The sequence below is a fragment of the Marvinbryantia sp. genome (genome assembly GCF_047017445.1).
Lineage (GTDB): Bacteria > Bacillota > Clostridia > Lachnospirales > Lachnospiraceae > Marvinbryantia.
The window spans coordinates 1-103,074 of record NZ_JBKXTT010000016.1; the positions used below are offsets into that span (position 1 = coordinate 1).

The following is a 103,074-nucleotide window of genomic DNA, read 5'->3' on the forward strand; positions in this document are numbered from 1 at the left end:
CCTGCTGACAAGTGATAAAATCATATCAGTGACAGCTCATGAAATCACTAACAATATATTGTATTATATATTATATTTGCGATAAAAACAAGAATTATAATTACTTTTAGTCAATTTTCTTCTGGCATACGTAGTATTATTACTGTATTTAATTTTCAAAAGCAAAATAAAGGAACGCCCGGTTATCCTTTCATAACCGGGCGCGCCGACATCTTTCCAACATTACAATCGAAAGTCTTCCGATGACATTTTATATTTGTTTTCCAATGCAGAATTTAAAAAGCTTTTTTGCTTAGATTACATAGTTATCTCCCATCTCCCGCTGCCACTCAGCGAGGTCCTCCAGCGTATATTTATCTACCACCCCGCGGATCGCACTGTCCAGCTCCTTCCAGAGACGTAAGGTCACACATCCCGCCTGCCGCGGACAGAGATTCGGCTCATCCTCCAGACACGCCACCGGAGCAAGGCTGCCCTCTGTCAGCCGCAGGATCATGCCGACAGTGTACTCTTTCGGCTGCTTTGCCAGCCGGTAGCCGCCCTGCGGTCCGCGGATGCTCTTTAAATAGCCTGCCTTTGCGAGGATCGTGACGATCTGCTCCATATACTTTACCGAAATATCCTGCCGCTTTGCGATGTCTTTTACCCGCACCGGCTCTTCCCCGCCCATCACAGCGAGATCCAGCATGATGCGAAGCGCGTATCTTCCTTTTGTCGATATTTTCATAGCCTTCTCCTTTTCCTACTTAACCAATATAATTATAGTATAATAAGAATACATTTTTGTCAAACCGTAAGTTTTTCGAACAGGCTTTCTGAACTTTTGTTTGCATTTTCCAAGAAATTATTATATACTATAAAAAAGAAAAAGGACGGAGGTTCCCTTTATGGCATACGGAAAAATTACGAAAAAACAATCCGAAATTTTAGAATACATAAAAAGTGAAATTTTAAACAGAGGATTTCCGCCGGCAGTGCGTGAAATCTGCGAGGCAGTGAATTTAAAATCTACCTCGTCTGTGCATTCCCACCTGGAAACGCTGGAGAAAAACGGCTATATCCGCCGTGACCCCACCAAGCCCCGCGCGATCGAGATCATCGACGACAATTTTAATCTTGTGCGCCGCGAGGTGGTAAACGTGCCGATCGTCGGACGTGTTGCAGCGGGAGAGCCGATTCTTGCCGTAGAAAATATCGAGAGCTATTTCCCGATCCCGGCGGAGCTTATGCCGAACGCACAGACCTTTATGCTTACCGTGCAGGGAGAAAGTATGATCAATGCCGGTATTTTTGACGGCGATCAGATCCTTGTGCAGGAACAGTCTGTCGCGAACAACGGCGATATGGTCGTTGCGCTCGTGGAGGATTCCGCTACGGTAAAAACCTTTTATAAAGAAGACGGCTATTACCGCCTGCAGCCGGAAAACGACACCATGGATCCCATCATCGTGCATGGAGATCTGAAAATTCTCGGCAAAGTGATCGGTGTTTTCCGCTTCTTCTCCTAGTCTTCCTCAATATGGTCAAGCCCCTGTGCAATGATCGTCCGCACATGGTCGTCTGCGAGGGAATAAAAAATAGATTTTCCTTCCCGGCGGTTCTTTACCAGCTTATTCTGCTTCAGAATGCGGAGCTGATGTGAAATAGCGGACTGCGTCATAGAAAGCGCCCGCGCAAGGTCGCACACGCAGACCTCCGCCTCAAACAATACAAACAAAATCCGGATGCGCGTGGAGTCGCCGAACACCTTGTACAGCTCCGCAAGGTTATAGAGCGTCTCCTCCGGCGGCATCTTTTCATTTACGATCTTCAGAAGTTCCTCGTGCACCTCTGTAGTTTCGCAGCATTCCATTTCTATATTTTTTTCCATCATATAGCATCACCTTCCCTGTTCTGTACAAAATTTCCCTTATTTTAACACAAATCTGCGCTGCACGCCAGCCACATTTTTTGCATGGGCTTCCCTGCGTACAGCGCAGATAAATTTCCACGTAAGATATATTCCTGCTTTCGCAGCATCACACGTGTTCTCTTACAGCTTCTTCACATACAGCGTGCGGATCGCATTTAACACGGCGATCACCATAACGCCCACATCCGAGAAGATCGCGATCCACATATTCGCAATGCCGAGTGCGCCCAGCACCAGACAAATTAATTTAACGCCGATCGCAAAATAAATATTCTCGTAAACGATGCGCATACATTTGCGCGAAATACGGATCGCTTTTGCGATCTTCAGAGGATCGTCGTCCATCAGAACAATGTCCGCCGCTTCGATCGCCGCGTCGGAACCAAGTGCTCCCATCGCAATACCGATATCTGCCCTGGACAATACCGGAGCGTCATTGATACCGTCGCCGACAAACGCCAGCGCGCTCTTCGGCTTCTTCTCTTTAAGCAGCTTTTCTACTATGGAAACCTTATCTCCCGGCAGCAGCTCGCTGTACACCTCGGTGATGCCAAGCTCTTCTGCCACCTGGTCAGCCACCTTTTTCGCATCGCCTGTCAGCATAACGGTCTTTGACACACCCGTCTTTTTCAGCGCCTGGATCGCTTCCTTTGCGTGCGGCTTTAAGATATCCGAAATCACGATATGACCGGCGTATTCACCGTCGATCGCCAGGTGTACGATCGTGCCGACGCTGTGGCAGTCGTGGTAGCTTACGCCAATGCGCTTCATCAGCTTGCTGTTTCCGGCGGCGACTGTTCTGCCGTCCACCTTTGCGATTACGCCGTTTCCACCGATCTCCTGCACGTCGGATACACGGCTCTGATCGATATGCTTTCCGTAAGCCTTCTGCAGGCTCTTGCTGATCGGGTGCGTGGAATGGCACTCCGCAAGCGCCGCATATTCAAGCAGCTTCGGTTCTTCCATGGTATTGTGGTGCACACCCGCTACCTCAAAAACGCCCTGCGTCATGGTTCCGGTCTTGTCAAATACCACGCAGTCTGTTTTCGAAAGCATCTCCAGATAATTCGAACCCTTCACCAGCACGCCCGCGTTGCTCGCACCTCCGATTCCGGCAAAAAAGCTTAACGGGATACTGATCACCAGAGCGCACGGACAACTGATTACCAGGAAGGTGAGCGCGCGCATCACCCACTCCGCCCACTGCGGCGAAAGTCCCAGAAAGAACATCCGGACAAGAGGCGGAAGAACAGCGAGCGCAACAGCGCTGTAGCAGACCGCCGGTGTATAGTAGCGCGCAAATTTCGTGATAAAATTCTCTGAGCGCGACTTCTTGGAGCTGGAATTTTCCACCAGATCGAGAATCTTTGAGACGGTAGACTCCCCAAACTCCTTCGTTGTGCGTACCTTTATAAGCCCGCTCATGTTAATGCATCCGCTGATGATCTCATCGCCTGCAGCCGCCTCGCGCGGCAGGCTCTCACCGGTCAGCGCGCTGGTGTTGAGCGTCGTGCTTCCCTCCAGGATCACACCGTCGATCGGCACCTTCTCGCCCGGCTGCACTACGATCACATCACCGATGGCAACCTCGTCCGGGTCTACCTTTTCAAGCGCTCCGTCCCGCTTCACATTCGCGTAGTCCGGGCGGATATCCATCAGCTCGCTGATGTTTCTGCGGCTCTTGCCGACCGCATAGCTCTGGAACAGCTCGCCAATCTGATAAAACAGCATAACGGCAGCGCCCTCCACGTACTCTCCGAGCACGATCGCTCCGATGGTGGCTACCGCCATCAGAAAGTTTTCATCGAAAACCTGCCGGTTTTTAATACCCTTCAGCGCCTTTTTTAAAATATCGTACCCGATCACCAGATATGGGATCAGAAAAAGCGCCATCCGCAGATATCCCTCCACCGGAAGCAGGCTGAATATCACGATCAGCAGTATTGAAATAATAATACGCATCAGCACATTTTTCTGCTTTTTGGTCATAATCTCACTCTCCTGTTCTATAGTTTCAATCTGCCGGACGGAAGCTTTTATACTCCCTTCCGGCAGAACTCATACTTTCTATAAATAGATTTCGCAGTCGTCCTCTACCTTCTTGCAGTTCTTCAGAACCTCTTTCATAACTGCCTTCGGCTCCTGCCCGTCCTCAAATTCCACAATCATCTTCAGGGTCATGAAATTTACGGTTGCATTCTTTACGCCTGCCGTATTCTTAGCGGCTTCCTCCATCTTATTTGCGCAGTTTGCACAGTCAACCTCAATCTTATACGTTTTTTTCATTGCTGTTCCATCCCTTCGTTTTTGCTTTATCATATGAACACTTATTCATATGTTTGATTAAATTATAGCATGTTTTCACGGGATGTCAACATAAAAATAGTGTTTGTCAGAAAAAAAGTCCGCCTGCAGAGATTTTCTGCAAACGGACCAATATTTTGTTTACATAATTAAATTATGCAAACTCTTTTGCGTCAATAAATTTTCCGTCTCTCCAGATACGCTCCAGATCGTAGAACAAGCGGTTCTCCGCGTCAAATACGTGAACGATGATATCGCCGTAATCCAGCAGTATCCAGTTTGCCGTCTGGTACCCCTCTACCTGGCGGCTGTGGAAGCCCTCCTTCGCAAGCGACTCCTCCACATTGTCCACCAGCGCCTGTACCTGATTCCGGTTCATACCGCTCGCGATCACGAAGTAGTCTGCCAGCACGGAAACCTCCGTGATGTCGATGATCTTCACATCCTCCGCCTTTTTATCCTCCAGTGCGGCAACCGCAAGCTGTACCATCTTTTTCGACTTCGTAAGCTCCATACATTCCCTCCTTTTGTTATCGTTTAATCCAACACCTGTGCCTTATAATATTCATACGCTCTCATCGTCATACTGTCAATACTTTTCGGTGAATTTTTCAGATACGCCAGCGTGTCCGACAAAATCTTAAAAAGCGCAAGGTCGATGTCCTCAAAGGCAAGTCTGCGCACGTCGGCAAGATCTGGCGCCTTGGTACGCATCGGCTCGATATAATCAGAAATAAAGATAATCTTATCGAGCTGGCTCATCCCCGGCTTTCCGGTAGTGTGGCAGGCGATCGCCTCCAGAATCTCTTCATCCTCGATACCGTACTTTTCCTTTGCGATAAACGCGCCGACCTTCGCGTGCAGCAGAAACGGACTCTTCTGCTCCGCGTCCGTCATAGCGATCTGATTTTTCAGACAGATTTTTACCTTCTTGGCGTCTGGAATGCATTTCGCACAGTCGTGCAGCAGACCGGCGACCTGCGCTTTCTCAATATCCTCCCCGTAGCGCATCGCAAGCGCTGCCGCCGTATACATCACACCCTCCGTGTGCTCAAAACGCCCGGCGTCCAGATATTTTTTCAGCGTTTTTTTCATCTTGGGAATATTATACATTGCACTGTGCTCCTTGCTGGTAAAGTTTCGTATCATGAATATAATGCAGGACCGCATCCGGCAGATAATAGCGCGCCGACCTTCCATCCGCGATCCATCCGCGCAGCATCTGCGAGGAAACGTCAAGGTTGGGCGTAGAAAGCATCCGGATCCGGGCGCCGTACAAGCCCTCCAGACGCTTTGCAGTAAGTTCCAGCTCCGTTTCATTTACGTGGTCACGCGCCGCGACGACCAGCGTGGCAAGCTGCGCGATCCTTCCCGGATTTCTCCAGGTTTCAAAATTGAAAAGAGAATCCGCCCCCATGATAAAGTAATACTCCGTATCCGGGTGTTCGCTGCAGAGCCGTTCCAGCGTCTCCTTTGTGTACGTATAGCCCTCCTCGTGCGCCTCAGCGAGCGAAAGTGTGAAGTGGGAATTTCCGGCGATCGCAAGGCGCACCATTTCAATGCGCTCGTCAAGCTGTGCCCTGCCCTGCCGGTCCTGCTTGTGCGGCGGATTTCCGGACGGCATAAACAATACGTTTTCCAGATGAAACTGCTCGTAAGCGCGCTCTCCAAGAATCAGATGCCCGACATGGATCGGGTCGAACGTGCCTCCCATGATACCCACTCTTCGCTTTTCCATATAGCCCTCCCGTTACCTCGGCAGTACGATTTTCTTCTTCTCGTCCTTGCCCTCTTTGTATAAAACAATCTTTTTGCCGATCACCTGCACCACCTGGGAGCGCGTACGCTCCGCCACCATCTGCGCGATCTCCCGCGGATCGTCCATGCAGTTCTGCAGGACGCTGACCTTGATCAGCTCTCTTGCATCAAGCGCCTCCTGGATCGCTTTTGTATTTTCCGGCGTGAGACTGCTTTTTCCAATCTGAAAGATTGGCTCCATCGTCATCGCCAGGCTTTTTAAATATGCTCTCTGTTTACTTGTCATAGCTGCTCCTTATTTATAATAATCGAAGGCAAGTCCGTACATGCGGACGGTGTCACCCTCCTCGATGCCTGCTTCCTCCAGCGCCTCCAGAATACCGGTATCCTTCAGGAATTTCTGGAAAAACAAGAACCCCTTCTCCGATTCCAGGTTGGTGTAGCCGAGCATCTTTTCGATGCGCGGTCCTTCTACCAGGAAGGTGTGCTCCTCTTCTGTCGATTTTTCCACGGTAAACGGCAGATTTTCATCAATATACCTCTCCTCCGGGAAAAATTCCTGCTCGAAGGTAAGCGTCTCCTGCGGCAGCGTATCGAGAAGCTCCCGCACATAATAAAGAAGCTCCTTCAGGCCCTGACCGCTGACTGCTGAGATCGGGAATACCTTTATCCCCTGCGGCTCAAATTCCTCCTTTAAGCGCTGTACCGGGTCCTCATCCTCCGCGTAGATCACATCGACCTTGTTTGCCGCGATCACCTGCGGACGCTCGGCAAGCTCTGCATTATAGGCGCGCAGCTCATGATTGATCTTATAGATATCGTCCACCGGATCACGCCCTTCCGTGGACGCCGCGTCCACCAGATGAATCATCACGCGCGTGCGCTCAATGTGGCGCAGAAATTCATGTCCGAGCCCCGCTCCGTCGGAAGCGCCCTCGATCAGGCCGGGAATATCGGCGATCACAAAGCCCTTTCCCTCCAGGTCGACCACGCCGAGGTTCGGCGAAAGCGTCGTAAAATGGTAATTGGCAATTTTCGGCTTCGCGTTTGTCACCCTCGAAAGAAGCGTTGATTTTCCGACGTTCGGAAATCCGATCAGTCCGACGTCCGCGATCACCTTCAGTTCCAGCGTGACCTCCAGCTCCCGCGCCGGTTTTCCGGGCTGCGCGTATTTCGGTACCTGCATGGTGGAGGTGGCAAAATTCATGTTGCCAAGACCGCCTCTCCCGCCCTTTAAGATAACCTGACGCAGATTCTCACCGGACATGTCGGCGATCACCTTGCCGCTCGCCGCGTCCTTGATCACCGTCCCCTCCGGCACCTTCAGCACGATATCCTTTCCGTTCGCTCCGTGACGGCGCTGCTTGCTGCCGTCCTCTCCGGGCTGTGCGGAAAACTTGCGTCTGTGACGGTAATCGCCAAGCGTCGTCAACCCCTTGTCCACTTCAAAGATAACGTCGCCGCCCTTGCCGCCGTCGCCGCCGTCGGGACCGCCCGCCGCCACAAACAGCTCCCGGCGGAAGCTCACGTGACCGTCGCCGCCCTTGCCGGAGCATATGATAATTTTTGCTCTGTCTGCAAACATAGTAACCTCTCTTTCAAGATGAGTAGTCTTTTTTACACGAATCCTATGAGAAAAAAGGGGTTCAAACCATGCGATTTGAACCCCGAACAATTTATTCTACCGGAAGGACAGAAACCTGTTTCTTGTCGCGTCCTTTTCTCTGGAATCTTACGATGCCGTCAGCCGTTGCAAACAGTGTATCATCACCGCCGCGTCCTACATTTAAGCCCGGATGAATCTTTGTTCCGCGCTGTCTGTAAAGAATGTTGCCAGCCTTTACAAACTGTCCGTCTGCTCTCTTCGCACCTAATCTCTTGGACTCGGAATCTCTGCCGTTCTTTGTGGAACCGACACCCTTTTTATGAGCGAAGATCTGAAGGTTCATATTTAACATGTCCTACACCTCCTTGAATGTAAGTCTGATATACTCATTACCGTATGTTTGTTGAATATCCTGCAATCCGGAAATCATAGAATCCAGCAGAAGCGCCGTCCGCTCAGAGACGCTGCCCTTTAAGCTGCAGTGGATAGCCCCATCTTCTGAAGAAGCGGTGACATCGTCCCCGGTAAATCGCTCGATCGAATTGACCGCGTTTACCGTGAGTGCGGAAACCGCTGCACAGATAATGTCGTATCCTTCCTCTGCATAACCGGCATGTCCCTCGCAGGAAAAACCTCTGTATGTGCCGGATTCTTTATAAACGGTTATTTTGATCATAAAGATTAACCGTTGATCTTTTCAATCTTAACCTGTGTGTACTGCTGTCTGTGACCGTTTTTCTTGTGGTAACCGGTTTTTCTCTTGTACTTGTAAACGATTACCTTTTTCGCCTTGCCGTTCTTGACAACGCTTGCAGTAACGGTTGCGCCTGCTACGTCAGCGCCTACTTTCAGTCCGTCGTTGCTGACTGCAAGTACCTGATCAAATGTAACAGTTTCACCAGCTTCAACACCAAGCTTCTCTACGTTAATGATATCGCCCTCGGCTACTTTGTACTGTTTACCACCTGTTGCAATAATTGCGTACATATGGCACCTCCTATTATCATTACTCGCTAAATTCGGTGGTTATTTGCATAACACTTAAACCTCTTTACGCGGCATACGTTAGTATCTTAGCATACGAGCGCCCGTCCGTCAAGCAGTTTTTCCGGTATTTGAAACATAATTTTGATACCTTTTTCACCGCATCATCTCCGCAAGCGGTTTCTGCACGCGCCTGCGCGTGACCTCGGCAAGACCGAGCTTCGTGATGTCGACGACGCACGCCTTCACCGGATCTTTCTGAAGCTCGGCGTCGAGCGCTGCGAGGAGCTGCTGCTCGTCCTCTTTGCTGTCCATATTGATAAAATCAATCAGAATGATCCCCGAAAGATTGCGCAGCCGTATCTGGCGCGCCGCCTCGCGCGCCGCTTCCAGATTGATTTTGCGAAAGGTATCCGCCGCTTTTTTCCCGCGCCCGCATTTTCCGGTGTTCACGTCGATCACCGTCAGCGCCTCTGTCGGCTGGATAACAAGATATGCACCGGATTTCAGCCACACGCGCTCCCGCAGCGCCTCGTCGAACGCGGATTCCAGCGAATACAGCTTGTACAGCGGCAGCAGGCGGTCCTCATAGAAGGAAAGCTTTGTAAGATCTTCCGGCATGTTTTCCGAAAGGTATTCCTGCAGCCTTTCGTACAGCTTTACATCGTCCGTGATGATCTCCCCGCACTCCGACTGGCGGATATCCTTTAAATGCACGAGCCACGCCGCCGGACTGCGGTAAAGGCAGCTCCGGCAGGTGCGGTGCTGCGCCGCCCTGCAAAGAGCCTCAAAGCGCTCTGCGAGCGCCAGCGCTTCCCGGCAGATTTCTTCCGGGGACGCTTCCGCCGCATTGGTGCGGAGTATCCAGCCAAATTTTCCTGTCGGAAACGACTCTGAGAGAGCAAGCAGCCGCTCCCGTTCTTTTTTAGATACTTTCGCAGAAACGCCGGTCTGCAGCTTTCCGGAGGTCAGCACCAGATATTTTCCAGGTAAGGAAATGTTCGCTGTCACCGTCGGCGCTTTTGTTTTTACACTCTCCCGCGCGATCTGCACAAGCAGCTCATCCTGCGCCACCAGGTGCGCCGAATTCATTTTGTTTGTAAAGATCGGCTCCGCGTTCTCGGAAAGCGGCAGATAACAGGGGATTCCCTCTTCGATCTCCACGAACGCCGCCTGGATATTCTTAACGACATTCTGTACCTTCCCAATATAAATATTCCCGAGCAGCGACTCCTGCGTCTCCCGCTCAAAGGAAAGCTCTGCAGCCTTTCCGTCATGGTACAGCGCAGTGGCAATCCCGTCCCGAAACCTTGTGATGATCAGTTTACCCTTCAATGTCACAGCCCAGATCCTCCAGGGGAACAAGTTTGCGTTCCCCTTCCCCGATATCAGCATACAGCTCGTCGCGATTCACCAGCAGCGCAAACTCCGGCATTTCCCATCCGAGAAATCCGGCAAACGCTGTCAGCACCAGCTCCGGCTTTAAGTTTGCCGCGCTTCCGGCTGCAAGCTGCATACGGATTTTCCCATCCTGGCATTCGCTATGGTAAATCATCGGGCGGATATCCTCTTCCTTCTCACTCTTCTTTGTTTTTTTGCAGACGACGATCTGCTCCTGCGCAAGGAACGCTTCCCAGGATGCCTGCCATCCCTGCGGCGGCTCGCAGCCCTCGCGGAATGCCACCGTAAAATCAGCGGCGGCAACAAGCGACATCGCTTTGGACGCCTTTCCGTCCTCTATCCGGCGGAAGCCCGTCACATGGACGCCCTCCACCATCACGCTGTTCAGACGCTCCAGCGCCTCCCGTGTGGAAATCGGCGTTTTGATCTCGATATCCACATACTCGCTGTCGCTTGTCATTCCCACGCCGAGCGGCAGGGCGAATGACATCACCATGTGCGGGCTGAACCCTTCCGTAAACGCAATGTCGATCTCCGCGCGGCGCAGCACCTTCTGGAAAAAGCGCATCATATCGAGATGTCCGATGAATTTCATCGCACCGTGCTTGGAAAATTTAATTCTTATCTTCAAAACAGACACCTCCCCCATAGCAGGCTGCTCCGCATCCGGCACATTTGCTGCGGCAGTTTTCCGTTACTTTTTCCTCGTGCGCACGCTGCCACTCGCGCTTTAAAAACGCCTTGCTCACGCCGATATTGATGAAATCCCACGGCAGGATCTCTTCGGTATCGCGCTCGCGCACCGTATAAAAGGCCGGATCGACGCCGGTATGTTCATATGCCTGCTCCCAGTATTCCCTGTGAAAGGTCTCCGTCCAGGCGTCGTAGAGCGCGCCGTTTTTGTAGGCGTCCAGAATAACCGCGCCCACGCGGCGGTCGCCGCGCGCCAGGAGACCTTCCAGCACGGTCACATCCGCCTCGTGCCAGTTGTAGCGGATACTCCTGTAATTTTTCTGTTCCTTCATCTCATGATTGACCGTGCGGGCGCTGCCAAGGAAAGCGTCTCTGGTGTACATCGGCGCCCACTGGAACGGCGTAAACGGCTTCGGCACGAAAAAGGATGTGCTGACCGTAATCTGGCATTTTCCGTTGCGCTTTTCCTTCGGGACCTCGTAGTAGCGCTCGGCAATTTTCTCAGCCAGATGGGCGATCGCCTTGCGGTCCTCATCCGTCTCCGTCGGCAGTCCGAGCATGAAATACAGCTTGACCTTGTTCCAGCCGCCCTCGAAAGCCTGTCCGGCGCCGTTCAGAATAACTTCCTCCGTCAGACCCTTGTTGATAACGTCGCGCAGACGCTGGGAGCCTGCCTCCGGCGCAAAGGTAAGACTGCTCTTGCGCACATCCTGCACCTTGCTCATAACGTCGAGCGAGAAAGCGTCAATGCGCAGCGACGGCAGGGAAATATTGATGCCGCGACGGCGGCACTCATCGATCAGATAGGTGACCAGCTCCTCCAGCTGGGAATAATCGCTGGAGCTTAAAGAACTGAGAGAAATCTCCTCATGACCGGTGTTTTTCAGCATCGCCTCCGCTGTTTTTTTGAGCATTTCCACGTCGCGCTCTCTGGTCGGACGGTAAAGCATCCCCGCCTGGCAGAAACGGCAGCCGCGGATGCACCCGCGCTGGATCTCCAGCACCACGCGGTCCTGCGTCGCCTTGATAAAGGGCACCACCGGCGCCTGCGGATACACCGATTCCGTCACATTCATGACGATCTGTTTTTCCACTGTCTCCGGCACCCCCGGCGTATTCGGCGCAAACGAAGCAATGGTGCCGTCTTCCTTATAAGTGACATCGTAAAGGGACGGCACGTAGATGCCCGGCACCGAAGCCGCGGCGATCAGAAATTCCCGGCGGCTCTTTCCGGCAACGCGGTATTCCTTATAAAGATCAAGCAGCGCGTCATAGACTGTCTCGCCCTCGCCGATATAAAACATATCAAAAAAATCCGCCAGCGGCTCCGGATTATAGGCGCAGGGTCCTCCGCCGATCACCAGGGGACAGTCCTCCCCGCGCTCTGCCGCCAGCAGCGGAATCTGGCTCAGCTCCAGAACCTGCAGGATATTGGTGTAGCACATCTCATACTGGATCGTAATGCCCAGAAAATCAAACTCCTTTATCGGGTCCTGCGATTCCAGCGCAAACAGCGGGATATTTTTCTCTCTCATGATTTTGTCGAGATCCGTCCATGGCGAGTACACACGCTCGCACCAGACGTCCTCGCGGCGGTTAAACATGTCGTAGAGGATCTGGATGCCAAGGTGTGACATCCCGATCTCGTAGACGTCCGGAAAGCACATTGCAAAGCGCACCTGCATGTCCTTTTTGTCCTTCATCACCGCGTTTACCTCGTTGCCGATATAGCGGGCAGGCTTTTCGATTTTCAGTAATATTTCATCATTTAAAGCGAGTTTTCGCATAAATCTCCTTTCGTTTTTGTGCAGTATATATACTTCTATTCTTCTTGAACAGCACACCAATCCACACTATTGTAAGCTTTTGGCGAAAGGAATTCAAGCAAATCTTTTTCTAATCCCTCTGTCCTCTCAACAGTTTCATCTGCCCCTTTATGACACCCGCATCCCGAAGCGCAGGAAATTGCTTTACCTGCTCTGCTTTACAGCCTGTATCCTTTAGATTTTGAACCAGATTTTCGTATTCGCCATTTCCGTTAAATGTCTGCGGCTTTAACAGCGATTTAATACCCACTCTTCATAAGCCAGTCCTCCTTTCTTTAGTCTCTGTAATCCATCTGTAAGCATTTCTTTCGGACAGGCGACATTCATCCTCAAAAACCCTGCGCCGCTTTTCCCATATTGCCTGCCTTCCGATACATAAAGCCCTGTGGTGTTCCGCAAATACCATGCAAGCTCTGTGGCGCCTCCCAAAAGTTCCCTGCAATCCAGCCACATAAGGTACGTTGCTTCTGACGCGACCGGCTTTATTTCCCCGATATTTTCTTCTATGAAGGCTTTCGCATACTGTTTATTTTCTTCCAGATATTCTCTCAGAGCATCCAGCCACGGGGCTCCTTTTGTAAATGCCGCCACCGCCGCCTGCACTGCAAACGCATTTGGCTCTGCCACCTCGTCTGTATTGACTGCGCGGTACATTTTACTTTGCAGCCCCTCATTTGGGACAAAAACTGCCGCCGTCTGAAGCCCTGCCAGATTAAACGTTTTTGTGGGCGCTATACAGGTAATACTGATTTCCCGGCAGTCCTCTGAAACCGATGCAAACGGGACATACTCCTTCCCCGGCGCAGTCAGGTCACAGTGAATTTCATCAGAAAGAACGATCACATGATGCTTCCTGCACAGTCTGCCGATTCTTGCAAGGGTTTCCCTGCTCCAGATCTTTCCCACCGGATTATGCGGATTGCAGAGGATCATCATGGTGGTCTGTGGGTCTGCCAGATCCTTTTCCAGCTTTTCAAAATCAATCTCATATGCTCCGTCTTCATACCTTAGAGGGCTTTCCAGTACGGTTCTTCCATTATTGACAATTGAATTGAAAAAGATATTGTAAACCGGCGTCTGCACCAGAATCTTTTCGCCCGGCGTTGTCAGCTTTCTCACTGCGCTCGAAATAGCAGGTACCACGCCGGTCACAAACATCAGCCACTCTTTCTCGATCTGAAAATGATGGCGCTTACTCCACCAGTCCTGATATGCCTGATACCACTCATCCGGTATAACAGAATATCCGAAAACGCCATGCTCTGCCCGCTCTGTAATCGCTTTTCTGATCTCAGGGGCAGTCTGAAAATCCATATCTGCCACCCACATGGGAAGCTCCCCATCCTTCACATCCCATTTCATGGAATTGCTGTTTTTTCTGTCGATTATTTCATCAAAGTCATACTTCATTTCTGAACATCTCCTTTTATGATTCTCTGGTTTACCCTGCCTGCTTTATACATTCCCGTTTTCCGGTATCGTCCTCCCGGCAAACGATTCTTATCTTATTTACATCCACCTTATCTTTCTCCAGCGTCAGCTCTCCAATATGATCTGCCTGAATCGTTCCTGCTGTGGGATTTAAAACACTTTCGATTCCGCCCACGATCTGCGCGTCTACCGTGGAATACTCGAAGGCAAGGGTAGTATTTAACAGGCGGCAGTTTTTCATCACCAGATTGTCGATGTAGCACATCCCCTGCAGGCTTTCAATGGTACAATTGACGAGCGTCAGATTCTTTGCGTTCCATCCCAGGTATTCACCGCAGATATAAGAATCATACACGGTCACATTTTCGCTGTTCCAAAAGGCGTCTTTGGACAACAGCCTTGCACTGTGAATTTCCACATTTTGGGCACCGTCAAAAGAGTAGTTGCCTGCCAGACGGAAATTCCGAATCACTATGTTCCGGCTGTTCATGGCAAAATAATCGCCCTTCGCCATCACATCCTCCAGTTCCACTCCATCGCAGTTCCAAAGTGTCTCCGCCGCATTCGGCAGATCTACATGGGAAAGCTTCACACGGCGGCACCGACGGAAATTCTTCGGCGCTTCAATCAGAGAATATTCCACTGTAATATCCTCCGTATACCAGACACCTGCTCTTCCCATTTCCAGCCAGGAACAATCTTTTGCATAAATGTTCTTCGCATACCACAAAGGATATTTCCACTGGAACATACTCCCATAAAGCTCAATATCCCGGCTCTCCTTCAGCGGAGATTCTCCATCCGCAAAAATAGTATCGTAAATTTTAAGATTCTGTCCGCCGAATAAGGCTCTTTCTCCTGTCAGTCTCTGCTGCCGGATCTCCCTGTTTTTTTCTGCATTCATTGTCTCATCTCTCCTTTATTTCTATGTTTTCAATTGTCTTTCCTATGGTTAATTATAAATCATGCCTCTTTATATATCCAATACTTATGAAAAATACTGATTAATGCTTACTAAGCATACTTCTGCAAGCCTCAGCATAACTAAAAGGCATAAAGAACCATCGATGCTCTTCATGCCTCCGGTATGTACTTTTCAAAATATCGAATTATAATCAGTTCTTTGCTTCTGCTTCCAGGGCTTTCCATGCACCGGTCACTTTTGTATCTGTCATTTTATCTGCCCAAACAGCCAGCCCATGATCTCCTCATCGAAGGCAAATTGTCCGCCGCCTCCATGCTGGTTGCTGATTCCACGTTCTGTGAAATACGAACCATCTTTGATGTCAAGTACCAGAAGCTGCTCTATTTCTTCCTCTGAAAGTCCCTGTTCCAGATACCGATCCCGCAGTGCCTCATAGTCTTCTCTTGTCGGTTCGGAACCATAGTATTCATCATCCTCACCGATAGCCAGGTAAACAGGCAGACGGTTCTCCACCACCGGGGCATAATCCCCATCCCATCTGGAGCTGCAGTGCAGATATGCAGTGAACAGTTCCGGGGCCTTTTCCAATACCAGTGACATCGTTTCACCGCCGCCGGAATAGCCGTTAGCATAAACCCGATTGGTATCTATGTTGTATTTTTCCAGAAGATAGCGGGTCAGTGCTATGGTTTGATCTGCCGACGTCTCGCCCCAATCTTCAAGCTGCGGTGCAGCAATGAGCATATTTTCATTGTATTTCTGCGCCTCAAAGGCAAATTCCTCTGCTTTCAGATTCACACCCATCCCCTGAAAATACAGTCCTTCATATCCCGGCAGTGTGACAAACAGGGCATACGGCTCACTTCCATCATAGCTTTCCGGGATATAAATGTGGTAATGGATATCTCCATCATTTTTCGAATGGAGCACATTGTCCATCAAAAATCCGCGGTATTCTTCGGTCCCCGCCGTAACAAGCCGGGAAGTTTCTGACGGAGCAAATGTGTCCTGCTCCTGAGCCTTCGCACGCCCGCAGGCAATTGCGGAAACTGCCAGAAGCAGCGCCATCATCCCGGCTAAAATTTTAGTTCCATTCATGGTTGCCTTCCTCCTGCAGTCCATTGGCCGCTATAATTTGTGCTGAAAGGATTTTTTGTTTCCTTGCTTTCAAATACATTTTAGATGATGGCTCCGGAAAAGTACAATGCCGATTCGTCAAAGCACTATAATCTGTGCGCATACTGTATCTCATTTTTGAATTGAACAGAAAAAGGACAGCAGAGAAAAACCGGGCAGAGACAGGTAATTCCCATCTCTGCCCGACTATAGTTTTTCTGACAAAGTCCGGCGTTTCTCCGTTTCAGGAGAAGCCTGCGCTCCTTTGTTCTACCAAGTTAATTCCAGATACAGATCCTTGTACTGCTTCGCGGAATTATCCCAGGAGAAGTTTTTGTCCATATCTCTCTGAACCATCTCATCCCAGCACCAGCGGTTTGTGAAGTACAGTGTCTTTGCGCGGTTAATTGCATCCAGCAGCAGACCGGCGTCGTAGTTGTCGAAGGTGAAGCCGTTTCCTGTATTTGTAAACATATTGTACGGCTCTACCGTATCCTTCAGTCCGCCCGTCTCGCGCACGATCGGCACAGTGCCGTAATGCATTGCAATGAGCTGCGTCAGACCGCACGGCTCAAACTGTGACGGTACCAGGAAAGCATCCGCACCCGCATAAATCCTGTGCGCTCTCGTCTCATCGTACATGATATTCGAGCAGACATTTCCCTTATACGCATTTTCATAGTAGCGGAAGGAATCCTCGTACATCGCGTCGCCGGTTCCGAGAACAACGATCTGCGTGTGCTCATCCATGATCTGCGGGATGATCGCATTGATCAGGTCGAGCCCCTTCTGGTTTGTCAGGCGGGAGATCAGACCGATCACGAATTTATGGTCATCCTGCTCAAGTCCAAGCTCCTCCTGCAGTCTGCGCTTGTTCTCTTTTTTCTTCTCCAGCACGTTTGTGATATCATAATTTACATACAATCTCTCATCAGTCGCCGTGTTCCAGATATCGTAGTCAATACCGTTGACAATGCCTCTCAGCTTTCCTGAATGATATCTTAAATGAGCATCCAGATTTTCTCCGTAGTACGGCGTTTGGATCTCCCACGCATAGGTATTGCTTACGGTCGTGATGATGTTGGAGTAGGTCAGACCGCCTTTCATCATGTTTGCATCCTGGTAGCCCTCCTTGAGCGCATCCTTATTGAACACATAATCCGGCAGACCGGACCAGTAGCGGATCGTCGGGATGTTGTAAACGCCCTGGAAGCGCAGATTGTGAATGGTGAGGATGGTCTTTGCGGAAGCCAGCTTCGAGGTCTCAAACAGTGTTCTTAAATATACCGGTACCAGAGCTGCCTGCCAGTCGTGGCAGTGAATGATGTTCGGCGTCCAGTCCATGTAGTTAAGCGCTGCCAGCGCCGCTTTTGCAAAGAAGCAGTATTTCGGAATATCGTCAACCAGGTTCGTGTACGGATTTCCGCTGCTGAAAAATTCCTCATTGTCGATGAAGTCATATACCACGCCGTCCCATACATATTCCATGATTCCCACATAGAACGATCTGCCGTCCGCGCAGAGATCCATCTCAAAGGAACCGCGGTACACCATCTTTTCCTGATACTTCCACGGAATACATTTGTAGCGCGGAAGGATTACCTTCACATCGCAGTTCTGTTTCACAAGCGCCTTCGGAAGCGCATACATAACGTCGCCAAGACCGCCGGTCTTTACAAACGGATAGCACTCCGAGCCGATAAACGCAATACTTCTGCGCGGTGTGGTGTATACCTCGTAGGTTGGCTCCTCCACGGCTTTTGCTTCTTCCTCGACCGGTTCTGCTTTCGGCTCCTCAGCCTTCACTTCCTCAACCAGTTCTGCTTTCGGCTCCTGAGCCTTCACTTCCTCAACCGGCTCTGCTTTCGGCTCCTCAGCTTTCACTTCCTTAACCGGCTCTGCTTTCGGTTCCTCAGCCTTTACTTCCTCTGCGGCAGCCGCAGCTTTGGTCTTTCTTGTTCTGGTCGTCTTTGCAGGCTTTTCCTTCGGCTCCGCTGCTTTCGCAGTCTTCGCCGCTCTCTTTGCCTTCGGCTTTTCTTCCTTTGCCGGCTCTTCCGCCTTCACTTCCGGCTCAGCCTTTACCGCCTCTGCCTTCGTTTCTTCTGCTTTCGGTTCTTCCACCTTGGCAGCCTTCGTCGTCTTTGCGGCTTTCTTCTTCGGCTCTTCCGTTTTAGCTGTTGTTTTTACAGCCTTCTCTTTCGGTTCTTCCGTTTTTGCGGTTGTTTTCACAGCCTTTCCCTTCGGTTCTTCCGCCTTAGCTGTTGTTTTCACAGCCTTCTCCTTCGGCTCTTCCGTTTTAGCTGTTGTTTTTACAGCCTTCTCTTTCGGCTCTTCCGCTTTTGCTGTTGTTTTCACAACCTTCTCTTTCGGTTCTTCCGCTTTAGCTGTTGTTTTCGCAGCCTTTTCCTTCGGCTCTTCCGCTTCCTCTGCTGCTTTTGCAGCTTTCGCAGTCTTTGTTGCTCTCTTCGCTTTCGGCTTTTCTTCCTTTACAGGTTCCGTCTTTGCTTCTTCCTTCTTTGTTTCTTCCGTCTTTCCTTCTGCAGCCTTCGGCTCTTTTGCAGGCATCTCAGCTGCCGGGGTGTCCTTTGCAGTAGCTTTTGCTTCTTTTGCTTCCACTGCAGCAGTTTCCACCGGAGTTTCCGGTGTGGCCGCCGATGCTGTTGCTTTCTTTCTTGCCATATAGCACCTCCAAAATAATCTATCTTCGTTTTCTTAATTTTAGTATTCAATAATGTGGGTCAGAAGTAATTGTATCACAAATATTACCCAAAGGCAAATAGGAGAATGCAAAATGATTCAAAAAAGAACTGCCGCATTACACAGCAGTTCTCGCTTTTCTTAATATAAAAATTCCTTTACGCCCGGAATGCTTCCTTATACACGCCCGTGATGATATTCACGCATGTCTCCAGCCCGAGCGCCCCGCTGTCCAGGGCAAGATGATAATTGGCGGCATTTCCCCATTCCATATCGGTGTAGTGCTGATAATATGCCCTTCTCCGCTCGTCCTTATCCTTCAGACGCTTTTCCGGCGTTTCCTCGCGCTCGCCATACACCTCGACGATGCGCTTTGCACGGAATGCCATGTCCGCGTGGATAAACACCGGCAGCACGCACGCCTTATCCCTCAGGATGTAGTCGGCGCACCTGCCGACGATCACGCACGGTTCCTTCCTGGCAAGCTCCAGAATAATCTGCTGCTGTTTCTGCCACAGATGATCCTGCATGGACATGCCCTTTGTGTCGCGCGCGGCAAAAGCGTTTACAAACCTGCTCCTGTGCGAAGCGTACTCGCCCTGCTCTTTGATGTACTCCGCGTCAAATCCTGTCTCCCGCGCGATCTTTTCAATGATCTCGTAATCGTAGCAGGGAATTCCAAGCTTCTGCGCTGTTTCTTTTCCAATGGTTCGTCCGCCGCTGCCAAATTCACGGCTGATCGTGATAATTTTACTGCTCATAGCTCCTTTCCTCCTTCTCTTTTTTGTTTTTGCATTTTTTCTCATCCGTTCGCTTCGCCGGCAGTGAGCGCCTGCTCAGGTGCTTCATTAAGCTCCCGGTAGGTGCGCCGGATCACGATTGCTGCAATAATAAAAGTCAGAATATCCGCTGCCGGGAAGGAATACAGCAGACCGTCCAGCCCGAAAAAGATCGGGAGAATAATCGGCAGCGCCACGCCCAGAATAATCTCACGCGTCAGAGAAATAATAGTGGACTGCACTGCTTTTCCAAGCGCCTGCAGGTAGATAAACGTACCTTTATTCAGCATCGCCAACGGCATCATGCACAGATAAATGCGGAAACTCTTCACGGCAAATTCTGTATAGTAAGCGCTTTCATTGGCCGCGCCGAAAATACCGATGAGCTGCTTCGGGAACAGCTCCACGATCAGCAGTGCGATCAATCCAAGCACAAATTCACCTGTCAGCAGATAGGTAAAGAGCTGCTTTGCGCGGTCCTTTCTCTTTGCACCGATATTATAGCCGACCACCGGGATACATCCTGCCGCCATGCCGATCGCAACGGAGATTGCAATCTGGAAAAATTTCATGACAATGCCGAGCACTGCCAGCGGAATCTGCGCGTACTCCGCCTGGGAAAAGACCGGATCGAGCGCGCCGTATTTTGTACACATATTCTGCACCGCCGCCATGGACACCACCAGCGATGCCTGCGCAAGAAAGCTGGTAATGCCAAGCACAAGAAATTTCTTTATCAGTCTGCCCTGCAGTGAAAAACTGCTCTTTTCCAGCTTCACCGCCTTCATGTGGCACAGATACCAGATGGACAGTCCCGCCGTGAGTATCTGGCCGGCAACCGTCGCGACCGCCGCGCCCATCATGCCCATGTGCAGCGGATAGATCAGAATCGGGTCGAGGATAATGTTGACGACCGCGCCGGACACAGTGGCGATCATTGCAAATTTGGGGCTTCCGTCAGAGCGGATGATTGGATTTGCCGCCTGCCCGAACATATAAAACGGTACACCGAGCGCGATCCAGAAGAAATATTCCTTCGCGTTCACATAGGTCTGCTCATTTACCTTGCCGCCGAAAAAAGTCAGGATCGGCTCCATCGCGATCAGATAGACCGCCGTCAGGATAATGCTGGCGCCGACGCAAAGGATAATTGCATTTCCAATGCTTTGATGAGCGTCCTTCCTGCGGTTCGCACCAAGACTGATGCTGACGAAAGCACAGCAGCCGTCGCCGATCATCACCGCGATTGCAAGCGCCACTACTGTCAGCGGGAATACTACGGTGTTCGCCGCGTTTCCGTAGGAGCCGAGATAATCGGCATTTGCGATAAAGATCTGGTCCACGATGTTATACAGAGCTGCCACCAGCAGGGAAATAATGCAGGGAATCGCGTATTTCCGCATCAGCGTCCCGATTTTTTCTGTTTCCAGAAAAGCGTTTGATTTTTGTTCCATAATGTTCTCCTCCTTACAAAAAAAGTGTGCGGCACATTTGAGCTGGATTTACGCCCTGCTCAGGCCACACACTGCTTTTAAAATGGTTATTACAAAAATAACGAGCGGTATAAACTGGATTTACGCAGTTACGCCACTCGTTACTGTTATTTTACTGATTTTTGCCAGACTTGTCAAATGGATTTTTTAAAAAATCTACCTGTGCGACAGCTCCTCGGCGATATCCTCCCAGCTCACGCCGCGCTCCGCCATCAGCACCATCATATGATAAAGGAAATCGCTGATCTCGTACTTGATTTCCTCCGGGTTCGGATTTTTGGCAGCGATGACAATCTCCGTCGCCTCTTCGCCCAGCTTTTTGAGGATCTTGTCAATCCCCTTGTCAAAGAGGTAATTGGTGTAGGAGCCCTCCTTCGGATTTTTCTTGCGATCCTGGATCACGCCCATGACATCCTCAAGCACTGTCTCTGTGCTGCGGTACGCCGACTGCGGCGGCACCACGTCGCGGTAAAAACAGCTCGTGTTGCCGGTGTGGCAGGCAGCTCCCACCTGCAGAACCCTTGCGAGCAGCGTGTCGTTGTCACAGTCCAGGGAAATCTGCTTTACAAACTGATAATGCCCGGACGTCTCCCCCTTCAGCCACAGCTCTTGGCGGCTTCTGCTGAAATACGTCATCCGTCCTGTGATCAGCGTCTGCTGAAACGCCTCCTCGTTCATATAGGCAAGCATCAGCACCTGCTTTGTCCGGTAGTCCTGCACGATCACCGGAACCAGCCCGTCCGCATTTGTCTTCAGGTCGCTCCAGGAAAACGCGCTTTCCAGAGACTGCACACAGATGCCAAGCTCCGTAAGGCTTCTGCGCAGACTCACAAAATCCAGCTCAGACGCAGCGCACGTAGAAATGCCCGCCACTTTGTCAAGCTTTAAAAGTGCGCCGATACGCTCCGGCTGCATATCAGAAAATACCGGTATCGTCGCCAGAGGCATACTCTTTACCGCCTCATAAATATGACGGTTATCGCCGAACAGCAGCGCCACCGACGCAAATTCCTTTAAATGCTCGCTGCTTCTCGTGATTGCAGCAAAATCATCAATACAAATGCCGATTTTTTCTTTTCCAAAGCGCCTGGAGACCTCCTCAAGCATATCAGCGTTGCTCTGCTTCGACATATTCAAAAACGCACAGCCGCATCCGGCATACAGCATCTTTTTAATATCCTCCACGCGGTTCATATGACCGCCGCCGATCAGCGGAATATCCACCGCCCGGCTGATTTTACGGATAACGTCCAGGTTTGCCTCATGCTCCGCATCGCTGTCCGAAAGGTCAAAGATAATCAGTCCGTCCGCTCCGTTTTTTTCGTAAAGACGCGCGATCTGCACAGCGTCCCCGTCGTCATACAGCCGGCTGTTTTTCAGACTTATGACTGCTTTTTCGTTTTTCAGAAAAATATGGGTAAATAATTTCTTATTCTTCATATCCATTTCCTCGTATGCTTTCTATAAAGTACCTTTGGTCGACAATACCCCGGCGATACGGTCGTCCGTCATGGTCGCCATGTCGAGCGCTTTCGCAAACGCCTTAAACGCGCACTCCGCGATGTGGTGATTGTTCACCCCGGAAAGCTGCTTAAAGTGCAGATTCATCCCGGCGGAATAGGAAACCGCATAAAAAAATTCCCGCACCATCTCCGTGTCCATGTCGCCTATTTTTTCCACGGTAAAAGTAAGGTCCGATTCCAGATACGGTCTGCCCGACAGATCCACCGCGCAGAGCACAAGCGCGTCGTCCATCGGAAGGATCACGTGACCAAATCTGCGAATCCCCTCCTTGTCGCCGACCGCCTTTTTGATTGCCTCGCCGAGCACGATCCCGGTGTCCTCGATGGTGTGGTGGGAATCCACCTCCACATCCCCGCGAATCTTTGCATTCAGGTCGAATAAACCATGTCTGGCAAATCCGTTCAGCATATGATCCAGGAAAGGAATCCCGGAATCCACGCTGCACGCTCCGCTCCCATCAATGTTTAAGGTCAGTCTGATACTTGTCTCCTTTGTCTCTCTCTGCACTACCGCTATTCTGTCCGGCATAGGCTCTTCCTCCAGTTCTTCCTGGAATTTTCATATTCCATTTCTATAGGGACATTATAATCACAAACGCACCCCTTGTCAAACGCAATCGGCGCTTCAATGATCCTCCAAAATTCCATTGGAGTAGTTACCCCAATTATTTAAAAATCCCTTAATTTTTCAAAATAATCTATACAACTTTTTTGCTCTGTGCTATACTGCAAAAGAAAGAGAACATATTCGAAAGGAGAATATTATGAGCAAAAAATTTCTTGCAACAGTATTAGCATTTAGCGTATGCAGCGTTCCGTTTGTTGCATATGCAGAGGATGTCACCGCAGACTCTCTGCTGGAGGCATCGCAGGAGGCTGGCAAAAACGTATCCTCCATGTCACTTACTATGGGACTCAACATGGACGCCGGGCTGGAGATCTCCACCGACGGCGCCGCTGCATCCTCCTTTGGCATTGCGATGACCGGCGATTTTGATGTAAAGACCATCGTCGACCCGATGCAGATGGAAATGACCGGCACCTACGACGTCTCCGTTCTTGGACAGGCGATCACGATGGACATGGATATGTACATGATCGTTTCTGAAGATGGAAATACCGTTGATACTTACGCAAAGGTAATCACGGGCGGTGAGGATTCCGGCTGGGAGCATCAGCGCACCGATATGTCAGAGCTTCTGGATATGTTCGGCGTAAGCAGCATGGATGATCTGCAGAGCATGGATCTGCAGGACATTCTTCCGGACGACGTGGAGATCAACTGGGATATGACAGAGAATGACAGCAGCTACACACTGTCCACAGCTCTGATGTTCAGCCAGTTTATGCCGTTGATCGAATCATCGCTTGAAGCTGCCGGTGAAACCCTGGATGAGGAAAGCTTAAGCATAGTGGAAGCGCTTATGGACAGCTTGGGAATGAACCTCTCCTACACGATCGACAAGGAATCCAGTCTGCCGCTTTCCATGCACATGGACTTCAATAACTCCGACCTGTCTGTATTCGACTCGCTGGTTACTGCTATGATGGCTGAGTCCATGTCCACAGAAGAGGGCGTTGATTCCTCCGACATGCAGTGCAGGCTGATCCTGAACGATCTGTCTGTTGATGCAGGCTATACCTACGATGACGTGACTGAGATCACCGTTCCGGCAGATGCGCTCGCAACGGAAGCTGTCGATCCGACCGAGGAGCTGCAGGGTGTGCTGGATGAAGCGCTGGAAGCTGCATCCGAGGCAGAATCAGAATCATAAAACAACAATAAAATAACATTTCTGCTGAATTTTGAAGGCTGCCGCGTAAATGCGGCAGCCCTTTTTCTGCTCTCATTCTGCTATTTTTCAAACCTCACATGGATGGAATTTGCATGAGCCGTGAGCTGCTCCGCCTTCGCGAAGGTTTCAATATCCTCGTGAACCGCCTCCAGCGCCTCCCGTGAGTAATACACAATACTGGATTTTTTTACAAAATCATCGACGTTCAGCGGCGAGAAAAATCTTGCCGTTCCGTTTGTCGGCAGCACATGGTTCGGACCGGCAAAGTAATCGCCAAGCGGCTCGCTGCTGTACGGTCCGATAAAGATCGCCCCGGCGTTGCGGATTTTTGTCATCACCTCAAAGGGATTCTCCGTCATGATCTCCAGATGCTCCGAGGCGATATCGTTGGCCGCCTCAATCGCCGTCTCCAGACTGTCCGCCACCAGAATATAGCCAAAGTTATCAAGCGATTTCTGAATGATTTCCTTTCGGGAAAGAACGGAGACAAACTGCTCCACCTGCGCGGACACCTTTTCGGCAAGCTGCCGGCTTGTCGTGATCAGGATCGCGGACGCCATCTCGTCATGCTCCGCCTGCGAGAGCAGATCCGCTGCCACATAGCGCGGATCGGCGTTCTCATCGGCAAGTACAAGGATTTCGCTCGGTCCCGCGATAGAATCAATATTTACAAAGCCGTAAACGGCCTTTTTTGCGAGCGCCACATAGATATTGCCCGGTCCCACGATCTTGTCGACCTTTGGAATAGACGCTGTTCCGAAAGCAAGCGCCGCGATTGCCTGGGCGCCGCCCACTTTATAGACCTCATCCGCTCCGGCTTCCTTTGCGGCAACCAGCGTTGTCGGATTGACCTTCCCTTCTGCATTGCAGGGCGTTGTCATGATAATTTTTTCTACGCCGGCCACCTTTGCCGGAACAATATTCATCAGCACGGAGGACGGATAGACCGCTTTCCCGCCCGGCACATAAACGCCCACGCGCGCCAGCGCTGTTATCTTCTGTCCGAGCAGCGTTCCGTCCGGCTTGCTGTCAAACCAGCTATAACGCTTCTGCTTTTCATGATAAGCGCGGATATTCACCAGTGCCTTTCGAATGACGGAAAGAAGCTGCTCATCCACCTCGCGATACGCCTGAGCGACTTCCTCCTTTGTCACGCGGATATTTTCCGCAGTGATATCGGCGCGGTCAAACTGCTTAGTGTAAGCAAACACCGCCTCATCTCCGCGCGCGCGGACATTCTCCACGATTTCCGCCACGCGCCCCTCATATTCCCCGTAATTCTGCGGGCTGCGCTTTAACAGATTCTCCAGAAGATTCTGCTTGCTCTCCTCTGTCAATGTAACGATTTTCATCCTGCCACCTCTTCTACAATGCTTCCTTCAGCGCGTTCAATATTTTCGTGATGCGTGCGCTCTCCATCTGCATACTGACGCGGTTCACGACCACGCGCGCGGAGAGCGGGCATACCTCCTCCAGAACCTCCAGACCGTTTTCCCGAAGCGTGGAGCCGGTCTCCACGATATCGACGATCACCTCGGAAAGTCCGACAAGCGGCGCCAGCTCGATAGAGCCGTTCAGCTTGATGATCTCAACGGTCTGATGTTTCTTATTGTAAAAATACTCTTTTGCAATATGCGGATATTTCGTCGCCACCCGGATCTGCTCCTGGTGCTGCAGAAGCTCCTTCGCCCGCGCCGGTCCGCACACACACATCCGGCATTTTCCAAAGCCGAGATCCAGCACCTCGTAAAGCTTGCGCCCCTCCTCGTCGATGGTATCCTTTCCGACCACCCCGATATCAGCGGCTCCGTATTCTACATAAGTCGGCACATCCGGTCCCTTTGCCAGGAAAAATTTCAGTTTATATTCTTCGTTCGTGAAAATCAGCTTTCTGGTGTCGGGATCCTTCATCTCCTCGCAGGTGATCCCGCATTTCTCCAGAAGCGCCAGCGTCTGTCTGGCAAGCCGTCCCTTGGTGAGGGCAAATGTAAGATATCTCATACGCGTTCCTCCAGCTTCAGCACAGCAGCCTTCCCTTCTGCGCGGAGCGCCTGTGCCTGTTTGATCGCTGCCTCCTGCTCTGAGGGCGTATAGCGGATTTCCACCGGCGGCTCCCCAGGCTCCTGCATGATATTCTGACGGCTCAGTGCCGCAAGCAGCTCATCCGCCACCACCACAAATCCGATGGACGGCGCATCTTTTCCAAAATGTGCGAGCAGATTGTCGTAGCGTCCGCCTTTCACCACCGCGTCTCCTGTCCCGAAGGTATAACCGCGGAAGAAAATGCCGGTATAATAATTATAGCGGCTCAGCATACTGAAATCAAAGCTGACATACCGCGTCACGCCGTAGTATTCCAGGATCCGATGGATCTCCTTCAGACGCACGACCGCGCGATCCGCCCCTTCATTGCAGGCAAGCGCATGTGCCCGGTCAAGAATTTCCACAGAACCGTACAGCGACGGGAGCGAAAGCAGCGCTTTCTTCTGCCGCTCTTCTATCTCCATGCCGGACAACAGGCTCTCCACCCCGAACAGATTGCGGTTTGAGATGAAATCCTTCAGCTCGCCCTCCGTCTCCTCCGGAATATCCATGTCCTTTATAATGCTCTTAAAGTATTCTACCTGTCCGATGCTGATCTGAAACTCCTCCAGACCGGCTTTTTTCAGACAGTCCACCACCATTGCAATGATCTCTGCGTCCGCCTGCGCGTTATCCGCGCCGATCATTTCCGCGCCGATGTGCGTGTTCTCCTTTAAGCGCCCCTGGTAGCTGGAATGGTTTATGAAGGTTTTTCCCTCGTAGCAGAGGCGCAGCACGTCCTCTTTTCCGTCAAAATATTTGGATACCGCCCGCGCAATGGACGGCGTGATATCCGGGCGCAGCACCAGCGTGTTGCCCTCCCGGTCAAAAAATTTGTACAGCTCGCGCGAGGGAATCGTACCAACGTCGCTCCCGAACACATCGAAAAACTCAAAGGTCGGCGTCTCGATATCCTGGCAGCCGTAGGACTTCAGCACATCGTGCAGGTCTTTTTGCAGGCGCAGCTTGCGCTCGCATTCCCCGTTATAGATATCGCGGACTCCCTCCGGCGTATGTAATAATCTCTGGTTCATAGGTCTCTCCATATCGTTCCATTTGCAGCAGAAGTTTGCTGCATCATTGCGCACTGCTGTCTGTTTCGCTTTACCATGGTGCAGTGCTAATTCGTGAAATCACCTGTTTATTATACTACAGAAAGGCAGATTGTCAATCCCTTTTCAGTAAATCCTTCTGCAGCCCCTCCAGATAGGGAACAAGCACACCGTGACCGCGGTGCAGCAGGTACTCCCGGTCAAGCTCCTCGTAGCGGAAGCTCTTGCGCCCGCCCGCCTCTCTGCGGTCCCAGAATTTTTTGACATCCGTAAAGGGCAGATAAAAGATCTCATCCCGCCCGGTATAATAAATAATTAAGAAGGAGACGCCGCCCTGCTTCTCGAAATTTTCCATAAAGCGCATCTGATGCGGATGGATATTCTGGAGAGCAAACGTGTCTGTCGTACACTCCTTGGCGTCAAAGCAGACGGGAACGCCCTGCACGCAGCCGATATAGTCCACCGTGCTTTTCTGGTCAAAATACGCCAGCGTGATGTGGCGGTTTTCCTTATCAATTTTGATGGGGGTGATCGGCGTCGGTATCTTCTGGATCAGCGCAAGCCCTTTTTCCAGATAAGCCTCGTTTGACCGGTTGATCAGATCCTCCAGAAGAGAACCGCGCAGTCCCCGCGAATTCCAGGTTGCCATTTTCTTCCTCCATATCGTTCATATCGCAGCCCGCATCCGTCAGGATCCTCTGAAAATCCTCTGGCAGCGGTGCGGTAAATTCCTGCCCGGAGAGGTGCGAAAGCGTCCCCGTCAGTTCCGGGAATTTCATCTGATAGGCATGAAGGAGCTGCCGGTGCAGGTGATATTTCTTCTGATACCAGGTGTTCTTACGGTTATCGCCGTATTTTTCATCCCCGATGATCGGATGCCCGATACTGGCAAGATGCGCGCGGATCTGATGCGTCCGCCCGGTAATCAGCCAGATTTTCAGAAGCGTTACCTTTTCATCCGTCCAGAGCGGCATGTACTGCGTTGCAATCGGCTTTGCGTCCTTATCGCCCGGATCTGTCGCAGAAACCGTCACTTTATTTGTCTGCGCATCCTTCACAAGAAAACCCTCCAGACGCTGCCCTTTTCTGAGTGCGCCCGTGACAAGGCAGAGATAATACTTGTGCAGGCTGCGGCTCCGCAGTGCCTCCGACATTGCCTGCAGCCCCGCCAGGCTTTTTCCGGCAAGCAAAAGACCGCTTGTATTGCGGTCCAGACGATTGCAGACAGAGGGACGGAAGGTCTGCATTTCCGTTTCCGTAAGCTCTCCCTTCTGCAGGAGATAGGCGAGAAACCGCTCATTTGCCGACACATCCTCCGGGCGGCTCTTCTGCGAGAGCAGCCCCGCCGGTTTATTAAAAATCAGGATATCGCTGTCCTCGTAGATGATCTGCTCTGGCGAAAGCGCCTCTGCCTTTCGCAGGGCTGTGGTCTGCGCGCGCTCCTTTACGGAAAATTTTTCATATGTCTCGTCCGATACAAAAATGCGGATGCAGTCGCCCTTCGCCGTAATCTCATTCCCGGAAGCCTTTTTCCCGTTCAGCGTGATATTCTTCTTGCGCATCATCTTATAAAAAAAGCTCTTCGACGCCTGATTTAAGTAGCGCGCGAGCAGCTTATCCAGACGCTGCCCCGCCTCATTTTCCCGCACGATGATTTCCTTCATAATTCCTCCATTACAGACAAATGCACAAAAGCACGCTCTTCACCAGCTCGTCCCTGGTTGCGTCCGGATACCGTTCATCCGGCTTGAAGGTCGCTGCCGCCTCAATCTCATCGCGGTTTGCATAAAGCTCATCCACGCGGCGCAGAAATGCTTTCTGCTCCGTAAAAATCTTCACGTTGGAGCGATAGCCGTTTCCCTGCAGGATCTTTTTGATATGCTGCTGCAAGTACTCCTTATCCACCTTCGCATCCTCGCTGTAGCATACCACATTCTGTCCGCAGATCACAATACACGGCAGCGGATAATTTTTCTTTTCCGAACTGACAGTCGTCTCATAGACCGCCGTCAGATCCCTTACATGCCTGCTAAACAGCTCGTAAAGCTCTGCTTTCATCGGCTTCTGCATACAGATCATGATCATGCCGACCGCACACTTGCTCGCCGGAAGGCAGCCCATGATCGCCACAAACGTAAACAGATTTTTTCGTGTACCCGTCTGCAGATACCCGGTGACATAGATCAGGATCGGGATTGCAAACAAAACAATCGTGAGCAGGATCCGTTTCTTCTTTTCGTAGTTAATATACCCGTAGGTTCCCTTTGGTTTTTTCTTCATTATTTCGCCTTCTTATGCACATTTCGAATCGTTTTTTTCTTCGCGCCGTTCATCCGCTGTCCGCCCGGCGACTTTTTTTCACCGGATTTTCCCCGCCCGGCTTCCGCCGCATTCTTTCCCGGACGCGGGCGGATCAGACATTTTTTGTCATAACCGATCAGATCGGTCCTGCCCGCGCGGATGAGCGCTTCTTTTACAAGCTCGTAATTTTTCGGGTTGCGGTATTGGATCAGTGCGCGCTGCATCGCCTTTTCGTGCGGATTTACCGGCACATAGACCTTCTCCATCGTGCGCGGATCGACGCCGGTGTAGTACATGCAGGTGGAGATCGTGGAGGGCGTCGGATAGAAGTCCTGCACCTGCTCCGGCATGTAGCCGAGATCCCGCAGATACTCGGCAAGCTCCACCGCCTCCTTCATGGTCGAACCCGGATGCGACGACATCAGGTACGGCACCAGAAACTGATTTTTGCCGCATTTTTCATTTAACCGCTTATATTTCTGCACAAACCGCTGATAGACATCGTTTTTCGGCTTACCCATCTTTTCAAGCACTGCGTCTGATACATGCTCCGGAGCGACCTTTAGCTGTCCGCTCACATGATGCTCCACAAGCTCTTTAAAAAAGGTGTCGTCCTTATCCGCCAGCAGATAATCAAAGCGGATGCCGGATCGGATAAACACCTTTTTCACCTTCGGCAGCGCCCGCAGCTTGCGAAGAAGCGCAAGATAATCGCTGTGATCGGCGATCAGATTTTTGCAGGGCTGCGGAAACAGACACTGCTTTTTCGGACATACGCCCTTCGTGAGCTGCTTTTCACATGCCGGATGCCGGAAATTGGCGGTCGGTCCGCCCACATCGTGGATATAGCCCTTAAAATCCTTATCCTGGATAAACTTCTCCGCTTCCGCGAGCAGCGATTCATGGCTGCGCGTCTGGATGATCCGCCCCTGGTGAAAGGTCAGCGCGCAAAAGCTGCAGCCGCCGAAGCAGCCGCGGTTGCTGATCAGAGAATACTTTACCTCCTCGATTGCAGGTACTCCGCCGTCTTTTTCATAGGACGGATGATACGTCCGCTGATACGGCAGCGCGTACACCCGGTCCATCTCCGCCTGCGAGAGCGGCTTCTGCGGCGGGTTCTGCACCACATAGACACCGTTCGGATACGGCTCGATGAGACGCTTTCCGGAAAACGGATCGGTGTTGCAGTACTGCGTGTAAAAGCTCTTCGCGTAATTGATGCGGTCTGCCTTTAAAGCATCAAAGGAGCACAGCAGAGTGGCATCGTACACGCCGGAGAGGTCTTTTGTCTTATAAACCGTTCCGTCAATAAAGGTGATATCACGCACCGCGATCCCGGCTGCAAGCGCGTCGGCGATCTCCACGATACAGCGCTCTCCCATTCCATAGGACAGAAGATCCGCCCCGGAGTCAAGCAGAATTGAGCGCTTGAGGGAATCCGACCAGTAATCATAGTGTGCAAGTCTGCGCAGGCTTGCCTCGATACCGCCGATAATGATCGGCTTTTGCCGGAAGGTACGGCGGATCAGATTGCTGTAGACGACCGTCGCATGATCCGGGCGCTTTCCCATTACGCCGCCCGGCGTGAAAGCGTCCGTTTTTCTGCGCTTTTTCGACACGCTGTAATGATTCACCATGGAATCCATATTTCCGGAGGACACCAGAAAGCCAAGCCGCGGCTCTCCGAGGACGGCGATACTTTTATCGTCCTTCCAATCCGGCTGCGCGATAATCCCGACCCGATAGCCGTTCGCCTCCAGCACCCTGCTGATGATCGCATGTGCAAAAGAGGGATGATCCACATAGGCATCCCCGGTTACAAGCACAAAATCAAGCTGTTCTATCCCTGCCGTCTCCATATCTGCTCTGGAGACCGGCAAAAATCCGTCACTCATGCGCTGCCCCTTTCCGTAAATCATCTATTTCCTTCTGCGAGAGAAGTCTGCTCTCCCCCGCCTGCAAAGCCGGATCCAGCACCAGGCTGCCCATGCGCAGACGCTTCAGATATAGCACTGTCTTTCCGACTGCCGCAAACATCCGCTTGATCTGGTGGAATTTTCCCTCCTGGATAGTCACATACACTTCCGAGATCTCCCCGACGGAGAGAATTTCCAGAACCGCCGGCATCGTCGGGCGATCCTCCCCTATATCAAGCCCGTCCTGAAAACGGGCAATGTCCTCCGGCGTCACCTCGCCCTGTACGCGCGCAAAGTAGGTCTTATCCACATGCTTTCCCGGCGCCAGCAGCCGGTGCGCCAGATCGCCGTCGTTTGTGATAAGAAGAAGTCCCTCCGTGTCAAGGTCGAGCCTTCCAACCGGAAACAGATCCTTTTTGCGCGCAGACGTGATATAATCCATCACCGTTTCGTAGCGCGCATCCCGGGCCGCCGTCACACAGCCTGCAGGCTTATAAAGCATGTGGTATTCAAATTCCGAATAAAAAACCGGCTGCCCATCCAGACAGATCACATCGCTTTCGGCGTCTGCCTTGCTGTCCGCGTTTTTACAGACCGTGCCGTTCACCGTCACTCTGCCCTTCCGGATAAAATTCTTCACTTCGCTGCGCGTGCCCGCGCCGCTCGCCGCAAGCAGCTTATCCAGTCTGATCGTTCCCATACTCTCTCCCCGTCGGCTTTTCTCGTACGCCGCATCCATCTCCCGGTTTCCACAGCAGATACGCTTTGCTTTTTCAATGAGTCCTACTGCATCCGCCAGCCGGCATAATATTTATTTTTCAGCATACCGCCGCGATTCTTTGCCCATCCGAGCGGAAAACCGTCCGTACACACCAGCGTCCATCCGTCAGCTGTCCGGTCTGCCTCGTCCTCCGTCAGCGTAACCGTCTCTCCTTTTAGATAGCGCACGGTGCGCGCATCCTCCGCAGCAAACGAAATGCTGTTTTTTGCCTCGCTTTGCTTTAGAAACATCGCAAGCGCCTGCGACGGCTCAAAGCCGTGCTGTCTGCATTCTCCTAAGAGAAGCCCGGTTCGCAGATAACGAAGCTCTCTGCTGAGCGAAGCCCCGGGCGGCAGCGCGTACAGCCGCTCTTTTAACGAAAAAATCCGCCAGCCGTCAAAGCGCTTCTTCAAATAACGCTCAGAAAACTCCTGCCACTGCGCGGGCGTCTTCTCCGGCTTTTCACGATCCGGTATCCCGCTGCGCATGCGGGCTTGTTTTTCCTGACAGAGACGCCCCAGCTCCAATGCTGCCCTGTCACTTTCAGAAAGCTCTTCGACACGAAAATCGTTTCCAGTGCAGGAGCTTTCTTTCGCTGTTTTTTCAAGAACGGCAGCGAAATGTCCCTCGCCCCGGACACTGTGCGGATAAAGCCGCACGCAGCCCGCAAGTTTTTCAGGCAGATCTGCTCCGCCCGGCACCTCCGCCGCGATCAGCCGCATTTCCGGATGCTTCTTTAAAAGCGCAAGCACCGTCTCCTCATTTTCTTCCACGGAAAAAGTACAGGTGGAAAACACCATCCTGCCGCCCGGTCTGAGCATCGCTGTCGCCGCATCCGCAATTTCCCTCTGAAGCGGCGCATAGTATGCGGGGCCATGCACTTTATACGCCTTTTTCATAGCTGGCTCCCGGCGGAACATCCCCTCGCCGGAGCAGGGCGCGTCCACCAGGACCCGGTCAAAATATTCCGGGTAAATGTCCTTAAGCTTTTCGGGCGTCTCGCTGCACACACAGACATTTCCGATCCCATGCTGCTCCAGATTTTTCAGAAGCGCCTTCGCGCGGGAAGCGCTGACATCGTTTGCCACCAGCAAACCCATCTCTGCCAGACGGCTTCCAAGCTCCGTTGCCTTTCCGCCGGGAGCCGCGCACAAGTCCAGGATCCGCTCGCCCGGTTTCGCCCCCAAAAGCGCCGCCGGAAGCATCGCACTCGGCTCCTGCACATAATAAAGCCCTGCATAGTAGTAAGGATGCTTCGTCACCGCGTCGTCCGCCGTCACATAAAATCCATTTTCCGTCCAGGGAACCGGCGCAAGCGGAAACGGGCTGATTTTCTGAAACTCTTCCGCCGAAATCTTACCGGTATTCACCCGGATGCCCTGCGCACTTTCCTTTTCAAAGCTCTCTATGTACGCCGGATAAGCCTCTCCAAGAAGCTCCTTCATATTTTCTGCAAAATTCTCCGGTAATTCCATCTTCATGTCGTTTCTCCACAGGTAAAGTTCAGCTCCTGCGCCCGATACCCTTCTGAAATCATGTCAAGCTGCCTGTGAAAGCGCTCCAGCTTCTCCAGATCATTCTCCGCATAAACCTCATAAAATTCTGCCTGGATCTTGGCGATCTCCCGCTTGTTGGCATACTTGTAGAGATTCTGAATGTTATTTAAGATCTCTGCGACCAGATTCGTCTGATGCTGCATGGAATTCTGTGCATCCATGATCTCATCGCGCACCAGGGACATTTCGTTATCCAGCACCACGATCGCATCGGCCGATTTTAACAGCTTTTCACGGATATGATCCGGGATATTCTGTTTATATTTGTACTGCAGCGAATGCTCGATCGTGGACCAGAAATTCATCCCCATCGTGCGGATCTGGATCTCCGCCTGGATCGTCTTCGGACCGTTCATCAGCTCTACGGAATAGCTTATGATCACATGATAACTGCGGTAGCCGCTCGTCTTTGCGTTTGTGATATAGTCCTTCTCATGCGTTACCGACATATCGCCGCGGCTGCGGATCAGATTGACGACCTTGGGAATGTCTTCGACAAACTGACAGATAATGCGGATACCGGCGATATCCTCCATACGCTCCTCGATCTCTGACATCTCAATATTTTTCTTCTGCATCTTATCCAGAATACTGGAGATCGTCTTTACACGTCCCGTAACCTGCTCGATCGGGCAATATACCCCGCGCGATTTATATTCATAACGTAAATGCTCAAATTTTGTGGTCAGTTCCCGTACCGCTAAATCGTATGGATCTAACAAATCCCGCCAAATCTGTATTTCCATGCTGTAATCCTGCCTTTTTAAAATTTTCGTATCTATTCAGCCAGGCAAATCATGTTCTAATCCCCGCCGGACATAAATAGAGTATAACACATCCTTTCCCCCGGTTCAACTTATTCAGTTTTTCAGGGAGGTTCTTCATGAAAAATTTATATTTCGGCATTCCTGCCGTTTCCGCTTTCTTTTTTGTACTTCTGTTTCCGCAGGAGAGCTTCGCCGCCGCCGGCAGCGGACTGCTGCTCTGGTACGAGACACTTGTGCCGACTCTGCTCCCGGTGATGATCCTCTCGCATCTTTTGCTCTCCTCCAACCTCGCCCTTGTTTTGGCCGGACGCATTGCACGTCCGCTGACCGCTCTTTTGTCCATCTCGCCCTCCGGTGCCTATGCCCTCCTTGTCGGCTTTTTCTGCGGCTGTCCGATGGGCGCAAAGGTGCTCTCTGACCTCAGGGAAAATCAGCAGATTTCCGAGACGGAAGCTTCTTACCTTGCTGCCTTTATCAACAATATCAGCCCCGCTTTCCTGACGAATTTTCTGGTGCTCAGGCATCTGAAGGCACCCGCGCTGCTTTTGCCGACGCTCGTCATTTTGTTCGGTGCGCCGCTGCTGTACGGATTGTTTTCCAACCACCGCTACCGTATGCAAAAAAAGAACGAACCACACACCGTCTTCCCGTCCGGAAGCTCGGAAAATGTCCCTGCCGGGAGAGAGGCGGAAAAAAACAAGGCACCCGCCAAAGCAATCACATTTGCCATGGTCGATGCCTCAATTACAGACAGTATCTGCAGTATCACAAAACTGGGCGGATATATCCTCCTCTTTGCCATTTTCACCGCAATGATTGACGTGCTGCCGCTGGATTCCCCTTATCCCGCAGCGATCCTCTCCGGGATCGTCGAGATCAGCAGCGGCATCCACAGGATCGCAGCACTCCCGCTGCCCTTTCGCGAAAAATATCTGCTGCTGACAGCGGTATCCGCATTCGGCGGCCTCTGCTGCACGGCACAGTCAGCCCGGATGCTCTCTGTCATCGGACTGTCTGTAAAAAGCTATATCGGCGCAAAAATTTCCATCACTGCCATAGCGGTCATCATGACGCTCTGTTATATCTTATGAAGGATTATTCGTCGTCCTCTTCGTATTCGTCGTTCTCGTCTGCCTGTGACGCAGCAGCATAGTTGGAAGTATTGCCGGTCTGCGGAGACAGCTCCTGACGGTTCTTGCTCACGATATCGTAGCAGGACTGCAGGGAACTCATAAAGGTATTGTATTTTGCGCCGACCGTATCCGTTGCGTGACTCATGATCTGCTCAAGATTTGCCAGCATATCATCGGTGTAGCTGATAGCGCTCATACGGATATTGTTTGCATCCTGCGTCGCATTGTCCAGGATCTCCTGTGCCTGCTGACGTGTCTGTTCCAGAAGCGCGTTCGCCTGGTTCATCGCCTCCTGCATGACCTCGTTTTCCTGTACCATCTGCGCCTGCTTCTCCTGCGCCTCCGCCATGATCGCGTCCGCCTTCGTCTGCGCATCGGCAAGGATCGCATCCTTGTTGCTGATGATCTTCTGATAACGCTTGATCTCATCCGGCGTCTTCATGCGAAGCTCACGGAGCAGCTCCTCCAGCTCCTCCTTATTTACCACGATCTTTGTGGAAGATAATGGCTGAAATTTACAGCTATCCACATACTCTTCAATTTCTTCGATGATCTGTTCAATTCTGCTGCTCATGTTTTTTCTCCTTATTAATTAATTTTTCTGCATTTTCGCCTGGATCGCCCTCACAACCTCAGGCGGAACAAACTTGCTGATATCGCCGCCGTAATATGCGACCTCTTTGACTGTGGAAGAACTTAAATAAGCGTACTGCAGACTGGTCGTCAGAAAAATGGTGTCGACATCCGGCGCCATGATACGGTTTGTCTGCGCCATCTGCAGCTCATAGTCAAAATCTGTGATCGCGCGCAGACCTCTGACGAGAAACTGTGCGTCGCTTTTCTTCACAAAGTCAATGGAAAGCCCGGTGAATGCCTCCACGCGGACATTGCTCATATCTTTTGTTGCTTCCAGTAGTATCTTAACACGTTCCTCCAAAGAAAACAACGGCTTTTTATGATTATTCTGTAAAACCCCGACGATCAGCTCGTCCACAAGCGCTGCCGAACGCCGGATAATGTCCAGATGTCCATAGGTGACCGGATCAAAGCTGCCCGGATAAACGGCTCTTTTCATAATGTGCTCCCCTTGCTCTTCTTAATAAAAATATGCGCATTTGTCTTGTATTTCTTGTATTTTTCCATGGAATAGCCCAGCGCCTCCAGATAGTCAAATTCCGTATCCAGGGAAGCCTCGGCAATGATCAGCGTCTGCTCATCCGCCAGAGAAGAATCTGCCAGCAGCTCCAGCACTTCCCGCTCCAGGTCCTGCCGGTAGGGAGGATCCATAAAAATAATATCAAACGGTTTTTCACCCTCCAGCCTGCCAAGCGCGGTGCGCACGTCCGTCTGCATCAGCACGGCGCGGTCCGCAAGACGGGTAAAGGCAAGGTTCTGCCGGATACATTCTGCCGCCTTTTTATTCTGCTCCACCAGCACGGCAAGGGAAGCTCCGCGGCTCAGTGCCTCAATACCGATCGCACCGCTGCCGGAAAACAGATCCAGGAAACGGCACTCCGGGATCTCCATATTTATCATATTAAACAGCGTTTCCTTGATGCGGTCCGTCGTCGGACGGGTATCCAGGCCCTCCACTGTTTTCAGGGCAAGGCGCTTTGCCGTTCCTGCGATAACTCTCATATACTGTCTCTCCCAAACATGTTTTACGGGTCTTTCCTTTTTGCCGCGCCCCTATCACTCATGCTCGCTCATCACATAACCGGCAAGATTGTAGGCATGATCGCTGATGCGCTCCAGATTACTCAGAATATCCAGGAATGCCACACCGTTTGCCGGATTGCAGAGCTGCTTCGACAGACGCTCAATATGCTTGTCTCGCAGTTCCTCCTCCATATCGTCCACCTTTTCCTCGTATTTTCCGACCAGAACGGCATCCTCAATGCTGATCTTACGTCTGGCATTGACCGCGCAGGAAAAAGCGTCCTTTACAAGCCCCATGATCTCCGCCATCTCGCCAAGCGCCTCCTGTGAGAAGCTGATCGGATCGGCGCCGTCCTTGACGTCCATGATCTCCGCGATATTTTCCACATGGTCGCCCACGCGTTCAATATCGCTGACGGAGTAAAACAGATTCTTCACGATATCGTGCTGCTCCACGGTGAGCGAAAGGTTGTCGATCTCCACAAGGTACTCGGTCAGCAGCTCCTCCATGGAGTTGATGGTCTTTTCCGTCGCGTAGATTTTCTCCAAGAGCTCCTGGTCGAAATTCATGACCACATTACAGGCATTGCGCAGGTTTTCCGCTGTGATCTCACCCATATGCACGACTTCCTTGATCGCATTCTCCACCGCGAAATCCGGGGATTTCAGGATACGGCGATCCAGATGACGCAGCGTAACGGTTTCCTCGTTCTCCGCCGGAGCCTCGTTCTCTTCTCCCTTCACAACCATGCCGGAGAGATCGACCAGCCGCTCTGCAAACGGGAACAGCATGATGGTACAGGCAACCTTAAAGCCGGTGTGGAATATGGAGATTCCGACACTGTCAATGCTCCGGTGCGCAAATTCCGGCGAGATCCAAAAGAAAATATAGCTGAGCGTGCCGAATACTACCGCGCCGATGATGTTGTAAAGAAGATGCATTGCCGCTACTCTTTTTGCGTTTCTGCTCGTACCGAAGCTGGAGAGGATCGCGGTAAGACAGGAACCGATATTCGATCCAAGGCTGATGTATACCGCCGCGCTCGTCGTGACCGCCCCGCTCGTAGCTGCCAGTGTCTGCAGCACGCCCACTGAAGCGGAAGAGCTCTGCATGATCGCCGTGATGATCGTACCGATCGCTACGCCGAGCAGCGGATTATTTCCGAACAGCAAAAAAGCGTCCGAAATAATAGGAAGATCCATATACTTCTTCGCAGAGCCGCCCATAAAATCAAGACCAATGAACAAAAAACCAAGACCGATGAGGATCTCCCCGTATATCTGTTTCCTGGGCTTTTTGGCAAACATGATCAGAAATGCTCCGATGCCGACCATGAGCGGTGCATAAAGGGAGGGAGAGAGCGCTTTAAAGCTGTCCCCCACCTGTCCAAGCGATACGATCCATGCCGTGATACAGGTACCGATATTGGCGCCCATGATGATGCCGACCGCCTGGCTGAGCGTCATGATGCCTGCGTTTACAAAACCGATCACCATGACCGTGGTAGCTCCGCTGCTCTGAATGATCGCCGTCAGCGCCGCCCCAACCAGCACCGCGACCAGACGATTGTTCGTGAGGATCCCGAGCAGCTCCTGCATCTTGCTGCCGGCAGATTTCTGGATACCAGCCGACATGCCGTGCATACCGTACAGGAACATGCCAAGACCGCCGGCAAAGGTAAACAAATTTGAGATGTCATCAATTGACATATGTAGCCTCCCTCGTACTCCGAATAGAATCTTTTGTGTTTTCCGGACGTCCTCCTAGACGATATTTCTCCACTCCAGGTCGCCGTGATCCAGTCCGAGAATCAGGGATTCCGCCGTAGCAATGTTCGTCGCAATCGGAATATTATATTTGTCGCAGCACCGGGTAATCCGCTCAATGTCCGCCTGCCGCGGATCCTGTATGATCGGATTGTAGAAAAAGATTACCATGTCCATACTGTTGCGCTCGATCATTTCCGTGAATTGCTTGTCCCCGCCGACACTTCCGGGCAGAAATTTGTGAACCTTTAATTTCGTCACTTCCTCAATCCTGCGTCCCGTGATGCCGGTGGCGTAAATCTCATGCTTGCTCAAAATCCGTTTGTAAGCCAGACAAAAGTTTTCCATCAGACTTTTTTTACTGTTGTGTGCGATTACCCCAATATTCATTTTTCGCTTCCTTTCAAAAACCCCAAAGTATCAGATAGATTATAACATACTTTTTCGGAATAGCAAATATATTTTTTTACAGGAAAAAACCCGGTATATTTTTTTACAGGAAAAAACCCGGGGAATTTTCGCCTCCCGGGTCTTTTCTTTTTATCTTCTCTTTATTTTAATTTTAGAGCATTGTCGTGCCGTTCTGTGCGGACATCTGTCTTTCCTGTGCTTCAATCATTTTCTTGACCATATATCCGCCTACGGAACCGTTCTGCTTGGATGTCAGATTGCCGTTGTAGCCGTCGGTCAGCGGCACACCGAGCTCGCTTGCCACTTCAAATTTGAAACGATCCAGTGCTCCCTTTGCCTCCGGTACTGCTGCTGTGTTAGAAGATTTACTTGACATAATCTACGCCTCCTTTGCATTTTATCTGCAATCTTTTCGTTTGTTTTTTTGTTTGTTTTTCGATTGCAGTGATAGTATATGAAATTCGGCGGATTATAAACTGGCAGTTTTTACAAATTTAATTTTTTCAGCTCGTTTGACAGATAGTTTTCCAGCATTCTGTGCAGCCTGGTATGCTCCGGCGCTTCCAGAGCGGGATCCTCCTTTAAGATCGCTTCTGCCGCTTTGCAGGCATCCTGCAGGATCTTCGCGTCGGCAAAGACATCTGCAAGCTTAAATTCCATCAGTCCGCTCTGACGCACGCCAAGGATATCGCCCGGTCCGCGCAGCTTTAGATCCTCGGATGCGATGAAAAATCCGTCGTTTGATTTGTTTAAAATCTCCAGACGTTCTTTCGTTTTTTTATTGTCCGATGAGGATATCATGATACAGTACGACTGCGCTTTTCCTCTTCCCACTCTTCCGCGGAGCTGGTGAAGCTGCGCAAGACCGAAGCGCTCCGCATTCTCGATCATCATGACAGTGGCGTTCGGCACATTCACGCCGACTTCGACAACCGTCGTCGAGACAAGCACCTGGATCTCTCCGCCAAGGAACCGTTCCATCACCTCGTTTTTTTCCTTCGGCTTCATTTTTCCGTGCAGATATTCGATGCAGATATCCTCCGGGAGTATTTCTTTAAGCCTCTCCGTGTAGGAAATGACATCCTCCGCCTCGATCTGCTCGTTTTCCTCCACCATCGGACAGATGATATACGCCTGATGCCCGAGACGGATTTCTTTTTCGATAAAGGTATATGCCTTTCGCCGGTAGGTGGTATTCACCACGCAGTTTTTGATCGGCAGGCGGCTTTTCGGAAGCTCGTCGATCACAGAAATTTCCAGATCGCCGTACAGGATAACGGCAAGCGTGCGCGGGATCGGCGTCGCGCTCATGACGAGCGTGTGCGGTTCCGTGCCCTTATCACCCAGGGTCTCCCTCTGGCGTACACCGAAGCGGTGCTGCTCGTCGGTGATCACAAGTCCCATGCGTTTATACTGCACCTTTTCCTGAATAAGCGCGTGCGTACCGATGATCATATCTGCCTCGCCGGCGGCGATTTTTTCATAAGCAAGCCGTTTTTCCTTTGCCGTCATGGAGCCGGTAAGCAAAATCGGTACAAAAGTGAGCTTCTGTTTTTCTATCAGCTCTGTCAGCGACTCGAAATGCTGGCGCGCAAGCACCTCGGTCGGCACCATCAGAGCGCTCTGCAGCCCGTTTTCCGCCGCAAGAAGCATCGCGAGAAAGGCGAGGATCGTCTTGCCGGAGCCGACGTCGCCCTGGATGAGCCGCGCCGCTGCGTGTTCTCCCGTCATGTCGCGCTGAATATCCTCCCAGACGCGCTGCTGTGCTCCGGTAAGTTCGTAGCCTAATGTTTGGATCACGTTGTCCGTCAGCGGCGTCCGCTGTATCGAAAATGGATTTTTCGCCTGCTCGTGCTGTTCCTTAAACCGGCGCAGCACCAGGATAAAAAGAAAAAATTCATCAAACACCAGCCGCCGTCTGGCGATCCGCATATGCTGTTCATCGCGCGGGAAATGGATTTCTTCGATCGCGTAGTCATATTCCGCTAACTGATATTTTTTTCGGATGTCCTCCGGAAGATAATCCCCCGAAAGCTCCATGCCGTCCAGAGCCTGCCGCACGGTTTTGGAAAGCAGCTGGTTCGTCAGCCCTTTTGTCAGCACATAGACGGGCTGCAGCTCCAGGAGAAGCTTCTGATACTGCTCCATCGTGTAAATCGCCGGCTGCTCCAGGTAAAGGCTGACTCCTTTTTGTACCACCTTTCCGCAGAATACATGGTATACGCCCGGCTTTATGGTATTTCGCAGATACGGCATATTGAACCAGCGGGCGCCAACGGAGCCCGCCTGGTCGCACAAAACAGCGGATACGATCTGCATCCGCTTTACATACTGTACCGTAAGCGCGCGCTCCGGCGCCGCGTAGACGGCAATCTCCATGCCCTCCCTGACCTGCGAGGTGTCAGAAATCGCCGGGAACCGCCGGTAAGTGCGCGGATAGTAAGAAAGCAGGTCGCCAAGATCGCGAATGCCTGCTTTCTCAAATACAAGTTTTGTCTTTTCACCAATCCCCTTCAATTCATCAAGGGGCGTTCTCTGATTCATAAAACAAAATTTCCTTCCATATATCCTACTCTACAGAAACAACATAGTAGTAGATCGGCTGCCCGCCGGAATATACCTCAACCTCGCAGTCCGGATACTGCTCCTCAAGCTCTGCTCCGAGCGCCTGCGCATCCTCCTCGGATATGTCCGCGCCGTAATAAACGCTGATCAGCTCGGAATCCTCATCCAGCATCAGACTGATCGTCTCCTTTGTGACAGCGGCAATCTCCTCGCCGACCGCCAGGATGGAATGGTCGCCGATACCCATAATGTTGCCCTCATGAATCGTCTTGTCATCGATATGCGTATCGCGCACGGCATAGGTGATCTGACCGGTCTTGATCAGAGACAGTCCTTCCGTCATCGCCTCTTTATTTTCCTCCGCCGACTTGTCCGGCGCATAGTTAATGATCGCGGAAATACCCTGCGGCACTGTTTTGGTCGGGATCACGATGATCTGCTTGTCCTTCGTGAGCGCCTGTGCCTGGTTTGCCGCCAGAATGATGTTTTTATTGTTCGGCAGGATATAGATAGTGTCTGCGTTTACCTGCTCGATCGCGTTCAGCATGTCCTCGGTGCTCGGATTCATCGTCTGACCGCCCTCAATTAGATAATCCACGCCAAGTCCCCTGAAGATCTCGCCGATACCCTCGCCGATGGATACGGAGATAAAACCGACCTCCTTGTGCGGCATCGCCGGTTTTGCCGCCTTTGCTTCCTCCTGCGCACGCTTCGAAGCGTCTTTTATAAGCTTCTCCTGGTGTTCCTCACGCATATTATCAATCTTCATCCGGGACAGCTCGCCGTAGGTAAGCGCCTTTGTGATGGCCACGCCAGGCTGATTTGTGTGTACGTGTACCTTTACGATATCGTCGTCCGCCACTACGACGATGGAATCGCCGATGCTCTCAAGGAATGCCTTAAACGCAAGCTCCTCCGCCTCTTCCATCGGCTTCTTTGTCATAATGATGAACTCGGTGCAGTATCCGAATTTGATTTCCGCCGCCGGAGCCTCTGCGGAAACCTGCGCGCCTGCCGCCTTCTCTCCGCTCTCGATGGTGTAATTGACCTCTTTGCCAAGGTAGGCGTCGAACGCACCCTTCAATACCTGGATAAGTCCCTGTCCGCCGGAATCCACCACACCTGCTTCCTTCAGGACCGGAAGCATCTCCGGCGTCTGCGCCAGCACATCCTCTGCATAGGAAAGCGCACCTCCCAGAATCGTTTCCATATCTGCGCCTTCTGCCGCCAGCTCGGAAGCTTTCTCCGCACAGCCCTTTGCAACAGTGAGAATCGTGCCCTCCTTCGGCTTCATAACAGCCTTGTACGCCGTCGCGACCGCCTTCTGGCAAGCCTCCACGATGATATCTGTGGTAATCTCCTTCTCATATTTAATCGTCTTTGTAAAGCCTCTTAAAAGTTGGGAAAGAATAACGCCGGAATTTCCGCGCGCTCCGCGCAGGGATCCCGATGAGATTGCCTTTGCCAGTGTTTCCAGGTTCAGTTCCTCCAGGGAAGCGACTTCCTTCGCCGCCGACATGATGGTGAGCGTCATGTTTGTACCGGTATCGCCGTCCGGCACCGGAAAAACGTTCAGCTCGTTGATCCACTCCTTGTTCGCCTCAAGATTGCTGGCACCAGCCAAAAACATTTTTGCGCACAATTGTGCGTCGATTGTATTTCTACCCACTTCCGAGTTCCTCCTTAATCAATCACTCTTACGCCTTCTACGGCAATATTTATTTTATCAATCTCCATACCGGTAAATTCCTCCACCTGGTACTTCACATTGCTGATCAGATTTTCCGCCACTGCCGAAATGCTGACACCGTAAGAGACGATGACATGAAAATCCAGGGAAATCCGATTATCCTCACTGACGGTAACATTGATGCCGTGCTTTAAGCTTTCGCGTTTTAAAAGGCGCACAAGCCCGTCCTTCATGCTCACTGCTGCCATGCCCACGATTCCGAAGCATTCCACAGCAACGCTGCCCGCGTAAGTTGCAATAACATCTTTATCAATGGAGATGGTTCCCAATGCATTATCCATACGACCTTTCATATTCATACCTCCAAAATTCATATATGAATACAGTATAGCAAGTTTTCCGCAAAAAGGAAACACTTTTTTTATTTTCCACTGTCAAGCATTTTTGAAAATGTCCCGAAAAAACTGAAACATTAGCACCGGTTTTCCGGTGCTGATTTCATATGGCTACGTGGCAGATGTCCTCTGGAAGCTTAGGGCTCTGCCCTAAGAACCCGCAAGGGACCTGTCCCTTGACCCATAATCGGGCCCTGCCCGAACCCGCCCCGCAGGGGGCAGGAGAAAGGGCATATATCCTTTCTCCTTAGAAACAGCGTTTTCCGTGAGGCTTATCTCAAGAGACTTTCGCGGCATAACGGGGCCCCAACCCCATTATTCCACGGTTCTCCTGACAACGCCTCCGCTCCCTGTTCCTTCCGCCTTTTTTCGGGCGATCTCCTCACGGATCAGCCGTTTTACGGCTCCCTGTTTTGACGGCTGTTCCCAAAACCAGCGGATGATATCAAGGTCTGTGCGGAGGTTCAGTTTTAAGTAAATTCCCTGTGTATGTTCTTTATCATATTTTTTCTGTGCTTTTGTATGCGCTTCGATGCAGTCGATCCAGTCCCTCATGTGATCTCTCCTTTCGGTAGGTATATACCTATCATCTTTTTCTGCTGCTTTTTATGCTGGAACGTCATCCATTAGATGGTGCTCCTGTGTCTTTACGAATTTCTGGAAAGTTTTGCTGCGCCAGGGATGGCTCATTGGCGGAATATAATGTCTTTTTGCTTTGGGCGGCTGATAGTCTGCATCCAGATCCCGGGATCTTTCCATATGTTCGGGGATCTCCTCCAGTGCATGGACATCCTTGTCATTGACACAGCAGAAAAGGCTTCCGTCAAAAGCCTGGATAACCATTATTTTTGTGCCTTTGCGGTAATGTACCTGTTTCCCTCTGGCGTCCAGCATCCGGTAATGGCGGTGCCGGAACTGGATCGCATGCCCGCAATCCACGGTCCGTTCTGTCAGGACAGCGAGAACCAGGTTGATTTTTTCATTTTCCGGTTGCGTTTCAAACACAGATTTGATACCATTAAGGGGAAGCGCGAACTTCTCATTGAATTCTTTTATGTATGAGTGGAGGAATTCATTGGCAGCATCTATGGTCGTGATCCCTGCTAATCGTAATTCGATTGGCAGGCGCGACTGTAGTGTCTGGTTGAGGCGTTCTACGCGGCCTTTGGCCTGCGGGACACTGCTGGATTCCAGCTGAACACCAAGCTGCTTGCAGGCATAAGCGAATTGGGTATAGGTATCCTCATCAAGAGATGGGGAGTTTTTCTTTTTATAGGTAAATACCGTACGGCGGTCTGTGAAGATCCTGTAAGGGATGCCGTAGGTGGTCAGGATCTGGTGGAATACGTGATAGTAGCCCTTTAAGGTTTCCTGCGTGTCAAACCAGGCTCCGGTGACCCGGCCGGTAGCATCGTCAATAGCCAGGTGGAGGTGCCATACCTGCCCGGGGATCCATTCATAGGGAGTTGCGTCCATCTGCTGCAGTTCCCCAAAATAAGCACATCTTGGACGTCTTGAATGAGCATCTTCAACCGCTACGAGATTGGTTTGGAGCACAGCGGCTTCTTTCAGGCTGCAGGCACTTTTCTTTTTATCCTGAAGCTCCTTTTCCATACGCTTTTTCTTGGCCTTTGTAACTTTCGGAGAAAGAATATATTTACTTTCCAGGATCTTAGCTACAGAAGAAGGTGAGACGCAGATGTGTTCATGGGCCTCAAGGAGTTCTGAATAATGCTGGAAATTAGCATCAAAATATTTTGTAAGGTAGAGATCGATGATGCGATTGCGGGTCTCGTCAGGGATGCTGGTGGACGGTTTACGTCCCCTATTGCCATGGATAAAGAAAGCCTTTCCTTCTTTGCGGTATCCAGCCAGCATACGGTTGATATGGCGTTTGGTGCAGCCAAGGGTGAGGGCAGCCCTGTCCTTATTCCCATCCGGGTGATCTGCCAGAGATTTGATCACTTCGTATTTTTTCTGTTCATCCATTGTAAGTATTACCTTTCTGATAATGATTTCCTCCAATCTAAAATAGATAGAGGATATTTTACCACATCCGGGACATTTTCATATGTGGTATACTAGGACATTATCATAAATGGCTTATAAAAGGAAACACTTTTTTTATTTTCCACTTGCAAATTAAAGTGGTTTCTGTTAAAATACCATTGTTGTCAGTCTGTACATAGCAGTATAGGCGAGTAAGGTATAAGGAGGTGCTGTCATGGCCAGATGTGCAATTTGTGATAAGGGCGCTCATTTCGGAAACAACGTGAGCCACTCTCATAGAAGATCCAACAAGATGTGGAAATCCAACATCAAATCTGTAAAAGTTAAAGTTAACGGAGCTGCTAAGAAGATGTACGTTTGTACTTCCTGCTTAAGATCCGGTAAAGTAGAAAGAGCTTAATGAAATTAACAGACACCGCCTGTACGGGCGGTGTTTTTATATCTATTATTCGATACAGCCTGAAATGCTATCAGCACATGAACAGATTGTAGCCTGCCAGAAGAAATGCAAAAATCAGAAGAACGATCACGAAGGAATTGGCTATAAAAAGAGCCGCCAGCATTCCCACTGCAATCCAGAACAGGGTATATCCTGCAATTCGTTTCATACGCGTTCTCCCAATTCTTTTCTATTATTTTATGCGGCAGAGCCGAAAAGGTTCCGCTATTTTGCGTGTAAAAAAGAGCTCCGGTGGAAAATCGTTTTCCGACGGAACCCTCTCTTTTTTTGCGTCGTTAAGATAAAAGGCTTTTCTATGCTTCTGCGTCCTCGTCTGTATTCTCCGGACCGGCTGTTTTTGCGGATGCGCCCGCGCTGTTTCCCGCACCGGCTGCAAATCCATTACCTGAGGTAAAGCGGTTTACAAAATCCGGTACCATGTCCAGCACCTTGGTGAGTCCGTCCTGGTTGCGGACGTTCACAAGCTTAGAGGTGCCGTTCTGGATCACGAGAACTGCACTCGGCATCATCTTGCAGCCCATACCGCCGCCGCCGTTATTTTTCTGTTTGTTGTTCTCCTGTCCCTCAAGCGCAGCCGCAGCCACACCGAAGGAGACGTCCACCAGCGGCAGAATGATGGTATCGCCCACCGTGATCGCATCGCCCACAACGGTCTTTGAGTGGATAAAGCCGTCCATTCCCTTAAACAGGGATTCTACCTTTGACTGAAAATTGTTTTCTGATGCCATTTTTTGTTCCTCCTTTTTTATGCGAAATGTCAACTGTTTTCTATTTTTACAGCATTCCCGGACGTTTCTGCGCCCGGCGGCTGCTCTCACCCGCTGATTTGATGTTTAAAAGTTTTGTATTCCCTGTTTCAATGATTTAACATTTTTCGCACCCGTTTTATGGTGATACGGATGTGCTTGTCCAAAAGAAGCGAAAATGCAGTTTTTACCAGGTGGCAGGCACGGATATGCCCTTTCAGAGAAATATCCCCCTCCAGCATGGGCTTTGTAAAGTCCGCCTCCACAATCACATGATTCCCGGAAGCCACCTGCAAAATACTTAAAACTCCAAGGAGCTGACCGGTCGCTGCCGGATCATCCAGCCCGAACAATACATTTCCCTCGATTTTCCGCGGAAAATAATGCTTAAACAGATAGCGAAGCTCTTTCTTTCCATGTCTCAGCGCTTCCTGTGTATGGACATCGTACCACAGTTTTTTGTAATATTCCAGCTTCCTTTTCAGTTTCTCAAAGCTTTCCCGGATATTCCGTATTTTTTCCAGAAATGCACGGAAGCTATTCTTTATATTTTCAAAAAAAGATCTCAGCCTGTCAAAAATACCAGATTTCGCCTGTCGCCGGACGCTTTTTGTATCTGGCGTCTCCCGTACTTTCCGCTTTGGGGCAGGCTCGCCGTCCGGCATCCTAAAGGATTCCGGCGATGCAGAAATTTCCTCCTGTTTTGAAGAGGATCCGCTTTCCTTTTCCGGTGCAGCTTCCGGCACGACGGATTCCTCCGCAAACGACTGTCCCGCGCTCTCATCCTCCGAAAGCGGCCTGGCAGGCGGCTGCACGCTTTCTGCTTCGGGCGGCTGCTTCTGCTCCGGTTCTTCCGGCGCCTGAAGCATTTCATGCGGTGCCTCAGGTGCTGTCGCCTTTTCTGCTTCTTTCTCAGACGGCGCAGGTTTCCTTTTGCGCTTCTTTTTTTTCTTTTCTCCAACTACCGTGTACCCGCACACCTTCACACTGATCTGTGGTTTCCCCGCCTGGTAGCTTACCTTCACCGAGAGAAAATGCAGCAGCCAGGTGACGCGGGCAGTTGCTGTCAGCTTATCCGTTTTTTCCGCCGACGCCTGGTAGCGGACGGCCACGAACAGAAGCAGAAGCGCGACCGTAAGAAGGATCAGCAGCAGGACCGCCAGCAGAATAAACGGTATTTTCAATATCGTCAAAACTATATGTAGCATTCTCTCACCTGCCGCCTACTTTCCGAACCGAAACAGTTTTCGTTTCTTTAGCTTTTCCATCGGATATTCATAAATCATCTCTTCGCCGTCCGGTATACGGCTCTCAAGAAATTTCCGCACATCAAAATCGCCATTTTTGCGGTATGCGTCCAGCGCGATACCAGTCGCGATATCCACCGCCTCGTGCCAGCCCTTCGCCGCGCCGACGATCAGCGGACAATGCCCGTGAAGAACCGGCTGGAACAGAATATCCGCCCGGAAAATGTCAAAAAGATCACGCTCATTCGCCGCAAGCGTGACCAGATAAACCTCCGGCATACCGACGCCCGTCTCCACATTTTTGATGAGCAGCTCCCTGTTCTTTTTTACATTTTTACCGATATACAGCTTCTGATACCATTTCATAATACTATCCTTGCCACTTTTTTACAGTTTAATCGCCTTATGAGAAAGGGATTGTCGCAAAACAATGCAGCAACCCCTTTCCACTTAAAAATGTTTCTTTGTTCCCCACAAATTCGCCTTTTTCAGTGACAGATACTCGTCGTATGCACGCTCCAGCATCGTCCGCTCGTTGGCGAATTTCAGCAGATGATAAGCCTCATGGTATTTGTAATAACCAGAGTCCACAAAGTGTTCTTCGCGCTGTGGTTTGCTATAATAACTTTCCGAACGCATCAAGTACCAGTGTACATCCTTTTCCACCACGTCCTCGGGCACATTGAAAGAATACTGGCTCTTCCCAATATACTTTATAATGCTCGCCCGCACGCCGGTTTCCTCCAAAACCTCGCGCAGCGCAGTATCCTTGTACTCCTCACCAGCCTCCACTGTTCCCTTCGGCAATACCCAACCCTCATATTTGTTCTTATAGCTCTTGAACAAAAGCAATATCTTGCCTCGAAATATTACCACACCGCCACAGCTCGTTGCCTCAATCATTGCAATTCCTCCTGTAGTGCGTTGTGTTTTCTGTGCTGGTCTTAGTATACCGCTTTTTTAAAAAAACCGCAACTCTTTCTTAATATTGATTGTAATAATAGGTGTCAAAAATCTGTTTTGCGATCGGAACCGCCGCCGAGCTTCCGGTGCCGCCGTCCTCCGCGATCACGCAGACAACGATATCCGGATCCTCCACATTGGAGAATCCAACGAACCAGGAATGCGTGGAAAGCTCCGCTTCCTCGCCGGTATTTCCGTTCACCTCATACTCCGCAGAGCCGGTTTTGCCTGCCACCGTGTAGCTGTCATTCCACAGATACGAGCCGGAGCCGCCCTCCACGACGCTCTGCATGAAGCTCTTTAAGATGTCCGCCTCCTGACTGGAGATCATGCGCTTATACGCGATGGGCTTCGTCTCGCTCACCTTAACGCCCTCCGTATTTTCGACGCGCTGCACAAAATACGGATACATCATCACGCCGTCGTTCGCGATCGTGCCTGCGATCAGCGCCATGTGCAGCGGAGAAACCAGCGTGTCGCCCTGCCCGAACGAGGTCGTCATGATATCGCCGTAGGACGAATCGCTGTTCAGCACAAACTGGCTGCTGCTGTACGGCATCAGCGTCGGCAGGTCGCCGTTAAACAAAAACTTTTCACAGAGATCATGAAATCTGTCCAGATCAAGCTGCAGACCAATATTGGCAAACGAGGTATTGCAGGAGTTCTGGAAGGACTGCTGCAGATTCTCAAAGCCATGTACCGCTCCGTCAAAGCACTGGATCGTCACATCCCCCTGCGTCAGATAGCCGTCGCACTGGAAGGAATAATCCATATAATCATCCGGATGCTCCTGGATATACTCCAGCGCCGTCATGATCTTAAAGGTAGAACCAGGCGGATAGAGTCCCTGCGTCGCACGGTTCAGAAGCGGGCTGTGCGCATCCTCCGCGATCAGATATTCCCACAGCTCATCCATCTGGTTCGGGTCAAAATCCGGCTTCGATACCATTGCCAGCACCGCTCCGGTATCCGGTTCCATCACAACGACCGCTCCGCGATAAGCGCCAAGCGCCTGCGACGCCGCCGTCTGAAGTGTTGTGTCAAGTGTCAGGATCAGATTGTCCCCGCGCACCTTTTCGTTATTTACGCCTTTGCCCACCTGGTCGACGATCGAGGTATTCGACGTGAGCAGATCACTGTTATACATCGCCTCAATGCCCGATTTTCCGTTCGTCGTGTAGCCGACCACATGCGCAAACAGATTGTCGTAGGGATACACGCGCGTCTCGTTGCCTTCCTCATCGACATTGGTCCCCGCAAGGATCTCACCGTCCGCCGAATAGATGGAGCCGCGCACCACATACTGCTTCTGTTCGTCCGCCTTGGTATTGTTCGGATTCGCCTTCAGCTCGTCCGCGAGCGAGATCTGAAAATAAGCCATGTAGCCGACCAGCGCAAGAAACATCGCCGAAAACAGGTACGCCACGCGCCCATACACCCGGTTATGCTGCTTTTTCGACACCGGCGGCTTCTGAGGCGGAGTCTGTCCATCCTCTGAAAACGGTGGTATCTGATGCGGTTCCCAGTCATAATGCGGCGGAATCCCCTCATTATAATGCTGCGCTCCGCCGCTGTAGCCTGTACGGTAGCCTTCCTCCCGCTGATGCTCCAGAAATTCAGGGATTTCTACCTCACGCTCCGAAAAATCTTCGGGATTCCAGTTGTCGTTCCCTCTCTCTCTCAATTTGATCCTCCTCATCTTCCCGCAGAATATAAAGTCCCTGTATAATCGCAAACATCAGCACAGTACTCAGCATGGAGCTTCCGCCGTAGCTGACCAGCGGCAGCGTCACGCCAGTCATCGGGATAAATTTCATCGCACCGCCAATTGTCAGAAATACCTGCACTGCGTACATGGTGCCAAGTCCGAGCGCCACCAGGCGGTAAAACCGGTTGGACAGCCGCATTGCAATATTCAAAAACATAATATAGCAGCTCATGCAGATGAGGATCAGGCAGATCGCAAAAATACCGCCAAGCTCCTCCGCGATCGCCGCAAACATAAAGTCCTGCTCCACGATCGGAATATTATCCGGCGTTCCCTGATAAAGCCCGGTGCCGAACCAGCCGCCCGCCGCGATGGAAAACAGTGACTGCGCCACCTGGTAGCCCTTGTTCGCATAATCCGCAAACGGATCCTGCCAGATCTGCACGCGCACGCGCACATGCGAGAACAGGTAATATGCCGCCACCGCCGCCACGCTCCCGGCGCCAAGCCCGGCAAACAGATACAGGCAGTTTCGCGTCGCCACATACAGCATGATCAGATAGGTGACGAAAAAGATCAGCGCGCTTCCCAGATCCTTTGAGATCACCAGGATCAGCACATGCGCCGCAGCCACTGCCGTCGCGATCACAATATCGAGAAAGCGCTTCGCCTTGCCGAGCATCCCGGCAATCGCAAATACAAAGATGATCTTTACAAACTCCGACGGCTGGATGCTGATAAAGCCAAGGTTAAACCCAAGCTTCGAGCCGTAGGTCTCGTCCGCCGCCACCAGCACGATGCCTAAAAGCGCAATGCCGGCTCCCGCGTAAACCCAGGTCCAGCGCGTCAGTATGCGCACCTTGCGAATAATGACCGGCACGATCAGCGCCACCGCGGTGGACGCCGCCGCGATCTGGAACTGCCGCGTCGCCTGCTCGTAGGAGAGCCTTGTCAGCATGATAAAACCGATCGTGATCAGCATACACATATGGTTCACGACCAGCTTTGACGCGCGCGGATACAGATTGCGGAAAAACACCAGTGTTGCCGCAAGATAGATAAATTGCGCGCCGTAGAAAAAGAGCAGCTCCTGCTCCTGCGTCTGCAGATACATTACCGCGAACGCGACGAAATGTATCACAAACATCATCAGATTCTGCTGCAGGAACAGAAATTCCTTGTCCTCCTCATCCTTTTTTGTAAAGACAAGGAAGCTCTGCAGCGTATAAATTGCCATCAAAATCAAAATAGCATATCTGGAAAACTGAATAATTAAACTTACCACGTTTCTACCTATTCCACTCCGCGCTCGAAGTGTCCCCTTGTAAACTCTTTATATAGCCTGTCAGTTTGTTCTCTGCCAAAAAATGCCTGCGCATAGCTTTTTGCGATCTCTCCCGCCGCCTCCGGCTCCTCCGTCGTAAACTGCAGGCGGAGACTTTCCGGATGAAGCTCCTTTATGTCGCGCACATTTCCGGATAATTCCAGAGGCGCGCTGTTGTATATGACATTATAGCAGAACAGGCAGACATTCTTTACCGCAAAAAGCTTTTGTTTCCGGTCCTTCAGATACAAAAGCGACGGCTTTTTGGTACAGCCGGTGCTGTTTTTCCTCTGGCACTGTGCGGAAACCATCAGCGGCTGATAGCCGTACACGATCAGCTCGCTTCCCTCCATGCCGCGCCGCGCCAGCTCCCTGCGGTTCAGCTCCACCGGCGCCGTGTCCCATGCAAGCTGCGCTTCCTGCCAGAAAAGACGCGCTTCCCGGTTCCAGGTGTAGAGATTCCAGTCCGCCGCCAGCGGCTTTGAGAAATTTCGCTCCCGCAAAAAGAGATATTCCTCCTGATTTCGGATCAGAAGCCCATCGTATGCCGCCAGCGCAGCGAGCGCCTGTTCGCCTCTGTAATACTCCAGCGCCTGCGTCCGGAAAATCCACGGAAGAATGTAAAAACATTGCTTTCCCGCCTCATGACAGCGCGCGATCCACCTCTTAGAATCCGCAAGAAATGCTTCCCTGCCCGAAAATGCCGCGCAGTCCAGATAGATCGCGTCGATCTCCGGCACCTCACAGAGCGTCTTCACCAGAGCCGGATTTTCCACGGACGCCGTCATGCGAAAACATGCGGCAGCCTGTTTCTTAGCGGCGTGCGTTTTTCCTCCGCCATTCTGCTTCTCTGCGCCGTGATCCTCCTCCCGGAAAATCCCCCTTAAGTCTGCTTCGGACACCGGTTTCCGGTATCGTCCGTCCCCGCGCCGATATTCGCTCTGAATATCCTCTTTCAGCGCCGCGATCGCATTTCGGCGCAGTTCGTTGAGCGCCTGCATCGGCAGAAATAAATCTTCCTCTGTATCAATCTCCAGATTCGAAAAGGCAAATCCGCTCCCGCCGGTCTTTCGCATCTGCTTTTCCAGGTCTGCTCTGGTGAGCGGACGATTCTGCGCCATCTGCGGCTGCATTCCCTCTGCCGTAACAGTATGCCCTCCGGACGATATCCTTAGTATAGCAGGTTTTCGTTTTGAAAGTATTAATTTCCCATTAATTTTTTCCGGATAATCCCTGTCAAGGTACTGCTGCTTCAGCTCCTTCAGCAGCGCGTCGTTGTCCGTACAGTAATTCGACTGTCCCGGCGACATCATAGACGGACCATTGTGGCGGCGGTAATAGCCGTCAGAAAAACCGCCTCTGCTGTAGAGATCAAGCAATTCCCTCCTATCCTCACTGCTCACCTGAAATTTTTTCTGCGGATTTTCCAGGTAACGGTCGAGATAACGCCGGTAAATGCGCACCACGCCCGCTGCATACTCCGGTCGCTTCATCCGTCCCTCAATTTTCATGGAATAAACGCCGCTCTCGATGAGCTGCGGCAGCAGCTCCAGCGTGCAGATATCCTTCGGACTGAGCAGATATTGCTTTTCCTTTTTATTGACGCGTTTCCCGTTTTCATACAGATCATAGGGAAGACGGCACGGCTGCGCGCATCTTCCGCGGTTGCCGCTCCTGCCGCCGATCATACTGCTTAAAAGGCACTGCCCCGAATAACAGAAGCAGAGGGCACCGTGGATAAAGCTCTCGATCTCGATATCCGTGCTCTCATGGATGCCGCGGATCTCCTCCAGAGACAGCTCGCGCGCCGTCACGATGCGCGTCGCCCCAAGCTCCTTTAAAAAACGCGCCCCGTACGCGCCGGTGATGCCCATCTGCGTGCTGGCGTGAATATCCAGCCCCGGAAAAACATCCCGGATATAGCGGAGCACGCCAAGATCCTGCACGATCACCGCATCCAGACCTTCCCGGTAATAGGGATTCAGATAATCGTATAATCCGTCCAGCTCGTCATCCTTCAGAAGCGTGTTCACCGTCAGATACAGGCGCCGGTTCTTTTCATGTGCATAGTCGATTGCCCGCTTTAAAAGATCCTCGTCGGGATTTTCCGCATAAGCGCGCGCACCAAAACGGCTGCCGCCGATATAAACAGCGTCAGCACCCGCGGCGAACGCCGCCGTCATGCTTTCATAGGAACCAGCCGGAGCCAGCAATTCTGCCTTCATAAAGCCCTCCTCAGTAAAAAAGAATCTCGTTTTGCGAAATTTTGCGTGCGCATTCCCGCGAAGCGATTTTGCCTCACAGGAACCCCGAAGAATTTCCTATGAGGCGCGAAAGAGCCTGCAATAAGCAGACTCTCGTAATCAGTTACTTCTTCTTTAATTCGTCCAGCTTTCTCTGCATGTCCATCAGATTATGCTTGAGGTCAAAGATTTCCTTGTCCCTGGCGGCAATATGATCCTCCAGGATCTCAACCTGCTTCTTTGCCTTAAAGTAGTCGTCTGCAATATTAAGCTGCATTAAAATATTTTTTCTGTCGTCGGACTGCCTGCGGTAGCTGTCCATCTTTTTGAATTCCGCCAGCTTGCTGTTGATATAATAGGAAACCCTCTGTATATATTCTTCGCTCTCGTAGCCGCTGATCACAAGAATTTTTCCGTCGATCACAACCTGTATCTGGTTCTTTTTTGACATGCCGTTTCCTCCCGATGGTATCTTTCCAATCAAATATCTGATCTTCTCGTAGTCTTTTTACAGTATACCCGACTTTTCTTATAATTGCAAGGCAAAAGCGGGTTACTGTTTACTCCGTTCGCAGTAACCTTCGCAAATCCATTTAAAATTCGCTTCGCGAATGGAATCTGCTCATACTTGAATCACGTTCTCACGCCTCAATTGCGCTGCTGAATACCCAGGTGATGATACGCTTTTTCCGTCGCGACACGCCCGCGCGGCGTGCGGTTGATGAATCCGTTTTTCAGCAGATACGGTTCGTAGACGTCCTCGATCGTGCCCGCATCCTCCCCGATGGTCGCTGCCAGTGTCTCCAGCCCGACCGGTCCGCCGGAAAATTTTTCGATCAGTGTCAGCAGAAGGTTCCTGTCCGTCACATCAAGCCCGTAGCGGTCCACCTCCAGAAGATCCAGCGCGAAGCTGGCAATTTCTTTTGTGATGTTTCCGTCGTACTTAACCTGCGCAAAATCCCGTACGCGCTTCAATAAACGATTGGCAAGACGCGGCGTTCCGCGCGAACGCTTTGCAAGCTCCGCCGCTCCTTCCGCATCAATCTCCACGCCGAGGACCTTCGCCGAGTGGCAGATGATCGTGGAAAGCTCCTCCACAGTATAAAATTCCAGATGATGGATCACACCGAAGCGGTCGCGCAGCGGCGCCGTCAAAAGACCGGCGCGCGTGGTCGCTCCCACCAGCGTGAAGCGCGGAAGCTCCAGGCGGATGGAACGCGCCGTCGCCCCCTTGCCGATCATGATGTCGATTGCGTAGTCCTCCATCGCCGGGTAAAGTACCTCCTCCACCTGGCGGTTCAGGCGATGAATCTCGTCCACGAAAAGGACATCGCCCTCCTGCAGATTGTTGAGGATCGCCGCCATCTCGCCCGGCTTTTCGATCGCCGGACCGGAGGTCACCTTCATGTTTACGCCCATCTCATTGGCAATGATCCCGGCAAGCGTTGTCTTCCCAAGCCCCGGCGGTCCGTAAAACAGAACATGGTCGAGGGAATCGCCGCGCTGCTTTGCCGCTTCAATATAGATCTTCAGATTTTGTTTCGCTTTTTCCTGCCCGATGTATTCCGAAAGCGTTTTCGGTCGGAGGCTTGGCTCCACCCGGATGTCCTCTTCCATTACCTCGGTTTCTATAATGCGTTTTTTCATGCTGCTCTCCTATTTTTCCCTGACTCATGATATATGCTTCAGAGCCGCTTTTAAGATATCTTCGGTACTCATGTCCGCTGTGATATTTGCCGCCCTTACCGCTTTCAGCGCGTCGCTTCCGGCGTATCCGAGCGCCACCAGCGCCTGCACCGCCTCGCCCTGGTTATCGTTTGGCGCGGCGGATACGATTTCCGTGTTCTCGGCGAGCTTCTGCTCGAAGGCGTCCTCCAGACTGAATTTATCTTTCAGCTCCAGCACCAGCTTCTGCGCCGTTTTTTTGCCGATCCCCGGCGCGGCGGAGATGGCCCTGATATCGTCCGCAAGCACCGCAAACCGCAGATCAACTGCAGAAATCGCAGTCAGCACGCCGAGCGCCGCCTTCGGTCCGATACCGTTTACCTTCAAAAGAAGCCGGAATGTTTCCAGATCGTCCTTTGACAGAAAACCGAAAAGCTGGATCGCATCCTCACGCACATCCATATATGTGTGCAGCAGTACCTCCATGCCGGTACGCACAAGCTGACCGGCGTCTCTGCCGGTGATATATACGTTAAATCCGATCCCGTTATTTTCAATGACAGCGATATTTTCCTTCACCTCTGCCAGCGTTCCCTTCACAAATGCAATCATTGTATTTCCCGGCAGGTGCCGCCCGCAAAGCTCATCTCTGCCCTGCAGATCACCGCATCCGCCCGCTCTCCTTCCTTCCATTCTATCAGATAGCCGCAGCCGTTTTTTGCCTGGTAATCGTAATATCCGCGCCGCGGAAGCGCCAGCGCCGAAAGCACGCTCATGATCGTGCCGCCGTGTACCACGCAGGCAATCTCACGAAAACCCTTCTGCGCAGCCGTATGAAGCACACTCTGAAACGCGCGCACACAGCGCCGCTGAAAATCCTCCCGGCTCTCGCCGCCCGGAAACGGCAGCGTACCGCCGCTGTCGATCCACGCCTGGTAATCGGCGTTGCCGGACAGCTCCAGATAATTCTTATTTTCAAAAGCGCCAAAATCGCACTCCCGGAAATCCTCCACGATCGTCTGCGGCACTCCCGGAAAAAGAAGCGTTGCCGTTTGTCGGCAGCGAAGCAAAGGGCTGACAAAGAGCATGTCGGGCGCTAGAAAATCTTCTCCGCCCTTCGCAGGGCCGCCATTCACGGGAACATCTGACACCGTGTCCGCGCCGCTTTGCAGATCGCTGCGCGCTCCTTTCAGCTCCGCTCTGCCCTCCTCGCAGAGCGGCTCGTCAGTCGTCCCGATATAACGCCCTTTTAGGTTTCCAGCCGTCTTTCCATGACGGATCATATATATCTTCATTTCAAATTTCCTTTTATCACCATCGGGATACCCGCCGTCACGCGCACTACCGTATCCGCGTTCCGGGCAAGCTGACAGCAGATACGCCCGGTCAGCTCACGCCACGCCCTCTCCTGCGCGTCGATGGGCACCACTCCGCAGCCGATTTCATTCGATACGATGCAGATCCGTGGATTTCTTTCTGCAAGATTTTCCGAAAGCTCCTGAAGGCAACTCTCAGGCTGCATAAACCGCCGGATAAATTCATGAAAATCGAAGATTGCCCGGCACCGAAAAATATCCTCGAACGCGCAGGTTTTTCCGTCCGCAAAATCAGATGGCTTTAAAGAAAAAAGCCTGCACGCCGCATCGCGTTTTCCCTGATAACTTCCGCCAATTACAAGTCTCATATCTTTTTACGCCATTCCTTTCCCGGAGCTTTGAAGCCCCACCGTCCCGTTTCCTGCCGCTTTGCCAGCCGGGCCCCCGCCGCCCGGCTCATGGTTTTCGTTTTTTTACTGTTCACTCCGTTCGCAGTAACTCGTTTTCTTAACCAAGCAGCCGCCCGGCGATCACAACCGCGGCAGCCATCGCCAGCTCACAGGTCTGTACAAAGAACCCGGCCAGATCTCCGGTCGTTCCGCCAAATTTGCTGTACGACATCCAGCGGTAATATCCAAACGCTGCTGCTGCCGCCGCAAAGCAGACCGCTCCGCGAATGCCGCCAACCGCAAGCATCAATACCAGACACACGGCAATGTAGCAGATCATCGTAATCCCGACCGTCTTTTTCTGCGCCGCGTCAGAAAAGGCGTGTACCAGTCCGCTTTTTTTTGCCTTTTTAAAGGTGACGACCGACAGGGCGCTTAACGCGCGTGACAGCACAAAACCGATTGCCAGCACCTCTATATCCGCTGTCGTCGCCTCGCTGTACACGCCGAAGGTCAGAACAAAATAACAGATTCCCATAAGGATCGCAAACGCCCCGGAGTGGGAATCCTTTAAAATCTCCAGCTTTTCCTCTACCGGCTTGTAGGAATTGATCGCATCCGAGGTGTCCAGAAAACCGTCCATATGGATGCCGCCCGTCACAAGCACCGGGATCAAAACCAGCACCGCCGTCCGAAAATTTCCTTCACCCGTGAGATATCCGCCGTACTGCCGCCACAGCACCATCAGCGCTCCGATCGCAGCGCCGATCAGCGGAAAAAAGCAGAACATATAGCGCATCCGCTCCTTTGTCCACTCCATGCGCGGCATCGGAATGCGCGAATACATCGAAAAGGCAACCACAAATGCCCCGATAAGCTTCATAAGATAACCGCCTCGCTTTGCTTTAAGATTACCGGAATTCCATACACGATCTCTGCCACGCAGTCTGCATCGCGCGCCATTGCGCAGTTGACGCTCCCAAGACATTCCAGATACTGCGTCGTCCATTCATCAAACACCGCACCATCCGAAAACACTTCGTTGGTGACGACGATCAGATTGGCGCACTGCTCTCTGATGGAAGCGATGCCGGCCATGATCTTTGCCGCCGTCGCCTGCGGCGTGTGCGCCTTTCCGTCAAAAAATTCATTGGCAGTCAGGTTTGACATGCACTCAAGGAGCGCCGTACTGCCCGGCTCCAGCGCAAGCTTCTGAAGATCCGTCGGACATTCCAGCGTCTCAAACTGCTTTCCGGCGCGCATCCTGCGGTGCCGCGCAATGCGCTTTTGGCTCTCCTCATCTGTACACTGCATCGTTGCGATGTAATAGCGCCTGGTATTTCCAAGCTTTAAAACCTGCTGCTCCGCCCAGGCAGATTTCCCGCTGCCGCTTCCTCCTGTAACCACCAAAAACATGCTATCCGTCTTCCTTTCCATCCATGGATTTCGTGCCGTGTCCGTTTCACCGGTCTGACATTTTACGTGAGCGGCTGGTAAGCCTCCATGGAGATGTCGTCAAAGGTGCTCATTTTCTGGTAGACCTCGCACGCCATATCGAGCACCGGAAACAGCGTAACCGCTCCGGTCCCCTCGCCAAGACACATATTGCAGTGCAGCGCCGCCTCCAGGGAAAGCGCGTCGAGCACAAGCTGCGCCGCAGGCTCCTTCGATACGTGAGAGGCAATCATAAAGTCTTTGCACTGCGGACAGATCTGCGCCGCCGTCAGAGCCGCCACCGAGGAAATGAAGCCGTCGATGACGATCGGCACGCGGTACTTTGCCCCGCCGAGGAACACCCCGGCAAGTCCGGCGATATCCAGTCCGCCGAGAGCCGCCAGCACGTCCACCGCATCCCGGCAGCCGGGGAGGTGCATCGCCAGAGCTTTTTTGATTACCTGTATTTTCTTTTCCAGTCCGGCACTCGTAAGTCCTGCCCCGCGGCCGGTCATTTTCTCCGGCTCCTCGTGAAGAAAAGCGCACGCCAGCGCGCTGCTGGTCGTCGTATTTCCAATGCCCATCTCCCCGGTCGCAAGGATCTGATAGCCCTTCGCCGCCAAGTCGCCCACCAGGTCGCAGCCGGTTTTCAGCGCCTGCAGCGCCTGCGCGCGTGTCATCGCCCACTCCTTCGCCAGATTCTTCGTGCCGTATGCAACCTTACGGTTTAAGGCACAGGTATCCGCCGCCACCCCGATATCGACAGGAAAAATATCTGCACCGGCCTTTTTGCAGAGCACTGCCGCCGTCGCCTGCCCGGAGAGAAAATTTTCTGTCACCAGAGCCGTCACCTCCTGTCCGGTCTGGGTGACGCCCTCCTCCACCACGCCGTTATCGGCGCACATCACGATCAGTCCTTTTTTATCCAGTGAAATGCGGGCGCTGCCCTTGATACCGGCAATGCGCACCAGATAATCCTCCAGCATACCGAGACTGTGCAGCGGCTTTGCAATGCCGTCCCACTTTTTCCGGCAAAGCTCCATTGCCGTCTCATCCAGCTTTTCTGCCTTATATTCCTCTATCCATTCCTTCATCGTTGTACACCCATCTTCTTTCCTGACTTTCGAAAACGGCTGCTGTTCTACCATGCGCGGCTGTTTCCGTTGTCAAAAATTATCCAGCATCCTATCCATTATAAAAAATCCCTCAAAAAGTGTCAACCAAAACAATATACTTTGCTGTGAACGTATAAGCCATTTATGATAATGTCCTAGTATACCACATATGAAAATGTCCCGGATGTGGTAAAATATCCTCTATCTATTTTAGATTGGAGGAAATCATTATCAGAAAGGTAATACTTACAATGGATGAACAGAAAAAATACGAAGTGATCAAATCTCTGGCAGATCACCCGGATGGGAATAAGGACAGGGCTGCCCTCACCCTTGGCTGCACCAAACGCCATATCAACCGTATGCTGGCTGGATACCGCAAAGAAGGAAAGGCTTTCTTTATCCATGGCAATAGGGGACGTAAACCGTCCACCAGCATCCCTGACGAGACCCGCAATCGCATCATCGATCTCTACCTTACAAAATATTTTGATGCTAATTTCCAGCATTATTCAGAACTCCTTGAGGCCCATGAACACATCTGCGTCTCACCTTCTTCTGTAGCTAAGATCCTGGAAAGTAAATATATTCTTTCTCCGAAAGTTACAAAGGCCAAGAAAAAGCGTATGGAAAAGGAGCTTCAGGATAAAAAGAAAAGTGCCTGCAGCCTGAAAGAAGCCGCTGTGCTCCAAACCAATCTCGTAGCGGTTGAAGATGCTCATTCAAGACGTCCAAGATGTGCTTATTTTGGGGAACTGCAGCAGATGGACGCAACTCCCTATGAATGGATCCCCGGGCAGGTATGGCACCTCCACCTGGCTATTGACGATGCTACCGGCCGGGTCACCGGAGCCTGGTTTGACACGCAGGAAACCTTAAAGGGCTACTATCACGTATTCCACCAGATCCTGACCACCTACGGCATCCCTTACAGGATCTTCACAGACCGCCGTACGGTATTTACCTATAAAAAGAAAAACTCCCCATCTCTTGATGAGGATACCTATACCCAATTCGCTTATGCCTGCAAGCAGCTTGGTGTTCAGCTGGAATCCAGCAGTGTCCCGCAGGCCAAAGGCCGCGTAGAACGCCTCAACCAGACACTACAGTCGCGCCTGCCAATCGAATTACGATTAGCAGGGATCACGACCATAGATGCTGCCAATGAATTCCTCCACTCATACATAAAAGAATTCAATGAGAAGTTCGCGCTTCCCCTTAATGGTATCAAATCTGTGTTTGAAACGCAACCGGAAAATGAAAAAATCAACCTGGTTCTCGCTGTCCTGACAGAACGGACCGTGGATTGCGGGCATGCGATCCAGTTCCGGCACCGCCATTACCGGATGCTGGACGCCAGAGGGAAACAGGTACATTACCGCAAAGGCACAAAAATAATGGTTATCCAGGCTTTTGACGGAAGCCTTTTCTGCTGTGTCAATGACAAGGATGTCCATGCACTGGAGGAGATCCCCGAACATATGGAAAGATCCCGGGATCTGGATGCAGACTATCAGCCGCCCAAAGCAAAAAGACATTATATTCCGCCAATGAGCCATCCCTGGCGCAGCAAAACTTTCCAGAAATTCGTAAAGACACAGGAGCACCATCTAATGGATGACGTTCCAGCATAAAAAGCAGCAGAAAAAGATGATAGGTATATACCTACCGAAAGGAGAGATCACATGAGGGACTGGATCGACTGCATCGAAGCGCATACAAAAGCACAGAAAAAATATGATAAAGAACATACACAGGGAATTTACTTAAAACTGAACCTCCGCACAGACCTTGATATCATCCGCTGGTTTTGGGAACAGCCGTCAAAACAGGGAGCCGTAAAACGGCTGATCCGTGAGGAGATCGCCCGAAAAAAGGCGGAAGGAACAGGGAGCGGAGGCGTTGTCAGGAGAACCGTGGAATAATGGGGTTGGGGCCCCGTTATGCCGCGAAAGTCTCTTGAGATAAGCCTCACGGAAAACGCTGTTTCTAAGGAGAAAGGATATATGCCCTTTCTCCTGCCCCCTGCGGGGCGGGTTCGGGCAGGGCCCGATTATGGGTCAAGGGACAGGTCCCTTGCGGGTTCTTAGGGCAGAGCCCTAAGCTTCCAGAGGACATCTGCCACGTAGCCATATGAAATCAGCACCGGAAAACCGGTGCTAATGTTTCAGTTTTTTCGGGACATTTTCAAAAATGCTTGACACCAAAACAATATACTTTGCTGTGAACGGAATGAACAGCAACCAGAAAAAGGCACCCGGTCCCGGAACCAGATGCCATTTTTCGTAAAAATCATCGCCGATCACAGATTGGATATCGCCAGTGCATATTCCGCCAGATATCGACTCTCAAATGCCGGAAATTTCTTGATGCGGTATTTGTACAGCTTTTGCAGAAATACTGCATCTGTCATAGAAGGCGTAGCTTTAATTGCCTTGACGGCATTGACCGCCGTCGTCTGTCCATGCTGGATGGAGTAGCTGTATACCGCCCCCTTTACTACTTCGGAACGCACCGCAAGATTGATGCCGGACCTTGCCAGCGTGGTCTCCACCGGATCATAATAATTCACCTTTGCGAACTTGTCCTGCAGCTCTGCGAACTGCTTCGGATTTCTTGCATAGATTGTATTCCACGCCTTATAAAACTTCTTGTTGCCCTTCAGCTTTGTGCCGTCCGTCAGCGCTACATAGGGCTTGAACTCCGCGCAAAGCTTTGCATTCTGCGAATACGCATATTTCACAAACGGAAGCAGGGAATAGCGGTTATCAAACTGGTAAGCGCCGCAGGCATTCCCGTTGTCTCCTCCTGTCTGGTTATACGCCGCGGAGCCGGACTCAAAGGTAAGGAAAAACAGCATTCTGTCCGACGGCGAATTCGTGGTATCCGGAACCAGCGTACACTCTCCGTTTGCAGCCGCTATGTATTTTCGTCCCTTCCAGGTAACCGTTCTGCCGGTGATCATGACACCGGTTTTGACATGAAAGGCATAAAGCTTTCCGTCAATCGAATAGATCCCTGTCACACGCTCGCCGGTGCTCTTGGACAGATAATATTTCTTTCCGTTAAGCTCCAGCCAGCCGGTCTTCATATCATTCTTGAAATAGTACCACTTGTTATTCACCTTCTGCCAGCCCGTCTGCATCACGCCCTTGCTGTCAAAAAGGTACGACTTTCCGTTGCTGAACTTATAGATCTGGTTTGTGATGGCAAAGCGGTTGCTTTTCTGGAAATAATACTTTTTCTTGTTGATCGTTTTCCAGCCATACTGGCTCACACCGTCCTTCGAAAAATAACGGTAGCCGCCCGGCATCTTGCAAAGACCGGTCAGACGATATCCATATTTATTTACGTAATACTTCCCGATCGGGGCAATCGTGATCCATTTGGATTTGAGCATCACACCGGCAGATGTATAATAATAATACTTGCCGTTTATTTTCTGCCAGCCCGCCTTGAAGTTTTTTACCCAGCGCCCGTCGTCGCGCACGAACACGCGCGTCTTCTTGCCGTTAACACTCTTAGTCAGCCATTTATTGCGGTCCATATAACCGCTGCTGTTCAGATGGCGGTCCCCTACCCACTTGTTTTTTACCAGTGTTTTTCCGTTTTTATAACAACGCATGTCCCCGTTTTTGCCGACGGACTTCCATGTATAAGTGGCTGCCTTTGCACTGATCGGCACACTTGCCGCAAAAATCAGCGCGAAAAGCATAACGATAAGATAAACGCCCTTCTTTTTCATTTCATTACTCCTCCTTAACTGAACCAGTGACTGCCTATTTTCAGCCTGCCGTATCCTGTATTAAAAAAATAATATCCTTTCAGCTTAGAACCATCTGTAAGTACCTCTGTGGCAGCCTTTTTACAATTTGCATACGCTGTTTTCTCCCAGCCGGAAAGTGATCCGCTATAGTAAGCCCGGTTGAAATATCCGCTATATACCGCAGAGAACTGACCGCTCTGAAAAATAACGCTCTTCAGCGTATTCGGAAATTTTGAGCTGTTTACCCGGTTGACTATTACGCTGGCAACCGCCAACATTCCCTTATATGACTGATTGCCGGCTTCCGCAAAGGTGATCGATGCAAGGAGCCGGACGTCCGCCTCCTTTGGCGGGTTCTTCGGGTTCTTATTTCCCTTTGTGATATTCCCCTCTGCGTCCACGTAGCTCTTATTGCTGCCGCTGCCGATCCACTGCGATGTGGCCATCACGCCGTTCTTATCGTAATAATGCTTCTCGTACCACTGGTTTACGACCTTCCCGGAACCTTTCAGACAGCAATAGGTCTTTCCTTTAACCGTAAACATGCCGTATTTCGATTTCCCGTTGCTGCCGTAATAATAATTTTTTACCCAGCGGTTTTTTACCATCTCTCCCTTGGAATTGTAATAATAATCCCCCACACGCTTGCTCGTGACGCGTCCGGTATCCTTTTTGCAATAATAGGTTTTGCCTCGGACGGTAAATTTTCCGGTCTTCAGCTTCCCGTTTGAACCAAAGTAGAAATATTGTTTTTTAATCTTCACCCAGCGGTTCTTTACCATTACGCCGTCCTTTGCGTAATAATAGCTTCCGACCTTTTTGCTGACGACTCTTCCCGTGGACCGCTTCACATAGTAATATTTTCCGCCCACCGAAAAACGCCCGGTCTTCAGATAACCCTTTTTATCAAAATAATACCATTTCCCGCTGATTTTTTTCCATCCGTTTTTTACATATGTCTTTTTTTTCGTGTCGTAATACTTCGTCTTTCCTCCGGATTGTTTCCACCCGGCACTGCACACCGTCGAAAACGACAGCGTACACAGAATAACAAGCAGCAAAAAAAATACTGTTCGTTTCTTTTTCATAACTTGTTCAAAATCCTCTCCCTCTGTTTTGTTACGAAAATATTAAAACATTTGCTCTCACTATAACATTTTTTCCTTATTCTGTCAACTTTTCGCAACACTTTCTCTATAATGCTTTTCGCAACACTTTCTCTATAATGCACAAAAAGCAAAAGGATCTCAAACAAAAAAAGCGGTCTGACCGCCTTTTTTGTATATAAAAAAACAGATTTCTTCTTTTTTCGTCAGATGATGATACAGATAAATCCGCCGCTGTTTTCATTGACGATCCGCTGCATAACCTGCTGCAGCTTCTGTCTGCCCTCATCCGTGATCTGCGAGAGCTTCTGGCGGATCCCGTCCTCCGTCATCTGTTCGATAGACTTCCCGAAAATATTCGTCTCCCAGATGCCCTCGCCGTTCTGCGACGATTCCTTAATGTAAGCGATCAGATCCTCCGCCTGCTGCTCGCTGCCGACGATCGGCGAGATCTCCGTCTCGATTTCCGCACGGATCAGATGAATGGACGGACTGACTGCTCTGAGCTTCACACCGAATTTTCCGCCCTGGCGGATAAGGACCGGCTCCTCCATACGGATCTCGCTCTGGCGCGGCGTAATCACGCCGTATCCTGTGCTGCGCACCGACGCAAGCGCCTCCTGTGCCTGCTCATATTCGGTTTTCAGTGCTGACAGCTCCTTCACCATGGCAATAAGCTGATACTCTCCTTCGATCTCCACTCCCGCAAGGTCGCTGAGCATCCGGTAATACCAGGCGTCATCCACATCCACACGGATCTGCGCGCTGCCTTCCTCCTCTCCATTGCCACGGATATCCGCCTTTTCCACGAACTCCAATGCACGCAGCTTCGCTATTCCTTCCGTACCCAATGTCTCCTCCGAAGCCTTTTCCTGCATCAGATCTTTTGTGATATTGACAAGCCCTTCCTTCACCGGGTGCTCCGGCGGAAGCATTTCCACCCATTTGGGTATGTACAATTCTAATCGGTTCAGATTCAAAAAAATACCCCCTTACCTGTACTGTTCCAGTATATGTAAGGGAGTATAAAACTATGACAAATCAGCCTTCCACAAAAAGCGGCGTGGAATAATAACGGTCTCCGGAATCCGGGAGAAGCGCAACGATCGTCTTTCCTTTATTTTCCGGGCGCTTTGCAAGCAGCAGCGCCGCATGAAGTGCTGCCCCGGAGGAGATGCCCGTAAGAACGCCCTCGGTTCTGCCAAGCTCCTTCGCCGCTGCGAAGGCGTCCTCATTTTCTACCCTGATAATCTCATCGTAAACAGAGGTGTTCAGCACCTCCGGAACAAATCCGGCTCCAATGCCCTGGATCTTGTGCGCTCCGCTCCTGCCCTCGGAAAGCACCGGGGAAGTAGCAGGCTCCACGGCAACCACCTTTACCTGCGGATTTTTGCTCTTTAAATATTCGCCGACGCCTGTGATCGTGCCGCCTGTGCCGACACCTGCCACAAAGATATCTACCGTGCCGTTCGTGTCTTCCCAGATTTCCGGACCTGTGGTCTCCCGGTGCATTTTCGGATTCGCCGGGTTCACAAACTGTCCCGGAATAAAACTGTTCTCAATCTCTCCTGCCAGCTCCTCTGCTTTCGCAATGGCGCCCTTCATGCCCTTTGCGCCCTCTGTAAGCACAATTTCCGCCCCGTAGGCTTTGAGGATATTCCTGCGCTCCACGCTCATCGTCTCCGGCATGGTGAGGATGATGCGGTATCCCTTTACTGCTGCGATCGCCGCAAGACCGATGCCGGTGTTGCCGGAGGTCGGCTCGATAATTACCGCGCCGGGCTTCAGCTTTCCTTCCGCCTCCGCCGTCTCTATCATCGCCTTTGCCACACGATCCTTCACGCTGCCGGCCGGATTAAGGTATTCCAGCTTCACAAGAAGGCGCGCCTCCAGATGATGCTTTTTCTCTAAATTTTCCGCCTCTACAAGCGGTGTACCGCCGATCAGCTCCAGTGTGCCGTGATAAATTTTTCCCATGATCTTTTCCTCGCTTTCTTTTCCTATATTTCCTACCTGTTAAGTATGGTATCTATTCTTAGTTTACCATATATTCTCTATTTGTCAACCTCTTTTTTTCCGGTCACTGTAAGAAGCTCCACCGCCCCGGTAAATGCCGGATCTGCGACCCGTTCATGTACCGTTTCCGTCAGATACCCCTCCCAGGAAAAGTGCAGGTGTCCGCACAGCACCTCCGCCACAGGACTGTCCTTGGCATAGACCAGTTCCAGGAATTGCTGCGTTGTCTCATTCGGCTCATAAAACGTATCCTCTCCCCACACAAGCGCCCTGTCCTGCCACACTTCCTTTGATTTTTGGTTCAGTTCATCATCTATCCGCGATTCCAGAGGAACATGGAGCATCAAAATAACCGGCTTTCCCATTGAGAACAGCGTCTTTACCTTTTTCAGAGTCTTTTTGGAAATCTGGCTGGTGTTATTATCAACGCCTACCAGCAGCACTTCTCCGAGATCCATTGATACAACATTCTCCGCTCCATCCAGTTCCCTGTGCAGCGCCTTTGCCTGCTCCTTTTCCATGGTGGTGTACCAGACGCCGTAATCATGGTCCGCCCGCACATACATCCACGGTGTTTCCAGCTTCTCAAGTCCCTCCTGCAGACAGGCGAGCGTTCCGTCTGATGCAAAATCAACCATATCTCCTGCAAGCAGGATCGCATCCGCTCCAAGCCCATCGAGCATTCCAGCCATCTCAGACCACATATCTGCGGAATCCGTTCCGTCCGCACTCTGAAACAGCTCCTTTCTCTGTGCGACCGTCTCATACTCTTCTTCGGGCACGTCGCCGCTCTCCTCCACAATATGCATATCCGCAAGAAATGCCAGACGGTATTCCTCTGTCAGCCCCGGAATATAAATGGTGTCCTCTTTTACCGCAACCTTTGACGTTGCCTGACATCCGGACACACACAGCAGCGGCAGCAGGGCCGCGGCAATCCCTATCATCCATTTTCTGTTTCTCATAGCCTTCTCCTTAAGCAAACTTCCGTGCAAGACGGGTTAATATTAATGAAAACTGCCGCAATTTTATAATTGCGGCAGCAATGCAGTTGCAATACTGAAAAATACCAGGATGGAACAGGTGTCCACCAGTGTGGAAATGATCGGCGCCGACACGATCGCCGGGTCGATGTTTACTTTTTTCGCCAGCAGCGGCAGAACACAGCCGATCAGCTTGGAGATGATGATCGTCACGATCAGCGAACAGCCCACAACAACGGCGATAAGCGGATCCCTGTACATGATCAGGATCCGGATACCGTTCGCCACCGCCAGAATGACGCCGACCACGATCGAGACGCGGAATTCCTTGAACATCGCCCGAAAGATATCATTAAAGTGAATCTCATCCAGCGCAATGCCGCGGATGATCAGCGCAGAACTCTGGGAACCACAGTTTCCGCCGGTACCCATGAGCATCGGGATAAAGGAAACCAGAAGCGGAACCGCCTCAAACGCTTTCTCGTATTTTGTGATCAGAATGCCCGTCACCGTGGAGGAAAGCATCAGAAACAAAAGCCACAGTACACGGTTTTTCGCGTGCTGGAAAACCGACGTATCAAAATAGGATTCCTCGGACGGATTGACCGCCGCCATTTTGCTGATATCCTCTGTCGCCTCGTCAACCATGACGTCGATCGCGTCGTCGACGGTGACGATGCCGACCATCAGATTGTCCGCGTCAACGACCGGCAGCGCCAGCAGGTCGTACTTGCGGAACAGCCGCACAACCTCCTCCTGGTCGGTGTGCGTGGTGACAGACTTGATCTCCGTCTCCATGATCTCTTCCATGGTGGTGTCGTCATCCATCGTGAGCAGATCCTTCGCCGTCACAATGCCGACCAGCCTGCGGTGCTCCAGAATATAGCAGGTGTAGATGGTTTCCTTGTGAATGCCGACGCGCTTGATGTGCGTGAGCGCCTGTGCAACCGTCGTGTGCTTGCGCAGATCGACGTATTCGGTTGTCATGATGCTGCCGGCGCTGTCGTCCGGATAATTCAGAAGCACGTTGATCTTATTTCTCTTTTCCGGTCCCACCGTCTCCAGGATACGTGTGACCAGATTCGCCGGAAGGTCCTCCAGAAGGTCTACGGTATCGTCCATAAACAATTCATCCAGAATCACCTTCAGCTCCCGCTCGGTGAACATCTCCACCAGATCGGATTGCTGGTTGCCATCCATATTTGCAAATACATCCGCCGCCTTATCCTTGGGGATCAGGCGGAACGCGAGCACCAGCTCCTTATCTTCCAGTTCTGACAGAAGAACCGCAATGTCCACAGCGTTCATGACGTTGAGGATGCTCCTCACCGCCTTGAATTCCCGCGCAGACAACAGCTCTTCGAAAATTTCTCTGTCCATAGCTATTCTCCCTTCTCATTATGAAATTGCACGATCGACCTTCCAAAGAAGGGTAACTGCCGCCTGAGTCCATTGCGTTCACCTGCCTTTCCTTTTCTCCTGATAAAGTATTTTCGCCCTTAGCGGATGCGGTCCGGGAAACCGACCTTTCTCTGTACCTTGCGCAGCGTCTTGTTTGCAAAATACGACGCCTTTTCCGCATTGTTTTTGATGATGCCGTCGATGTACGCCTTATCCTTTTCAAGACGCGCCACCTCCGCCTGCAGCGGGGAAAGCTGTGCTGCCACCGCCTCGCCGACCGCCATCTTCAGCTCGCCGTAGCCCTTGCCGTCGAATTCGCTCTCAACCTCGGAGGGCGTCTTTCCGGTGCATGCGCAATAAATATCAATGAGATTCTTCACACCCGGCTGCTCGTCACGGTAGCGGATGCAGCCCTCGGAATCGGTGACTGCGCGCTTACACTTGCGGATGATAGTATCCGTATCGTCCATCAGATAAATGCTGCCGTTCGGGTTTTCGTCCGACTTTGACATCTTCTTCTCCGGGTTCTGCAGGCTCATGATCTTCGCGCCCGCCTTGCCGATATACGGCTCCGGGATGGTAAAGGTGTCGCCGTAAATGCTGTTGAAGCGCTGCGCGATATCGCGTGTAATCTCCAGATGCTGCTTCTGGTCGATGCCCACCGGGACCACGTCTGCCTGAAACAGCAGGATATCCGCCGCCATCAGCACCGGATATGTGAACAATCCGGCGTTAATATTGTCCGCGTGTTTCGCCGCCTTATCCTTGAACTGCGTCATGCGGTTCAGCTCACCCATGTAGGTGTAGCAGTTTAAGATCCAGGCAAGCTCAGCGTGTCCCGAAACATGCGACTGGTAATAAATGCAGTTTTTCTCCGGGTCCAGCCCTGCAGCGATATATAAAGTGAGCAGCGCGCGCGCACGTTTGCGCAGTGTCGCCGGATTCTGCCGCACCGTGATGGAATGCTCATCCACCACGCAGTAGAAGCACTCATATTCGTCGCTCAGTGCCACCCAGTTTTTCAGCGCGCCGAGATAATTTCCCAATGTAAGATTTCCGGTTGCCTGCATTCCGCTGAACAACACTTTTTTATCATTAATCATAATTATGCCGCCTTCCTTCGTGTTCGCAGCCGTCCGTTTCTCCCACCGCTGCGATATTTCCTTCCATAGTTTATCATCTGAATATCGGAAAGTCAATCATTGACATTTACTCCTGTATCGTCCATACTAAAAGCAAAACGAACGCAAAGGAGAATTTTCATGGAAAAAATTGCAAGCTTTATGATTGACCATATCAAACTGCAGCCAGGTCTTTACGTGTCGCGAAAAGATACCTTCGGCGATACCGTCATCACGACCTTCGACATCCGCATGACCTCCCCGAACGAGGAGCCGGTCATGAATACGGCGGAGGTGCACACGCTGGAGCATCTCGGTGCCACCTATCTGCGCAGCGATAAAGAATTCGGTTCAAAGATCGTCTATTTCGGACCGATGGGCTGCCGCACGGGCTGCTACCTTCTGCTTGCCGGAGATTATGATTCCGTCGATATCGTACCGCTGATCACCGGCATGTTTACCTTCATCCGCGATTTCCGCGGAGAGATACCGGGCGCCGAAGCAAAAGACTGCGGCAACTATCTCGACCACAATCTCGCTATGGCAAACTATGTGGCGGACCGCTACTTAAAGGTTCTTGAGAACATCACACCGGACCGCCTGGTATATCCCGTCTGAATCCCGTCCGGGCGCTTTTTGCGTCCGGCATTTTTTTATGGCTTATCATATCCTTTGATGACGGAGATTGCCGCCGCTTTTTTCCTCTGCATCCTGCGCAACAGGCGCCGGATACGCTTCGGCTTGCCAAGATACACATTGCGCACATAGGAAAAGCAGGCATTCTCTCCGTATTTGTCCAGAATCCGCAGCAGATGCTCCAGCTCCTGCTGCGTTTTCGGATGCATCATATAGTGGCTCTTTCCTTTCAGAAAATACGCCAGCGGGTCGTGCTGCGTGTAGGTGCCCCAGTTGTAGATCTTCGACGCCGCAACGCGGTCCGCGAGCATCTCCGCCACATAGCGCCGCGGCATCCGCATTCCAGCCATCGCGTGATCCTTATCCTCCAGACTGTAGTCGATCCAGTATTCAAAGTGGTGCTTGTTTCTGCCCTTGTGGTGCAGCCACGCCGCCGAATAGCCCTTATCCTCGCGCTCGGCATTGTTCGGGCTGCGCGTTCCCTGGTAATATTTTGCTCCGACAAGAAATTCCGACGGCATGTATTTTGACAGATCATGCGTCAGCCCCTGCCAGTATAGTCCGATTTTAAAGCAATGCTGCATCACCAGGAGCTTGTGCCCGGTGATGGTACAAAAATGTCCGATTGGATTCATGTTACTTTATTCCCTTCTTTCCGATTAAAACAACGACCGTTCTCTCCGGAACCTCTTTTATCCGCACCTTTGCGCCAAGCATTTCCGGCTCCGCCGGGAAAGCGTCCTCTCTGCCGGTATCGATGGCAATATGCCACGCATAGCCCTTCGGGAGCGACGGCAGCGCAAATTCCTGCGGCAGCGGATTGAAATTGTATGCGATGTACAGATAATCCTCCTCACCGGCGTAAGCGCCGCACAGCAGCACGCCGAGCTGCCTGCTGTTGTAGGCAAAGTCGCCGTACCAGGCACGGCTGCTGTGATACGACATGTCCGGATATCCACAAGATTTATAATCCGACATCTGCGGCTCCTTCGTCAGATGCAGTATCTTATGCTCCTTTCGGAAGGCAATCGCCTTTTTTACAAATTCCGTCAGCTGCGTGTTTTTCTGGTACGCGCTCCAGTCCACCCAGGAAACGGGGCTGTCCAGACAGTAGGGGTTATTATTGCCGCTCTGCGAATTGCCGAATTCGTCACCCGCAAGCAGCATCGGCGTGCCCTGTGAGAGCAGCATAAGCAGAAAGGCATTGCGCACCTGCTTCCTTCGCAGCGCGCTGACAGCCTTCTTTTTGCACTGCCCCTCCGCACCGCAGTTCCAACTGAAATTGTAGGCGGAGCCATCGGTATTCTGCTCGCCGTTCTCCTCATTATGCTTGTTATCGTAGCTCACCAGATCCTGCAGCGTAAAGCCGTCGTGGTTCGTCATATAATTGATGATGCCAAACTCCGCAGCATTCCGCCGTCCGCGCCAGGCTGCCGTTTCCAGCACACCCTCATCGCCCTTTAAGAGACGGCGCATGTCCACCAGAAATCCGTCATTGCATTCCGCAAAGCTGCGCGTGCCATCCCCGCGGCCGTTCCACCAGCCGGAAATATTTCCTGCGAGCAGCTTCGTGCCCGCAAGCAGCGGATCTCCCGCAAGATGACGGCAGATTTCTTCATTTCCCATAATATGAAAGCCATCGATGTGGTATTCCCGCACCCAGAACGTCAGACAATCAAGCGCCGTCCGCACCGGAATCTCCCATGTGAAGTATATATCCAGCAATACCTCGATGCCATTTTCATGAAATGCACGCACGCAGTCCTTAAGCTCCCGCACGGGATCCGGGGTTGCCGCATAGGAACGCCGGGGCGCAAAATAGTTTCCCGCCCCATAGCCCCAGTAATTCTTCTTTCCAGGCAGCGCCTGCAGCGCCGGACGCCCTTTTTTCACGACCGGCAGCGGCGACGGCTCGTAAACGGGCATCAGCTTTACCTGATTGACGCCAAGCTCCTTCAGGTAGGGGATTTTTTCCTGCAATCCCTTAAAGGTGCCTTTCCACCTCACCTTCGAGCGCGAGTGCCTGGTGAAATTGCGCACGTGCAGGTGGTACATCACGGCGTCCTCCCAGGCGATATCCGGCTTTTTATCCGCCTTCCAGTCGTAATCGGCAAACGCCATTCCGCAGCGGACATCCGCCCAGCTCTCGGCATTCTCCTTCTGCGGACAGATGAGAGCCGCATAGGGATCGCCCGCGATCTCCCCGTCGACTCTGAACTGATACGTGCACTGTTTCCACGGCATTCCGATGACCTTCATCGTGCGCAGTCCGCCGATCGCCGCTTCGTCGGGAAAAGGCTCCTCCTGCATAAGAGCGCCGCTCTTTTTGTCGTACAGCAGAAGGTCCGCCTTCTGTCCCTTTCCCGCGGCAACGGTAAACCGAATCCCATCTCTCTCCTTTACGGCGCCGGGTGTACAGAAAAGTGCCGCACTTTTCTCTACTGTCCATACTTTCTGCCTGTTCTGCAACATTTTCTCATCCTTTCCGTAAGCATCTTTGAAACCAGTATAACATAATTCTCCCCGGTTTGTATAATACTTTTGAAATTTACTTACTATTTACTTGCATTTAGCGGAAGATTTTGCTAAAGTGGTGGTAACCCCAACGGGGACAAAGAAAAAAGCGAGGTTAAACTTATGAGCGAAAATGATGTAAACTGCAGCGGAAACTGCGCTTCCTGCGGCGAAGACTGCGAACAGGCAACCGTCACCCTCACGCTGGACAACGGCGAGATTTTAGAGTGCGCGATCCTGACCGTTTACCCGGTTGGCGACAAGCAGTATATCGCGCTCCTTCCGCTGGATGAAAACGGCGAGAACGAGGACGGTGAGGTATTCCTGTATCGCTACAAGGAAGAAAACGGCAACCCGTCCCTGGAAAATATCGAGGACGACGATGAATACGAAGCTGCCGCAGACGCGTTCGATGAAATGCTGGACGAGCAGGAATTCGACGAGCTGCTGGAGGACGACGAGGAAGAATAATTTTTTCTGCCGCACTTCTTATAAAAAATGAGCCGCACCCTTTCGGGCGCAGGCTCATTTTTTACAGCAGAAACGGCGACGGCTTTAAGCTCCTGCCGTATTTTTCTTTCAGCACGCAGAGCGTGAGCTGCTCGGAGGCGCGTGTGATGCCGACGTAGAACATGCGGCGTTCCTCCTCGATATCGCTGACAAGCAGCGCCTTTTTGTAGGGAATGATGCCCTCGTTTACGTCGATCAGAAAGACGATCGGAAATTCCAGCCCCTTTGCGCTGTGCAGCGTGGTGAGCGTCACGCAGTCGCTCTTTTCCTGGCCGTTTTTCGCCTGCTCGCGCAGCATTTCGGTGTATTCCTCCATGTAAGCGAACCACTCTGCATGTGTCTTATAGCCTTTGGCGCTCTCCGCCAGCCGGTCCAGCACCTCATAGAGATCCTCAGCCTTAATCCTGCGGTATTCGGCGTATTCCTCCAGATATTTTTCGTAGCCGATGCCGTGTCGTATGTACTGCACCGCCGCATAGGGCTGCATCCGTGCGAGCGCCGCCAGATCCTGCTCAAGCTTGTCGATACGCTGGATTACCCAGTACTTATCCTCGTAGTACATGCGCAGCCGCTCGAAATCTACCTGCGGAGCATCCAGACAATTCCGCTCAATGTAGCGCTTCGGCTTGTTGATGATCTTTAAAACGTTCGCGCGGCTGCGGTCACCCAGAGCAAGCTGCAGATAAGCGATAATATGACGCGCGATCCAGTGCTCAAACAAATTTGGAAGAGAATCCCGCATCCGAAACGGCACATTATACTCCAAAAGCTTCTGGGACAGCACGCCTGCGTCTGTATTGTTGCGGTAGAGAACGGCAATATCTTCGTAACGTCGTCCCTGCGCGAGCGCCTTCTGAATGCGCTGGATGATGCCAAGGCTCTCCTGCTGCTGATCCTGGAAAATAATTTTTTCTACCGGCAGCCCGTCCTCCTTCACCTTCCTGATCTTCTTCTCGTAGCGCACCGTATTTCTGCCGATCACGTGCGCTGCCAGGTCGCAGACATTTCCCGGGCAGCGGAAGTTGCAGTCGAGAAGATACTGCTTTGCCTGCGGAAAATCCTTCGGAAAGTTCAGCATGATCTCCGGCTTCGCACCCCGGAAGCGATAGATCGACTGATCATCGTCCCCCACCACGAAAAGATTGTTTCGCGGCGCCGCCAGAAGCTTTATGATGTCATACTGAAGCCGGTTAATGTCCTGAAATTCATCCACAAGAATGTACCGGAACCGGTTTCGCCAGCCTGCCAGAATATCCGGGCGCGCAGAAAAAAGCTCCCAGGTATAAACCATCAGATCGTCGTAATCAAGCTTTCCCGCACGCTCCATGCCGCGGCAATATTTCCGGTAAATCTCCCGGAACAGCTCTTCCGGCACGCTCGCCGCATAATAATGCTCCAGCGGAATACGCTCGTTCTTTACCCGGCTGATCTCGCGCGCCACATCGTGCAGAAACTCCGCCTCGTCCTCGATCTCTATATCCATCGGAGCGGTGATTTCTCTGAGAAAACGGTATTTTTCTTCCTCCGATGCAATGTTTGCACCTGTATAGTGGTATGCGTGTCTGAGAATTTCGAAGAAAAGCGAGTGAAAGGTTCCGAAGCGGATCTGTGTCTGCCTGCTGTCTGTCAGCGCAAGAAAGCGCTTCTGCATTTCCTGGGCGGCAGCCCTGGTGAAGGTGACGACCAGAATGTGGATCGGCAAAACGCCGCACTGCTGTGTAAGGAATTTTGTCCGTTCTGTGATAACTGTGGTTTTTCCGGAACCGGGTCCCGCAAGAACGATCGCAGGACCCTCCCGGTGCATAACCGCTTCCTTTTGTGCTTTGGAAAGCGCCATCTTACTGCTCCAGCTTTGCGATTGCAGCCTTAATGCGCGCGATCGTCTCATCGTGTCCGAGAATTTCCATGATCTCGGTCGCGCCCGCAGGCGTCATCTGCTTTCCGGATGTCGCCGTACGGATGGGCCACATCACATAGCCATTTTTGTAGCCGTGATCCTTTGCAAAATTCACCAGAAGCTCATAGAGCGCGTCGTTGCTGTAATCCTCCTGCGCCTCCAGGACCGGCAGCACTTCCTTTAACACTGCAAGGGAGCTTTCTCCGGTCGTTTTCATCTTTTTATGGGTGTACATGGAAACGTCGTACTCCGGCACCGCCTCGAAGAAGTCAATCAGAGCCGGGATGTCCGGGAATACCTCGATCCTTGTCTTTACCATCTCCGCGATCTTATGAAAATCCACGTCTCTGGTGATCGCCTGCTTCATATACGGAAGCGCCATCTCATAGAATTTCTCGGAATCCATCGCCTTCATATACTCGCCGTTCATCCATTTCAGCTTATTGATGTCAAATACCGCCGGAGATTTGCTCATGTGATGGTAGTCGAACGCCTCCACCAGTTCCTCCAGCGAAAAGATTTCGCGGTTGTCCGACGGGCACCAGCCGAGCAGCGCCACATAATTGACGATCGCCTCAGATAAAAAGCCCTGCTCCAGCAGATCCTCGTAGGAGGAATGACCGCTTCTCTTGCTGAGCTTTTTGTGGTTCTCGTCCGTGATCAGCGGGCAGTGCACATAAACCGGCACCTCCCAGCCAAACGCCTCGTAGAGACGGTTGTACTTCGGCGCGGAGGAAAGATACTCGTTTCCACGCACGACATGGGAAATCTTCATCAGATGGTCGTCCACCACGTTCGCGAAATTGTAGGTAGGGAAGCCGTCTGATTTGATGAGGATCATGTCGTCCAGCTCAGCGTTCGGCACCTCGATAGTTCCATAGATATCGTCCTCGAATTTTGTCGTGCCCTCGTTCGGCACGTTCTGACGGATAACGTAGGGAACACCGGCGTCCAGCTTCGCCTGAACCTCCTCTTTGGAAAGATGCAGGCAGTGCTTGTCATACACCACGATCTCCTTGCCGGCGATCTCCTGCTTTAAGGATTCCAGACGCTCCTTGTCGCAGAAGCAATAATACGCCTCACCCTTTTCGATCAGCTTCTTTGCATATTCCAGATAAATGCCCTGCGCCTGACGCTCGCTCTGCACGTAGGGACCGTAGCCCTTGTCGATATCGGGACCCTCGTCATGCTTTAAGCCTGCGTGCTCCAGCGTGCGGTAGATGATCTCCAGCGCGCCCTCCACAAAGCGCTCCTGGTCGGTGTCCTCGATGCGCAGCAGAAAATCGCCGCCCTCATGCTTTGCGATCAGATAGGCGTACAGCGCTGTGCGCAGGTTTCCTACATGCATGCGCCCTGTCGGGCTCGGTGCAAAACGTGTTCTTACTTTACTCATTTTCCCATATCTCCTCTTTTTTGAAAATTTTAAAAATAATGCTTGCAAAATTAAAAAAGATTGTATATAATATCCGTTGTGTGAAGCACTTCACATAAATTAAGCTTCTGTGGCTCAGTTGGTAGAGCAACGCATTCGTAATGCGTAGGTCGCCGGTTCGAGTCCGGCCAGGAGCTTTTTTTATTGCCTTTTTCTGACAAAAATGCCAACGCACGATCAGACGCTTTGTTATTTTATCCCGGAAGTGATCCCGTGTCAAGCAAAGATTCTCCGTTACTGTTCACTCCGTTCTCAGTAACTTTCGCAAATCCATTTAAAATTCGCTTCGCGAATGGGATTTGCTCACACCTGAATCATGTTCTCACGCCTCAAACAGCAAGTGCTTGAGGCTGACGTGAACAGTAACGATTCTCCTTACTTGATAAAGCGGTCGATCGCCTTGTTCAGCTCCTCTATCGTCTCCATGTCTCCGGTCTCAACAGCATCCACCAGACAATGCGCAATATGATCCTGCAGGATGACCTTTCCGGTGTTGTTGATCGCCGCCTTCACTGCCGAAAGCTGTATGAGCACCTCGCTGCAGTCCCGCCCGTCCTCCACCATGCGCTTGATGGATTCCAGGTGCCCGATGGCACGCGAGATGCGGTTCAGCACGGATTTCACATGCTCAGGGTCGTGCGTATGGCTGTGCGCCCCGTGCGTGTGTGTGTGTGTGCCGTCATGCGTATGCGTGTGTGCACTGTCATGCGTATGCGTGTGTACGCCGTCATGCGGGGCGGATGATTCCTCCGCCCCGTGTGTGTGCTCTATGACCGTACCGTCTTCTAATATATGTGTATGCTTCTCCGGGTTTGCGCCCTGTTTGCTCATACTTTTTTCAGCCTTTCTTTTTTACCGTTTTCTTCGCGGAATCCTTCTTCGTTTCTTTCTTAGCCGTTTTTTCGGATACCTTCTCCGGTTCCTTCTTTTCCGGCTTCTCAGATGCCTTCTCCAGCCCTTTCTTTTGCGGTTTTTCAGATACCTTCTCCGGCTCCTTCTTTTCCGGCTTCTCAGATACCTTCTCCGGCCGCTCCGCCGCTTCCATCTTCCGCATCAGTTCGTCCTTCAGCGATACCTTCTCAGGAGCCGCCTTCGCGGTTTTCTTTGTACCTGCCGCCTTCTTCTCTTTCGCCGCCTTATTGGACGCCGCTTTCGGCTCCGCCTTTGCATAGGAGAAGATGCTGATTCCCATCGGCGGGATCTTTACAGTAATGGAATTTTCCTGACCGTCCGCTTCCTCCTTCTTCGACTGCTTGACGCGCGGGTTTACATTGCCCTCGCCGCCGAATTCTGCACGGTCACTGTTAAAGATTTCCTTATATTTGCCCGGATATGGAACGCCCACTTTGTGATCCGCGTAAACGAGCGGCGAGAAATTGCAGACGATCAAAAGCGTCTCGTCCTTCTTTGCCGTATTTCTGGTAAATACCAGCAGATTCTCGTTCGCATTGATCGCGTTGATCCAGGTGAAGCCCTCCGGCTCATAGTCCATCTCGTAAAGCGCCGGATGCGATCTGTAAAACTCCAGAAGCGCTTTATAATACGCCTGCATCTGTCGGTTCGGCTCCTGTTCAAGATCCTCCCAGTCGAGCCCCTTCGCCTCGTTCCACTCCTTATACTGGGCGAATTCCTGTCCCATAAAGAGCAGCTTCTTGCCCGGATGCGCCATCATGTAGCCGTATGCCGCGCGCAGATTTGCAAACTTCTGTGTAAGGTCACCCGGCATTTTGTTGATCAGCGAACACTTGCCATGCACCACTTCATCGTGCGACAGCGTCAGAATGAAGTCCTCACTGTACGCATAAATCATACTAAATGTCAGCCCGCCATGATTTCCGGCGCGGTAGATCGGATCAAGCGACATATAGCCGATGAAATCGTTCATCCAGCCCATATTCCATTTATAGTCAAAGCCAAGACCGCCGTCATCCAGCGCGCCCGTGATCTTCGGCCATGCCGTCGATTCCTCCGCGATCAGGATCGCACCGTCCCTGCGCTTCTTAAAAACAGAATTCAAATGCTTCAGAAACTCGACTGCCTCCAGGTTTTCGTTGCCGCCGTACATATTTGCGACCCACTCGCCGTCGTTTTTCCCGTAATCGAGATAAAGCATGGAAGCAACCGCGTCCATACGGATACCGTCCGCGTGATATTTATCCGCCCAGAACAGCGCGTTGGAGATGAGGAAGTTTTTCACCTCCGGTCTGCCGTAATTATAAATCAGCGTGCCCCAGTGCGGGTGGCTGCCCTGCCGCGGGTCAAGATGCTCATACAGACAGGTACCGTCAAACGCGGCAAGTCCAAAAGTGTCGCGCGGGAAATGCGCCGGCACCCAGTCCAGGATCACGCCGATACCCGCCTCGTGCATATAATTCATGAAATACATGAAATCCTCCGGCGTGCCGTAGCGCGCGGTCGGCGCATAGTAGCCCGTCACCTGGTAGCCCCAGGAGCCGTCAAAGGGATGCTCCATCACCGGCAGCAGCTCGATGTGCGTGTAGCCCATCTCCTTTACATATTCCGCGATCATCGGAGCAAGCTCGCGATAATTGTAAAAATCACGGTTCTCCGGCTTTTTCCAGGAGGCAAGATGCATCTCGTAGATTGCCATCGGCTGCTTCTTGGAATCTGTCTTTTTCCGCTGCTTCATCCAGGCGTCATCTGTCCACTGAAACTGCGTAAGATCCGCAACGATGGACGCCGTCTCCGGGCGGAGCTGCGCCGCGTTTGCGTAGGGATCCGCCTTCAGATAGGTGATGTTTCCCTGCGCCTTGATCTCGTATTTATACATTTCTCCGACGCTGATACCCGGTACAAAAAGCTCAAAAATACCGCTGTCCCAGAGCCGTCTCATAGGAAGGCGTCTGCCGTCCCAGAGGTTAAAATCCCCCACCAGGCTGACGCGCACAGCATTCGGCGCCCACACAGCAAAGTGAACGCCCTTCACGCCCTGCACCGTCATCGGGTGCGCCCCCATTTTTTCATAAATATCGTAGCAGATGCCGGCATTGAAGCGCGCGGTTTCCTGCTTCGTCAGCACCGGCTCAAATGCGTACGGATCAATATATTCCAGGGAAGTCCCATTGTCAAAGATCACATACAATGTATACTTCGGAATCTGCTTTCCCGGAATCAGCACCGCAAAGAAACCGGCCTCGTCCTCCATCGTCATCTCATAAGATTCCTTTTTTCCGGTAATCTGAACAATGATGCGCTCCGCTGTCGGAATAAATGCCTGGATCAGCACTCCGTCGTCCGTCAGGTGCGGTCCGAGGATCGCGTGCGGATTGTCCTCCTCCGAATATGTCAGCGCCTCGATCTGTGCCCAGTCCATCAAATCATACAGCTTGTCCTCTCCCATAATACCCTCCTGCAAGTTATCATAATTTATTTCCCCATATATTCCGTATTCTTTTCTTATATAATAAAATATTCACAATCTTTTTTCAACTCCTACTTTATAAAAATCCCTTTAAACCAAATTTCCAGATTGCTCTGCTCCTTGATTTAAAGGGATTCTGTTGTTATATTTATTCATCTATCGCATGGATAAAAAGTCCGCTGCGCAGCTTCGGCTCGAACCAGGTGGATTTCGGCGGCATCAGAAGATGCGCATCCGCCACCGCAAACAGCTCGGCCATAGAGGTCGGATACATGGCAAACGCCACCCCGCCGTAGGTATCCACTCTTCGCTGCAGATCCGAAAGTCCGCGGATCCCGCCGACGAAGTGGATGCGCTCGTCCGTGGTCGGATCGGAAATGCCGAGCATTGGCTCTAAAATCTCCCGCTGCAAAACAGAGACATCCAGCCCGTCGATCGGATGATCGCTGCGGTACTGCTCCTTTATGCGCAGCTCATACCACACGCCGTCCAGATACATTCCCATGCAGCCCTTCTCCTGCGGTCTGCAGGGAACATTTCTGCGCTCCATCCGGCAGATCCCACCCTCGCAGGTATGCTCCATTACGCTGTTTTCCCGCACCTCGCATTTGCTGCTGATCTTTTCCAGAAATTCCGCCGGCGTGCTGCCGTTTAAATCGGCGGCAACGCGGTTATAATCCATAATACGCAGCTCGTCGTCCGCAAAGAGGACGGACAGGAAGGAATCGTACTCGTGGCTGCCGTCCGCCGTCTCGCCGCGTTTTTTTGCTTCCTCACGGCGCATCAGCGACACACGCACCGCTGAAGCCGCGCGGTGATGACCGTCCGCAATATAGATCTGCGAGATTCCGGCAAAAGCTTCCCGAATGGTCTTTATCATCGTCTCGTCAGAGATTTTCCAGCCGCGGTGCGCGATGCCGTCCTCCGACACAAAATCAAAGATGGGCGTCTCCTGCTTTGCCCTTTGCATACAGGAGCTGATAACCTCATTTCTGCGGTAAGCAAGAAAAATCGGTCCGGTCTGCGCGCCGCAGGCATCGATGTGACAGATGCGGTCCTGCTCCTTCTCAGCGCGAGTGTTTTCGTGCTTCATAATGACGCCGTTTACATAGTCGTCCACGGCTGCACACGCCACCAGCCCGGTCTGCGCACGCCCCTCCATTTCCAGCTCATAAATATAATAACATGCCTGCGCATCTCTCGAGAAGCTTCCCCCGGAAATCATTTCCCAGAGAAGGTCGTGCGCCTTCCGATAAACCTCCGGCGCATACACATCCACCTCATCGCCAAACTGCGTCTCGGCGCGGTCAATGCGAAGAAAGCTCATCGGCTCGCGCTCCACTTCCAGCTTCGCCTCCGCACGGCTATAGACGTCGTAGGGGAGCGCCGCGATCCGCGGCGCAAGCTCCGTCCTCGGACGGATTCCAAAAAATGGTTTGATCTCTGCCATTTTCTCCCTCCGCCTATTTCAGCACGCGCACTTTAAGCACACCGTCGATTTTTTTCAGCTTCTCAATAATTTCCGGCGTGATCGGCGTATCAAGGTCGAACAGTGAATACGCATATTCGCCCTTGCTCTGATTTGCCATATTTGCGATGTTCAGGTCAGCCTCGCCAAGCACGGACGCAAACTGTCCGATCATATTTTTGATATTGCGGTGATTGATCGCCACGCGGCATACGGTATTGCAGATGCCCATGTCACACTCCGGATAGTTCACGGAGTGATGAATATTTCCATGCTCAATGTAATCGATCAACTCCTTCACTGCCATCTTCGCGCAGTTATCCTCGGATTCCTCGGTGGAAGCTCCGATGTGCGGCGTCACGATGCAGCCCTTTGCCCCCGCTGTCGTCGGATTCGGAAAATCACTCACGTAGCGTTTCATCTTTCCGGTGCGCAGCGCATCCACAACGGCTTCCTCATCCACCAGCAGATCGCGCGCGTAGTTCAGCAAAACCACGCCGTCCTTCATCTTGTCGATCGCATCTTTGTTGATCATTTTGCGCGTGCTGTCCATCAGCGGTACATGGATAGTAATGTAATCACACTCGCGGTAGATTTCATCTACTTCTTTGATGTGCCTGATATCGCGTGACAGATTCCACGCCGCATCCACGGAAATATAGGGATCGTACCCGTAAACCTCCATGCCGAGACGCGCGGCGGCATTTGCCACCAGCACGCCGATCGCGCCAAGACCGATGATACCGAGACGCTTCCCTTTAATTTCATTTCCGGCAAAGCGCTTCTTTTCCTTTTCGGCAGATTTAGCGATCAGTTCATTCTGACGCTCGGACTGCACCCAGTTGACGCCGCCGACAATATCTCTCGACGCCAGCAAAAGTCCTGCCAGCACTGCCTCCTTCACGCCGTTTGCATTCGCGCCCGGCGTATTAAATACGACGATTCCGGCTTCCGCACATTTCTGCAGCGGAATGTTATTGACGCCCGCGCCCGCACGCGCGATCGCTTCCAGCTTTTCGGGCAGCTCCATGTCGTGCATCGCCGCGCTGCGCACGAGAATGGCGTCTGCGTCATTCATATTATCCGTCTGTACATAAAGTCCTGAGAAGCCATCCAGTCCCACCTGCGAGATCGGATTTAAGCAATGATAGTGGAACATTACAGATTCGCCTCCTCAAATTTTTTCATAAATGCGACCAGCGCCTCCACACCCTCGATCGGCATCGCGTTGTAAATGCTTGCGCGCATACCGCCGACGCTGCGATGTCCTTTTAAATTTTCAAAGCCTGCCGCCTTCGCCTCTTTGACAAATTTAGCATCCAGCTCCTTATCGCCCGTCACAAACGGCACGTTCATCAGAGAACGGTCCTTCTTTTCTACTGTTCCGTGGAACAGTTTGCTGTTGTCCAAAAAGTCGTACAGGATCGCAGCCTTTTTCTCATTGCGCTCCTTCATCGCTTCCAGACCGCCCATTTTTTTCAGCCATTTGAACACCTTCCCGCAGATATAAATGCAGTAGCTGTTCGGTGTATTATAGAGAGAATCATGATCCGCGTGTGTCTTGTAGGTGAGCATCGTCGGAGTGCCCGGAAGTACGTCCTCTGTGATCAGGTCTTCGCGGATGATAACGATGACCATACCTGCCGGTCCGATGTTCTTCTGGACGCCGCCGTAGATGATGCCGTACTTCGTGACATCCACCGGCTCAGACAGGAAGCAGGAGGAAACGTCCGCTACCAGCGTCTTACCCTTGGTGTTCGGCAGCTCCTTGAATTTTGTACCGTAAATGGTGTTGTTCTCGCAGATATAAACATAGTCCGCATCCTCGCTGATCGGAAGGTCCGAGCAGTCCGGAATGTAGGAAAAGGTCTTATCCTCGGAGGAAGCGATCTTATTCGCTTTTCCGTATTTCTGCGCCTCCTGGTACGCCTTCTTCGCCCACTGGCCGGTAACGATGTAATCCGCCACCCTGTTCTTCATCAGGTTCATCGGGATCATCGCAAACTGCTGCGAAGCGCCGCCCTGCAGGAACAGTACCTTATAGTTATCCGGGATGTTCATCAACTCGCGCAGATCCTTCTCCGCCTCCCTGATGATCCCGTCAAAAATCTCTCCGCGGTGGCTCATCTCCATCACAGACATTCCGCTGCCGCGGTAATCCAGCATCTCGTCGGCAGCCTCCTGCAGCACTTCCTCCGGCAAAACCGCCGGACCTGCAGAAAAATTGTACACTCTTTTCATAATTCTCTCCTCCTCACTTCTGTCTCACACTTTGCACTTCCGAAAACCTGCTAAATACTTACGATACCACGGATTTCTCCGTGCTTCGCACTTTCGAAATCTACACATCGTCCTGGTCAAAGGCTTCCTCGATCGGAGCCCCTGCCGGAACCATCGGGAATACCTTGTCATCCTGATCGATCTGACAGTCGATCAGCACCGGTCTGCCCATTGCGATCGCCTTTTCCAGCGCCGGCCTGAGTTCTGCAAGAGCACTCACGCGAATGCCGGCTGCGCCGAGCGCTTCGGCAACCTTTACAAAGTCCACTCCGTCGTTTAACACGGTCGCGGAATAGCGCTCATCATAAAACAGCGTCTGCCACTGACGGACCATGCCCAGAACATGGTTGTTGATCACGACCTCAATGATCGGGATATTGTAGCGCGCCGCCGTTGCCAGCTCGTTCATGTTCATGCGGAAGCATCCGTCTCCGGCAATGTTGATGACCGTCTTTTCCGGGCGTCCCATCTTGGCGCCAATGGCAGCTCCCAGACCGTAGCCCATCGTACCAAGCCCACCGGAGGTTAAAAGTGTATGCGGTTTCTTATATTTGTAATACTGCGCCGCCCACATCTGATGCTGTCCGACATCCGTCACGATGATCGCGTCGCCTTCCGTCACTTTATAGATCTCCTCGACGACCGCCGGACCGGTAAGCTGTCCGTGATCGTATTTCAGCGGATATTTCTCTTTCATTTCATGGATCTCCTGCAGCCACTCGTCATGGTTGTGATCCTCAATGAGCGGATTCAGACGGCGGAGCACCTCGCGCACATCGCCCTGGATGCTGCAGTCTACCATGATATTTTTGTTGATTTCCGCCGGATCGATATCAATATGCAGAATCTTCGCATTTTTCGCAAAGCGGTTCGCATTGCCGACCACGCGGTCGCTGAAGCGGATACCGATGGCAATCAGCAGGTCGCACTTCGTGATGCCAAGGTTGGAGCACTTTGTTCCGTGCATACCGGTCATGCCGGTGTAGCGCTCGTCTCTTCCGTCAAACGCTCCCTTCCCCATCAGCGAATCGCCGACCGGCGCGTGTACCTTATCCACAAATTCCTTCAGTTCTTTTGCCGCGTCGGAGATCACCGCGCCGCCGCCCACCAGAACAAACGGGCGTTTGCAGTGATTGATCAGCTCCACCGCACTGTTAAGATCCGCCTCGCGGATATAATCGGTCTTGCGCTCGATTGGCTCCGGCGTCTGCTTCTCATATTCTGCGGTCGCCGCTGTCACGTCCTTCGGAATATCGATGAGGACGGGACCGGGTCTTCCCTCCGCCGCAATGCGGAAAGCGTCGCGGATGGTATCCGCAAGCTTTGCAACGTCCTTTACAATATAATTATGCTTCGTGATCGGCATTGTCACACCGGCAATGTCGATTTCCTGGAAGCTGTCCTTTCCAAGCAGCGGAACGCCCACGTTCGCCGTGATCGCCACGATCGGAACGGAATCCATGTAGGCAGTCGCGATACCGGTTACCAGATTGGTCGCGCCCGGACCGGAAGTGGCAAGGCAGACGCCCACCTTGCCTGTCGCCCGCGCATAGCCGTCCGCCGCGTGGGACGCCCCCTGCTCGTGCGAAGTGAGAATGTGGGTGATCTCTTTGCCGTGCTTATATAATTCATCGTAAATGTTCAGAATCGCTCCGCCCGGATAGCCGAACACGGTATCCACGCCCTGCTCCTTCAGACATTCGATAACGATCTGTGAACCTGTTAATTTCATATATATCCTCCTCTGTCATAATTTTCATGATGCCACGGATTTTTCCGTGCTGCGCACTTCCAAAATCATCATTTGATTTCCAGAATCGCTCCGCGGTTGCCGGAGGTTACCATCTTTGCGTAGCGGGCAAGATAGCCGGTCGTGATCTTCGGCTCTCTCGGCTGCCACTTTGCCTTCCGCGCTGCCAGCTCTTCATCGGAAACTGCGATATCCAGCTTGTTTTCCGGAATGTTGATTTTGATAATGTCGCCCTCTTCCACGAGCGCGATCGGTCCGCCGACCGCCGCCTCCGGGGAGACATGACCGATGGAAGCGCCTCTGGAGGCGCCGCTGAAGCGTCCATCCGTGATCAGAGCGACGGAGGAGCCAAGTCCCATGCCCGCGATCGCAGAGGTCGGATTTAGCATCTCACGCATTCCCGGACCGCCTTTGGGTCCCTCATAGCGAATGACAACGACATCACCAGCCACGATCTTACCGCCCTTGATCGCCTCGATGGCATCCTCCTCGCAGTCAAACACGCGCGCCGGTCCCTCATGCACCATCATCTCCGGTACCACTGCGGAGCGCTTTACAACGCCGGAATCCGGCGCCAGATTGCCTTTGAGCACCGCAATGCCGCCAGTCGTGCTGTACGGATTGTCGATCGGACGGATGACCTCCGGATTGCGGTTTACGCAGCCGCTGATGTTTTCCTTCACGGTCTTTCCGGTTGCCGTGATCAGATCGGTGTAGAGCAGGCCTTTTTTGTCCAGCTCATTCATCACCGCATATACGCCGCCTGCCTCATTAAGATCCTCCATGTAGGTCGGACCTGCCGGCGCCAGGTGACAAAGGTTCGGGGTGTGTGCGCTGATCTCGTTTGCGATATCCACGTTCAGCTCCACGCCCGCCTCGTGCGCGATCGCCGGAAGGTGCAGCATACTGTTTGTAGAACATCCGAGCGCCATGTCGACCGTCAGGGCGTTGCGGAACGCTTTCTCGGTCATGATGTCGCGCGGACGGATATTTTTCTCAAGAAGTTCCATCACCTTCATGCCGGCAAGCTTTGCCAGCTTGATGCGCTCGGAGTATACCGCCGGGATCGTGCCGTTGCCCGGAAGTCCCATGCCGAGCGCCTCCGTCAGGCAGTTCATGCTGTTTGCCGTATACATGCCGGAGCAGGAGCCGCAGGTCGGGCAGGTCTTGCATTCAAATTCGTAGACGTCCTCTTCTGTCATCGTGCCCGCCGCATAGGATCCGACCGCCTCAAACATACTGGAAAGGCTTCTCTTTTGACCCTTCACATGACCGGCGAGCATCGGACCGCCGCTCACGAAAATAGTCGGGATATTTAAGCGCGCCGCCGCCATCAGAAGCCCCGGCACGTTCTTGTCACAGTTTGGAATGCATACAAGTGCGTCAAACTGATGCGCGATCGCCATGCACTCGGTAGAATCCGCGATCAGGTCGCGCGTTACCAGCGAATATTTCATGCCGACATGCCCCATTGCAATGCCGTCACAGACTGCAATCGCCGGAAACTCGCGCGGCACACCGCCTGCGAGCGCAACGCCCATCTTGACTGCCTCGGTGATCTTGTCGAGGTTCATATGCCCCGGCACGATCTCGTTATAGGAATTTACAATGCCGACAAGCGGCCGTCTCATCTCTTCATCCGTCATTCCCAGCGCGTTAAACAGGGATCGGTGGGGCGCCTGCTGCATCCCCTTCTTTACTGCATCACTTTTCATTGTTCTTCCTCCTCAGATCCGTTCTTTGATCAGCCGCCCCATCTCGCGGCAGCCTACCTGCGTGCACCCCTCAGACATGATATCGCCCGTGCGGTAGCCGTTCTTTAATACCTGCTTCACCGCCTGCTCGATGGCGTCCGCCGCCTCGTCCAGGTCAAGCGAGAACCGCAGCATCATCGCCGCCGACAGGATCGTTGCGATCGGGTTTGCGATATCTTTTCCGGCAATATCCGGCGCGGAGCCGTGGCTCGGCTCATACAGACCAAATTTTGTCTCGTTCAGGCTTGCGGAGGACAGCATTCCGATGGACCCCGTCACCATGCTGGCCTCGTCCGACAGGATATCTCCGAACATATTTTCCGTGAGGATCACGTCAAACTGCGCCGGATCGCGCACGAGCTGCATCGCGCAGTTATCCACCAGCATGTGGGAAAGCTCCACATCCGGGTAATCCTTTGCGACCTCCTCCACGACTGCTCTCCAGAGACGTGAGGAATCGAGCACGTTTGCCTTATCGACGCTCGTCACTTTCTTTCTTCTCTTTCTCGCAATGTCAAATCCGCGCTTTGCAATACGGCGGATCTCATTTTCGTCGTAAGTCAGCGTATCGATCGCTTTGCGCACGCCGTTTTCTTCCACCGTTTTGCGTTCGCCAAAATACAGACCGCCGGTCAGCTCGCGCATGATCATCATGTCAAAGCCCTCCCCGATGATCTCGTCGCGGAGCGGACACGCCGCCTTCAGCTCCTCGTACAGGTACGCCGGGCGCAGGTTTGCAAACAGATTTAACGATTTGCGGATCTTCAGAAGCCCCGCCTCCGGACGCTTAGACGGTTCCAGCTTATACCACGGGGACGTCTTTGCATCTCCGCCGATGGAACCCATAAGCACCGCATCGCTCATTCTTGCCGCCTCGATCGTCTCGTCCGTGAGCGGCACCCCGTGTACGTCGATCGACGCACCGCCCATCAGCAGCTCTTTGTAATCAAGCTGAAATCCGAATTTTTTTCCCGCCGCATCCAGCACCTCGCGCGCCTGCGCGACAATTTCCGGTCCGATACCGTCGCCCGGAATCACTGCAATCTTATAATTCATAATCCTCACTCCTCATGCCCTTTTATAACATCGGATCTCTCCGTGTTTTACGCCCTGTCATTTTGCGCAAACGGGGACACAGCAGAATTTGCCATGTCCCCAGCTTATGTCTGATTCTGCTGCAATTACTGCGCGTCTGCCTTTTCCACCTCTGCGATAGCAGATTTGCGCATCGGAATCCTGCAGTTTTTGTTGCTGCCGAATTCCACAATTACATCTTCATCCGTAATATCGATGACTACGCCGTAAAAGCCGCTTGTCGTCACAACGCTGTCGCCGACAGCCAGCTCCGCAAGCATCGCGTTGACCCTCTTCTGTTCCTTTTTCTGCGGACGGATCGCCATAAAATACATTGCTGCGCCGATGATCACTACATAAAATACCAGGAGCAGGATGCTGCTCGTCCCGGATGCCGCTGTAGCCTCTGTTAATAAATACATAATAGTTCCTTCCTTTCCATAAATGATGATGCTCATACCATCATACACAAAATCAGGCGGTTCATCAAGTCATTTTTTCAAATCCTGCCAGTTTTTCCGCTTTATATTCCAAAAAACGCCCTTCATCCAGCGCGTCGCGTATCTCTTCCATCAGATGATTGTAGAAATACAGGTTGTGCAGCACGCACAAACGCATGCCGAGCATCTCGCCGGCCTTTAACAGATGGCGGATGTACGCCCTGCTGTAGTGACGGCATGCCGGACAGCCGCATCCCTCCTCGATCGGGCGGTCGTCCAGCTTGAATTTTTCGTTGAATAGATTCAGTTTTCCGTGCGCTGTGTACACATGTCCGTGACGTCCGTTGCGGCTCGGATATACGCAGTCGAAAAAGTCGACGCCGCGCTCCACCGCCTCCAGGATATTTGCCGGCGTACCGACGCCCATCAGATAGGTAGGCTTATCCTGCGGCAGATGCGGTACCACCTCGTCAAGAATATGATACATTTCCTCGTGCGTCTCCCCGACTGCGAGTCCGCCGATCGCATAGCCGTCCAGATCCATTTTAGATATCTCGTCTGCGTGCGCGATACGGATATCCTCGTAAACCGCGCCCTGGTTGATGCCGAAAAGAAGCTGATTTTTATTAATCGTATCTGGCAGGCTGTTCAGGCGCGCCATCTCTGCCTTGCAGCGCGCCAGCCAGCGCGTCGTGCGTTCCACCGATGCCTGCACATATTCCCTGCTCGCCTTACTGGACGGGCATTCGTCGAACGCCATGGCGATCGTGGAGGCGAGATTTGACTGAATCTGCATACTCTCCTCAGGTCCCATAAAAATTTTCCGCCCGTCAACGTGCGACTGAAAATATACGCCCTCTTCTTTGATCCTGCGAAGCCCCGCCAGCGAGAATACCTGAAAGCCGCCGGAGTCCGTCAGGATCGGCTTGTCCCACACCATGAATTTGTGCAGGCCGCCGAGCTGTCTGATGATATCGTCCCCCGGTCGCACATGGAGATGATACGTATTGGAAAGCTCCACCTGGGTACCGATCTCCTGCAGATCCATCGTGGAAACCGCTCCCTTGATCGCTGCCGCCGTGCCCACATTCATGAACACCGGCGTCTGAATTGTTCCATGAACGGTGCGAAATTCTGCGCGCTTCGCCCGCCCTTCTGTTTTCTTAATCTGATACATTCTTTCCCTCTTTGTTTTTTCATAGAATGGATTCAGATTACCACATCCGTCCGCAAAAAACAAGAGTAACTATTTTATAGAATTTTAACAGTATCTGTAACTTGCACTCTCCCGAAAATTGTCGTATACTGTAAACCGACACGAAAATACAGCAAATATAATAAATAAGAAAAACGGCATTCGCCGTATTAGAAGAAGGAGGCTTACTCTGACGAATATGGTTCAGCAGAATTTGTCTTACAGACTTGGGATCGATATCGGTTCCACAACTGTAAAAATCGCAGTGTTAGATAAGGATGACACACTTTTATTCGCGGATTACGAGCGTCACTACGCAAATATACAGGAAACGCTTGCCGCGCTTCTTTCGAAAGCCGAGGAAAAGCTCGGCATACTGGAGGTTTCCCCGGTGATCACCGGTTCCGGCGGACTTTCTCTTGCCAAGCACCTGGAGGTTCCGTTTGTGCAGGAGGTTATCGCCGTATCGACAGCGCTCTCGCACTACGCGCCCCAGACCGACGTTGCCATCGAGCTTGGCGGTGAGGATGCAAAGATCATTTATTTTGACGGCGGCAGCGTGGAGCAGCGTATGAACGGTATCTGCGCGGGCGGCACCGGCTCTTTTATCGACCAGATGGCATCCCTTTTGCAGACCGACGCATCGGGACTGAACGAATACGCAAAGCATTATCAGTCGCTCTACCCCATCGCAGCCCGCTGCGGTGTTTTTGCAAAATCTGATATCCAGCCGCTGATCAATGAGGGCGCGACAAAGGAAGATCTGTCCGCATCCATTTTCCAGGCGGTTGTCAACCAGACCATCAGCGGTCTTGCCTGCGGAAAGCCGATCCGCGGTCATGTTGCGTTTCTCGGCGGCCCGCTGCACTTTCTGTCCGAACTGAAGGAGGCGTTTATCCGCACCTTAAATCTGGACGACGAGCATGCGATCACGCCGGAAAATTCACATCTGTTTGCGGCGATCGGCTCCGCTATGAACAGCGAGATGGTCGTCTCCACGGACACGCAGGCTTTGATACATAAATTATCCGGCAACATCAAGCTGGAATTTGAGGTGGCGCGCTTAGAGCCGCTGTTTGCCTCCCAGGAGGATTACGACGCCTTTAACGAGCGACAGAACCAGTACAACGTTGTCACGGACGATCTGAGCACCTACGAGGGCTTATGCTTCCTCGGCATCGACGCAGGCTCCACCACCACAAAGGCGGCGCTCGTCAGCGAGGACGGCTCGCTTTTGTATTCATTCTACAGCAACAACAACGGCAGTCCTTTAAAGACCACCATCCAGGCAGTACAGGAAATCTACGAGCATCTTCCTGCAAACGCGCGGATCGCCTACTCCTGCTCCACCGGCTACGGCGAGGCGCTGATCAAGGCGGCGCTGCTTCTGGACGAGGGCGAGGTGGAGACGGTATCGCATTACTATGCCGCCGCTTTCTTTGACCCGGAGGTGGACTGCATCCTGGATATCGGCGGACAGGATATGAAATGCATCAAGATCAAGAATCACACGGTCGACAGCGTGCAGCTCAACGAGGCATGCTCCAGCGGCTGCGGTTCCTTTATCGAAACCTTTGCAAAATCCTTGAATTACAGCGTCAGCGACTTTGCGCACGAGGCGCTTTTCGCCCAGCATCCGATCGATCTGGGCACCCGCTGTACTGTATTTATGAATTCCAAGGTAAAGCAGGCGCAGAAGGAGGGCGCATCCGTCGCCGATATCTCCGCCGGACTTGCTTACTCGGTCATCAAGAACGCATTATATAAGGTAATTAAGGTTTCCGACGCCTCCGAGCTCGGGAAGCACATTGTCGTGCAGGGCGGCACCTTCTACAATGACGCGGTGCTGCGCAGCTTCGAGCGCATCGCAAACTGCGAAGCGATCCGTCCCGATATCGCCGGCATCATGGGCGCTTTCGGCGCCGCTCTGATCGCGCGCGAGCGCTTCGAATCCGGCAAACAGACGACCATGCTTCCGATCGAGAAGATCAACAGCCTGCAGTTTACCACGCACATGGCAAAATGTAAGGGCTGCACCAACCAGTGCCGTCTGACCATCAACCGCTTTACCGGCGGACGCCAGTTCGTCAGCGGAAACCGCTGCGAGCGTGGTCTTGGAAAAGAAAAGAAAAACAGCGATATCCCGAACCTGTTTGAGTATAAAAACAAGCTGCTGTTCTCCCGCGAGGTGCTGGAGAGCGACCAGGCTGTGCGCGGAAAGGTCGGACTGCCGCGCGTGCTGAACATGTACGAAAATTACCCGTTCTGGCACCGGTTCTTCACCGACTTAAAATACGAGGTCGTGCTCTCTCCGGCAAGCACCCGGAAAATTTACGAGCTGGGCATTGAGTCCATTCCGAGCGAATCGGAATGCTATCCGGCAAAGCTGGCGCACGGCCATATCGAGTGGCTGCTCCATCACGGGGTAAACTTTATCTTCTACCCCTGCATTCCTTATGAGCGCTGTGAATTTCCGGACGCCGTCAACCACTACAACTGCCCGATCGTTACCTCTTATGCGGAGAACATCAAAAACAATGTGGAGGCGCTGCGTGACCCGAAGATTGATTTCCGCAACCCGTTTATGGCGCTCACCAGCCTGGAGACTGTCACCGGACAGCTCATCAAGGCATTTCCGGAGATTCCGGCGTCAGAGGTGAAGGCGGCTGCCGCCAATGCCTGGAAGGCGCAGGAGGAAACGCGCCAGGCAATGTACAGAAAAGGCGAGGAGACCATCGAATGGCTGAAGAAAAACAATAAGCACGGCATCGTGCTGGCGGGCAGACCGTATCATATTGATAATGAGATTAACCACGGGATTCCGGAGCTGATTACCTCTTACGGCATCGCCGTACTGACTGAGGATTCCGTGTCGCATCTGAACCAGCCGGAGCGTCCGCTGCTTGTCAGCGACCAGTGGATGTATCACAGCCGTCTCTACGCGGCGGCAAATTACGTAAAAACGACGGATTTTCTGGACCTTATCCAGTTAAATTCCTTTGGCTGCGGTCTGGACGCGGTTACTACCGACGAGGTGAATGATATTCTGACCGGCTCCGGCAAGATTTATACCTGTCTGAAAATCGATGAGGTAAACAATCTGGGAGCGGCGCGTATCCGTATCCGCTCGCTGATTGCCGCGCTGCGCTCCAAGGAAAAGCAGCATGAGCAGCGCACCATCGTTCCCGCCAATATGAACCGCGTGCTGTTTACCGAGGAAATGCGCAAGGATTACACGATCCTCTGTCCGCAGATGTCGCCGATTCATTTCCGCATACTGGAGCCTGCGCTGCGAAGCTGCGGCTATCACATCGAGCTGCTGCAAAACGACGGAAAGCACGCCGTGGACGTCGGACTGAAATATGTAAATAATGACGCCTGCTACCCCTCTCTGATGGTTGTCGGACAGATTATGGATGCCGTGCTCTCCGGAAAGTATGATACATCAAAGACGGCTGTTATTATCACACAGACGGGCGGCGGCTGCCGCGCCAGCAACTATATCGGCTTTATCCGCCGCGCGCTGGCAAAGGCGGGGCACCCGGAGATTCCGGTAATTTCTCTGAACGTTTCCGGGCTTGAGACAAATCCGGGCTTCAAGATTACCGTTCCGATGGCGGTAAAGGGCATGTACGCCGTTGTTTTCGGGGATATCTTTATGCGCTGCCTCTACCGTATGCGCCCCTACGAGGTCATTCCCGGCTCGGCGAATGAAATGCATCTGAAGTGGGAGGCGGAATGCATTAAGTTTCTGACGCAGAAGCATCCGTCCCATCACGGCTTTGCAAAGCTCTGCCGCGAGATTATCACAGATTTTGATAATCTGCCCATCCGCGGTATTCCAAAGCCCCGCGTGGGCGTTGTCGGCGAGATTCTGGTAAAATTTATGCCGGCGGCAAATAATTATCTGGTAGATCTCCTGGAATCGGAGGGCGCCGAAGCGGTGGTACCGGATTTGCTTGATTTCCTGTTTTACTGCTTCTATAACTCGAACTTTAAGGCACAGGAGCTCGGTATGAAGAAGAGAACGGCGGCAATTTCCAACGCCGGAATCAAGCTTCTGGAATTTATCCGGAATACCTCCGTGAAGGAATTTCAGAAGAGCCGTCATTTCGATGCCCCGACAAAGATTTCACAGCTTGCGGAATACGCAAAGCCGATCGTATCGCTCGGCAATCAGACCGGCGAGGGCTGGTTCCTCACCGGTGAGATGATGGAGCTGATACATAGCGGCGTGAATAATATCGTCTGCACGCAGCCCTTTGGCTGTCTGCCGAACCATGTGGTCGGCAAGGGCGTTATCAAGGAAATCCGCAGGCAGCATCCGCTCGCGAATATCGTGGCGATCGACTACGATCCGGGCGCCAGCGAGGTAAACCAGCTTAACCGTATTAAGCTGATGCTCAGCACCGCCCAGAAAAATCTGCGCGCACAGCGGCAGGAAGAAGCGGCGGCTGCGAAGGATGCATAAATAATAGTCGTTTCGAAAAAAGCGATAGAGGATTTTCCTTTATCGCTTTTTTCATATTAATCAAGCGTCGGTGTATCGAAAAACATATTGTATTTAGAAAGTTTTTTCGGATTTTCAATAAAAACTATTGATTATCTGGCTGTTTTTGGATATATTAATGATAAAGGAGGCGATATTATGATTATCAGACCCCACTATTTAGAAATGCTGAAAACTTATCGTGACGCGCCGCTGGTAAAAATCCTTGCCGGTATTCGCCGCTGCGGAAAATCCACGATTTTAAAAATGCTGCAGGAGGATTTGATAAAAAGTGGCGTTCCCGCCAATCATATCCTCAATATGTGTTATACCTCGGAGGATTTTGCAGATGGTATGACCCACAGGGATATGTATAACGGCATAAAAGAAAAAATAACGGATGACGGGCGTTACTATCTTTTGCTTGACGAGGTACAGGAAATCACCGGATGGGAAAAAGCCGTCAACAGTCTGCTCGAAAACAACAATACCGATATCTATGTAACAGGCTCCAATTCCAGACTGATGGCAGGTGAAATATCCACCTATCTCACAGGGCGGTATGTCTCGATTCCCGTATTTACGCTGTCCTTTGCCGAGTATATGGATTTCAAAAAAGCAGACGGACGCACTCCGAAAGAACTTCTTACCGAATATATCCGCATGGGCGGTTTTCCGATTGTTGCACTGAGCAATTTTGACGAGGGTCCTGCCTATCAGATTGTCGAGGGAATTTACCATTCCGTTATTACAGGTGATATAACGAAACGGCACCATATTACGAATTTTGACTTGTTCAACCGTGTTGTGAAATATGTAATTGAAAATGTCGGCAAAACCTTTTCCGCAAACGCTATTGTAAAGTTTCTGAAAAGCGAGGGACGTTCTCTCTCGGTAGAATCCGTCTACAACTATCTGGAATGGCTGGAAAAAGCTTTTGTGATATACCGCTGCCAGCGCTATGACCTGCAAGGGAAATCCGTACTGAAAACGCAGGAAAAATTCTATCTCGCCGACGCTTCTCTGAAATACTGCATGATGGGTTTCAATCCGAAATCTGTTGCCGCAATGCTTGAAAATATCGTGTACTTTGAGCTTCGCAGAAAAGGTTACGAGGTCTTTATCGGCAAGAATGAAACGAAAGAAATCGACTTTGTGGCAGTGCGCCGTGACGAGCGTATCTATGTGCAGGTATGCCGCAATCTGCCGGAGGAATCCGACCGCGAGGTCGCCAATCTGCTTGAGATCAAAGACCACTACCCCAAGTATGTCGTCACACTTGACGAGCTTGCCGCAGGGAATATCAACGGTGTAAAAATCATGTATCTGGCAGATTTTTTGTTAAGTGAAAAGTATTAAACAAGGTATTGACCGCTGTTTTGTTTCCATAGAAGCTGGTCGACAAAAGCAGCGGTCGCTATGCTCGCAAATTTTTTAGTTTTCTGTGTCCTGCAATCGCTGTACGATACTCTCCTTCTGCGTCCGCCGGTATGCCGCGAACGGTACTATCACCGCAAGGACCGCCAGCAGGGGCAGCATGATCAGATAGGCAAGGAAGTTCGGGCGGTAGGCGAAGAACATGATCACGTTGTTGAGCGCTGTCATGATTGCCCAGGACAGCACGGTTCCCAGTATGAGACTGATGACGCCGGATATCAGCACGTAATACAGCCCCTCTTCCACCAGCATCCGCTTTAGCTGCCGCTGCGTCATGCCGATGCTGCAGAGTATGGCGAATTCCCGTTTGCGGGCGATGATTCCCGTAACGATGGAGTTTATGAAATTCAGCACCCCGATAATGGCGATTACCGCGCTGAGAGCGATTCCGATAATGCGTATTGCCGTAATCATGCTGTCGAAGCCTTCCATCAGCGACGCCTTTGTCAGATAGCCCATTTCCGGGTTTATGTTTTCGCAGTAGTTTTCGATTTCCTGCACGAAGCTGTCAAGCTGTGTTTCTTCTACTGTGTAGGATACGCCGAAGCACCAGCTATATGGGGATGTCTGTACATCCTGTTTGGGCAGCACTGCACGCACACCGTTGACAGGGCTGGACTGGTCTGTCATACTGGATGGAATCTCCACGATTGCCATCACCTCGTACTCTTTTTCTTCCAGATTTGTAAAACGGTAATCGACAATATTTCCCGCCTCGTCTTTTATCTCTATAGCTTCCGAATCATCCGTTACCGTGAGAACCTTCAGCTTCTCACCCGGACGATAGATGCGCGCGCCCTCTGTATGATCGCCGATAATTTCCGTCAGCAGCACATAGCCGCCCTGCGAAAATTTTTCGATATCCAGCTCTCCGTCCAGCACCTTTAAGTTGGACAGGATATCCGTGTCGTATGCATATATGTCAGCGTTAAGCTGCCGCTGCTCCTTCGCCGTATTAATTACACTTGTCCCCCAGTCGCCTTCCCTTAGAATGCCCTGGTCCTCAAAGCTCTGGTAGCGCTCCAGTCCCGTCTCGTCCAGCGAGATATAGGTTCTGTTGAAAATCTGCCACAGCTCGTTTTTGGAGAGGACTCCCGGCTGTGCGTCCGCCAGCTCTATATATGCCTCATCTACCCCGGAAGACATCACTGTTCCGCCTCCGGTAATATAGGTCGGCGCCAGCAGGACATCACCCAGCAGCCGCTGCTCCAGATAGGCGTCGATGCGGAAGCTTCCGATGCCGGTCAGCACCACGCACAGCAGCACCATGCTGAAGGACAGAGACAAAAGAACAAGCGTTGTTTTCTTTTTGCTGCGTCCGAGATTGGAGAGCGCCATACGGTGAATCCGCGCCCCCGTCTCGGATTTCTTTTCCTTTTTGCGCACACCGCTGCCCTCTGTATAGCGGACCGCCTCCACCGGCGACACGCTGCCGGCTATTTTCCCCGGCTTGCGGCAGCTTATAAAAACAGTGATAAGCGCAAATACGATACCGAACAGCGCGACCTGCGGACTGAATTTCATTTCCACCCCAAGGCTGTCATAGCCGGTCACCCGCAGCATAAAGGGAAATACGATTCGGGACGCCAGATAACCCGCCGCCAGACCGACTGGTATTCCAATGGCCGAGAGCACCAGTGCCTGCCGCCTGATCATTCCCTGTATCTGACGCCCGGTGGTGCCGACTGTCTTCAGCAATCCGTAAAAACGGATATCCTGAAAAACGGAAATGTAAAAAATATTATAAATAATCAGATAGCCCGTAATCAGAATAACCACCAGTGCACCCACGAGAATTACCACTGAGAACGGGTCCGCCGCCTCCGCGCGGTTCTGCATGTACGCCCAGTTCACCCCATACCCTAAGGTGACGTCCGGATCGTAGCCCGCGTCCTCAATGATGGAACGCACCGTCTGCTCAATATCCGCCGCGCTGTCAAAGTACAGACCGACCGCATACAGACCGGCTCCGGCTTCGTTGGGATGCGATTCGCCCCACGCCACAAAATCCTCGTCGGTGAGACTTCCCTTCAGTTCCTTCCAGTATGCTTCTGATATATAGAGCTCGGAGGCGTGACTGATCTGACTGCCCTCATACCAGCCACAGACCCGGAAGGTTTTGCTGATTTTCTCCCCGTGAAAGGTAAATTCCAGCAGGATTTCCACGCCCGTCTCATACGGCAGCTTCAGCTCGTCCAGCACGTAGGTGTCGACGATAATGTCCTCCTCCTTTTCCGGCATCGCACCCTCCGCCAGCGTGATAAAGGAGTTCTCCAGCTCCTCCTCTCCCTGCGCCAGCCGCAGCTCGTACTGGCGTCGTGTCAGATTTTCCGCTTGACTGATAAAGATATTCCAGGTGTACGATCTCACCCGCTCATCCGCTGTCACCTTTTCCATCTGCTCACGGGTGGCGGCTTTCAGACCGGCATGGAATCTGCCGCCCACCTCCCGCATGGTGGATTCCTGGGTGACGTCTATCATGCCGATTCCCATCGCCGCCAGCGTCGTAAAAAGCATACAGGTGAGCGCGATTGCCGCGACTGCAAAGATATTACGCATCTTATTGTTTTTGAGGCTCCGCATGGAAAGACGGCGCACCACCCCGCTGTTGTTATTTTTCATGGCGCGCTCCTCTCTGCATCCGCTCTCTGGGCGCATATGCCTCCGGTGTGCTCTGTCCTCCGGTAATCTTCCCGTCCTCAATGCGGATGACGCGGTCGGCAAGCTGCGCCATCGCATCATTGTGCGTTATCATCACGATTGTCTGGTGAAACTGCTCGCCCGTCAGCTTCAGAAGCCCCAGAACCTCCTGCGATGTTCTGGAATCCAGATTTCCGGTCGGCTCGTCCGCGAGAATAATGGCAGGTTTGCTGGCGAGCGCCCGCGCGATTGCCACTCTCTGCTGCTGTCCGCCGGAGAGCTGGTTCGGCATACTGTTCTTTTTTTCCAGAATGCCGAGCATATTCATAATTTCTTTAATAAACGCGCGGTCCGGCTTTTCTCCGTCCAGCTCGATTGGAAGCACAATATTTTCATAGACGTTTAAAATCGGCACCAGATTATAATTCTGGAAGATAAAGCCGATGTTGCGCCTGCGGAAAATCGTCAGCTCTGATTCGTTCAGCTTGAAAATTTCTTTACCGGAAACGATGACCTCCCCCGACGTTGCGTAATCCAACCCGCCGAGCATATGCAGCAGCGTGCTCTTGCCGGAGCCGCTCGTTCCGACCACCGCCAGAAATTCGCCCTCTTCGACCGTGAGGTTCACTCCATCCAGTGCCTTTACAAGATTCGCCCCGGAACCGTAATACTTTTTCAGATTGACTGTTTTTAAGATGTCCATATGATAGTCCCCTTTCTTATCAGCATTTCGGATGCTTTTATACTAGCATCCCTTTCTGACACTCCGCTGACAAAAAAGAAAAAAGTTCTTACAAAACTGTCAGAACCGTCACACGCAGGGCTGGCTTTGCGCCGCGGCGGGTGTCTGAGGCTGGCGTGAATGATGACTTCATACTTCATTCAGCAGGAACACCCGAAAGCAGCTTCCCGCGCCTTCGCGGGAATCGACCGTGATATACCCCTTTTCTTTATTTAAAATTAACTGCGCAAGATACAGCCCCAGACCGCTGCCGCCGGTGTGACCGGTATTCTCCCCGCGGTAAAAGCGCTGGAAAATTTTATTGTATTCCTCCTTTGCGATTCCCTGTCCCTGGTCGCAGATTTCTATCTGCGTGTAGATTTCCATCGGCTGCACGCGTACGGTAATCGTGCTGCCCTCCGGAGAATATTTTACGGCGTTGTCAAGCAGGTTGCCGAGCGCCTCCGCCGTCCAGCCCGGCTCGTGCCAGAGGCGCCGGTCCTCAAACGGCTCCACCTGCAGGGTAATCGCTTTTTCCTCTGCCTGGGCATAGATTCCGCTGACCGCCCTGCCAATCGTCTCCCGGATGCCGGAAAACTGCGCGGTGAATACAATCATACCCCGTTCAAGCTGCGAGGCTTTCAGCATACTCTCCAGCAGCCACTGCATTTTCTCCGCCTGTGCGTTTGCCTGCTGCGCAAACCGGCGGCGCTGCTCCTCTGAGAGTGTATCGTCCTCCAGAAGCTCGGTATACATCCGCACATTTGCCATCGGCGTTTTTAACTGATGCGAGAGGTCGGAAAGAAGCGCCGCCACCTCGTCACGCTCCCGCTCCGCCGCTTCTTCCTTTCCGGCAGCCTGCTGCAAAATGCGCTCCAGGCTGCTCTCCAGCCTGGATTCCCGCGTCTCTTTCATGGTCTGGAATGCGGCGCTGCCCTTTTCCCGGTAATCGCGCAGCAGCTTCTGCATACGGTTCAGCGTGCGCAGCAGATATCCGCCCATCAGCAGTGCCGCCAGAAGTGCCAGCGCCGCCACAGTAAGCGCCGCAGCTACTGTCATCTGTTCCCTGTTCATTATGTTCTCCTCTGATATGGCGGGACTCTGCAATGCGCAAAAATCCCGGCAGCTTCCTTAATGCACATCTACCTGTTCTGCCGGTCTGTCTTCCCACAGATAGCCCATGCCGTGTACTGTTTTGATATATCTGGGATGCGAGGCATCCTCCTCCACCTTTGTGCGCAGGCGCCGGATGTTTACCATCAGGGTGTTTTCCTCCACAAAGCTGCCGCCGCTATCCCACACGCGCGCCAGGATCTGCTCCTTCAGCAGCACCTGGTTTTTATTTTCCAGAAAGTATTTCAACAGCTTAAATTCTGTAAGGCTTAAGTCCAGCTCTCTGTCTTTGAGGTACGCCTTCATTTCTTTTTCCTGCAGACGGATATCCCCGGAAATGAGCCATCCGGAGGAATCCTGCCCGCCCCGCCTGCGCAGAAGCGCCGCAATGCGCGCCTTTAAAACCGCCAGTGAAAAAGGCTTTGCAATGTAATCGTCCGCACCGCTCTCCAGGCACATCACCTGGTCGATCTCCATATCGCGCGCCGTAATCATCAGCACCGGCACGCCCGCCGTCCCGGCAATCTCCCGGCAGAGCGCAAGCCCGTCGCCGTCCGGCAGATTCCAGTCCAGCAGCACCAGGTCCGGCTGCCGTTCTGCAATCGCCTCCCGCCCTGCGCGGCAGGTGGAAAAGCAGCTTATCTGATAGCCCTCCCGCTCCAGCGCAAACGAAATGCCCTCCGCCAGCGCCTCATCGTCTTCTATGAAAAATATCTGTGTCAAATCTGTCCGCCTCCCGAAGCAATCTGATTATGGTAAGAAGACTTTTATTCTACGTAAAAATCAAATGCATATTAGAGTGCCGATTAAGAGAATTCTTATCTTTTTCAATATAATCCCATGTTTTCTGATATGTCCCCGGAGCAGCTACAGCCGGGTCTGATATAAAATCTATAAATTCATCTGCCTTTCCATCATAGCGTTCAGCAAAATCATCTGATAGTATTTGTTTCTCCTCATCTGTAAATGCTTTTAATTCATTGTACCAAGCCGCTAGCGCGGCGGCTAGCCCTAAGTACGTAAAACCACCA

95 protein-coding genes, 1 tRNA gene and 1 pseudogene are annotated in these 103,074 nt (G+C 51.9%); 11 read left to right on the forward strand and 86 right to left on the reverse strand.

The window, feature by feature from the left end:
• Positions 1–292 precede the first annotated feature (292 nt).
• The gene (locus ACLU9Q_RS15895) at positions 293–727 is read right to left on the reverse strand and encodes an RrF2 family transcriptional regulator (RefSeq protein WP_296839726.1); all 435 of its coding nucleotides are present in this window, start codon (positions 725–727) and stop codon (positions 293–295) included.
• 160 nt (positions 728–887) lie between these two features.
• On the opposite strand from ACLU9Q_RS15895, the gene lexA reads away from it, so the two are divergent.
• Positions 888–1,508 carry a transcriptional repressor LexA gene (gene lexA / locus ACLU9Q_RS15900; RefSeq protein ID WP_296839728.1) on the forward strand — a complete coding sequence of 207 codons (621 nt, stop codon included), beginning with the start codon at positions 888–890 and terminating at the stop codon, positions 1,506–1,508.
• Here the strand turns inward: lexA and ACLU9Q_RS15905 are convergent.
• From ACLU9Q_RS15905 to hisB, 22 genes are all read right to left on the reverse strand, one after another.
• Positions 1,505–1,873, reverse strand: coding sequence for an ArsR/SmtB family transcription factor (locus ACLU9Q_RS15905; RefSeq protein ID WP_412625613.1), 369 nt, complete (start codon positions 1,871–1,873; stop codon positions 1,505–1,507). The genes lexA and ACLU9Q_RS15905 overlap by 4 nt on opposite strands.
• 159 nt (positions 1,874–2,032) lie before the next feature.
• Positions 2,033–3,901 carry a heavy metal translocating P-type ATPase gene (locus tag ACLU9Q_RS15910; protein ID WP_412625614.1) on the reverse strand — a complete coding sequence of 623 codons (1,869 nt, stop codon included), beginning with the start codon at positions 3,899–3,901 and terminating at the stop codon, positions 2,033–2,035.
• 78 nt (positions 3,902–3,979) lie between these two features.
• Complete coding sequence (locus ACLU9Q_RS15915) at positions 3,980–4,198, reverse strand: cation transporter (protein ID WP_296839732.1); 219 nt, start codon at positions 4,196–4,198, stop codon at positions 3,980–3,982.
• A gap of 172 nt (positions 4,199–4,370) precedes the next feature.
• The gene (gene rsfS, locus ACLU9Q_RS15920; RefSeq protein WP_296839735.1) at positions 4,371–4,730 is read right to left on the reverse strand and encodes a ribosome silencing factor; all 360 of its coding nucleotides are present in this window, start codon (positions 4,728–4,730) and stop codon (positions 4,371–4,373) included.
• 23 nt (positions 4,731–4,753) lie between these two features.
• Entirely contained in the window at positions 4,754–5,329 is a 576-nt protein-coding gene (gene yqeK, locus ACLU9Q_RS15925; protein WP_296839738.1) for a bis(5'-nucleosyl)-tetraphosphatase (symmetrical) YqeK, read from the reverse strand.
• Positions 5,322–5,954 (reverse strand): nicotinate-nucleotide adenylyltransferase, encoded by a 633-nt coding sequence (nadD, locus tag ACLU9Q_RS15930; RefSeq protein WP_296839740.1) that lies wholly within the window; start codon positions 5,952–5,954, stop codon positions 5,322–5,324. The genes yqeK and nadD overlap by 8 nt, the downstream gene beginning before the upstream one ends.
• 12 nt (positions 5,955–5,966) lie before the next feature.
• Positions 5,967–6,260, reverse strand: coding sequence for a ribosome assembly RNA-binding protein YhbY (gene yhbY / locus ACLU9Q_RS15935; RefSeq protein ID WP_296839749.1), 294 nt, complete (start codon positions 6,258–6,260; stop codon positions 5,967–5,969).
• Positions 6,261–6,269: 9 nt separating this feature from the next.
• On the reverse strand, positions 6,270–7,559 hold the full coding sequence (gene obgE / locus ACLU9Q_RS15940) for a GTPase ObgE (RefSeq protein WP_298513819.1): 1,290 nt from the start codon (positions 7,557–7,559) through the stop codon (positions 6,270–6,272).
• A gap of 91 nt (positions 7,560–7,650) precedes the next feature.
• A complete protein-coding gene (gene rpmA / locus ACLU9Q_RS15945) occupies positions 7,651–7,932 on the reverse strand; it encodes a 50S ribosomal protein L27 (RefSeq protein WP_296908373.1) in 282 nt (93 codons plus the stop codon).
• Positions 7,933–7,935: 3 nt separating this feature from the next.
• Positions 7,936–8,256, reverse strand: a complete 321-nt coding sequence (locus tag ACLU9Q_RS15950; RefSeq protein ID WP_296908375.1) for a ribosomal-processing cysteine protease Prp — start codon at positions 8,254–8,256, stop codon at positions 7,936–7,938.
• 5 nt (positions 8,257–8,261) lie between these two features.
• Positions 8,262–8,567 carry a 50S ribosomal protein L21 gene (gene rplU, locus ACLU9Q_RS15955; protein WP_006864338.1) on the reverse strand — a complete coding sequence of 102 codons (306 nt, stop codon included), beginning with the start codon at positions 8,565–8,567 and terminating at the stop codon, positions 8,262–8,264.
• A 153-nt stretch (positions 8,568–8,720) separates the two neighbouring features.
• Positions 8,721–9,905, reverse strand: a complete 1,185-nt coding sequence (locus ACLU9Q_RS15960) for a ribonuclease E/G (RefSeq protein WP_308594170.1) — start codon at positions 9,903–9,905, stop codon at positions 8,721–8,723.
• Positions 9,889–10,614: a TIGR03936 family radical SAM-associated protein gene (locus ACLU9Q_RS15965; protein WP_296836423.1), complete on the reverse strand. Its 726-nt coding sequence runs from the start codon at positions 10,612–10,614 to the stop codon at positions 9,889–9,891. Before ACLU9Q_RS15965 ends, ACLU9Q_RS15960 begins: the two co-directional genes overlap by 17 nt.
• Positions 10,580–12,445, reverse strand: a complete 1,866-nt coding sequence (locus tag ACLU9Q_RS15970) for a TIGR03960 family B12-binding radical SAM protein (RefSeq protein WP_296836427.1) — start codon at positions 12,443–12,445, stop codon at positions 10,580–10,582. Before ACLU9Q_RS15970 ends, ACLU9Q_RS15965 begins: the two co-directional genes overlap by 35 nt.
• Before the next feature lie 267 nt (positions 12,446–12,712).
• Positions 12,713–13,894 (reverse strand): MalY/PatB family protein, encoded by a 1,182-nt coding sequence (locus ACLU9Q_RS15975; RefSeq protein WP_296908378.1) that lies wholly within the window; start codon positions 13,892–13,894, stop codon positions 12,713–12,715.
• Between the two features lie 31 nt (positions 13,895–13,925).
• Positions 13,926–14,819 carry a DUF3737 family protein gene (locus ACLU9Q_RS15980; protein ID WP_296836433.1) on the reverse strand — a complete coding sequence of 298 codons (894 nt, stop codon included), beginning with the start codon at positions 14,817–14,819 and terminating at the stop codon, positions 13,926–13,928.
• Positions 14,820–15,086: 267 nt separating this feature from the next.
• Positions 15,087–15,938, reverse strand: coding sequence for a prolyl oligopeptidase family serine peptidase (locus ACLU9Q_RS15985; protein WP_412625616.1), 852 nt, complete (start codon positions 15,936–15,938; stop codon positions 15,087–15,089).
• A gap of 288 nt (positions 15,939–16,226) precedes the next feature.
• Complete coding sequence (locus ACLU9Q_RS15990; protein WP_412625617.1) at positions 16,227–18,635, reverse strand: glycogen/starch synthase; 2,409 nt, start codon at positions 18,633–18,635, stop codon at positions 16,227–16,229.
• Positions 18,636–18,811: 176 nt separating this feature from the next.
• Positions 18,812–19,414, reverse strand: coding sequence for an AAA family ATPase (locus ACLU9Q_RS15995; protein ID WP_296836461.1), 603 nt, complete (start codon positions 19,412–19,414; stop codon positions 18,812–18,814).
• 41 nt (positions 19,415–19,455) lie between these two features.
• Positions 19,456–20,886, reverse strand: a complete 1,431-nt coding sequence (locus ACLU9Q_RS16000) for an MATE family efflux transporter (protein ID WP_412625618.1) — start codon at positions 20,884–20,886, stop codon at positions 19,456–19,458.
• Between the two features lie 195 nt (positions 20,887–21,081).
• Positions 21,082–22,365 carry a bifunctional phosphoribosyl-AMP cyclohydrolase/phosphoribosyl-ATP diphosphatase HisIE gene (gene hisIE, locus ACLU9Q_RS16005; protein WP_412625620.1) on the reverse strand — a complete coding sequence of 428 codons (1,284 nt, stop codon included), beginning with the start codon at positions 22,363–22,365 and terminating at the stop codon, positions 21,082–21,084.
• Positions 22,366–22,386: 21 nt separating this feature from the next.
• The gene (hisB, locus tag ACLU9Q_RS16010) at positions 22,387–22,977 is read right to left on the reverse strand and encodes an imidazoleglycerol-phosphate dehydratase HisB (protein ID WP_296836517.1); all 591 of its coding nucleotides are present in this window, start codon (positions 22,975–22,977) and stop codon (positions 22,387–22,389) included.
• 235 nt (positions 22,978–23,212) lie between these two features.
• Here hisB and ACLU9Q_RS16015 point away from each other — a divergent pair, with 235 nt between their 5' ends.
• Positions 23,213–24,223, forward strand: a complete 1,011-nt coding sequence (locus ACLU9Q_RS16015; protein WP_412625621.1) for a DUF6612 family protein — start codon at positions 23,213–23,215, stop codon at positions 24,221–24,223.
• A gap of 80 nt (positions 24,224–24,303) precedes the next feature.
• On the opposite strand, the gene hisD is transcribed toward ACLU9Q_RS16015, so the two are convergent.
• The 10 genes from hisD to ACLU9Q_RS16065 form a co-directional block, all read right to left on the reverse strand.
• Positions 24,304–25,596 carry a histidinol dehydrogenase gene (gene hisD / locus ACLU9Q_RS16020; protein WP_412625622.1) on the reverse strand — a complete coding sequence of 431 codons (1,293 nt, stop codon included), beginning with the start codon at positions 25,594–25,596 and terminating at the stop codon, positions 24,304–24,306.
• Positions 25,597–25,609: 13 nt separating this feature from the next.
• On the reverse strand, positions 25,610–26,245 hold the full coding sequence (gene hisG / locus ACLU9Q_RS16025) for an ATP phosphoribosyltransferase (RefSeq protein ID WP_296836526.1): 636 nt from the start codon (positions 26,243–26,245) through the stop codon (positions 25,610–25,612).
• Positions 26,242–27,360 carry an ATP phosphoribosyltransferase regulatory subunit gene (gene hisZ, locus ACLU9Q_RS16030; protein ID WP_412625623.1) on the reverse strand — a complete coding sequence of 373 codons (1,119 nt, stop codon included), beginning with the start codon at positions 27,358–27,360 and terminating at the stop codon, positions 26,242–26,244. Before hisZ ends, hisG begins: the two co-directional genes overlap by 4 nt.
• Positions 27,361–27,493: 133 nt before the next feature.
• The gene (locus ACLU9Q_RS16035) at positions 27,494–28,003 is read right to left on the reverse strand and encodes a Holliday junction resolvase RecU (protein WP_296836575.1); all 510 of its coding nucleotides are present in this window, start codon (positions 28,001–28,003) and stop codon (positions 27,494–27,496) included.
• On the reverse strand, positions 27,891–29,042 hold the full coding sequence (locus ACLU9Q_RS16040) for an RluA family pseudouridine synthase (protein ID WP_412625624.1): 1,152 nt from the start codon (positions 29,040–29,042) through the stop codon (positions 27,891–27,893). Before ACLU9Q_RS16040 ends, ACLU9Q_RS16035 begins: the two co-directional genes overlap by 113 nt.
• 10 nt (positions 29,043–29,052) lie before the next feature.
• Positions 29,053–29,658 (reverse strand): hypothetical protein, encoded by a 606-nt coding sequence (locus tag ACLU9Q_RS16045; RefSeq protein ID WP_412625625.1) that lies wholly within the window; start codon positions 29,656–29,658, stop codon positions 29,053–29,055.
• Positions 29,658–31,574: a YgiQ family radical SAM protein gene (locus tag ACLU9Q_RS16050; protein ID WP_412625650.1), complete on the reverse strand. Its 1,917-nt coding sequence runs from the start codon at positions 31,572–31,574 to the stop codon at positions 29,658–29,660. Before ACLU9Q_RS16050 ends, ACLU9Q_RS16045 begins: the two co-directional genes overlap by 1 nt.
• Positions 31,567–32,295: a pseudouridine synthase gene (locus ACLU9Q_RS16055; RefSeq protein WP_296908382.1), complete on the reverse strand. Its 729-nt coding sequence runs from the start codon at positions 32,293–32,295 to the stop codon at positions 31,567–31,569. The genes ACLU9Q_RS16050 and ACLU9Q_RS16055 overlap by 8 nt, the downstream gene beginning before the upstream one ends.
• An 83-nt stretch (positions 32,296–32,378) precedes the next feature.
• On the reverse strand, positions 32,379–33,830 hold the full coding sequence (locus ACLU9Q_RS16060) for an RsmB/NOP family class I SAM-dependent RNA methyltransferase (RefSeq protein ID WP_412625651.1): 1,452 nt from the start codon (positions 33,828–33,830) through the stop codon (positions 32,379–32,381).
• Positions 33,831–33,832: 2 nt separating this feature from the next.
• Positions 33,833–34,657, reverse strand: a complete 825-nt coding sequence (locus tag ACLU9Q_RS16065) for a GTP pyrophosphokinase family protein (protein WP_296836971.1) — start codon at positions 34,655–34,657, stop codon at positions 33,833–33,835.
• A 137-nt stretch (positions 34,658–34,794) separates the two neighbouring features.
• On the opposite strand from ACLU9Q_RS16065, the gene ACLU9Q_RS16070 reads away from it, so the two are divergent.
• A complete protein-coding gene (locus tag ACLU9Q_RS16070) occupies positions 34,795–35,769 on the forward strand; it encodes a hypothetical protein (protein ID WP_296836974.1) in 975 nt (324 codons plus the stop codon).
• 4 nt (positions 35,770–35,773) lie between these two features.
• Here the strand turns inward: ACLU9Q_RS16070 and ACLU9Q_RS16075 are convergent, their stop codons facing one another.
• The 11 genes from ACLU9Q_RS16075 to ACLU9Q_RS16125 form a co-directional block, all read right to left on the reverse strand.
• Entirely contained in the window at positions 35,774–36,385 is a 612-nt protein-coding gene (locus ACLU9Q_RS16075; protein WP_296836978.1) for an ATPase, read from the reverse strand.
• A gap of 18 nt (positions 36,386–36,403) precedes the next feature.
• On the reverse strand, positions 36,404–36,886 hold the full coding sequence (coaD, locus tag ACLU9Q_RS16080; RefSeq protein ID WP_296836980.1) for a pantetheine-phosphate adenylyltransferase: 483 nt from the start codon (positions 36,884–36,886) through the stop codon (positions 36,404–36,406).
• Positions 36,883–37,449 (reverse strand): 16S rRNA (guanine(966)-N(2))-methyltransferase RsmD, encoded by a 567-nt coding sequence (rsmD, locus tag ACLU9Q_RS16085; protein ID WP_412625626.1) that lies wholly within the window; start codon positions 37,447–37,449, stop codon positions 36,883–36,885. Before rsmD ends, coaD begins: the two co-directional genes overlap by 4 nt.
• Before the next feature lie 54 nt (positions 37,450–37,503).
• Positions 37,504–39,180 carry a Na/Pi cotransporter family protein gene (locus tag ACLU9Q_RS16090; protein WP_412625627.1) on the reverse strand — a complete coding sequence of 559 codons (1,677 nt, stop codon included), beginning with the start codon at positions 39,178–39,180 and terminating at the stop codon, positions 37,504–37,506.
• Between the two features lie 54 nt (positions 39,181–39,234).
• Positions 39,235–39,627 carry a methylglyoxal synthase gene (locus ACLU9Q_RS16095; RefSeq protein ID WP_296836990.1) on the reverse strand — a complete coding sequence of 131 codons (393 nt, stop codon included), beginning with the start codon at positions 39,625–39,627 and terminating at the stop codon, positions 39,235–39,237.
• 172 nt (positions 39,628–39,799) lie between these two features.
• Entirely contained in the window at positions 39,800–40,024 is a 225-nt protein-coding gene (locus tag ACLU9Q_RS16100) for an alpha/beta-type small acid-soluble spore protein (protein ID WP_296836993.1), read from the reverse strand.
• Positions 40,025–40,134: 110 nt separating this feature from the next.
• The gene (recG, locus tag ACLU9Q_RS16105) at positions 40,135–42,192 is read right to left on the reverse strand and encodes an ATP-dependent DNA helicase RecG (RefSeq protein WP_412625628.1); all 2,058 of its coding nucleotides are present in this window, start codon (positions 42,190–42,192) and stop codon (positions 40,135–40,137) included.
• A gap of 25 nt (positions 42,193–42,217) precedes the next feature.
• Positions 42,218–43,882: a DAK2 domain-containing protein gene (locus tag ACLU9Q_RS16110; protein ID WP_412625629.1), complete on the reverse strand. Its 1,665-nt coding sequence runs from the start codon at positions 43,880–43,882 to the stop codon at positions 42,218–42,220.
• A 14-nt stretch (positions 43,883–43,896) separates the two neighbouring features.
• On the reverse strand, positions 43,897–44,256 hold the full coding sequence (locus ACLU9Q_RS16115; protein ID WP_296837001.1) for an Asp23/Gls24 family envelope stress response protein: 360 nt from the start codon (positions 44,254–44,256) through the stop codon (positions 43,897–43,899).
• A 357-nt stretch (positions 44,257–44,613) separates the two neighbouring features.
• The gene (locus tag ACLU9Q_RS16120) at positions 44,614–44,853 is read right to left on the reverse strand and encodes a hypothetical protein (RefSeq protein ID WP_412624486.1); all 240 of its coding nucleotides are present in this window, start codon (positions 44,851–44,853) and stop codon (positions 44,614–44,616) included.
• Positions 44,854–44,904: 51 nt separating this feature from the next.
• Positions 44,905–46,287 carry an ISNCY family transposase gene (locus ACLU9Q_RS16125; protein ID WP_412624485.1) on the reverse strand — a complete coding sequence of 461 codons (1,383 nt, stop codon included), beginning with the start codon at positions 46,285–46,287 and terminating at the stop codon, positions 44,905–44,907.
• 235 nt (positions 46,288–46,522) lie between these two features.
• On the opposite strand from ACLU9Q_RS16125, the gene rpmB reads away from it, so the two are divergent.
• Positions 46,523–46,708 carry a 50S ribosomal protein L28 gene (rpmB, locus tag ACLU9Q_RS16130; RefSeq protein WP_296837004.1) on the forward strand — a complete coding sequence of 62 codons (186 nt, stop codon included), beginning with the start codon at positions 46,523–46,525 and terminating at the stop codon, positions 46,706–46,708.
• Positions 46,709–46,778: 70 nt separating this feature from the next.
• Here the strand turns inward: rpmB and ACLU9Q_RS16135 are convergent, their stop codons facing one another.
• The 16 genes from ACLU9Q_RS16135 to cobT all read right to left on the reverse strand — a co-directional run bounded on the left by ACLU9Q_RS16135 (position 46,779) and on the right by cobT (position 60,897).
• Positions 46,779–46,916: a hypothetical protein gene (locus tag ACLU9Q_RS16135; RefSeq protein ID WP_296837007.1), complete on the reverse strand. Its 138-nt coding sequence runs from the start codon at positions 46,914–46,916 to the stop codon at positions 46,779–46,781.
• Positions 46,917–47,061: 145 nt separating this feature from the next.
• A complete protein-coding gene (locus ACLU9Q_RS16140) occupies positions 47,062–47,496 on the reverse strand; it encodes a GerW family sporulation protein (protein WP_296837011.1) in 435 nt (144 codons plus the stop codon).
• A gap of 128 nt (positions 47,497–47,624) precedes the next feature.
• Positions 47,625–48,722, reverse strand: coding sequence for a hypothetical protein (locus tag ACLU9Q_RS16145; RefSeq protein ID WP_412625630.1), 1,098 nt, complete (start codon positions 48,720–48,722; stop codon positions 47,625–47,627).
• Between the two features lie 15 nt (positions 48,723–48,737).
• Entirely contained in the window at positions 48,738–49,127 is a 390-nt protein-coding gene (locus ACLU9Q_RS16150; protein WP_296837017.1) for a hypothetical protein, read from the reverse strand.
• Between the two features lie 84 nt (positions 49,128–49,211).
• On the reverse strand, positions 49,212–49,664 hold the full coding sequence (locus tag ACLU9Q_RS16155) for an NUDIX hydrolase (protein WP_296837020.1): 453 nt from the start codon (positions 49,662–49,664) through the stop codon (positions 49,212–49,214).
• Between the two features lie 79 nt (positions 49,665–49,743).
• Positions 49,744–51,408 carry a peptidoglycan D,D-transpeptidase FtsI family protein gene (locus ACLU9Q_RS16160; RefSeq protein WP_412625632.1) on the reverse strand — a complete coding sequence of 555 codons (1,665 nt, stop codon included), beginning with the start codon at positions 51,406–51,408 and terminating at the stop codon, positions 49,744–49,746.
• Positions 51,356–52,717: an FtsW/RodA/SpoVE family cell cycle protein gene (locus ACLU9Q_RS16165; RefSeq protein WP_298513284.1), complete on the reverse strand. Its 1,362-nt coding sequence runs from the start codon at positions 52,715–52,717 to the stop codon at positions 51,356–51,358. The genes ACLU9Q_RS16160 and ACLU9Q_RS16165 overlap by 53 nt, the downstream gene beginning before the upstream one ends.
• 8 nt (positions 52,718–52,725) lie before the next feature.
• Positions 52,726–54,981: a peptidase U32 family protein gene (locus tag ACLU9Q_RS16170; RefSeq protein ID WP_412625633.1), complete on the reverse strand. Its 2,256-nt coding sequence runs from the start codon at positions 54,979–54,981 to the stop codon at positions 52,726–52,728.
• A 142-nt stretch (positions 54,982–55,123) separates the two neighbouring features.
• Positions 55,124–55,450, reverse strand: coding sequence for a cell division protein ZapA (locus ACLU9Q_RS16175; protein ID WP_296841316.1), 327 nt, complete (start codon positions 55,448–55,450; stop codon positions 55,124–55,126).
• Positions 55,451–55,647: 197 nt separating this feature from the next.
• The gene (gene ruvB / locus ACLU9Q_RS16180) at positions 55,648–56,646 is read right to left on the reverse strand and encodes a Holliday junction branch migration DNA helicase RuvB (RefSeq protein WP_412625634.1); all 999 of its coding nucleotides are present in this window, start codon (positions 56,644–56,646) and stop codon (positions 55,648–55,650) included.
• Between the two features lie 24 nt (positions 56,647–56,670).
• A complete protein-coding gene (gene ruvA, locus ACLU9Q_RS16185) occupies positions 56,671–57,276 on the reverse strand; it encodes a Holliday junction branch migration protein RuvA (RefSeq protein WP_412625636.1) in 606 nt (201 codons plus the stop codon).
• Entirely contained in the window at positions 57,273–57,959 is a 687-nt protein-coding gene (locus tag ACLU9Q_RS16190; RefSeq protein WP_412625637.1) for a histidine phosphatase family protein, read from the reverse strand. Before ACLU9Q_RS16190 ends, ruvA begins: the two co-directional genes overlap by 4 nt.
• Positions 57,956–58,348, reverse strand: a complete 393-nt coding sequence (locus ACLU9Q_RS16195; RefSeq protein WP_412625638.1) for a bifunctional adenosylcobinamide kinase/adenosylcobinamide-phosphate guanylyltransferase — start codon at positions 58,346–58,348, stop codon at positions 57,956–57,958. Before ACLU9Q_RS16195 ends, ACLU9Q_RS16190 begins: the two co-directional genes overlap by 4 nt.
• A gap of 139 nt (positions 58,349–58,487) precedes the next feature.
• Positions 58,488–59,252 carry an adenosylcobinamide-GDP ribazoletransferase gene (locus tag ACLU9Q_RS16200; RefSeq protein ID WP_296840667.1) on the reverse strand — a complete coding sequence of 255 codons (765 nt, stop codon included), beginning with the start codon at positions 59,250–59,252 and terminating at the stop codon, positions 58,488–58,490.
• Positions 59,249–59,785: a bifunctional adenosylcobinamide kinase/adenosylcobinamide-phosphate guanylyltransferase gene (locus tag ACLU9Q_RS16205; protein ID WP_296840670.1), complete on the reverse strand. Its 537-nt coding sequence runs from the start codon at positions 59,783–59,785 to the stop codon at positions 59,249–59,251. Before ACLU9Q_RS16205 ends, ACLU9Q_RS16200 begins: the two co-directional genes overlap by 4 nt.
• A gap of 62 nt (positions 59,786–59,847) precedes the next feature.
• The gene (cobT, locus tag ACLU9Q_RS16210) at positions 59,848–60,897 is read right to left on the reverse strand and encodes a nicotinate-nucleotide--dimethylbenzimidazole phosphoribosyltransferase (RefSeq protein ID WP_296908409.1); all 1,050 of its coding nucleotides are present in this window, start codon (positions 60,895–60,897) and stop codon (positions 59,848–59,850) included.
• Positions 60,898–61,169: 272 nt separating this feature from the next.
• On the opposite strand from cobT, the gene ACLU9Q_RS16215 reads away from it, so the two are divergent.
• Both ACLU9Q_RS16215 and ACLU9Q_RS16220 read left to right on the forward strand, forming a co-directional pair.
• The gene (locus ACLU9Q_RS16215; protein ID WP_412624485.1) at positions 61,170–62,552 is read left to right on the forward strand and encodes an ISNCY family transposase; all 1,383 of its coding nucleotides are present in this window, start codon (positions 61,170–61,172) and stop codon (positions 62,550–62,552) included.
• Between the two features lie 51 nt (positions 62,553–62,603).
• The gene (locus ACLU9Q_RS16220; protein WP_412624486.1) at positions 62,604–62,843 is read left to right on the forward strand and encodes a hypothetical protein; all 240 of its coding nucleotides are present in this window, start codon (positions 62,604–62,606) and stop codon (positions 62,841–62,843) included.
• Positions 62,844–63,220: 377 nt separating this feature from the next.
• Here ACLU9Q_RS16220 and ACLU9Q_RS16225 read toward each other — a convergent pair whose 3' ends face one another.
• The 7 genes from ACLU9Q_RS16225 to trpS form a co-directional block, all read right to left on the reverse strand.
• Positions 63,221–64,663, reverse strand: a complete 1,443-nt coding sequence (locus tag ACLU9Q_RS16225; RefSeq protein WP_296837279.1) for an N-acetylmuramoyl-L-alanine amidase family protein — start codon at positions 64,661–64,663, stop codon at positions 63,221–63,223.
• A 14-nt stretch (positions 64,664–64,677) separates the two neighbouring features.
• On the reverse strand, positions 64,678–65,772 hold the full coding sequence (locus tag ACLU9Q_RS16230) for a cell wall hydrolase (protein ID WP_296837276.1): 1,095 nt from the start codon (positions 65,770–65,772) through the stop codon (positions 64,678–64,680).
• A gap of 224 nt (positions 65,773–65,996) precedes the next feature.
• Positions 65,997–66,770, reverse strand: coding sequence for a stage IV sporulation protein A (locus tag ACLU9Q_RS16235; RefSeq protein ID WP_412625639.1), 774 nt, complete (start codon positions 66,768–66,770; stop codon positions 65,997–65,999).
• A 61-nt stretch (positions 66,771–66,831) separates the two neighbouring features.
• Positions 66,832–67,767 carry a cysteine synthase A gene (gene cysK / locus ACLU9Q_RS16240; protein WP_296837270.1) on the reverse strand — a complete coding sequence of 312 codons (936 nt, stop codon included), beginning with the start codon at positions 67,765–67,767 and terminating at the stop codon, positions 66,832–66,834.
• Positions 67,768–67,844: 77 nt separating this feature from the next.
• Complete coding sequence (locus ACLU9Q_RS16245) at positions 67,845–68,771, reverse strand: metallophosphoesterase family protein (RefSeq protein WP_412625640.1); 927 nt, start codon at positions 68,769–68,771, stop codon at positions 67,845–67,847.
• A gap of 63 nt (positions 68,772–68,834) precedes the next feature.
• A complete protein-coding gene (gene mgtE, locus ACLU9Q_RS16250) occupies positions 68,835–70,169 on the reverse strand; it encodes a magnesium transporter (RefSeq protein WP_296837263.1) in 1,335 nt (444 codons plus the stop codon).
• A 119-nt stretch (positions 70,170–70,288) separates the two neighbouring features.
• The gene (trpS, locus tag ACLU9Q_RS16255; RefSeq protein ID WP_412625642.1) at positions 70,289–71,293 is read right to left on the reverse strand and encodes a tryptophan--tRNA ligase; all 1,005 of its coding nucleotides are present in this window, start codon (positions 71,291–71,293) and stop codon (positions 70,289–70,291) included.
• Between the two features lie 159 nt (positions 71,294–71,452).
• Between trpS and ACLU9Q_RS16260 the strand changes: the two genes are divergently transcribed.
• Positions 71,453–71,929 carry an S-ribosylhomocysteine lyase gene (locus tag ACLU9Q_RS16260; protein ID WP_412625644.1) on the forward strand — a complete coding sequence of 159 codons (477 nt, stop codon included), beginning with the start codon at positions 71,453–71,455 and terminating at the stop codon, positions 71,927–71,929.
• Between the two features lie 35 nt (positions 71,930–71,964).
• Here ACLU9Q_RS16260 and ACLU9Q_RS16265 read toward each other — a convergent pair whose 3' ends face one another.
• Both ACLU9Q_RS16265 and ACLU9Q_RS16270 read right to left on the reverse strand, forming a co-directional pair.
• The gene (locus ACLU9Q_RS16265; RefSeq protein ID WP_412625645.1) at positions 71,965–72,582 is read right to left on the reverse strand and encodes a DUF5662 family protein; all 618 of its coding nucleotides are present in this window, start codon (positions 72,580–72,582) and stop codon (positions 71,965–71,967) included.
• Between the two features lies 1 nt (position 72,583).
• The gene (locus ACLU9Q_RS16270) at positions 72,584–74,419 is read right to left on the reverse strand and encodes an alpha-amylase family glycosyl hydrolase (RefSeq protein ID WP_296837251.1); all 1,836 of its coding nucleotides are present in this window, start codon (positions 74,417–74,419) and stop codon (positions 72,584–72,586) included.
• Positions 74,420–74,584: 165 nt separating this feature from the next.
• Here ACLU9Q_RS16270 and ACLU9Q_RS16275 point away from each other — a divergent pair, with 165 nt between their 5' ends.
• Entirely contained in the window at positions 74,585–74,932 is a 348-nt protein-coding gene (locus ACLU9Q_RS16275) for a DUF1292 domain-containing protein (protein ID WP_296837247.1), read from the forward strand.
• Positions 74,933–74,993: 61 nt separating this feature from the next.
• Here the strand turns inward: ACLU9Q_RS16275 and ACLU9Q_RS16280 are convergent, their stop codons facing one another.
• Both ACLU9Q_RS16280 and gltX read right to left on the reverse strand, forming a co-directional pair.
• Positions 74,994–76,808, reverse strand: a complete 1,815-nt coding sequence (locus ACLU9Q_RS16280) for an ATP-dependent helicase (protein WP_296837244.1) — start codon at positions 76,806–76,808, stop codon at positions 74,994–74,996.
• 1 nt (position 76,809) lies between these two features.
• Positions 76,810–78,261: a glutamate--tRNA ligase gene (gene gltX, locus ACLU9Q_RS16285; protein ID WP_296837241.1), complete on the reverse strand. Its 1,452-nt coding sequence runs from the start codon at positions 78,259–78,261 to the stop codon at positions 76,810–76,812.
• A gap of 103 nt (positions 78,262–78,364) precedes the next feature.
• Here gltX and ACLU9Q_RS16290 point away from each other — a divergent pair.
• Positions 78,365–78,437 (forward strand) — tRNA-Thr (locus ACLU9Q_RS16290).
• 238 nt (positions 78,438–78,675) lie between these two features.
• On the opposite strand, the gene ACLU9Q_RS16295 is transcribed toward ACLU9Q_RS16290, so the two are convergent.
• The 10 genes from ACLU9Q_RS16295 to tgt form a co-directional block, all read right to left on the reverse strand.
• Positions 78,676–79,131 (reverse strand): metal-sensing transcriptional repressor, encoded by a 456-nt coding sequence (locus ACLU9Q_RS16295; protein WP_412625646.1) that lies wholly within the window; start codon positions 79,129–79,131, stop codon positions 78,676–78,678.
• Between the two features lie 7 nt (positions 79,132–79,138).
• Complete coding sequence (gene glgB, locus ACLU9Q_RS16300; RefSeq protein WP_412625647.1) at positions 79,139–81,661, reverse strand: 1,4-alpha-glucan branching protein GlgB; 2,523 nt, start codon at positions 81,659–81,661, stop codon at positions 79,139–79,141.
• Between the two features lie 169 nt (positions 81,662–81,830).
• Complete coding sequence (locus ACLU9Q_RS16305) at positions 81,831–83,132, reverse strand: DUF1015 domain-containing protein (protein ID WP_412625648.1); 1,302 nt, start codon at positions 83,130–83,132, stop codon at positions 81,831–81,833.
• A gap of 13 nt (positions 83,133–83,145) precedes the next feature.
• Complete coding sequence (locus ACLU9Q_RS16310; RefSeq protein ID WP_296837176.1) at positions 83,146–84,309, reverse strand: phosphoglycerate dehydrogenase; 1,164 nt, start codon at positions 84,307–84,309, stop codon at positions 83,146–83,148.
• Positions 84,309–85,391, reverse strand: a complete 1,083-nt coding sequence (gene serC / locus ACLU9Q_RS16315) for a 3-phosphoserine/phosphohydroxythreonine transaminase (RefSeq protein WP_296837172.1) — start codon at positions 85,389–85,391, stop codon at positions 84,309–84,311. Before serC ends, ACLU9Q_RS16310 begins: the two co-directional genes overlap by 1 nt.
• Positions 85,392–85,491: 100 nt before the next feature.
• Positions 85,492–87,162, reverse strand: a complete 1,671-nt coding sequence (gene ilvB, locus ACLU9Q_RS16320; RefSeq protein ID WP_296837169.1) for a biosynthetic-type acetolactate synthase large subunit — start codon at positions 87,160–87,162, stop codon at positions 85,492–85,494.
• Between the two features lie 68 nt (positions 87,163–87,230).
• Positions 87,231–88,895: a dihydroxy-acid dehydratase gene (ilvD, locus tag ACLU9Q_RS16325; RefSeq protein ID WP_296837166.1), complete on the reverse strand. Its 1,665-nt coding sequence runs from the start codon at positions 88,893–88,895 to the stop codon at positions 87,231–87,233.
• Between the two features lie 12 nt (positions 88,896–88,907).
• On the reverse strand, positions 88,908–89,990 hold the full coding sequence (gene leuB / locus ACLU9Q_RS16330; protein WP_296837164.1) for a 3-isopropylmalate dehydrogenase: 1,083 nt from the start codon (positions 89,988–89,990) through the stop codon (positions 88,908–88,910).
• 125 nt (positions 89,991–90,115) lie between these two features.
• Positions 90,116–90,430, reverse strand: coding sequence for a preprotein translocase subunit YajC (gene yajC / locus ACLU9Q_RS16335; RefSeq protein WP_296837161.1), 315 nt, complete (start codon positions 90,428–90,430; stop codon positions 90,116–90,118).
• A 64-nt stretch (positions 90,431–90,494) separates the two neighbouring features.
• Positions 90,495–91,625, reverse strand: a complete 1,131-nt coding sequence (tgt, locus tag ACLU9Q_RS16340) for a tRNA guanosine(34) transglycosylase Tgt (protein ID WP_296837157.1) — start codon at positions 91,623–91,625, stop codon at positions 90,495–90,497.
• 217 nt (positions 91,626–91,842) lie between these two features.
• On the opposite strand from tgt, the gene ACLU9Q_RS16345 reads away from it, so the two are divergent.
• Together ACLU9Q_RS16345 and ACLU9Q_RS16350 are read left to right on the forward strand one after the other, a co-directional pair.
• Positions 91,843–96,114 (forward strand): acyl-CoA dehydratase activase-related protein, encoded by a 4,272-nt coding sequence (locus tag ACLU9Q_RS16345; RefSeq protein WP_296837153.1) that lies wholly within the window; start codon positions 91,843–91,845, stop codon positions 96,112–96,114.
• Between the two features lie 177 nt (positions 96,115–96,291).
• Positions 96,292–97,491, forward strand: a complete 1,200-nt coding sequence (locus tag ACLU9Q_RS16350; protein WP_296837149.1) for an ATP-binding protein — start codon at positions 96,292–96,294, stop codon at positions 97,489–97,491.
• A 75-nt stretch (positions 97,492–97,566) separates the two neighbouring features.
• Here the strand turns inward: ACLU9Q_RS16350 and ACLU9Q_RS16355 are convergent, their stop codons facing one another.
• The 5 genes and pseudogenes from ACLU9Q_RS16355 to ACLU9Q_RS16375 form a co-directional block, all read right to left on the reverse strand.
• Positions 97,567–100,191, reverse strand: coding sequence for an ABC transporter permease (locus tag ACLU9Q_RS16355; protein WP_296837145.1), 2,625 nt, complete (start codon positions 100,189–100,191; stop codon positions 97,567–97,569).
• On the reverse strand, positions 100,181–100,912 hold the full coding sequence (locus ACLU9Q_RS16360; protein WP_006861865.1) for an ABC transporter ATP-binding protein: 732 nt from the start codon (positions 100,910–100,912) through the stop codon (positions 100,181–100,183). The genes ACLU9Q_RS16355 and ACLU9Q_RS16360 overlap by 11 nt, the downstream gene beginning before the upstream one ends.
• Positions 100,913–101,080: 168 nt before the next feature.
• On the reverse strand, positions 101,081–102,004 hold the full coding sequence (locus ACLU9Q_RS16365) for a sensor histidine kinase (RefSeq protein WP_006861863.1): 924 nt from the start codon (positions 102,002–102,004) through the stop codon (positions 101,081–101,083).
• Positions 102,005–102,061: 57 nt separating this feature from the next.
• Positions 102,062–102,766 carry a response regulator transcription factor gene (locus ACLU9Q_RS16370; protein ID WP_006861862.1) on the reverse strand — a complete coding sequence of 235 codons (705 nt, stop codon included), beginning with the start codon at positions 102,764–102,766 and terminating at the stop codon, positions 102,062–102,064.
• A gap of 49 nt (positions 102,767–102,815) precedes the next feature.
• Positions 102,816–103,074 (reverse strand): annotated as a pseudogene (locus ACLU9Q_RS16375) (hypothetical protein); the annotation flags it as partial.

Bases quoted from the DNA above. Each gene is read 5' to 3' on its own strand.
- ACLU9Q_RS15895 (WP_296839726.1), bottom strand. From the start codon at position 727: ATGAAAATATCGACAAAAGGAAGATACGCGCTTCGCATCATGCTGGAT.
- lexA (WP_296839728.1), top strand. From the start codon at position 888: ATGGCATACGGAAAAATTACGAAAAAACAATCCGAAATTTTAGAATAC.
- ACLU9Q_RS15905 (WP_412625613.1), bottom strand. From the start codon at position 1,873: ATGATGGAAAAAAATATAGAAATGGAATGCTGCGAAACTACAGAGGTG.
- ACLU9Q_RS15910 (WP_412625614.1), bottom strand. From the start codon at position 3,901: ATGACCAAAAAGCAGAAAAATGTGCTGATGCGTATTATTATTTCAATA.
- ACLU9Q_RS15915 (WP_296839732.1), bottom strand. From the start codon at position 4,198: ATGAAAAAAACGTATAAGATTGAGGTTGACTGTGCAAACTGCGCAAAT.
- rsfS (WP_296839735.1), bottom strand. From the start codon at position 4,730: ATGGAGCTTACGAAGTCGAAAAAGATGGTACAGCTTGCGGTTGCCGCA.
- yqeK (WP_296839738.1), bottom strand. From the start codon at position 5,329: ATGTATAATATTCCCAAGATGAAAAAAACGCTGAAAAAATATCTGGAC.
- nadD (WP_296839740.1), bottom strand. From the start codon at position 5,954: ATGGAAAAGCGAAGAGTGGGTATCATGGGAGGCACGTTCGACCCGATC.
- yhbY (WP_296839749.1), bottom strand. From the start codon at position 6,260: ATGACAAGTAAACAGAGAGCATATTTAAAAAGCCTGGCGATGACGATG.
- obgE (WP_298513819.1), bottom strand. From the start codon at position 7,559: ATGTTTGCAGACAGAGCAAAAATTATCATATGCTCCGGCAAGGGCGGC.
- rpmA (WP_296908373.1), bottom strand. From the start codon at position 7,932: ATGTTAAATATGAACCTTCAGATCTTCGCTCATAAAAAGGGTGTCGGT.
- ACLU9Q_RS15950 (WP_296908375.1), bottom strand. From the start codon at position 8,256: ATGATCAAAATAACCGTTTATAAAGAATCCGGCACATACAGAGGTTTT.
- rplU (WP_006864338.1), bottom strand. From the start codon at position 8,567: ATGTACGCAATTATTGCAACAGGTGGTAAACAGTACAAAGTAGCCGAG.
- ACLU9Q_RS15965 (WP_296836423.1), bottom strand. From the start codon at position 10,614: ATGGGGGAGGTGTCTGTTTTGAAGATAAGAATTAAATTTTCCAAGCAC.
- ACLU9Q_RS15970 (WP_296836427.1), bottom strand. From the start codon at position 12,445: ATGCGAAAACTCGCTTTAAATGATGAAATATTACTGAAAATCGAAAAG.
- ACLU9Q_RS15975 (WP_296908378.1), bottom strand. From the start codon at position 13,894: ATGAAGTATGACTTTGATGAAATAATCGACAGAAAAAACAGCAATTCC.
- ACLU9Q_RS15980 (WP_296836433.1), bottom strand. From the start codon at position 14,819: ATGAATGCAGAAAAAAACAGGGAGATCCGGCAGCAGAGACTGACAGGA.
- ACLU9Q_RS15985 (WP_412625616.1), bottom strand. From the start codon at position 15,938: ATGAATGGAACTAAAATTTTAGCCGGGATGATGGCGCTGCTTCTGGCA.
- ACLU9Q_RS15990 (WP_412625617.1), bottom strand. From the start codon at position 18,635: ATGGCAAGAAAGAAAGCAACAGCATCGGCGGCCACACCGGAAACTCCG.
- ACLU9Q_RS15995 (WP_296836461.1), bottom strand. From the start codon at position 19,414: ATGAGCAGTAAAATTATCACGATCAGCCGTGAATTTGGCAGCGGCGGA.
- ACLU9Q_RS16000 (WP_412625618.1), bottom strand. From the start codon at position 20,886: ATGGAACAAAAATCAAACGCTTTTCTGGAAACAGAAAAAATCGGGACG.
- hisIE (WP_412625620.1), bottom strand. From the start codon at position 22,365: ATGAAGAATAAGAAATTATTTACCCATATTTTTCTGAAAAACGAAAAA.
- hisB (WP_296836517.1), bottom strand. From the start codon at position 22,977: ATGCCGGACAGAATAGCGGTAGTGCAGAGAGAGACAAAGGAGACAAGT.
- ACLU9Q_RS16015 (WP_412625621.1), top strand. From the start codon at position 23,213: ATGAGCAAAAAATTTCTTGCAACAGTATTAGCATTTAGCGTATGCAGC.
- hisD (WP_412625622.1), bottom strand. From the start codon at position 25,596: ATGAAAATCGTTACATTGACAGAGGAGAGCAAGCAGAATCTTCTGGAG.
- hisG (WP_296836526.1), bottom strand. From the start codon at position 26,245: ATGAGATATCTTACATTTGCCCTCACCAAGGGACGGCTTGCCAGACAG.
- hisZ (WP_412625623.1), bottom strand. From the start codon at position 27,360: ATGAACCAGAGATTATTACATACGCCGGAGGGAGTCCGCGATATCTAT.
- ACLU9Q_RS16040 (WP_412625624.1), bottom strand. From the start codon at position 29,042: ATGAAGGAAATCATCGTGCGGGAAAATGAGGCGGGGCAGCGTCTGGAT.
- ACLU9Q_RS16045 (WP_412625625.1), bottom strand. From the start codon at position 29,658: ATGAAGAAAAAACCAAAGGGAACCTACGGGTATATTAACTACGAAAAG.
- ACLU9Q_RS16050 (WP_412625650.1), bottom strand. From the start codon at position 31,574: ATGAGTGACGGATTTTTGCCGGTCTCCAGAGCAGATATGGAGACGGCA.
- ACLU9Q_RS16055 (WP_296908382.1), bottom strand. From the start codon at position 32,295: ATGGGAACGATCAGACTGGATAAGCTGCTTGCGGCGAGCGGCGCGGGC.
- ACLU9Q_RS16060 (WP_412625651.1), bottom strand. From the start codon at position 33,830: ATGGAATTACCGGAGAATTTTGCAGAAAATATGAAGGAGCTTCTTGGA.
- ACLU9Q_RS16065 (WP_296836971.1), bottom strand. From the start codon at position 34,657: ATGGAAATACAGATTTGGCGGGATTTGTTAGATCCATACGATTTAGCG.
- ACLU9Q_RS16070 (WP_296836974.1), top strand. From the start codon at position 34,795: ATGAAAAATTTATATTTCGGCATTCCTGCCGTTTCCGCTTTCTTTTTT.
- ACLU9Q_RS16075 (WP_296836978.1), bottom strand. From the start codon at position 36,385: ATGAGCAGCAGAATTGAACAGATCATCGAAGAAATTGAAGAGTATGTG.
- coaD (WP_296836980.1), bottom strand. From the start codon at position 36,886: ATGAAAAGAGCCGTTTATCCGGGCAGCTTTGATCCGGTCACCTATGGA.
- rsmD (WP_412625626.1), bottom strand. From the start codon at position 37,449: ATGAGAGTTATCGCAGGAACGGCAAAGCGCCTTGCCCTGAAAACAGTG.
- ACLU9Q_RS16090 (WP_412625627.1), bottom strand. From the start codon at position 39,180: ATGTCAATTGATGACATCTCAAATTTGTTTACCTTTGCCGGCGGTCTT.
- ACLU9Q_RS16095 (WP_296836990.1), bottom strand. From the start codon at position 39,627: ATGAATATTGGGGTAATCGCACACAACAGTAAAAAAAGTCTGATGGAA.
- ACLU9Q_RS16100 (WP_296836993.1), bottom strand. From the start codon at position 40,024: ATGTCAAGTAAATCTTCTAACACAGCAGCAGTACCGGAGGCAAAGGGA.
- recG (WP_412625628.1), bottom strand. From the start codon at position 42,192: ATGAATCAGAGAACGCCCCTTGATGAATTGAAGGGGATTGGTGAAAAG.
- ACLU9Q_RS16115 (WP_296837001.1), bottom strand. From the start codon at position 44,256: ATGAAAGGTCGTATGGATAATGCATTGGGAACCATCTCCATTGATAAA.
- ACLU9Q_RS16120 (WP_412624486.1), bottom strand. From the start codon at position 44,853: ATGAGGGACTGGATCGACTGCATCGAAGCGCATACAAAAGCACAGAAA.
- ACLU9Q_RS16125 (WP_412624485.1), bottom strand. From the start codon at position 46,287: ATGGATGAACAGAAAAAATACGAAGTGATCAAATCTCTGGCAGATCAC.
- rpmB (WP_296837004.1), top strand. From the start codon at position 46,523: ATGGCCAGATGTGCAATTTGTGATAAGGGCGCTCATTTCGGAAACAAC.
- ACLU9Q_RS16135 (WP_296837007.1), bottom strand. From the start codon at position 46,916: ATGAAACGAATTGCAGGATATACCCTGTTCTGGATTGCAGTGGGAATG.
- ACLU9Q_RS16140 (WP_296837011.1), bottom strand. From the start codon at position 47,496: ATGGCATCAGAAAACAATTTTCAGTCAAAGGTAGAATCCCTGTTTAAG.
- ACLU9Q_RS16145 (WP_412625630.1), bottom strand. From the start codon at position 48,722: ATGCTACATATAGTTTTGACGATATTGAAAATACCGTTTATTCTGCTG.
- ACLU9Q_RS16150 (WP_296837017.1), bottom strand. From the start codon at position 49,127: ATGAAATGGTATCAGAAGCTGTATATCGGTAAAAATGTAAAAAAGAAC.
- ACLU9Q_RS16155 (WP_296837020.1), bottom strand. From the start codon at position 49,664: ATGATTGAGGCAACGAGCTGTGGCGGTGTGGTAATATTTCGAGGCAAG.
- ACLU9Q_RS16170 (WP_412625633.1), bottom strand. From the start codon at position 54,981: ATGAAGGCAGAATTGCTGGCTCCGGCTGGTTCCTATGAAAGCATGACG.
- ACLU9Q_RS16175 (WP_296841316.1), bottom strand. From the start codon at position 55,450: ATGTCAAAAAAGAACCAGATACAGGTTGTGATCGACGGAAAAATTCTT.
- ruvB (WP_412625634.1), bottom strand. From the start codon at position 56,646: ATGAAAAAACGCATTATAGAAACCGAGGTAATGGAAGAGGACATCCGG.
- ruvA (WP_412625636.1), bottom strand. From the start codon at position 57,276: ATGATTGCATTTGTGAAGGGAACGCTGGCAGAGGTGAAGGAAAATATC.
- ACLU9Q_RS16190 (WP_412625637.1), bottom strand. From the start codon at position 57,959: ATGAAGATATATATGATCCGTCATGGAAAGACGGCTGGAAACCTAAAA.
- ACLU9Q_RS16195 (WP_412625638.1), bottom strand. From the start codon at position 58,348: ATGAGACTTGTAATTGGCGGAAGTTATCAGGGAAAACGCGATGCGGCG.
- ACLU9Q_RS16200 (WP_296840667.1), bottom strand. From the start codon at position 59,252: ATGAAGCTTATCGGGGCATTTGTGGTTGCCTTTTCGATGTATTCGCGC.
- ACLU9Q_RS16205 (WP_296840670.1), bottom strand. From the start codon at position 59,785: ATGTTTTTGGTGGTTACAGGAGGAAGCGGCAGCGGGAAATCTGCCTGG.
- cobT (WP_296908409.1), bottom strand. From the start codon at position 60,897: ATGAAGGAATGGATAGAGGAATATAAGGCAGAAAAGCTGGATGAGACG.
- ACLU9Q_RS16215 (WP_412624485.1), top strand. From the start codon at position 61,170: ATGGATGAACAGAAAAAATACGAAGTGATCAAATCTCTGGCAGATCAC.
- ACLU9Q_RS16220 (WP_412624486.1), top strand. From the start codon at position 62,604: ATGAGGGACTGGATCGACTGCATCGAAGCGCATACAAAAGCACAGAAA.
- ACLU9Q_RS16225 (WP_296837279.1), bottom strand. From the start codon at position 64,663: ATGAAAAAGAAGGGCGTTTATCTTATCGTTATGCTTTTCGCGCTGATT.
- ACLU9Q_RS16230 (WP_296837276.1), bottom strand. From the start codon at position 65,772: ATGAAAAAGAAACGAACAGTATTTTTTTTGCTGCTTGTTATTCTGTGT.
- cysK (WP_296837270.1), bottom strand. From the start codon at position 67,767: ATGGGAAAAATTTATCACGGCACACTGGAGCTGATCGGCGGTACACCG.
- ACLU9Q_RS16245 (WP_412625640.1), bottom strand. From the start codon at position 68,771: ATGAGAAACAGAAAATGGATGATAGGGATTGCCGCGGCCCTGCTGCCG.
- mgtE (WP_296837263.1), bottom strand. From the start codon at position 70,169: ATGGACAGAGAAATTTTCGAAGAGCTGTTGTCTGCGCGGGAATTCAAG.
- trpS (WP_412625642.1), bottom strand. From the start codon at position 71,293: ATGATTAATGATAAAAAAGTGTTGTTCAGCGGAATGCAGGCAACCGGA.
- ACLU9Q_RS16260 (WP_412625644.1), top strand. From the start codon at position 71,453: ATGGAAAAAATTGCAAGCTTTATGATTGACCATATCAAACTGCAGCCA.
- ACLU9Q_RS16265 (WP_412625645.1), bottom strand. From the start codon at position 72,582: ATGAATCCAATCGGACATTTTTGTACCATCACCGGGCACAAGCTCCTG.
- ACLU9Q_RS16270 (WP_296837251.1), bottom strand. From the start codon at position 74,419: ATGTTGCAGAACAGGCAGAAAGTATGGACAGTAGAGAAAAGTGCGGCA.
- ACLU9Q_RS16275 (WP_296837247.1), top strand. From the start codon at position 74,585: ATGAGCGAAAATGATGTAAACTGCAGCGGAAACTGCGCTTCCTGCGGC.
- ACLU9Q_RS16280 (WP_296837244.1), bottom strand. From the start codon at position 76,808: ATGGCGCTTTCCAAAGCACAAAAGGAAGCGGTTATGCACCGGGAGGGT.
- gltX (WP_296837241.1), bottom strand. From the start codon at position 78,261: ATGAGTAAAGTAAGAACACGTTTTGCACCGAGCCCGACAGGGCGCATG.
- ACLU9Q_RS16295 (WP_412625646.1), bottom strand. From the start codon at position 79,131: ATGAGCAAACAGGGCGCAAACCCGGAGAAGCATACACATATATTAGAA.
- glgB (WP_412625647.1), bottom strand. From the start codon at position 81,661: ATGGGAGAGGACAAGCTGTATGATTTGATGGACTGGGCACAGATCGAG.
- ACLU9Q_RS16305 (WP_412625648.1), bottom strand. From the start codon at position 83,132: ATGGCAGAGATCAAACCATTTTTTGGAATCCGTCCGAGGACGGAGCTT.
- ACLU9Q_RS16310 (WP_296837176.1), bottom strand. From the start codon at position 84,309: ATGTTCCACTATCATTGCTTAAATCCGATCTCGCAGGTGGGACTGGAT.
- serC (WP_296837172.1), bottom strand. From the start codon at position 85,391: ATGAAAAGAGTGTACAATTTTTCTGCAGGTCCGGCGGTTTTGCCGGAG.
- ilvB (WP_296837169.1), bottom strand. From the start codon at position 87,162: ATGAAATTAACAGGTTCACAGATCGTTATCGAATGTCTGAAGGAGCAG.
- ilvD (WP_296837166.1), bottom strand. From the start codon at position 88,895: ATGAAAAGTGATGCAGTAAAGAAGGGGATGCAGCAGGCGCCCCACCGA.
- leuB (WP_296837164.1), bottom strand. From the start codon at position 89,990: ATGAATTATAAGATTGCAGTGATTCCGGGCGACGGTATCGGACCGGAA.
- yajC (WP_296837161.1), bottom strand. From the start codon at position 90,430: ATGTATTTATTAACAGAGGCTACAGCGGCATCCGGGACGAGCAGCATC.
- tgt (WP_296837157.1), bottom strand. From the start codon at position 91,625: ATGTATCAGATTAAGAAAACAGAAGGGCGGGCGAAGCGCGCAGAATTT.
- ACLU9Q_RS16345 (WP_296837153.1), top strand. From the start codon at position 91,843: ATGGTTCAGCAGAATTTGTCTTACAGACTTGGGATCGATATCGGTTCC.
- ACLU9Q_RS16350 (WP_296837149.1), top strand. From the start codon at position 96,292: ATGATTATCAGACCCCACTATTTAGAAATGCTGAAAACTTATCGTGAC.
- ACLU9Q_RS16355 (WP_296837145.1), bottom strand. From the start codon at position 100,191: ATGAAAAATAACAACAGCGGGGTGGTGCGCCGTCTTTCCATGCGGAGC.
- ACLU9Q_RS16360 (WP_006861865.1), bottom strand. From the start codon at position 100,912: ATGGACATCTTAAAAACAGTCAATCTGAAAAAGTATTACGGTTCCGGG.
- ACLU9Q_RS16365 (WP_006861863.1), bottom strand. From the start codon at position 102,004: ATGAACAGGGAACAGATGACAGTAGCTGCGGCGCTTACTGTGGCGGCG.